Here is a 112,187-nt window from a genome sequence, read left to right as displayed (position 1 = left end):
AAATCGGCTTTATCCATGCCTGGATTATCCAGCTCAATTAATTCGGTGTTAAAGGCAACACTGGCGTAGAGCGAGGTTGAGGATCCGCCAAACGCTAAGGCGATAAACATCGCCAGGCGTGCGGGTTTCATCGTGTTATTTACCGTCATTGCGAATTACCGGGTTAATGCAGGCGTTGCCGTTTGCCAAAGGATCACAAACTGGCTTGATGTAATACGCCGGGACTGCCATAGTCGTTAATAATTTTAAACGTGAGTGAATTTCCCCTTGCCTCGTTGGGTAATACAAACCGGGCTGAGGCGCCGGGTAACACGTAGGTCACATCGTCCAGCTTTTTCCCCCCCAGCGTAATTTCATTAAAATTGACGACATATTGCGTGGGGTTGTTGACCTGAATTTCATTCCCGGCTCGTTGCCAGGTTAATTTATTAGCCTGTTCTTCTGGCGTAGACGCCCGCAAACCTTCTGGCCGGTAGATCAGTTTGATGCGCGTTTTCACTGCTATTTGCAGGGCGTTCGTCTGCTTTGATGCCGAAGGGATCGCTTTGATATTCAGCCAAAATAAACTTTCCTGCTCCTGAGGCAGTGCACCAGTCATCACGATCCGCTCAATATTTTTTTGTCCTCCATCCAGCCGATATAATGGCGGTGTAATAATAAAAGGCGCTTTACCTGAGTTCCCTTCCTGCATATCTATCCATGACTGAATTAAATAAGGCGCACTGTCCGGATTAGTTATGCTGATTGACGCTTCTTTTTTAGCCCCATCGAAAATGATTCGGGTGCCGCCAATAATGACCCCGGCGTGAGCTGTGGTCAGCGTCAGTGCTGACAGCGCCAGGGCCAGTCCTTTTGTTTTGATAAAACGCATGAATACCTCATACCACAACGGGGCCGGGTTGGCCCCTTACTGATTGCTGCCAAAAATATTAGTTGTAGACCACGGAGAAATTCGCGACAGAATTCGCCGGACCAGCGGTGACCGCCGCTGCGGTGGAAATATACTGCGCATAGAAACTCAGCGTATTATCCATGGTGCTGCTCAGCGCATAGCTATAGCTGTTGCTGCCATGGAGCGGCAGATCGGCCTTATCCGCACTCATCAGGTTAATCGCCACACCGGTCGCCGCGCCCGCCGCAGACGAATCAATCGCCAGCAGGCTGGAATTCGTGGCATCCGGCGTACCATCAAAGCGAACCTTCGCGTTGGTGACCGTCACCGGGCAATTTTTCAACACGATATTAAATTGCGTGGCTGCGGTTCTGGCCCCGGTGGTCGGGAATTCGGTCTTATAATAATCGCCCAACACCACCACCTGATTCTGTGAAGCCACATCAACGTCACAGGCGGAATCCAGAATATTACCGTTAAAATTAACGGTACCCGCAGCGGCGAAGGCGTGTGTTGCTGTCAGGGCAGAACCGACTGCCAGCAGTGTTATCATCATTTTATTGTTCATCATTAAATCCTGTATCACTTTATTTATTACTGAAATCCAGATTACATAATTCGGGCCTCATCAGCCGATGAACGAAATTTATACAACTCTTTTCCGACACACAATCTATTTTGAGGTCTAGCTGTAGACTTCTCTTTAACAAAATAAATACATTTCAGTTTTGAAATTTCTTAAGCGATTATGTTTCCGGTCTACTTTTAGACCCCTAATTTACGCCCTTACAATTCATATAATTAGGCTCGTCATTTACTGCGGTCTATTTTTAGACCCGTGTTAAATATTCCACGACCCGCTGTTTTTTAAGATAATTCTTTATATCGATCAAATAATGATCGCGTCCGTGAGTGAGGTATCTAATGAACACCCGAATGGCTCCCAGTCTCGATAATGAAAAAGCCACCGTGCTTACGGCTAAACCCTATAAGCACATCGAGAAATTAATCGATAACCTTCTTCCCTCTGCACAAAGACGCATACTGTCGCGAGGGGAAATGATCCATTATTACAATAACGATATTCGTCAGTGTTTTTTGTTGCTGCAGGGCAGCGTGGCGTTGCACCGTCGGGGAGATGGCATTGTATTAAATTCAGAATCCTCGCCGTTTGTTCTTGGCGTGAGCAGCCAGTTCTCCTCAGAGCACCTGTACGTCAGAGCGCTGGAAACCTCCGAGATCGCGGGTATTTCGCTGGAACGGTTTAATCGCCTGGTTGCGCAACACAATTTATGGGAGCCCTTTGCGCACCTGCTGATCTATACCGCCTCCCGGGTCTACGAGCATTGCTCGCGGATCTCACAGATGTCAGCCTATGACATTATTCGCTTTCAGCTGGTTGAGCTGATGCAGGAGCCTGAAGCTATACGGCTGAACATGACGGCGGCAGGGTATATACAAAGCCGCACCTGGCTGTCGCGCAGCGGAATTATGCGAATACTGGCGGAACTGCGCACCGGAAAGTACATTACGATGGAGCGCGGCGTGCTGCTTGATGTCCATCATTTGCCGCGGAAATACTGACCCTGGTGCTGTCGGTGGTGCCGAGTAAGGCTATAATCAGAAAGACGATTCTTTCAGGTTCAGGTTATGTCCACCACAGAAAAACCCCATCGTGGTTCTCCTTATGCGCAAGCGCTGATTACGCACTTACAGCCCTACTCTACGCTTCGCAACACGGGTCGCGGGGAGCAGCTGGATCTGGTGGTTAATGGCCGGGGGATGAGTTATTTGATTCTGGAAGGGACCGTTGCCATTTACCGACGCAGCGACAATCTGATGCTGTCGACGGCGAAAAGCCCGGCGTTATTTGGCGTGGCCAATATCAGTGACATCTTTTTTGACGACTACCTGAAAACGGTGACGCCCTGCAGGATCGGTACGCTGCCCACAGAGCAGCTCAACGTCATTATCCAGGAGAAGGCGTTGTGGGGGCTGCTATCAAACCATCTGATGTTCATGTACAACCGGCTCTATAACACCGTCATGCCGAAGGGGGCGCCGACGGCTTATGAGATGATCCGCCAGCAGCTGATGCTGTTAATGAATGAAGATGAATCCTATCGCCGGGGGATCACCGCTGAACGCTACATTCGCGACAAAACCCAGCTTTCCCGTAGCGGCGTGATGCGTATCCTGGCGGATTTAAAAACCGGCGGGTTTATCGAAATGGATGACGGCAGGCTGATTAAAATCAACAAACTTCCCGCCCGATACTGAATTGCAGACACAAAAAAGGCCGCACTCGCGGCCTTTTTATTCTCTCAATGGACGTGAACGCCCAAGCGCCAGGCAAAATAGATCTCTTCTTTCAGTTCATTCGAAGAGAGCGCCAGCAAATCTGTGAACTCCAGTTCAAGCTGTTTCAGCTTTTTCAGGTACTGCGCCGGAGACAGGTTGCTCTTATCGCGACGTAAGTATTCAATTGCCAGTTGCGTTGGGGTTATTTCAGTATCCATGATGTCCTCGCTTATGTACAAATCCTGACCAGTATATCACAACGCCCTGGCTAGTTTTTGACCAAATGCAAAAACAACGACAAAATTTACACCACCGCTGTCGTCAGCCGCGACGAGCAGCACAGCCGATCCTGCTCATCGAGAATATCAATCTGCCACACCTGATGACGGCTACCGGCGTGCAGCGCGCGGCAAATACCGCGCACGCGTCCGCTACGCACCGAGCGAATATGGTTGGCGTTCACCTCCAGACCGACCACCTTTTGCTCCCCTTCGGTACACAGATAGCCCGCCACCGAGCCCAGCGTTTCGGCCAGCACCACGGACGCACCGCCATGCAGCAGGCCAAACGGCTGATGCGTGCGATGATCGACAGGCATGGTGGCCTCCAGGTCGTCCTCGCCGATACGGATGAACCGGATATCCAGCAACCCGACCATATTCCCCTCGCCCATGGCGTTTAACGCCTGTAGCGTGACGGCACGTTTCCAGATCATCCGATAATCTCCAGTAAAGCCTGTAATGGGTGGCGTACGCCGTTACCCTCTACCCGTTTCACCTGGCTTCGACAGGAGTAGCCCGTTGCCAGGCAGCGGTTTCTTGGCAAACGCTGCATCGCCTGATGCCACGACAGCTCGTAGATACCGAGCGAGTTGGCGTGATTCTTGACTTCATGCCCGTAGGTGCCCGCCATGCCGCAGCAGCCAACGCTGACGCTCTCAAGCTTCGCGCCGAAACGGGCAAAGATAGAGGCCCATTGCGCAGGTGCCCCTGGCAGCGCGGTGACCTCGGTACAGTGGCCAAACAGGTACCACGACTCACCGCTGACCTCCATGGCGGAGGTCTGCTCCAGGGCGGCCGGCAGCCACTCATGTACCAGCATAACGTGGAAATCACCGCGTTTATCGCCCAGCGTCTGCGTGTATTCATCGCGATAGCAGAGCACCAGTGCCGGATCGACACCCACCATCGGCATCCCCAGACCGGCGACCCGGTTGAGGAAATCAGACGTTTTTTGCGCCGTTTTCGCGAAGCGGTTGAGGAAGCCTTTAATGTGTTGCGCCTTACCGTTGGGTGAGAACGGCAGGACTACCGGCTGGTATCCCAGCTTTTCCGCCAGGCGGACGAAATCGGCCACCACCTGCGCGTCGTAGTAGCTGGTAAAGGGATCCTGCACCACCAGCACCACCTTCGCTTTTTGCTCAGGGCTTAGCGCCTCAAGCTGCTCCAGGGTCATGTTTGCCGAGCGGTGCCCCACCAGCTGGCGCTGCAGCGACGGTACCGAAAGCAGCGGCAGATCCACCATCCCGATATGTTTTTCGGAAAGCTTGCGTACCAGCGGCTGATTAATAAAGAAGTTGAAGGTCTTCGGCGCCCGCGCCATCAGCGGCGCATAGCTCTCCACCGTTGCCACCAGATGGTCGCGCATCGGGCGCAGATAGCGCGTGTGGTAGAGCTGCAGGAAGCGTGAACGGAACTCCGGCACGTCGATCTTAATCGGGCACTGGGTCGAACAAGCTTTACAGGCCAGGCAGCCGGACATCGCCTCTTTCACCTCATGGGAGAAATCATACTCGCCCTTATTCGCATGCCAGCTGTTGCGGGTGCGCTCAATCAGGGAGCGCAGGCTGGCCCGTTTTTCCGGCAACTCCTGCTCCAGCTTGAGGGGATCCACCCCGCGGTCGGCCAGCAGACGCAGCCATTCGCGTACCAGCGTCGCCCGCCCATTTGGCGAATGGATGCGGTTGCTGGTAATTTTCATCGACGGGCACATCGGGCTTTTCACGTCGAAGTTAAAGCACAGGCCGTTGCCGTTACACTCCAGCGCCCCGCGCCAGGACGCGCGCACGGCAATCGGGATTTGTCTGTCGTAGGTGCCGCGCTTGACGGCATCCACCTGCAGCATCGGCGCCTCAATCCCTTCGGGGGGGCAAATTTTCCCCGGATTGAGACGGTTATTGGGGTCAAACGCCGCTTTGACCTTGCGCAGCTCGCCGAAGAGCTGTTCACCGAAGAACGCCGGACTGTACTCGGCGCGGAACCCTTTTCCGTGTTCACCCCACAGCAGGCCGCCATATTTCGCGGTTAACGCCACCACCTCATCGGAGATCTGTTTCATCAGGATCTCCTGCTGCGGGTCGCACATGTCCAGCGCCGGACGCACGTGCAGCACCCCGGCATCAACATGGCCGAACATGCCATAGCTCAAGCCGTGGCTGTCCAGCAGGGCACGGAATTCAACAATATAATCCGCCAGATGCTCAGGGGGGACACAGGTATCTTCGGCAAACGGAATCGGCTTAGCGGCACCTTTGGCATTGCCGAGCAGCCCCACCGCTTTTTTACGCATCGCGTAGATACGCTCAATGCCGGCCAGATCGTTACAGAGCTGCCAGCCAATGACGCCACCTTCGCCCTGAGCAATCAGTTCGTCCAGCCGCTGACAGAGCGTGGTCACCTGGCTGTCGATAAGCTCTGCATCGTCTCCGGCAAATTCAACGATGTTAAGCCCGAGCATCTCTTTATCTGGCACATCGGTAATCAGCTCCCGTACGGAGTGCCAGACGATATCTTCCCGCGCCAGATTAAGCACCTTCGAGTCGACGGTCTCCACCGACAGCGCCTGCGCCTCAACCATAAACGGGGCATTACGCAGCGCGGAATCAAAGGAGTCATATTTGACGTTCACCAGGCGGCGAACCTTCGGCAACCGGGTGATATCCAGCCGCGCCTCGGTAATAAACGCCAGCGTCCCTTCGGAGCCGGTCAGCACGCGGGTCAAATCAAACTGGGTCAGTTCGTCGTTAAAGACATGCCGCAGGTCGTAACCGGTCAGGAAACGGTTCAGTTTGGGGAATTTGTCGAGGATCAGCTGGCGGTTATCGCGACAGCGTTCCAGCACGGTGCGATAGATGCGCCCGCTTGCGGTATTCTCTTTACCCAGCGTTTCCGCCAGCTCGACCGGCATGGGCTGGGTATCCAGGATATCGCCGCCCAGCAGCACCGCGCGTACGCCCAGAACGTGATCGGAGGTTTTTCCGTAGACCAGCGAGCCCTGCCCGGAGGCATCGGTGTTGATCATCCCGCCGATGGTCGCCCGGTTGCTGGTGGAAAGCTCCGGCGCGAAGAAGTAGCCGTAAGGTTTGAGATACTGGTTGAGCTGATCTTTGATGACGCCCGCTTCGACACGCACCCATCCCTCTTCAGGATTGATCTCGATGATGCGGTTCATATAGCGCGACATATCTATGATGATGCCCTGGTTCAGCGCCTGGCCATTTGTCCCGGTGCCACCGCCACGCGGGGTGAACACCAGAGCGCTAAAACGTTCCTGGGTGGCCAGCCGGGCGATAAGCGCCACATCGGCCGTTGAGCGCGGAAAGACGACTGCATCGGGAAGAAGCTGGTAAATACTGTTATCGGTCGCCATCGTCAGCCTGTCGGCATAGTTCGTGGCGGTATCACCTGTAAAACCCTGTTGCTCCAGTGCCTGCAAAAAATTAAGCACCAGCTGAACGACGCCAGGTGCTTGAGAAATCTGTGGGATCATGACTGTCGACCCTAATTAGAGTGGGATGAAACCGTTTGCGTTGTGTCTGGAAAGTTTTATCACATTTTTTTCTTATGTGCTTCGCTGAATTACGGGCAAAATCCGCCTGTCAAAAATCGCTGATATCATTAATGATTAGAGAGACGCGGTTATCCGTTCCCGCCAGCCTCGCTGGTGTTTATTAAGGAAAGTTTCATTTATGGTCAATCTTCGCCAGCCCAGGGATGTTGCGCAAATTATGCTGTCGGTGCTGTTTCTGGCCCTCATGATTATTGCGTGTCTGTGGATTGTTCAACCTTTCATACTTGGCTTCGCCTGGGCCGCGACGGTGGTCGTGGCGACCTGGCCGGTGCTGTTACGTCTGCAAAAACTGCTGTTTGGCCGCCGCGGTCTGGCGGTACTGGTCATGACGCTGCTGCTGTTCCTGCTGTTTATTATTCCAATTGCGCTGCTGGTGAACAGTCTTGTCGATTCCAGTGGCCCGGTGATTCGCGCCATCACCAGCGGTGATTTAACGCTGCCGGATCTCGCCTGGCTGAACAGCATTCCGATGGTGGGCGCCAAACTTTACAGCGGCTGGCACAGCCTGCTGGAGATGGGCGGCAGCGCGTTGATGGCGAAAGTACGTCCGTATATTGGCACCACCACCACGTGGTTTGTGGGTCAGGCGGCCCATATTGGTCGCTTTATGATGCACTGTGCGCTGATGCTGGTCTTCAGCGCCCTGCTCTACTGGCGCGGTGAGCAGGTAGCGTTGGGCGTTCGCCATTTCGCCACCCGACTGGCCGGAAAACGCGGTGACGCCGCGGTTCTGCTGGCGGCGCAGGCCGTGCGGGCGGTTGCGCTTGGCGTGGTCGTCACGGCGCTGGTGCAGGCGGTGCTGGGCGGTATCGGCCTGGCCATTTCTGGCGTGCCGTACGCCACCGTGTTTACGGTGGTGATGCTGATGACCTGTCTTGCGCAACTGGGGCCGTTGCTGGTGCTGGTCCCCAGCATCATCTGGCTTTACTGGACGGGGGATACCACGTGGGGAACCGTTCTGCTGGTCTGGAGCTGTGTGGTCGGCACCATGGATAACGTGATTCGTCCCATCCTCATCCGCATGGGCGCGGACCTGCCGCTGATCCTGATCCTCTCCGGCGTCATTGGCGGGTTAATCGCCTTTGGGATGATCGGTCTGTTTATTGGACCGGTGCTGCTTGCCGTCACCTGGCGTCTCTTCTCCGCCTGGGTACACGAAGTACCGCCGCCGGGAACTGACCCGGATGTGATTTTGAGCGAACTGGAAGAGCTGGAAGAAAAGAATACGCAGTAAGGTATGTTGCCGGGTGGCGCTGACGCTTACCCGGTCTACATTCTCCCCTGCAATACTTAAACGTTGCTAAACTATTTATTCGCTGCGCACTGGTCCGACCCGCCTTTTTTGCTCTAAGTCCGCTATTCACCTCAAGAAATCTTTACTTCTCTTTAACTATTGAGACGAATCTGATCGACGCTCAGGGCTGGCATGCCTACTATTAGCTCACGGTTATAAATCAACACCTTGATTTATAAGCATGGAAATCCCCTGAGTGAAACAACGAATTGCTGTGTGTAGTCTTTGCCCATCTCCCACGATGGGCTTTTTTTTATCCTGACTACGCGTGCTGAACCTGACAGGTGCTTAGCATGCGCCATTCAGCAGGCAGCACCCGCGTCTCTCCCGTCACATTGACCGTCACCACGTCGCGAATATCCGCCGACGATGCCCCCAGCTGCAGCTCAAACTCGCCCGGCTCAACAATGCGTTTGCCGTCCCGACGGGTAAAGTTGAACATCTCCACGGGCAGCGTAAAAGTGAGCGTGGCCGTTTCGCCCGGCGCGAGCGCCACGCGCTGGAACGCTTTCAGCTCCTGAAGCGGCCGCACCTGCGTGGCAACCTTATCCCGGACGTACACCTGCACCACCTCGCTGCCGCTGCGTTCACCGCGGTTGGTGACGTCAATACTCAGCACCACCTCGCCGTCAACCGGTACGCTGTTTTGCGCGAGGCGTGCTGCGCCCCAGTTAAATTGCGTCCAGCCAAGGCCGAAACCAAAGGGATAGCGGGAGCCAAAGTGGAACGCGAATGGCGTGCCGCCGCTTTTCAGCTTGTGGTTGTAGTAGTACGGCATGGCGCCCGCACTTTTCGGCACGCTCACCACCAGACGTCCCTGCGGCTCCGCGCGGCCGGTTAACACATCGGCAATCGCCCAGCCCCCTTCCTGCCCAGGCGCCCAGGCCATCATCAGCGCCGCGACCTTATCTTCCAGCCCCTGAAGGTTGTACGGCCGCCCGCCGGTCATCACCACAATCACCGGTTTGCCCGTGGCGACCAGGGCGTCCAGCAGCTGTTGCTGAACGCCAGGCAGGTTCAGGGAATCGGTATCGGATCCTTCCCCTACTGTGCCGCTCTGGAACAAACCGGCGAGGTCGCCGACGCAGGCCACCACCACGTCGCTCTCCTGCGCGGCGTTCACGGCTTCGGGGATCAGCGCGGTACTTTGCGACACCGGCGACTGCTGCATCGGTTTGCCCCCGCTGTCACCCGGGAAGACCGGCGCACCCGCCATCCGTTTTTCAATGATGTGACACCCTTTGGCGTAACGCACGTTCGACGCGCCCAGATAGTGCTCCAGCGCCGCGCGCGGGGTCGTCACCTGCGAGGTTTCGTCAACCATATCGCTGATAATTAAATGCACCGGGAAGCTGTAGCCGCTGAGCAACGCCAGCGGATCGTCCGCCGTGGGTCCCACCACCGCCACGCGGGGTTTGCCGCCGAGAGGCAAAATGCCGTTATTCTCCAGCAACGTCAGCGAGCGGGTCGCCACCTCACGTGCAACCTGCCGGGTGGTCTCATTTTGCAAATCAATGCCGCGTTCATCGGCATACGGGTTTTCAAACAGGCCGAGACGGAATTTTTCGGTCAGCACGCGTCCTACAATTTCGTCCACTTTTGCCATGGAGATCAGACCACGCCCGACGGCCTCGGCCAGATGGCGGGCGCAGTCATCTTTCGGCAGCTCGACATCGAGCCCGGCGTTAAAGGCCAGTGCGGCGGATTCGGTCGCATCATGCGAGACCCCGTGATGCTGATGCAGCAGGCTGACGCCGCCATAGTCCGCCACAACGATCCCGTCAAAGCCCCACTGTTCGCGCAGGACGGTGGTCAGCAGGAAGTGGTCGCTGTGCCCGGGCTGATTGTCGATATCGTGGTAGGCTGGCATCACCGACCCGGCATTGGCCAGCTTCACCGCCATTTCAAACGGCAGCAGGAAGGTATCATTCAGTTCGCTAAAGCCCAGATGAACCGGGGCATGATTGCGCGCCCCTTCGCTGAACGAGTGGCCCACATAGTGCTTAAGCGTGGCCAGCAGATCGCGTTTATCGCCCTGCAGCCCTTTAACATAGGCCGTGGCCATCACGCCCACCAGCCAGGGATCTTCGCCAAAGGTCTCTTCCGTGCGCCCCCAGCGCACATCGCGGGAGACATCCAGTACCGGGGCCAGCCCCTGCTGGCACCCCACAGACCGTGCCTCTTTACCTATCTGCTCTGCTGCCTGCTGCACCAGGGCCGGATCCCAGGTTGAACCGTAGTTCAGCGAGGACGGGAACAGCGTCGCATCTTTGCACAACAACCCCACCAGACACTCCTCATGGAACAGCGCCGGAATGCCAAGCCGCGTCTCTTCCATCATCATGCGCTGCAGACGGTTGGCGGCGCGCACGCCGGTTTGCGCATCAACGATATGGGTGCCCAGCGGACGGGTGATCTGCCCGACGCCCAGCTTCAGTCGTTCGCTGAGCGAGGCCTGTTCACTCACCCCCGCGAATTCATCACTCAAGTCGCTGCGCTCACGGTGGTTGCCGTTTTCATCGAGGATCAGCCAGTAAGCATGCATCTGGGCAAATTTCTCTTCCGGGGTCATGCGTGCCAGTAAGTCGGCGACGCGCTCGTGCACGGGACGTCCCGCGTCCTTATAGATTGCAGTCATGTTTTACTCCTGTAGGGCGGAAGGGGCAGCCGGGCTGAGTTGCCCTGCTTCTGGCCGCACGTCGCGCTTGCTGGCCAGTTCGCGGGCGATGGTATCCACCAGCCGGCTGTTGAGTTTGTAGATGGCAAGCAGTGCGACCATGCAGAGGAACAGCACGCACGGAATAAGGGTAAACAGTGCGTTAATGGTCGTGAGTACGTGCGGCGCCTGGGTTGCCTGGCCTGGCGCGTAATCCACCATCCCGAGCACCCAACCCACCACCGCTCCGCCCAGCGCCAGACCAAACTTGATGGCAAACAGCGCGGTGGAGAAGACCAGACCATCAAGCCGACGGCCGCTGCGGTGCTCTTCGTAGTCGACCACATCGGAGAACATGGTCCACTGCAGCGGCGTGGTCAGGTTCTGGATGAAGCTAAAGACAATATTGAGGCCGAAAATCAGCCAGACCTGTGAAGGCGGCAGGAAGAAGATCAGCGCCCCGAAGATCACGAAAGAAATAATGGTCCACTGATAGGCGCGTACGCGGTCAAATTTCCCCAGCAGCCGTTCGGATAATAATGCGCCACTTAAGGAGGCCACCATCCCGGAGACGATAAAGGCAAAGACCAGTTCCGGGCGCAACAGCACATAATTCACGTAATACATCGTGGCAGAGCCGCGCGTCACGACCGCCGTTAACAGCAAAATATTAAACAGGAACACAATTCGCCACTGGCTATTGCCGGCCAGCAGTTTTAAATCGGTGAGCATGGAGCCAGAGGTGTCATTACGCGGAGAATAGCGCTCGCGGGTCATCAGGAAACAGCAGAAGAATAAAATAATCCCCAGCAATCCCATCAGACTCATGGCATAGAAATAGCCTTTCTGTACGTTGCCCTGCCCTAGATGCGAGACCAGCGGCAACGCGATCACCGTCACAATCAACCCGCCGATAAACGACAGGCCAAAACGCCACGACTGCAGCGAATGACGCTCGCGCGGATCCAGCGTCAGCGCGCCCGGCATGGCGCAGTAAGGGACGTTAATGGCGGAATAGATGAGGCTTAAAATCCCGTAGGTCACGCAGGCATAGACGATTTTCGCCGTGGGCCCGACGTCGGGAACGTAGAACGTAATGAGGCAGCTTACGCCAAACGGAATGGCAAACCACAGCAGCCATGGACGGAAACGACCGTGACGCGTTTGGGTGCGATCCACCAGCGCGCCTATACAGGGATCAATAAAGGCGTCGACCACGCGCACCACTAAAAACATGGTGCCCATAATGGCCGCGGGTAAACCGAAAACGTCTGTATAGAAATAAGCAAGAAATAACGTCGCTGTTTGCCAGACCAGCGCACTGGCCATATCACCTAAGCCATAACCTATTTTATCTTTGGTACGCAGTACAGAGGAGATTGTCATTTGTTATTTGCCTTTTTATCAGGTTAAAACGTATTTCAACCAGTTGCGCAAAATCCTGTTGATTTGCGCGGTAAGGCTCAAGTATTAGCAACGCTTTGCGCGCTAACAATTGTCTAAACTAACAGACAAATTATGATATTTGGTTTTTTACTTTATTTGTGATGGGGAGCAAATATAAGCGGAAATAAAAAAGGCGAGGATTATTTCCCTCGCCTTTTCAGATACGGATGACGTTACTTATTCAGTTCAGCCAGGCTCAGCCAGGTTTGCACCACGGTATCCGGGTTGAGGGAAAGACTGTCGATCCCCTCTTCCATCAGCCAGGCCGCGAAGTCTTCATGGTCAGATGGGCCCTGACCACAAATACCGACGTATTTACCCTGTTTCTTCGCCGCACGGATGGACATCGACAGCAGGGCTTTCACCGCCTCGTTGCGCTCATCGAACAGCTCAGAGACCACGCCGGAGTCACGGTCCAGACCCAGCGTCAGCTGCGTCATGTCGTTAGAGCCGATAGAGAAGCCGTCGAAGTGCTCCAGGAACTGCTCTGCCAGCAGGGCGTTGGACGGGATCTCACACATCATGATGATCTTCAGCCCGTTCTCGCCGCGCTTCAGACCCTGGCGCGCCAGCTCATCCACCACCGCTTTCGCCTGATCCACGGTGCGTACAAACGGGATCATGATCTCAACGTTGGTCAGCCCCATGTCGTTGCGCACGCGTTTTACCGCTTCACACTCCAGCGCGAAGCAGTCGCGGAAGCTGTCGGAGACATAACGTCCGGCCCCACGGAAGCCCAGCATCGGGTTCTCTTCTTCCGGCTCGTAACGCTCGCCGCCCACCAGGTTGGCGTATTCGTTAGATTTAAAGTCCGACAGACGCACAATCACGCGCTTCGGATAAAACGCCGCGCCGAGCGTCGCGATCCCTTCGGTCAGACGGCCAACGTAGAACTCTTTCGGCGAGTCGTAACCTTTCATCATCTCGCGGATCTCGTTCTGCAGCTTTGCGTCCTGTTCGTCAAACTCCAGCAGCGCGCGCGGGTGAACGCCAATCATACGGTTGATGATAAATTCCAGACGCGCCAGGCCCACGCCTTCGTTCGGCAGGCAGGCGAAGTCAAACGCGCGGTCCGGGTTACCGACGTTCATCATGATCTTCAGCGGCAGGTCCGGCATGGTATCGACGCTGGAGCTTTTCACGCTGAAGTCGAGGATGTCGGCATACACGTAGCCGGTATCCCCTTCGGCACAGGAGACGGTCACGTTCTGCCCGTCCTTCATGCGTTCGGTTGCGTCACCGCAGCCGACAACCGCCGGGATCCCCAGCTCGCGGGCGATGATCGCCGCGTGACAGGTACGGCCGCCACGGTTGGTGACGATAGCCGCGGCTTTCTTCATGATCGGTTCCCAGTCCGGGTCGGTCATGTCGGTTACCAGCACGTCGCCCGGCTGAATGCGGTTCATCTCGCTGATATCGTGGATCACTTTCACCGGACCGGCACCAATGCGGTGACCAATCGCGCGGCCTTCCGCCACGACTTTGCCCTGTGCGTGAAGGGTATAACGCTCCATGACCTGACCACGGGAGCGAACGGTTTCCGGACGCGCCTGGACGATGAACAGCTTGCCGGTGTTCCCGTCTTTGGCCCACTCGATGTCCATTGGACGGCCGTAGTGTTTTTCAATCTGCACCGCCTGCTTCGCCAGCTCCTGCACTTCGGCGTCGGTCAGGGAGAAGCGGTCGCGCAGCTCCTGCGGTACATCTTCAATTTTCACCTGCTTACCATGCTCCTGGGTCGGGGCATAGATCATGCGGATTTTTTTCGAGCCCATGGTGCGGCGAACCACCGCCGGACGGTTAGCGGCAAGCGTCGGTTTGTGGACGTAGAATTCGTCAGGGTTCACGGCCCCCTGCACCACCATTTCACCCAGACCCCACGCGGAGGTGATGAACACCACCTGGTCGAAGCCGGATTCGGTATCGATGGAGAACATCACGCCGGAAGAGCCCACGTCGGAACGCACCATACGCTGTACGCCCGCGGAGAGCGCCACGCCGCGATGGTCATAGCCCTGGTGTACGCGATAGGAGATGGCGCGATCGTTAAACAGGGAGGCGAACACGTGTTTCACCGCCACCAGCACCGCATCGTACCCCTGGACGTTCAGGAAGGTCTCCTGCTGCCCGGCGAACGAAGCATCCGGCATGTCTTCTGCGGTTGCAGAGGAGCGCACGGCGAAAGAGGCCTGCGCATCATCAGCGGAGAGCTGGTTGTACGCGTCGTGAATGGCTTTTTCCAGTTCCGGCTGGAAAGGTGTGTCGATAATCCACTGGCGGATCTGCGCCCCGGCTTTGGCAAGCTCGGTAACGTCATCAATATCCGTTTTATCCAGCAGGTCGTAAATGCGCTGGTTTACACCGCTCTGGTCTAAAAACAGGTTAAACGCATCGGCGGTTGTGGCAAACCCGTTTGGTACGGAGACACCCATACCGGACAGATTTGTAATCATTTCACCCAGGGAGGCATTTTTGCCCCCAACTCTGTCTACATCATTCATGCCGAGTTGGTTATACCAAAGCACCAGCGGTGACGAGCCATTGTTGGACATCGAAACAATCCTTTTGTGATATTTGATCGGAGTAAGAAACACCTGACTACGTATTTATACTGGCATAATTATTAGCGCTAAAAAAACGGTGAATCGTGTAAGCAATTTAAATTTTCAACTTTTCGGATACTTTCCCACCATCCGATAACCCGATGATTCCTATATATTCAGCCAAAAACCACAAAAATGAAGTCGCTATTTGAAAAATGAAATCCACTTTTCAGGAAAATCAAAAACACCGTTCCATTTATAATTAGGACAAGTTCTTTGCTGTGCAATTAACTTTTTTAATTTATGCTTTCAGACAATTAGGTCCGATATTCAGGGTGGATAAAATGGATAATGCTGTCGATCGCCACGTTTTTTATATTTCTGATGGTACGGCGATTACCGCCGAGGTGCTGGGGCACGCGGTGATGTCGCAGTTCCCCGTTTCGATTAACAGCATCACGCTGCCGTTTGTGGAAAATGAGAGCCGCGCGCGGGCGGTCAAGGATCAGATTGACGCCATTTACCAGCAGACCGGCGTGCGCCCGCTGGTCTTCTACTCCATTGTGATCCCGGAAATTCGCAGCATCATTCTGCAGAGTGAAGGGTTTTGCCAGGATATCGTTCAGGCGCTGGTGGCCCCGCTGCAGAGCGAGCTGAAACTCGACCCGACCCCTATCGCGCACCGAACCCACGGGCTGAACCCCGGCAACCTGACCAAATACGATGCGCGTATCGCCGCCATTGACTACACCCTGGCGCACGACGACGGGATCTCGCTGCGTAACCTCGACCAGGCGCAGGTCATTTTGCTGGGCGTCTCGCGCTGCGGTAAAACCCCAACCAGCCTCTACCTGGCGATGCAGTTTGGTATTCGTGCCGCTAACTACCCGTTCATTGCCGATGATATGGATAATCTGGTGCTGCCTGCTGCCCTGAAGCCGCTGCAGCACAAGCTGTTCGGTCTGACCATCAATCCGGAACGGCTGGCGGCGATCCGCGAAGAGCGACGCGAGAACAGCCGCTACGCCTCCATGCGCCAGTGCCGAATGGAAGTCTCCGAAGTGGAAGCGTTGTACCGCAAAAACCAGATCCCATGGCTCAACAGCACCAACTATTCGGTCGAAGAGATCGCCACCAAAATTCTCGACATCATGGGTCTCAATCGCCGCATGTACTAATATGCTAGTACATTAGCTCAAATTCGGGTATCATCATCCACATCCTCGGGGCGGAGCCGCCCCGAACTTGAAATCAGCAGGGATTGGTTTAAGGTGATGCCCATCACTTCCCGGTAGTCTGCCGATGAAGCACAAAATTTCTGAGACATTCCATGAATAAAACCGACGAACTCCGCACAGCGCGCATTGACAGCCTGGTCACACCGGCTGAACTGGCACAGCGGCATCCTCTTTCCGCAGGCGTTGCGGAGCATGTTACGGCCTCGCGCCGACGTATAGAAAAAATCCTCAATGGTGAAGACAAACGTCTTCTGGTGGTGATTGGCCCGTGCTCGATCCATGATCTGGACGCGGCAATGGATTATGCAAAACGGCTACAGGGACTGCGGGAACAACACCAGCATCGCCTTGAGATCGTGATGCGGACCTACTTTGAAAAACCCCGTACCGTGGTGGGCTGGAAGGGATTAATTTCAGACCCCGATCTCAACGGCAGCTATCGCGTTAACCACGGGATTGAGCTGGCGCGTAAGCTGCTTCTGCAGGTGAACGAGCTGGGCGTTCCCACGGCAACCGAGTTCCTCGATATGGTGACCGGCCAGTTTATCGCCGATCTGATCAGCTGGGGCGCGATTGGCGCACGGACCACCGAAAGCCAGATCCACCGTGAAATGGCCTCTGCCCTCTCCTGCCCGGTCGGGTTTAAAAACGGAACCGACGGCAACACCCGGATTGCGGTCGATGCGATCCGCGCTGCGCGTGCCAGCCACATGTTCCTCTCGCCGGATAAGAGCGGCCAGATGACCATCTACCAGACCAGCGGTAACCCGTACGGGCATATCATTATGCGCGGCGGGAAGAAACCGAACTATCACGCCGGGGATATTGCCGCGGCCTGTGAAACGCTGGCCGAGTTCGATCTGCCGGAACATCTGGTGGTGGACTTCAGCCACGGTAACTGTCAGAAACAGCACCGTCGCCAGCTGGATGTCTGCGATGAGATCTGCCAGCAGATCCGCAGCGGTTCAAGCGCCATTGCGGGCATTATGGCCGAAAGCTTTATCCGCGAAGGCACGCAGAAAATCGTGTCGGGTCAGCCGCTGGTTTACGGCCAGTCGATCACCGACCCGTGCCTGAGCTGGGAAGACAGCGAACTGCTGCTGGAGAAGCTGGCGTCTGCGGTAGATTCGCGCTTCTGATGTTATTGTCGGGTGGCGCTGCGCTTACCCGACCTACGATACGTGCCGTTGTAGGCCTGGTAAGGCGTAGCCGCCACCGGGCGTTTCATTGCACAAATTTGATCCTCTCACCCTTTTTTCACAAAAACGCTTGCCGCGAATTTGTAGTTTATTGATAATGATTATCATTGTTACATTGATTGTTATTTATAAACATTATGTCACGTACGGATAACACTGCGGCAACGCCGCCAAAAACAGACACAGCACCCGCCCCCGCCGGGCGTCGCATTGACAGCAAAACCCTGCTGGGCGATGAGGGACGGGTCATTATCGAGCATGACGGTCAGTACTACCTGTTGCGTCAGACCCATGCCGGAAAATTGATCCTCACAAAATAAACAACACAAAAACTCCGCCAGCCACCCAGGTGACCCCCCAGGCAGCCAGCGCTTTCAATTCTTAATGGAGAGTTGCTATGCCACACCTGCCTTCCGCGCCTTTACGTCCGTCACTGCTGGCGCTGGCGATTGTCAGCACCCTGCCGGGCGTCGCGTTTGCTACCACAGATGAAATGACCGTGACCGCCACGGGTAACGCCCGTAGCGCCTTCGAAGCGCCCATGATGGTGAGCGTGATTGACGCCAGCACACCGGATAAACAGACCGCCAGCTCGGCGGCCGACCTGCTGCGTAACGTCCCCGGCCTGACGCTCGATGGCACCGGACGCACCAACGGCCAGGACGTTAACCTGCGCGGTTATGACCGTCGCGGCGTGCTGGTGCTGGTTGACGGCGTGCGCCAGGGCACCGACACCGGCCACCTGAACAGCACCTTCCTCGATCCAGCGCTGATTAAACGTATCGAAGTGGTGCGCGGTCCGTCGGCCCTGCTGTACGGCAGCGGTGCGCTGGGCGGTGTGATTGCCTATGACACCGTCGATGCCAAAGATCTGCTGGAGCCGGGTAAAAACAGCGGCTACCGGGTGTTCGCTACCGGTGCGACGGGCGATCACAGCATCGGCATGGGGGCCAGCGCCTATGGCCGCACCGATACCCTGGACGGGCTGGTCTCCTGGTCGAGCCGGGATCGCGGCGATCTGCGCCAGAGTGACGGCACAACCGCCCCGAACGACGAATCCATTCAGAACATGCTGGCGAAGGGCAGCTGGAAAATCGACGCGGCCCAGAGCCTGAGCGGCTCCCTGCGCTATTACAATAACGCCGCACAGGAGCCGAAAAACCCGCAAACCAGTGCAGCAGACAGCAGCAGTAACCCGCTGACCGACCGCTCCACCATCCAGCGTGACGCACAACTCGGCTATCACCTTGCTCCACAGGGTAACGACTGGCTGAACGCCGACGCGAAAATCTACTGGTCCGAAGCGCGCATCAACGCCCAGAATATCGACGGCAGCGGTGAGTTTCGTAAACAGACCACCAAAGGTGGCAAAGTGGAGAACCGCACCCGTCTGTTCAGCGATTCCTTTGCGTCACATCTGCTGACCTACGGCGGTGAGTATTATCGTCAGGAGCAACGCCCGGGCGGCGCAACGACGGGCTTCCCGCAGGCGCAAATCGATTTCAGCTCCGGCTGGCTGCAGGATGAAATCACCCTGCGTGACCTGCCCGTTACCCTTCTGGGCGGCACACGCTATGATAACTACCGCGGCAGCAGCGACGGCTACAAGGATGTGGATGCCGATAAGTGGTCCTCCCGCGCCGGGTTAACCGTCAGCCCGACCGACTGGCTGATGCTGTTCGGCTCTTACGCGCAGGCGTTTCGTGCACCGACCATGGGCGAAATGTACAACGACGCCAAACACTTCTCCATCGGCCGCTTCTATACCAACTACTGGGTGCCAAACCCGAATCTGCGCCCGGAAACCAACGAAACGCAGGAGTATGGTTTTGGTCTGCGCTTTGATGATCTGATGCTGGCCAACGATGCGCTGGAGTTTAAAGCCAGCTATTTCGATACCAACGCCAAAGACTACATCTCCACCACCGTCAATTTTGCGGCGGCGACCACCATGTCATATAACGTCCCGAACGCCAAAATCTGGGGCTGGGACGTGATGGCGAAATACTCCGCCGACCTGTTCAACCTCGACCTCGCCTATAACCGCACGCGCGGAAAAGATACCGACACGGGCGAGTACATCTCCAGCATCAACCCGGATACCGTCACCAGTAAGCTGGATGTTCCGCTGGCACAAAGCGGCTTCTCCGTCGGCTGGATCGGCACCTTTGTCGATCGCTCAACGCACATCAGCAGCAGCTACAGCGAGCAGCCCGGCTATGCGGTCAACGATTTCTACGTGAGCTACACCGGCCAAGCGCAGCTTAAAGGCGTCACCACGACGCTGGTGCTGGGCAACGCCTTCGACAAAGAATACTGGTCGCCACAGGGCATTCCGCAGGATGGCCGAAACGGGAAGATTTTCGTCAGTTATCAGTGGTAATCCCCGCCCCGGCTGGCCGGGGCAATGCTTTGAGAGGAAAAGACAATGAATCACTACACACGCTGGCTTGAGCTAAAAGAAGACAATCCGGGTAAGTACGCGCGCGACATCGCAGGTTTAATGAACATCAGCGAAGCCGAGCTGACCTTCGCCCGTGTGGGTCATGACGCCTGGCGCCTGCGCGGTGACGTCCGCGAGATCCTGGCCGCGCTGGAAGCGGTGGGCGAAACCAAATGCATCTGCCGCAACGACTACGCCGTTCACGAGCAGGTCGGCGCCTTTACCCATCAACACCTGAGCGGCCACGCCGGGCTGATCCTCAACCCGCGCGCGCTGGATCTGCGCCTGTTCCTTAACCAGTGGGCGAGCGTATTTCACATCAGCGAGGCCACCGCCCGTGGCGAGCGACAGAGCATTCAGTTCTTCGACCACCAGGGCGACGCCCTGCTGAAGGTTTACGCCACGGATAACACCGACCTCACCGCCTGGGGCGACCTGCTCACCCGCTTTATCTTTGCCGGGAATCCGCCACTGGCGTTGAAAACGGCCGATGTCCCGGCTCACGCTGAAAACCCGGACGCCTCGCTCGTGGACACTGAGTGGCGCGCCATGACCGACGTGCATCAGTTCTTCAGCCTGCTCAAGCGCCATAACCTCAGCCGGCAGCAGGCGTTTCGCCTGGTGGGTGACGATCTGGCCTGCAGGGTCGACAACACCGCGCTGACCCAGCTGCTGGAGACGGCGCGCCAGGACGGGAACGAAATCATGATTTTCGTCGGCAATCGCGGCTGCGTGCAGATCTTCACCGGCGTGGTGGAAAAGCTGATGCCCATGAAGGGCTGGCTGAACATCTTCAACCCGGCCTTCACCCTGCATCTGCTGGAAGGCGCCATCGCCGAATCCTGGGTCACGCGCAAACCGACGGCTGACGGACATGTCACCAGCCTGGAGCTGTTTGCCGCCGACGGCACGCAGATTGCCCAGCTGTACGGCCAGCGGAGCGAAGGCGAACCCGAGCAGAGCCAGTGGCGCAGCCAGATCGACGCCTTAACGGCAAAAGGGCTGGCCGCATGAAAAAATGGCTTGCCCTGATCAGCGCCCTGCCGCTGCTGGCATTTGCTGCGCCGCAGGCGAAAATCGTCGCGCTCGGCGGCGACGTTACCGAGATTGTCTATGCACTCGGCGCGGCGTCTTCGCTGGTGGCACGCGACAGCACCAGCCAGTGGCCACAGGCGGCGAACGCGCTGCCGGACGTGGGCTATTTGCGCCAGCTGAATGCCGAAGGCATTTTGTCCATGCGCCCCACGCTGGTGCTGGCCAGTGCGCAGGCACAGCCGTCTCTGGCGTTAAAACAGGTAGCGCAGAGCCACGTCAGGGTGATCACCGTTCCGGCAGGCAATGATCTGAGCGTTATCGATGAAAAGGTTCGGGTTATCGCTGAAGCGACACACCGCGAGGCCGAAGGGAAAACCCTGCGCAACACGCTGCGTCAGGCGCTGTCGGCGCTTCCTGCGTCACCGCTCAATAAACGGGTGCTGTTTATTCTCAACCACGGCGGGATGACCGCGATGGCCGCCGGGCAACAAACCGCGGCGGATGCTGCGATCCGTGCGGCGGGACTGCAGAATGCGATGCAGGGTTTCACCCGCTATCAGCCGCTGTCTCAGGAAGGGGTTATCGCCAGTCAGCCCGATCTGGTGGTGATTTCGCAGGATGGCGTTAACGCTCTGGGCGGGGCGGATGCGGTGTGGCAACTCCCCGGTCTGGCGCAAACCCCTGCGGGACGTCACCGGCAGATGCTAGCCATCGACGATATGGCGCTGCTGGGCTTTAGCGTGCGAACGCCACAGGCGCTCCAGCAGTTACGCCGTAAAGCGGAGCAACTGCCCTGATGTCCCGACGCGCCGTACTGGCATTGTGGTTGCTGGCCGCGCTGCTGGCCGTCATGACGCTGGCGGCCAGCGGTGTGGGCGCGTTGCGCCTGCCGGTCAGCCTGCTGTGGACCGGCAGCGACGACGCGCTGCGTCAGATCTGGCTGACAATCCGCCTGCCCCGCGTGCTGCTGGCGCTGGCAATCGGCGGTTCGCTGGCGCTGGCGGGCTGCGTGATGCAGGGACTGTTTCGTAACCCGCTGGCCGACCCGGGCCTGCTGGGGATCAGCAGCGGTGCAGCACTCGCCGTCGCGCTGTGGGTAGTTATTCCGCTCGCGCTACCCGCGCTGGTGATGCTGTACGCCCCGATGCTGGCGGCGTTTCTCGGCGCGCTGGCCGCGACTTTCGTCATTTTCCTGCTTAGCCGGCAACGTGACAGTTCCCTGTCGCGACTGCTGCTGGTGGGGATTGCCATCAATGCCCTGTGCGGGGCGGCCGTCGGCGTGCTGTCATGGCTCAGCAATGATGCCCAGCTTCGCCAGCTCTCACTCTGGGGCATGGGCAGCCTCGGCCAGGCCCAGTGGTCAACGCTGCTGGCCGTCTGCTCGCTGATGGTTCCCACCGTGCTGGTTATCTGGCGCCTGGCTGGCGCGCTTAATTTGCTGCAGCTTGGCGAAGAAGAGGCGCATTACCTCGGGGTGGAAGTGGCCGTTGTGCAGCGGCTCCTGCTGCTGTGCAGCGCCCTGCTGGTGGCCGCCGCGGTGGCCGTCAGCGGCGTTATCGGTTTTGTTGGCCTTGTGGTGCCACACCTGGTGCGCATGTGGCTGGGAGCCGACCACCGGGCAGTGATCCCCGGCTCGGTGCTGGCCGGTGCGTTACTGTTGCTGGCGGCCGATACGCTGGCGCGTACCCTGGTCGCCCCGGCGGAAATGCCGGTCGGTTTATTGACCAGTCTTCTCGGTGCGCCGTGGTTCCTGTGGCTTATCTTTCGTCGCGGAGGTGCGCATGGCTGAACGCTATTGTGCGGAAAATATTGTCTTTCACGCCGGGCAACGGACGCTGATCGACGACGTGTCGCTGACCCTCTCTCAGGGCGAACTGGTGGCGCTGATAGGCCCCAACGGTGCCGGGAAATCGACCTTGTTACGCCTGCTTACCGGCTATCTCAAACCCGCAAGTGGACAGTGCAGTCTGGCGGGAACGCCGCTTGCGGCCTGGCCGCCGGACAGACTCTCCCGCTACCGGGCAGTGATGCGCCAGAGTACGCAGCTCGGATTCGACTGGCCGGTGGAGGCGGTGATCGGGATGGGGCGTGCGCCGTGGACGCGTCGCCCTGAGGCGTCAGTAATTGAGGAAGTGATGGCCATCTCCGGCTGTTTACCGCTGGCGGGCAGGCAGTTTGCGGCGCTCTCCGGCGGGGAGCAGCAACGCGTTCAACTCGCCCGCGCGCTGGCACAGCTCTGGTGCGACGGTGCGCCGCGCGGCTGGCTGTTTCTGGATGAACCCACGTCCGCGCTGGATCTTTACCACCAGCAGCATCTGCTGCGTCTGCTCTCTTCCCTGGCCCGTCGGGGGCATTTGCATGTCTGTGTGGTGCTGCACGATCTCAATCTGGCGGCGCTGTGGGCAGATCGGATCCTGCTGTTACATAACGGCAAAATGGTCGCTCAGGGGGCCCCGGAGGCGGTTCTGCAGGCCGATACGCTGACGCGCTGGTACGGCGCGCAGGTGCACGTTGGCCGACACCCGGCTCATGCCGCGCCGCAGGTGTTTCTCGCCCCCTGACCGGGCTGATAAAAATCTTTCAGGGTTTCCAGCAGGGCATGCGCCGCTTTTGAGAGCTGCGTGTGCCCCGGATGGATCACCCCGATACACTTTTCTATCGGCGGGCTGTCCAGCGGAATACAGACCGCACCCAGCGATGTCATCTGCGCCTCGCACAGCGCCGGTACGGCACTGCCGCCCAGCCCGCTGGCGACCATCCTCCCTACCGTCACCAGCTGATGGCTCTCCAGCGCCACCTCCAGCTTGCGGCCGCTACGGGCCAGCTCCTCTTCCATCATCAGGCGCACCGCCGAGGGGCGCTGCAGGGTAATGAAATCCAGCGTCAGCAGTTCATTCCAGGAGAGGCGTTTTTTCATCGCAAGGGGGGATGCTTTCGGCACAATGGCGACAAACCGGTCGAGGCCCAGCGGCGTAAACAGCAGGTTATGCGTCGGCGCCGGTTCAAAGGCGATCCCCATCTCGACCCGCCCTTCCCGCACCATCTCAATCACCTGTTCGTTGATGACATCATGCACGGTGACGTTGATCCCGGCATGGCGATCGCGAAACGCTTTCAGCACCTCCGGCAGGACGTTAGCCGCAAACGACGGCATGGCCGCGACCGAGATTTTGCCGCGCTGCAGCGTAAAGCACTGGTGCATTGCCTCTTCCACGTTATCCCAGTCAGCCAGCAGCTGCCGCGCCATCGGTAAAAAGGTTTCGCCCTCCTGCGTCAGGGTGACCTTACGCGTGCTTCGCTGCAGCAGCGGGCCTCCCAGCGCATCCTCCAGCCCTTTAATCGTCAGGCTGAGGGCAGGCTGAGAAAGATTTAGCCGTTCGCTGGCGTGCGCAAAATTGAGAGTGTGAGCTACCGCTAAAAACGCGCGTAACTGTTTGACACTCATTCTCATTTTTCATCCTGTTAACTAATTGAAAAAATTTAGTTAACAGGAAATTAATAAAAAAACCAAATGAGTGGGTCACAAATTCAAAATTAACAAAAGAGTCGTCGCCCCCAATGATACCGCCACGGACAACAGGAGGGATGGTTATGGCAGGACTGGATAAGCGTGTCGGCAGCTATGCGCAGGCGCTGGAGGGGCTGACGGACGGGATGACATTGCTGGCGGGCGGCTTTGGCCTGTGCGGTATTCCTGAAAATCTGATTGCGGAAGTCAAACGCCGTCAGGTGCAGGGCCTGACGGTGGTCTCGAACAACTGCGGCGTGGATGGTTTCGGGCTCGGGCTGCTGCTGGAGACGCGCCAGGTGCGGAAGGTGGTGGCGTCTTACGTCGGCGAGAACGCGCTGTTCGAACAGCAGGTGCTGAGCGGAGAGCTGGAGATTGAGCTGACGCCCCAGGGCACGCTGGCCGAAAAGGTGCGCGCGGGCGGGGCCGGTATTCCGGCATTTTACACGGCCACCGGCTATGGCACGCCCGTGGCCGCAGGGAAAGAGGTGCGTCAGTTTGCCGGTAAGCACTACATCCTTGAAGAGGCCATCACCGGCGATTTTGCGCTTATCAAGGGCTGGAAAGCGGACTGGTACGGCAACGTCATCTACCGCCACACCGCGCAGAATTTCAACCCGCTGATGGCCACCGCAGGACGGATAACCGTGGTGGAGGTGGAAGAGATTGTCCCGCCGGGTGAGCTGCCGCCATCCGCGATCCACACTCCGGGAATTTACGTCGACAGGCTGATTGTCGGCCAGTTTGAGAAACGCATTGAACAGCGCACGCTGCGCGCAGAGGGAGTCTGACCATGTTAACCCGCGAACAGATGGCCATGCGCGTTGCCCGCGAGCTGCGCGACGGTTACTACGTCAACCTGGGGATCGGTATCCCGACGCTGGTGGCGAACTACATCCCGGCCGGCATGGACGTGATGCTCCAGTCAGAAAACGGACTGCTGGGGATGGGGGAATTTCCCGATGCGCAGAGTCTTGATGCCGACATGATCAACGCCGGTAAGCAGACCGTTACCGCGCGAACCGGTGCCGCCATTTTCGACTCGGCCCAGTCGTTCGCCATGATCCGGGGCGGTCACGTCGACCTCACGGTGCTGGGGGCGTTTGAGGTGGACGTCGAAGGCAACATCGCCTCGTGGATGATCCCCGGAAAGATGGTGAAAGGCATGGGCGGCGCCATGGATCTCGTCGCCGGGGCGCAGAACATCATCGTCGTGATGACTCATGCTTCGAAAAGCGGTGAGTCAAAACTGCTGTCGCGCTGCACGCTGCCGCTCACCGGGGTGGGCTGCATTCGCCGGGTGTTAACCGACCTGGCACTGCTGGAAATTAAAGACGGTGCGTTCATTCTGCGGGAATACGCCCCCGGCGTCAGCATTGACGACATCGTCAACAAAACCGCCGGGAAAATCATTGTGGCGGACGACGTTCGCGAAATGCGCTTTAGCTGAGGACTCAACATGAAAAACGTCATGATAGTCGGGGCAACGCGAACGCCGATTGGCAGTTTTCGCGGTTTGCTCTCTCCCCTTTCCGCCGTTGAACTTGGTGCTGTCGCGGTGCGCCGCCTGCTTGAGGAGAGCTCGCTTTCGGCAGGTGACACAGACGAACTGATTTTTGGGCAGGTGCTGACGGCAGGCTGCGGACAAAACCCGGCGCGTCAGACGGCTATCGCCGCCGGGCTGCCCGTCAGTACCCCCGCCACCACGGTCAATCTGGTCTGCGGCGCGGGGCTGAAGGCGGTACAGCTTGCGGCACAGGCTATCCGCTGTGGCGACGCAGAGGTGGTGATCGCGGGCGGTCAGGAGAGCATGAGCAATGCCCCTTACCTGCTGGACGGCGCCCGTTCCGGGCTGCGTTTTGGCCACACGGGCCTGCAGGACAGCATGATCGTCGACGGCCTGTGGGATGCGTTTAACGATTACCACATGGGGATCACCGCGGAAAACGTCGCCCGGCAGTACGGCATTTCACGCGAGCAGCAGGATGCCTTCGCCGCCGGGTCACAGCAAAAGGCGGCGTCTGCCATCGAATCTGCTCGCTTTGAGGCCGAGATTGCCCCGGTAACGGTAAAACAGGGCAAGAAGCCGCCATTGGTGATTCGTCATGACGAACAACCCCGGCCAGGAACCACCGCAGAGCAGCTTGCGCAACTGCGCCCCGCGTTTCGCCAGGAGGACGGCACGGTCACGGCGGGGAATGCCTCCACCCTGAACGATGGCGCCGCCGCGGTGTTGCTGATGAGCGAAGAAAAAGCGCGGGCGAGCGGACTACCGGTGCTGGGCCGGATCGTGAGCTACGCCGTTACCGGGGTCGACCCGTCCGTAATGGGCATCGGCCCCGTCAGCGCCTGCCAGACCGCGCTGGCGCGGGCAGGCTGGACGCTGGATGAGGTGGATCTCATCGAAGCCAACGAAGCTTTTGCCGCGCAGGCGCTGGCGGTTGGCAGCCTGCTTGGCTGGGATGCGCGCAAAGTCAACGTCAACGGTGGCGCTATCGCCCTGGGCCATCCGATTGGCGCGTCCGGCTGTCGGATCCTTGTGACGCTGCTGCATGAGATGCAGCGCCGTGACGCCAAAAAAGGGCTCGTCACCCTGTGCGTAGGCGGCGGGCAAGGCATTGCGCTGACCGTCGAGCGTTAAACCTCTCGTGAGTACCCGAATATAACAACAGTAAGGAGTCGCAATGAGTGTGTTAATTGCCCTGGCGGCGCTGGCGCTGCTGATGCTGGCGGCCTATCGCGGATATAGCGTTATTCTGTTTGCGCCCATTGCGGCGCTGGGTGCCGTGCTGTTGACCGACCCGGGCGCTGTCGGCCCGACGTTTACCGGCCTGTTCATGGAAAAGATGGTGGGCTTCGTCAAGCTCTACTTCCCGGTGTTCCTGCTGGGCGCCGTGTTTGGCAAGCTGATTGAACTCTCCGGCTTCTCACGCTCCATTGTCGCCGCAGCGATTCAGATCCTTGGCCGCCGCCACGCCATCCCGGTGATTGTGCTGGTCTGCGCGCTGTTAACCTACGGCGGCGTGTCGCTCTTCGTGGTGGCGTTTGCCGTTTATCCGTTCGCCGCCGAACTGTTTCGCCAGAGCGGGATCCCCAAACGGCTGATCCCGGCGACCGTGGCGCTGGGGGCGTTCTCGTTCACCATGGATGCCCTGCCCGGCACGCCGCAGATCCAGAATATTATCCCCACCAGCTTTTTCGGTACAAACGCCTGGGCTGCCCCCTGGCTGGGGCTGATTGGTTCGCTGTTTATTATCTGCTTTGGCCTGCTCTGGCTGGAGCGTCAGCGGCGGAAAGCGCTGAATAACAACGAAGGTTACGGCACGGATCTGAAAAACGAACCGGAAACACCGGACAACATTAACCTTCCCCATCCGCTGATTGCGATCTCCCCTCTGCTGGTGGTGGGGATCCTCAACCTGCTGTTTACCCGCTGGATCCCCGGCTGGTATGGCACCAGCCACGAGCTGACTCTGCCCGGGCTGGCAAAGCCGATTGTGACCGAGGTCAGCAAGATCACCGCCATCTGGGCCGTGGAAGCCGCGCTGATTTCCGGTATCGTGCTGGTGCTGATCTTTGGCTTTCGCAATATCCGTGGGCGTCTGGCGGAAGGTAGCCGGACGGCAGTGAGCGGCGCGATCCTGGCGGCGATGAATACCGCCTCGGAATATGGTTTTGGTGCCGTTATCGCCGCCCTGCCCGGCTTTCTGGTCTTATCCCACGCGCTGGCGGCCATTCCGAACCCGTTACTGAATGAAGCGATCAGCGTGACCGTTCTCGCCGGGATCACCGGTTCGGCTTCAGGTGGGATGAGCATTGCGCTGGCGGCCATGGCAGACAGCTTTGTCGCTGCCGCCCACGCCGCGAATATTCCGCTGGAGGTCCTGCACCGGGTGGCTTCTATGGCCAGCGGTGGTATGGATACGCTCCCCCATAACGGCGCGGTGATCACCCTGCTGGCCATCACCGGTCTTAGCCATCGTCAGGCCTACGGCGGTATTTTCGCCATCACGATCATTAAAAGTCTGGCGGTGCTTTTTGTCATTGCCGTGTTCTATCTCACCGGCATTGTGTAAGGAGAATCAAATGAATCTGAACGGTAAAACGGCGCTGGTCACTGGCTCGACCAGCGGCATTGGTCTGGGCATCGCCCGCGTACTGGCGAAGGCCGGGGCGCAGCTGATCCTCAACGGCTTTGGCGACAGTGACGCAGCAAGAGAAGAGATTACCCGGCTGGGGAAAACGCCGGGCTATCACGATGCGGATCTGCGTGACGTCCTGCAAATCGAAGCCATGATGCGCTACGCCGACACGCAATTCGGCGGGGTGGATATTCTTGTCAATAATGCCGGGATACAGCATGTCGCCCCGGTTGAGGCGTTCCCGGTGGAGAAATGGAACGACATTATTGCCATTAACCTGTCATCGGTGTTTCACACCAGCCGACTGGCGCTGCCTGCAATGCGGGAGAAAAACTGGGGACGCATCATTAATATCGCCTCCGTGCATGGGCTGGTGGCATCAAAAGAGAAGTCTGCCTATGTCGCCGCCAAGCACGGGGTGGTCGGTTTTACAAAATCCCTGGCGCTGGAGACTGCCCGCACCGGTATTACCGCTAACGCCATCTGCCCGGGATGGGTGCTTACGCCGCTGGTTCAGCAGCAGATCGACAAACGTATCGCGGAAGGTGTGCCTGCGGATCGGGCACGCGAGCAGTTGCTTGCGGAGAAACAGCCCTCAGGAGAATTTGTTACGCCGGAACAGCTGGGTGAACTGGCGCTGTTTTTGTGCAGCGACAGCGCCGTGCACGTGCAGGGCGCGACGTGGAATATGGACGGCGGGTGGGTCGCCCAGTGACGTATCGGCCGGGCAAGCCTGTGCTTCCCGGCCAAAACATTAGCTTGAGCAGCTGACTTCCAGCCGTTTGCCCCAGTCTGGCGGACGGCTGACATAGTCATCATCCCGGTCGGCAAACGGCGTGCGCAATGCCACGTGCAGACGGTGCAACTCGTCATACTCACCTCGTTCAGCCTGTTCAATCGCCCGCTGCGCCAGCCAGTTGCGCAAGACCATCGCCGGGTTCGCCGCGTTCATGTGCGTCTGCCGGGCCGCATCATCTACCTGCTCTTGCTGCAGGCGCGCCCGGTAGGTGGCAAACCAGTCGTCAAACCCCTGCCGGTCGATAAATTCGTCGCGCAACGGCGAGGCGGCGCTGTGCTGCTCCGTCTGACCGAGCATACGGAAGGTACGGGTATAATCGCTGCCCTCACGCGCCATAAGCGCAAACAAACCATTCAGAATAGCGTTATCGCCTTTCTCCTGCGTCATCAGCCCCAGCTTGTTGCGCATCAGCGCGCCGTATTCGCGCAGCAATGTCTCCTGATAGCCGTCGAGCGCATCATTCAGGGCATCAACGTCGATAAACGGCGACAGAGATTGCGCCAGACGCTGCAGATTCCACAGCCCCACAGCCGGCTGATTGTCAAAGCTGTAGCGTCCCTGATAGTCCGAGTGGTTGCAGATATACCCCGGCTGGTAGTCATCCAGAAAACCAAACGGACCGTAATCAAAGGTCAGCCCCAGAATCGACATGTTATCGGTGTTCATCACACCATGGGCAAACCCAACGGTTTGCCAGCGGGCAATCATTGTGGCCGTTCGGGCAACAATATCCCGGAACCAGAGGTGATATTTATCGGCCTCGTCCTGTAATTGTGGCCAGTGCCGTCGGATCGCGTAATCCGCCAGCTGGCGCACTTTCTCCGGCTCGCGACGATAATAAAAGTGTTCAAAATGGCCGAAACGCAGATGGCTTTGTGCAATGCGCATCAGCATTGCCCCTTTCTCTACGGTTTCGCGGACCACCGGGGTGTCACTGGTCACGATCGACAGCGCGCGCGTGGTGGGGATCCCCAGCGCATGCATTGCTTCCGACGCCAGACTTTCGCGGATGGTTGAACGCAGCACCGCACGCCCGTCACCCATGCGTGAATAGGGCGTGAGGCCCGCCCCTTTCAGGTGCCAGTCCATCGTCTCTCCGCCGGGGAGTTGTTGTTCCCCGAGCAGGATCCCGCGGCCGTCCCCCAGTTGTCCTGCCCAGACGCCAAACTGGTGTCCGCTATACACCTGAGCGAGAGGCTGCATGCCGGCCAGAAGCGTTTCCCCTCCCCAGACGCCCGCGCCGTCTGAGGGCTGGAACATCTCCGGCGGGATAGCCAGGTCTTCTGCCAGCGAATCGTTATGCCAGACAAGACGGGAATGTTGTAATGGTGTTGGTTTGAGTGCGGTATAAAAGCCCGGCAACTCATCATGCCAGTGCGCAGTAAAAGACAGGGTCATAAGTCCTCCTGCTTTTAGTGTAGAGGGTTTACCCGGACTTAAACACGGGCGAAAGAAAGGGTTATCACTGAACCAGCGTGGTGACGCGCCCGGCAGAGACGGCAGGCCACAGCGCCCCCTGCATGGCACCAAAGTTGAAGGATAAGACGCGTTGCAACAGGCTATGATCGTCGATACCGGCGACCAGCACTGACTGACAGTGAGGCGTTATTTGCCACAGGATTGCGCGCATAAATGGCTCAAAAGAAAGCGCAGAAGCGTGCTGCTGGATAAACCCTTTGTCCAGAATGACACGTTTAAACAAACCATCATAAACGGCTTTAAGCGATGCTTCACCGGCACCAAAGTTTGCCAGCACCAACGGAAAATGAATCGCCATTCTCGCCAGTTCCAGATCGTCTTTCCCGTTATTTAAACCTGGATAATTCTCATTAACAGTAAACTCAAGAAACGGATAACGCTCAAGTATTGAAACAGCGTTCCCTTTAGTTAATAAAAACTCAACTATTACAGGTGTAATATTGATCCATGCAATTAACTGATGCTGAATAAAAAACAGTTTGCAGGTATCAAGCAATTGCAGTTTTTCGTGAAACAGCGCTAACTCTTCTGCCGCTGTCAGACGCGGGATAACGAGTTCAGTGGGGATCCGTACATCGCTGCCGACGCCAGTAAAGTTAACCACTACCTCTAAACCTTTAAGCTCACCTGCGTTATTGCGGGCAGGCTGGAGCAACAGTTCAGACTGGTAAGCATTATCTAGCGTAATAATCATTGCACTCGCCCCGCATTAAAGATGAGAGAGGACATCCTGGAGCAATTGCTGACACAATTCCACTGTCTTGATTTTAATAAGTTTAATTTCATTAGATCCGTATTAATTTTCAGATTTATCCCTGAATCTAAAATAATCTTATCCTGGTTACTGAGTAATAGCCAGTTTTAGATAAAACAGACACATAAGGACATAAGTAATTTGTCGTAAATTTAACTTTAATCATCTTATTTGCAAAAAAACGGCATGGTGTAATAGTGCCATGCCGTCAGAAATGCGATGTCGGTGGCTGACTAAATACGTCGTGCCTGCCAGAAATTTTTACGCCAGTAAACATTATCGAGGGAAGAACGCATCACCCCGCGACTGGTCGACGCATGAATAAACTGGTTATCAGTATCATAAATGCCTACATGCAGACCACTTTCACCCGAACCGGTTTTGAAAAAAACCAGGTCGCCAGGTAACAACTCATCTTTATCAATTTCGGTACCGATTTCAGCCTGTTTGCGCGTTTCGCGCGGAAGCTGTAAATCGAACTTATCGCGAAACGTCATCAGCACGAAGCCGGAGCAATCCACCCCACCGCGACTCATGCCACCGTAGCGATAAGGTGTCCCGCGCCAGTTGCTCAGCTGATCGTTCAGGCTGGCAATCACGGTGATTGAATCTGAAAGTCGTGGGTTAGGCGGCGGTGCGCGATGGCTACTGCATCCCGCAAGAAATAACACTGCCACCAGGAGAAACCAGAATCGCATGTCCAGACGAATCCTCTGCTTTTTTTATTCTTTTCGTAATTTAGCGTGCAATGGCGCTAACAGGCAAGAAACGGTTACTCCTGCGCGGTAGAAATCAGCATCTTATGTCCTTCGATATCCAGCCTGCGGAACGGCATATTGTAGGCACGAGCAAGATTTGGCGGCGTAAGGACGCTATCGCGCGTGCCGCTGGCGATCAGCCTCCCGCGCGCCAGAAGCCATACGCTGTGCGCATGGCGCAGCGTATGGTTCAGGTCATGGCTGCTCATCACCACGGCAATGCCTTGTCGACACAGCGCGCTGAGCAGCGTGTCCAGCGCGGCCTGTTGCGCCACGTCCAGACCGCTCATCGGCTCATCCAGCAGCAACAGCCGCCCATGAGGATTGCCAGCCGGGTGGATCTGAAGAATCACCGCCGCCAGACGGACGCGCTGCCACTCGCCACCGGAAAGCTGGCTGGCATGTCGGGAAAGTTTGTCCTCTAACCCCAACGCTGCCGCCACCTCCCTGAGCAGCGTCGTCTGCTGTTTATCGTGCAGATGCAACATCAGGTAGTGCCAGACCGGCATCGCAAACGGCGGGAGCTGCTGCTGAACGAGGTAGCTTCGCCGATGCGCCAGCGAGACCGCCGACCAGTCGCTCAGAGGATTGTCGAGCAACGTAATCGAGCCTGGCCCGAAGGTCAGCCCCGCCATGCGTGCCAGCAACGTACTTTTCCCTGCCCCGTTCGGCCCCACCAGATGCAGGATTTCACCTGCACGGATGGCCGCCGTCACCGGCTCCAGACGCCCCGTCTCGGCAACGTCCGTGAGCTGCATCAGCAATGTCATTATTTCGCCAGCGCCAGCTTAATTGACTCCATCACGATAGGATCTTCAGGCGTCATATCCGGAGAAAAACGCTGAACAACCTGGCCGTCACGACCAATCAGGAATTTTTCGAAATTCCACAGAATGTCGTCCGGATAGAGCGGCGCGCGCCCTTTGCTGGCCATACGCTCGTAGAAGCCGCTGCCTTCCGGTGCCACGGCGGTCGGCGCGGCGGCCACCAGTTTGGCATACAGCGGATGACGATTTTCGCCATTCACATCAATTTTGCTGAACATCGGGAACGTCACACCATAGGTGGTGCTGCAAAACGTTTTGATCTCCTCTTCGCTGCCCGGCTCCTGACCCAGGAACTGATTGCACGGGAAGCCCAGCACGGTGAAGCCGTCTTTTTCCCAGGCTTTCTGAATGTTCTCCAGCTGCTCGTACTGCGGCGTCAGACCACATTTGGAGGCCACGTTCACGATGAGCAACACGTTGCCTTTGTAGTGCTCCAGGGTGGTTTTGTCCCCGTCAATGGTGGTCACTTCGGTATTCAGAATATCAGACTGCATAGCATTTCCTCAGGTTGTCGATTTAACGTCCAGCTTTTAATAGTAGCCAGATAAACACCGGCGCGCCCAGCGTGGCGGTCACCACGCCGATGGGCAACTCAGCGGCGGTCAGGGCAAGCCTGGCGATGATATCCGCCACCAGCAGCGTTGCCGCCCCGGCCACCGCCGAGGCGGGAAGTAAGGTCCGATGGTCGGTGATGCCACACAGACGCAGCATGTGCGGGATAATCAGCCCGATAAAGCCAATCGCCCCCGCCAGCGCCACGCTTACGCCGACCAGCCAGCCGATGGCCATCACCAGCGCATTACGCCAGACGCCAATTGGCATACCGAGCTGGCGGGCTGAAGTTTCACCGAGCGCAAGGATATTCAGCGGCTGCGACTGCACGCTGGCCCACAGAATGACCGGGATCAGCAGTACCATCAGCCATCCCTGTTGCCAGTCTACGCCACCAAATCCGCCCATCATCCAGTACATCAGCTGTCGCAGATCAAACGAGGTGGAGAAGTAGACCGCCCAGGTCATCAACGCACTGCAGATGATCCCCAGCGCAACACCGGCCAGCAGCAGCCGGCTGGTTGATAAATGGCGGCGCGCGAAGCGCAGGAGAATGAGGGTGATCAGCAATGCGCCAACGATGGCGCTAAGGCTGACTCCCCAGGCCGAAAGCGCCCCACCGCCGAGCATCACCGCGGCAATCAACCCCACGCCGGCACCATTTGACACGCCGAGCAGCCCAGGCTCCGCCAGGGGATTTTCAAATAACGCCTGCATAATGGTGCCCGAGAGCGCCAGTGCGGCGCCGACAAGGATCACCGCCAGCGTGCGCGGCAGACGAATTTGCCAGACGAAAAGCTGTCCGTCAGGACCCAACCAGCGTTCCGGGCCCAGCCACTGGTCACCGGCGCAGAGGCTGAAACCGGCGGCAACAAAAAGCAGCAGCACCAGCAAAAGCAGGCGGCGTCGATCGGAACGCTGTTGGCGATGGGCAAAATCAAGCATGAGTACGGTTTTATTAGCGTGAGATGTAATTGATTTTACGGCGGGTTTGCCAGCGAGAGCAAAGAAAAAAGGCCGCGAGAGCGGCCTTTTTAGTTAGTTCATATTACTCTGTTTTGGGCGTTGCGTTTTCGACACGGCTTTTTAACTTCTGTCCGGGTCTGAAGGTCACCACGCGGCGGGCTGTAATGGGAATATCTTCCCCCGTCTTCGGGTTACGGCCCGGACGTTGGTTTTTGTCTCGCAAATCAAAATTGCCAAAGCCGGAGAGTTTTACCTGCTCACCATTTTCCAGAGCACGACGGATCTCTTCGAAAAACAGCTCTACCAGCTCTTTGGCATCCCGTTTGCTAAGCCCAAGCTTATCAAACAGATATTCTGACATTTCAGCTTTTGTAAGCGCCATAGGTTCAATCCCTCAATGATGCCTGGAATCGCTCTTTTAATGCCTCTACACATTTGGCGACGGTAGCGGCAATCTCCTCTTCTTCGAGTGTACGGCTGGTATCCTGAAGGATAAGGCTGATAGCGAGGCTCTTGAAACCTTCTGCTACGCCCTTGCCGCGGTACACGTCAAATAAGTTTACGCCAACTACCTGATTTACGCCAACTTTCTTACACTCGGCCAAAATATCTGCTGCAGGCACGTTTTCAGCGACCACAACCGCGATATCACGGCGGTTTGCCGGGAAGCGAGAGACGTCCTGCGCCTGTGGAATCACGCGGTCTGCAACCGGGCTCCATTCCAGCTCGAACACGATGGTACGGCCGTTCAGGTCCAGTTTACGTTCCAGCTCAGGATGAACAACACCAATAAAACCAATGCGTTTGCCCGCTAAATAGATAGCCGCACTTTGGCCCGGATGGAGCGCTGGAATCGCTTCTGCACGGAATTCAATTTCAGATAATTTACCGGTCAGATCGAGAATCGCTTCCAGATCGCCCTTCATATCGTAGAAATCAACCGTGCCTTTTGCCAGGTCCCAGTGCTCTTCATAGCGATTACCGCTGATGGCACCAGCCAGCATGAGATCCTGACGGATGCCTAAATTTGCCTGATTATCCGGCACAAAGCGCAAACCGCTTTCGAAAATTCGCACACGGTTTTGCTGGCGATTCTGGTTATAAACGATGGTACCCAGCAGGCCCGTCCACAGTGACAGACGCATTGCCGACATTTCGCTGGAGATCGGGCTTGGCAGGATCAGCGCGTCCTGGCCTGGATGGATCAGCTGCTGCAGCTTAGGATCGACAAAGCTGTAGGTGATCACTTCCTGGTAGCCTTTATCGTTCAGCATGGTTTTCACACGCTTCAGGGAGAGATCGGCTTCACGGTGGGAGCCCATCACCAGACCTGCCTGTACCGGCTCGTCAGGGATATTGTTGTAGCCGTAAACGCGGGCCACTTCTTCCACCAGGTCTTCTTCAATCTCCATGTCAAAACGCCATGATGGCGCAACGGCTTTCCACTCATCCTGCCCTTCCGTCACGTCGCAACCCAGACGCTTCAGAATGTCGGTCACCTGTGCCTCGGCAACGTGGTGGCCAATCAGGCGATCCAGCTTGCTGCGACGCAGGGTAATGGTTGCACGCTTCGGCAGCGTGGCTTCGTTGGTCACATCAATAACCGGACCCACTTCGCCGCCGCAGATGTCGATCAGCAGACGGGTCGCACGTTCCATCGCTTTGTACTGCAGCGCCGGGTCAACGCCGCGCTCGTAGCGGTGAGAGGCATCGGTGTGCAGACCATGACGACGTGCGCGACCGGTAATAGAGAGCGGGCTGAAGAAGGCACATTCCAGCAGAACGTTTTGCGTTTCATCGTTCACGCCAGAGTGTTCGCCACCGAAGATCCCGCCCATCGCCAGCGCCTTACCGTGATCGGCAATCACCAGCGTGTCGGCATTCAGTTTTGCTTCGCTGCCGTCCAGCAGAACCAGGGTTTCACCCTCTTTTGCCATACGCACGACGATCCCGCCGTCGATACGATCTTTATCGAACGCGTGCATTGGCTGGCCCAGTTCCAGCAGAACATAGTTCGTCACGTCAACAACCGCATCGATAGAACGGATACCGCAGCGACGCAGTTTTTCTTTCATCCACAGCGGGGTTGGCGCTTTGACGTTGATACCTTTCACCACACGACCGAGGTAGCGTGGGCAGGCCTCAGGCGCATCTACCTGAATAGGCAGCACGTCGCTGATGGTGGCAGCAACCGGCGCAATCTCCGGCGCGTTCAGTTCGGTCTGGTTCAGCACCGCAACATCGCGGGCCACGCCGATAATGCCTAAGCAGTCCGCACGGTTTGGCGTCACGCTGATTTCGATGGTGTTGTCATCGAGTTTCAGGTATTCGCGAATATCAGTACCGATTGGCGCATCCAGCGGCAGTTCAATAATGCCGTTGTGATCGTCGGAAATACCCAGCTCGGAGAACGAGCACAGCATGCCTTCAGACGGTTCGCCGCGCAGTTTGGCCGCTTTAATTTTGAAATCGCCCGGCAGCACGGCGCCGACAGTCGCCACAGCCACTTTCAGGCCCTGACGGCAGTTTGGCGCGCCGCAGACGATATCCAGCAGACGATCGCCACCCACATTGACTTTGGTGACGCGCAGTTTGTCAGCGTTAGGGTGCTGACCGCATTCAACCACTTCGCCCACGACCACGCCGGTGAAGGCGCCAGAAACCGGCTCTACACCGTCAACTTCCAGACCCGCCATGGTGATCTGGTTGGAAAGCGCTTCGCTGTCCAGCGTGGTGTTCACCCATTCGCGTAACCACAGTTCACTGAATTTCATTGTTCTGTCCTGCCCTTATTTAAACTGTTTGAGGAAACGCAGATCGTTTTCGAAGAATGCACGCAAATCGGTCACGCCATAACGCAGCATGGTCAGACGCTCCATGCCCATACCGAACGCAAAGCCGGAGTAGACTTCCGGGTCGATACCCACGTTGCGCAGTACGTTAGGATGCACCATGCCACAGCCCAGCACTTCCAGCCATTTGCCGTTTTTGCCCATCACATCCACTTCTGCAGACGGTTCGGTGAACGGGAAATAGGACGGACGGAAACGCACCTGCAGATCTTCCTCAAAGAAGTTGTTCAGGAAGTCATGCAGCGTGCCCTTCAGGTTGGTGAAGCTGATGTTTTTATCCACGATCAGCCCTTCCATCTGGTGGAACATAGGGGTGTGGGTCTGATCGTAATCGTTACGGTACACGCGGCCCGGTGCGATGATACGGATCGGGGGTTCCTGTTCCTTCATAGTACGGATCTGAACGCCTGAGGTCTGAGTACGCAGCAGACGGGTGGCGTCGAACCAGAAAGTGTCGTGGTCAGCACGTGCCGGATGATGGCCTGGAATGTTCAGAGCGTCGAAGTTATGGTAATCATCTTCGATTTCCGGGCCAGTCGCCACGGTAAAGCCGAGCTCACCGAAGAAACTTTCAATGCGATCGATGGTGCGGGTCACCGGATGCAGACCACCGTTTTCGATACGGCGCCCCGGCAAAGACACGTCGATCGTCTCTGCCGCCAGACGCGCATTCAGCACGGCACTTTCCAGCGCCGCTTTACGCGCGTTCAGAGCCTGTTGCACCTGCTCTTTGGCTTCGTTTATCACCGCACCCGCTGCCGGACGCTCTTCCGGCGGCAACTCACGCAGGGTAGTCATTTGAAGGGTCAGGTGCCCTTTCTTACCCAGATATTCGACGCGGACATTGTCTAACGCGGCAACATCTGAGGCCTGATTAATGGCGGCTGTTGCACTGGCAACCAGCTCTGCGAGATGTGACATGATTTTCCTCATTATGTCGGTACAGACACCGATTTGGTGGACGTATTCTCTTAAATTCAGGCACAAAAAAAGCCTCCATCAGGAGGCTTATCTGGCGCTGTTTTTCGTTTCATCTTTCACGCGCTAGCCTCCTGAAATCAGGTGCTAAAGTAAAAGAAGAAGCGGAAAATAGCAGCATTCATGCTTGCGTTACCTTGTGTGGTAAAAACCGTTAAGACCTTATTGAAAAGCCTGCACGGATAAAAGTCAATCTTCTGATAAGGTTATACCCTAAATAATTCGAGTTGTAACAAGGCGGCAAGAGAGAGAATCCTCAGGCGCTTACATCAGTAAGTGACTGGGGTGAACGAACGCAGCCAACGCAGGTACAGCTTGAAGTATGACGGGTATATGAAAAGAGGGAGCTAAGCCCCCTCTCTCAACTGGCTTATGCCAGTGCTGCTTTCGCTTTTTCGACCAGCGCGGTGAACGCGACTTTGTCGAATACTGCGATGTCAGCCAGGATCTTACGGTCGATTTCAACAGAGGCTTTTTTCAGGCCGTTGATGAATTTGCTGTAAGAAATACCGTTCTGACGTGCTGCTGCGTTGATACGCGCAATCCACAGTTGACGGAACTGACGCTTACGCTGACGACGGTCACGGTAAGCGTACTGACCTGCTTTGATAACAGCCTGGAAGGCAACGCGGTATACGCGTGAACGCGCACCGTAGTAGCCTTTAGCTTGTTTCAAAATTTTCTTGTGACGTGCACGTGCAATTACACCACGTTTTACGCGAGCCATGTGTGCTCTCCTGTATCTATTCTAAGTTAAAAAAGTTAAACGTTAACGACTTATGCGTACGGCAGGCACGCGATGACCAGGCCCAGATCGCCTTTAGAAACCATGGCTTTTGGACGCAGGTGACGTTTACGCTTGGTAGCTTTCTTAGTCAGAATGTGACGCAGGTTAGCGTGCTTGTGCTTAAAACCACCTTTACCGGTTTTTTTGAAGCGCTTAGCAGCACCGCGTACGGTCTTAATTTTTGGCATTTTAATAACTTCCACTTCGCATTGTTAAATAAACGAAACATAGGCGAGCAAAACCTATGAGGCCCGAAGGCTCCACAGATTTTGCTGCTTGAAGGCCTTACTGTTTCTTCTTAGGAGCGAGCACCATGATCATCTGGCGGCCTTCGATCTTCGTAGGGAAGGATTCGACTACTGCCAGTTCACTCAGATCGTCACGGACGCGGTTAAGCACTTCCATACCAATCTGTTGGTGGGCCATTTCACGACCGCGGAAACGCAGTGTGATCTTGGCCTTATCGCCATCTTCCAGAAAGCGAATCAGGCTGCGGAGTTTTACCTGATAATCGCCATCGTCGGTACCAGGACGGAATTTAATTTCCTTAACCTGGATAACTTTTTGCTTCTTCTTCTGTTCCTTAGAAGACTTACTTTTTTCATAAAGGAACTTGCCGTAGTCCATGATACGACAAACTGGCGGTTCGGCGTTAGGGCTGATTTCAACTAAATCTACTCCAGCTTCTTCAGCTTTTTCGATTGCTTCTCTCAGACTCACAATCCCCAGCTGCTCGCCTTCCAGACCTGTTAAGCGAACTTCCTGGGCGCGAATCTCGCCATTGATACGATTCGGACGTGCCGTTTGAACTCGTTTTCCGCCTTTAATACCTTATTCCTCCAGTTGTTGAAGACTGCGGCTGCGAATCTCTTGTTGCAGCTTCTCAATCACTTCACTTACGTCCAGGCTGCCCAGGTCTTTACCACGGCGGGTGCGAACGGCAACTTTGCCTGCTTCCACCTCTTTATCACCACAGACCAACATATACGGGACACGACGTAAAGTGTGCTCGCGGATTTTAAAGCCAATCTTCTCATTTCTCAAGTCTGCTTTTACGCGAATGCCCGCATTTTGTAGTTTCTGCGTCAATTCTTTAACGTAATCCGCCTGAGAATCGGTAATGTTCATGACCACTACCTGCACCGGCGCAAGCCAGGTTGGGAAGAAGCCCGCGAACTCTTCGGTCAGGATGCCAATGAAGCGCTCCAGAGAACCGAGAATAGCACGGTGAATCATTACAGGGACCTGACGCTCGTTGTCTTCGCCAACATAAGAGGCGCTTAAACGCTGAGGCAGGGAGAAGTCCAGCTGTACTGTGCCGCACTGCCAAGCTCTGTCGAGGCAGTCATACAGGGTAAATTCAATTTTCGGACCGTAGAAGGCGCCCTCACCCAGCTGGTATTCAAACGGAATTCCGTTCTCTTCCAGCGCCACGGCGAGATCCGCTTCTGCGCGGTCCCAGGTCTCATCGCTACCGATACGTTTTTCCGGACGCGTTGAGAGTTTGACCACGATCTTCTCGAAGCCAAAAGTGCTGTACATATCGTAGACCATACGAATACAGGCGTTAACTTCATCACGTACCTGATCTTCAGTACAGAAGATATGCGCATCATCCTGCGTAAAGCCACGAACACGCATCAGACCGTGCAGTGCGCCTGATGGCTCGTTACGGTGGCAGCTACCGAACTCTGCCATACGCAGCGGCAGGTCACGGTAGGATTTCAGACCCTGGTTGAAGATCTGAACGTGGCCCGGGCAGTTCATTGGCTTGATGCAGTATTCACGGTTCTCAGACGAGGTGGTGAACATCGCATCTTTGTAGTTGTCCCAGTGGCCGGTTTTTTCCCACAGCACACGGTCCATCATGAACGGGCCTTTCACTTCCTGATACTGGTACTCTTTCAGCTTGGAACGCACGAACGTTTCCAGCTCACGGAAGATAGTCCAGCCGTCGTTATGCCAGAAGACCATACCCGGCGCTTCTTCCTGCATGTGGTACAGGTCAAGCTGTTTACCGATTTTACGGTGGTCACGCTTCGCCGCCTCTTCCAGGCGCTGCAGGTAGGCGTTCAGGGCTTTTTTATCTGCCCACGCGGTACCATAAATACGCTGCAACATCTTATTGTTGCTATCGCCACGCCAGTAGGCGCCAGCAATTTTCATCAGTTTGAAGTGATGACAGAAGCGCATGTTCGGCACGTGCGGTCCACGGCACATGTCGATGTATTCTTCGTGATGGTACAAGCCAGGCTTGTCATCATGAGAAATGTTCTCATCAAGAATAGAGACTTTATAGCTCTCGCCACGCTTCACGAAGGTTTCACGCGCTTCGTGCCAGCTGACTTTCTTCTTAATGACGTCATAGTTGGTTTCGGCGAGCTCGTGCATACGTTTCTCGAGCGCGTCGATATCTTCCTGGGTCAGGGTGTGGTCAAGGTCAACGTCGTAGTAGAAACCGTTGTCGATAACCGGGCCGATCGCCATTTTGGTGTTTGGCCACAGCTGTTTGATGGCATGACCTAACAGGTGCGCACAGGAGTGACGAATGATCTCCAGACCTTCTTCATCTTTCGCGGTGATGATAGAGAGTTGCGCATCGTTTTCGATCAGATCGGATGCATCAACCAGCTCACCATTCACACGGCCAGCGATGGTCGCTTTCGCGAGTCCAGGACCAATATCCAGGGCAACATCCATTGGGCTAACAGCGTGGTCGAAATGGCGTTGGCTGCCATCAGGAAGAGTAATTACAGGCATTTTATATCCTTATTTGCAGTGATGCCCCACACATAAGAGCATATACAAAGAAAATAATCATTGTTTAACAATAGATTACGAAACCATCTGACCAACAATCGTCAAATTGGCTCGTCATCCTGCACCTGCCAAAATCAGACTAATGCCGGTTTACGGCAGGCTTTCTAATGGTAACACTAATGACAGGGCATATGCACCCTCTGCGACCAGTTTGAACGTCTGATGTATCCGTTCACGCGTGTTCGCCAGCCAGAGCTCGCAATACCCGATTGTTGAGCTATTCTTGAACAGGTCCTGACACAGCCATGAGGCATCACATGAACGTATCCAGTAGAACCGTTGTGATATTGAATATACTTTCTGCTGCCGGTTTAGCGTTGATTCTTGCCGAGAGATTTCACTGGTTCTGACCCAACCGGTGATATGGCATAACCTTCTGTCCTGCGCAGCGCATATTTTGGTAGACTGAAGGAATCAACAGACAAGGATTAGGTTATGCCAACAAAACGATTTGCCGTAAAACACTGGAAAATGGTGCTGGTATTGATTGCCATCTGCGGTGCAATGCTGCTATTGCGTTGGGCGGCGATGATTTGGGGCTAAGCGGAAATCTCACGTTATACATAAATATATTCCACCTGTTTTTCGTCAATACGAAATACAGGTGGAATAGTGACATACACAATAACCTGTCAAGACCATTCACCTGCAACCAGTTTATGCACGTCAAACGCGTCATTCATCGATTGGCCGGTAGACTGTGCTCCTGGCGCGATGTTTGAACCGGCTTCGACGTCAGAGGCGCGAGTTATCCCGGCCTGGCTGACGTCATCCGCAGCAAACACACCAAAGGAGAGTGCGGAAAGCACCATTGCTGCAGCAGCATTTTGGATTTTTTTCATAACCATTATTCTCTTTCTGAAGTCATGCAATACTACTCAAGGCAAATGTCTGCCTGAGTGTTCAGTATAACTCTGGATCATACTTTTGCCTCGCCCGGTTATTGATCAATTTGTGTCAAATAAACGAATGAGGTGTAGCCGGGATGAATTATGAAGAAATTAAGAAGAATTCAGAGGACCAATTATTTTAAAACGGCGTTTAATATAAAACAGCACAGTTTCTGAAAATAAAAAACGGGCCGAAATAATCGGCCCGCCTGCATTACATTTTATAGCCCAGTGAAACCGTGGTTCTGCGGTCGGTATGATCCGGCGCAGTCTCTGGAGGTGATGAGTTCCAGGTCACGTTATAAGCCACTTTCAGGCCAAAGTGTTCGTTGATGTCCACGTTCAGCGCTGTCTCAGAGTTCAGCGTTGTGTCGTCGGCACCAAACACAGAAACACCCTGGGTGAATTTGGTGTTGTCGGTCATCTGCCAGGCATAGGTGCCAGACGCGTAGCCGAGCGGTTGCGTTTTGGTATCGCCGTCGGTGTACTCGTCATAACGGACACCCGGACCGAATTCGAAACGGAAGCTATGAACCGGACCGTTCAGGAACTGGCGACCATAACCGGCAGTGAAGACATCGCGTTGACGATAACCGTTGTAACGGTCAGTCAGCCAGCTTGCCTGGCCAAACAGGTAGTCATAGTCAGTCATGTTGTAACGGCTACGTCCACCTACCGCGTATTTCTCGGAGGAGCGTTCATCGTTAGCGGAGGTGTTGCTGGCGTTTCCCCACAGAGACCAGGCGGTGGTGTTACCGTACCAGGTCAACGTGCTATCCGCCGTCAGAGAGGAGCTTTTCGTGTTACCGGATTGCGCCAGGTAACCAGCATTCAGGTTACCTTCGAAAGGTTTTTTCGCCGCGGTGGGATCGTCCATGACAGTAAAAACGGAATCATCGGCGGTCGCGTTCATAGCCGCAAACACGCCACCCGCCAGCATCAGTGCAGCGGGCACTGTCTTCAAAAGCTTCATTTTATTAAGGAGTCCGTACAACAAAAAAAGAGACCACACGGTCCCGGAAACTTTCTTGAGGATCAATGACAAGGCGTCCAGAGAAAGGTAACAAATTATAAAAAGCCGCAAATAACATAGCAATGTTTTCTTATTTCATTTTTTGAATAAGAACGATCCCAAAATGCGTTTTATTTTATATATCGCCTAACCTTCGCTTTGTCATTATTCATATTGAAAATCATACTGTTATTTACATTGCCTTCCTGCTAAATGGTGCCAGACTAAAAGGAACCCACGCTAAAAGGAGGTAATGATGGTTTCTATCTACACCCTGACGCTCTCCCCTTCCCTCGATTCCGCCACCCTGACGCCGCAGATTTACCCGGAAGGTAAACTCCGCTGCAGTGCCCCGGTGTTTGAGCCGGGCGGCGGTGGGATCAACGTGGCACGCGCCATCACTCATCTTGGTGGAAAAGCCACGGCGATTTTCCCCGCCGGGGGTGCCACCGGCGAGCACCTGGTTTCCCTGCTGGCCGATGAACAGGTCGCCGTGGAGACGGTCGAGGCCAAAGACTGGACGCGACAAAACCTGCACGTGCACGTAGAGTCCAGCGGGGAGCAATATCGCTTTGTGATGCCAGGCGCCAGACTGAGCGACGATGAGTTTCGTCAGCTTGAAGAGAAAGTGCTGACCATTGAAAGCGGTTCACTGCTGGTGATCAGCGGCAGTCTGCCGCCCGGTGTCAGTACGGAGAAGCTGGCAGCACTCATTCGTGCCGCACAGCAGCGCGGCATCCGCTGTATCGTAGACAGCAGCGGCGAGGCGTTGCAGGCAGCGTTAGAGCCGGGCAATCTTGAGCTGGTCAAACCAAACCAGAAAGAGTTGAGCGCGCTGGTTAACCGCGAACTTACTCAGCCAGATGATGTGCGTAGCGCGGCCCAGGAGCTGGTGCGCTCGGGTAAAGCCCGACGCGTGGTGGTCTCTCTTGGCCCACAGGGGGCGCTGGCCGTGGATGAAACGGGGTCAGTGCAGGTTGTCCCACCGCCGATGAAAAGCCAGAGCACCGTAGGCGCAGGCGACAGCATGGTTGGGGCAATGACGCTGAAACTGGCGCAGGGCGCGTCGCTACTGGAGATGACGCGCTACGGCGTGGCGGCAGGCAGCGCGGCAACCATCAACCAGGGAACGCGGCTGTGTTCGCTGGCCGATACGCAAAAAATTGTCGATTACCTGTCCCGAAATTAACCCGGTTTCCCCTTCGCGCTGAAGGGGAAATGCAGTGCAAAGTCGCCAAACACACACTATCGACTATGCTAAGAAAACTTTCATGATAACAATGAGGTGAATTATGAGCAGTGGTGACATCACCCGCTACGTCGTTACCGTGAACCTTCATGAAGCGTCGCTGACCGAGCTGAACGAGCTTAACAACGCCTTTACCCGGGCCAATTTCCTGCTCACGCTGACGGATGAAGAAGGCAATATTCATGATTTAGGCACGCTGGCATTCGGCCTGATAAGCGCCCTCAGCGATGAGGAGGTTCGCGCGCTGGCGGAAAGCCTGGTTGAGAGTGTGACCGACAAGCCTGCCGAAATTGATGTGGATACCTGGGAAACCTGGCAGAAAAAAGAACAATAAGTGCCCTGCATGAAGGTAAACCGCTCAGGTGTGCGTTAGTTCGTATTTTTTTACCGTAGTTATGCGCTAACTTTATGATCTGGCAGACAACATGGGAGAGAGATCATGTGGCAGGCTATCAGTCATCTTTTACGTGAACAACTGGGCGAAGGTGAAATTGAACTGCGTAACGAACTGCCAGGCGGAGAGATCCACGCCGCATGGCATATTCGCTACTCAGGGCGCGATCTCTTCGTAAAATGCGATGAGCGAGAACTGCTCCCTATTTTTACCGCCGAAGCCGATCAGCTGGAACTGTTATCACGCAGCAAAACGGTCACCGTCCCTGAGGTGCTGGCCGTGGGCAGCGATCGTGACTACAGCTTTCTGGTCATGGAATATCTCCCTCCCCGTCCTCTGGACGCCCACAATGCTTTCATTCTGGGGCAGCAGATAGCGCGCCTGCATCAATGGAGCGACCAGCCGCAGTTTGGTCTCGACTTTGATAATGATCTCTCCACCACACCGCAGCCGAACGCCTGGCAACGCCGTTGGTCGACATTCTTTGCCGAGCAGCGTATCGGCTGGCAACTGGAACTGGCCGCCGAGAAAGGTCTCGAATTTGGCAATATCGATGCCATCGTCGAACATGTCCAGCAGCGCCTGGCCTCTCATCAGCCTCAGCCTTCCCTGCTGCACGGCGATTTGTGGTCCGATAACTGCGCGCTGGGCCCTCACGGTCCCTATATCTTTGATCCGGCCTGCTACTGGGGCGACAGAGAGTGCGATCTCGCCATGCTGCCCCTGCACCCCGAGCAGCCGCCACAAATTTATGATGGCTATCAGTCCATTTCCCCCTTACCGCAGGGTTTCCTCGACCGTCAGCCGGTGTATCAGCTGTATACCCTGATGAACCGCGCGATTCTGTTTGGGGGCGAGCATCTGGTGAACGCGCAGCGGGCGCTTGAGCGCATGCTGGCCGCGTGAAGGCAGGACGGGTGGCCGCAGGCCACCCTGTTCAGACTACAAAAAACCGAGCAGTGAGAAGAAGAAGTAGCCCGCCACAATAATGATCACAGGCAGGATATAGAGCGGGAAAATTTGCAGGAAAATGGAGTGACGCGGAACCACAATGCGGGACTCGATCTGTTCGCGGGTCATCCCTTCCGGGCCTTTGGCCTGTTCCAGAATCATCTGGTCTTCCACCCCTTCACGTAAAAAACGCGTCTGACGGCTCATGCGTGCCCCAGAGGCCTGTAACGCCATGGCGATAAAGATCAGCGCATAGATAATCCAGAAACCGATATTGAGCTGCTGGTGAAAGTCCGGCGTGGGCGAGTTGAACCAGAAGACATTCAAAAATGGCGTGTTAAAACGCATCATCTCAATCATGACATGCGCAAAATCAAGCATAACCGCATTAATACCCGGCTGTTTTTCGCTGTGATCGTACATAAATTTGAGCACAGAGATCAGCGTAGAAATGACGGCTGGAATAAAAATCACCCAGCCCGCAACCCGTTTTAAGACAGCAATGCGTCCAGCTTGTTGATACGTCATCAGTTCCCCTTCATAAAGACGCGTTATTTGTCGCTAAGTCTACCTGCTGACCATCATTTTCGCCCGATCTTTAAAGGCAATATGCTAAATTGCAGATTGTACTTAGCACGTATCGTCTGTCGTACACCCTTGATAAGGAGACGTTGTGATGTCGACACCGCGCCAAATTCTTGCCGCTATTTTTGACATGGATGGATTACTGATCGATTCCGAACCGCTCTGGGATCGCGCCGAGCTGGACGTCATGGCCAGCCTCGGCGTCGATATCAGCCGCCGCCATGAGCTCCCGGATACGCTGGGCTTGCGCATCGATATGGTGGTTGATCTGTGGTATGCCCACCAGCCATGGGTTGGCCCGGATCGCGATGAAGTCACCGCCCGCATAATCAGCCGCGCCATTGCGCTGGTGGAAGAGTCCAGGCCGCTGTTGCCGGGCGTCCGTGAAGCTGTCGCTCTGTGTAAAGCACAGGGGCTGAAAGTAGGCCTGGCCTCCGCCTCCCCGCTGCATATGCTGGAAAAAGTGCTGACCATGTTCGAACTGCGTGACAGTTTCGATGCGCTGGCCTCTGCGGAAAAGCTCCCTTACAGCAAGCCCCATCCCCAGGTGTATATGGACTGTGCCGCTAAGCTCGGCCTCGATCCGCTGACCTGCGTTGCGCTGGAGGATTCTGTCAACGGCATGGTGGCCTCGAAAGCTGCACGGATGCGTTCCATTGTCGTTCCTGCTGAAGAGGGCCGGCACGATCCGCGTTTTGCGCTTGCCGACGTCAAGCTGAACTCACTCGCTGAGCTGACAGTGGAGCACTTGCGAGGCGAATAAGCACTGCGTTTCAGGCAGCTCATGCTGCCTGAAAATAAAATAAAACATCGTTTCATTTCATTTGCATTTCTCACAGCCGCCTCCTATTCTTAGCGTCAGAACGACAATACTCTGCTTCTGAGGCGCGTATGATACTGGATACCTTTACTCTTTCTGGAAAAGTGGCCATCGTCACCGGGTGCGATACGGGGCTGGGGCAAGGCATGGCCATCGCGCTGGCACAGGCGGGATGCGATATCGTGGGTGTAAATCGTAAAGCGCCTGAGGAAACGGCGACCAGCGTGACGGCGCTCGGCAGACGGTTTACGGCCATTCGGGCCGACCTCGGCCAGCAGGCGAGCCTTCAGGGCGTCGTGGAGCGTGCCGTCGCTGAGATGGGGCGCGTTGATATTCTGGTGAATAACGCCGGGACGATTCGCCGGGAAGATGCGCTGGCGTTCACGGAAAAGGACTGGGACGAGGTTATCGACCTCAATCTGAAATCCGTCTTTTTCCTCTCACAGGCCGTGGCAAAGCAGTTCATCGCTCAGGGTCAGGGTGGAAAAATTATCAATATTGCCTCAATGCTCTCCTTCCAGGGCGGCATCCGCGTGCCCTCTTATACGGCCTCAAAAAGTGGCGTGCTGGGGATCACCCGTCTGCTGGCAAACGAGTGGGCGGCGCATGGTATTAACGTCAACGCTATCGCACCGGGTTACATGGCGACCAACAATACGCAGCAACTGCGTGATGACGAGCAGCGTAGCCAGGAAATCCTTGACCGCATTCCTGCCGGGCGCTGGGGCGAGCCGAAAGACCTGCAGGGCCCGGTGGTGTTTCTGGCCTCTGCCGCCTCAGATTACGTGAACGGCCACACTCTGGCCGTCGACGGAGGCTGGCTGGCGCGTTGACCCGCTTTGTGACAAAGAGTTACACCGTCACCTCTTCCGCCTACTGTATAAAAACCCTATACTGTATGAATTGACAGTTTCCTGGGTTTTATCATGACGGCGGAAGGCCACCTGCTTTTTTCCATTGCGTGCGCAGTATTTGCCAAAAACGCTGAGCTTACCCCCGTGCTTGCACAGGGGGACTGGTGGCATATTGTTCCTTCTGCCGTGCTAACCTGCCTGTTGCCCGACATCGACCATCCAAAATCTTTTCTTGGGCAACGCCTGAAGTGGATCTCAAAACCTATCGCCCGTGCCTTTGGCCATCGCGGGTTTACCCACAGTCTGCTGGCCGTGTTTGCCCTGCTGACGCTGTTCTATTTAAAAGTGCCAGAAAGCTGGATAGTGCCCGCCGATGCCATACAGGGCATGGTGCTGGGGTATCTGAGCCATATTCTTGCCGATATGCTGACGCCTGCTGGCGTACCGCTGTTGTGGCCCTGCCGCTGGCGTTTCCGCCTGCCTGTTCTCGTTCCCCAGAAAGGGAATCAGCTTGAGCGCGTGTTGTGCATGGCTCTGTTCGCCTATGCCGTCTGGATGCCGCAGACCTTGCCCGAAAACAGTGCAGTGCGCTGGTCATCTCAGATGATCAATTCGCTGCAATTTCAGTTCAATCGCTTTATTCATCACCAGATTGAACAGTAAACCAGCAAAATTATCGCATTTGTCATAACCCATTCCATTTGGATATAAGCGCGACATCACACTTCTGCTAACCTTGCGCCAACAGGACCGGTAAAAACCGGCCACATAATAAATCAGGAGAACGGGGATGAATTTTCCACTCATCGCGAACATTGTCGTGTTCGTTATATTGCTATTGCTTCTCGCCCAGGCGCGTCACAAACAGTGGAGCCTGGCGAAGAAAGTGCTGGTGGGTCTGGTCATGGGTGTCGTGTTTGGCCTGGCCTTACATGCCGTCTACGGCTCCGATAGCCCGATACTGAAAGACTCCATTCAGTGGTTCAATATTGTCGGTAACGGCTATGTCCAGTTGCTGCAGATGATCGTCATGCCGCTGGTATTTGCCTCTATTCTGAGCGCTGTTGCCCGTCTGCATAACGCTACGCAGTTGGGTAAAATCAGCTTCCTGACCATCGGTACGCTGCTGTTTACCACCCTGATTGCTGCGCTGGTGGGTGTGCTGGTGACCAACCTGTTCGGCCTGACCGCCGAAGGTCTGGTTCAGGGTACTGCTGAAACCGCGCGTCTGACCGCAATTCAGACCAACTACGTGGGTAAAGTCGCTGACCTGACGGTGCCGCAGATGGTGCTCTCCTTCATTCCGAAGAACCCGTTTGCTGACCTGACAGGCGCCAGCCCAACTTCCATCATCAGCGTGGTGATTTTCGCTGCCTTCCTGGGCGTGGCGGCACTGAAGCTGCTGAAAGACGATGCGCCAAAAGGCGAGCGCGTGCTGACCGCTATCGATACCCTGCAAAGCTGGGTGATGAAGCTGGTTCGTCTGGTGATGCAGCTGACCCCTTACGGTGTTCTGGCACTGATGACCAAAGTGGTCGCTGGCTCTAACCTGCAGGACATCATTAAGCTGGGCAGCTTCGTTGTCGCCTCTTATCTGGGTCTGGGCATTATGTTTGTCGTACACGGCATCCTGCTCGGTGTGAACGGCGTAAGCCCGCTGAAATACTTCCGTAAAGTCTGGCCGGTGCTGACCTTTGCCTTCACCAGCCGTTCCAGCGCCGCGTCTATTCCGCTGAACGTCGAAGCGCAGACCCGTCGACTGGGTGTACCAGAATCTATTGCCAGCTTCTCGGCCTCCTTTGGCGCCACGATTGGTCAGAACGGGTGTGCGGGTCTCTACCCGGCGATGCTGGCCGTGATGGTTGCGCCAACGGTTGGGATCAACCCGCTGGATCCGGTCTGGATTGCTACGCTGGTCGGTATTGTCACCATTAGCTCCGCAGGCGTTGCGGGCGTGGGCGGTGGTGCCACCTTCGCCGCGCTGATTGTTCTGCCTGCGCTGGGTCTGCCAGTGACGCTGGTTGCCCTGCTGATCTCCGTTGAACCGCTGATCGACATGGGGCGTACCGCGCTGAACGTCAGCGGCTCAATGACGGCCGGTACGCTGACCAGCCAGTGGCTGAAGCAGACCGACAAAGCCATTCTGGATAGTGAAGACGACGCCGAGCTGGCGCACCGTTAAGCAAATAAAAAAACCGCCATCAGGCGGTTTTTTTATACGTGTTATTCTTCAACTTCTTCATCCTGTCGAATTTGTACCGCCCACCGCTGAGCCGCTTCCGGCACATTAAATACCGGTGAACGCCGGAAGTGCTCGCCGATCAGCACAAAAGCCACGTATTTTCCACGTAACTGCCAGACATCGCGATACCCCTCCACCTTCAGCGCATGATCGGGGGGAGCGGGTTCGACACGGGGCACGTAGCTAATCACCTGGCGGTTTTGTTGACGAAGAGGTTTCATAAGCGACTGGTTCACTAAAGCAAATTCTTAAAGCAGGAAATTTCTATGATAGCCGATCCTGCCCCCATGCGTCGCGCCTTGCGTGTGGTTGACAGCGCCTTTTGCTAAGGCGGTGTCTGAAAAAGCTGAGTTCGCCTGCCCTTTCCTTACATTGTTCTATAGTTAACAGGGTTTTTTAGGAATGAATAAAGGAGAAGCGTGCAATGTCGAACAAAGATAAAACACATCAATCACCCATTCATGGCACTGAAGAATCACAGCCGGGTATGGACTCCCTTGCGCCTGAAGATGGCTCTCATCGCCCTTCACCGGGCCCCTCAGCCCCTGGCGAGCAGCCGACCGCGCCCGGTAGCATGAAATCGCCGGACACCGGCAATGAGAAGCTAAAATCACTGGAGCCACACCGCAAAGGCGGTGAAGGCTATGCGCTGACCACCAATCAGGGGGTGCGCATCGCTGACGATCAGAACTCCCTGCGCGCGGGTGCTCGCGGGCCGACTCTGCTGGAAGATTTCATCCTGCGGGAAAAAATCACCCACTTTGACCATGAGCGCATCCCGGAGCGTATCGTGCACGCGCGCGGTTCCGCCGCTCACGGCTATTTCCAGCCCTACAAGAGCCTGAAGGAAATCACCAAAGCTGACTTCCTTTCAGACCCGGACAAGATCACCCCCGTGTTTGTGCGTTTCTCCACCGTGCAGGGTGGCGCAGGCTCGGCAGATACCGTGCGAGATATCCGCGGCTTTGCCACCAAGTTTTATACCGAAGAGGGTATTTTCGACCTCGTGGGTAATAACACGCCGGTCTTTTTCATTCAGGATGCGCATAAATTTCCTGACTTTGTCCATGCGGTAAAACCGGAGCCCCACTGGGCGATACCGCAGGGACAAAGTGCGCATGACACCTTCTGGGACTATGTCTCCCTGCAACCCGAGACGTTACACAACGTGATGTGGGCGATGTCTGATCGCGGGATCCCACGCAGCTATCGCACCATGGAGGGGTTTGGCATTCATACCTTCCGGATGATCAACGCCGAGGGCAAAGCGACGTTTGTTCGTTTCCACTGGAAACCGGTCGCCGGGAAGGCCTCACTGGTGTGGGATGAAGCCCAGAAGCTGACCGGCCGCGATCCGGACTTCCATCGCCGCGAGCTGTGGGAATCCATTGAAGCGGGCGACTTCCCGGAATATGAGCTGGGGTTACAGCTGATCCCGGAAGAGGACGAATTTAAGTTCGATTTTGACCTGCTGGATCCGACCAAACTGATCCCTGAGGAGCTGGTGCCGGTTCAACTGGTGGGCAAAATGGTGCTGAACCGCAACCCGGACAACTTCTTTGCCGAGAACGAACAGGCGGCTTTCCATCCCGGTCATATCGTCCCCGGCCTGGATTTCACCAACGATCCGCTGCTGCAGGGGCGACTGTTCTCCTACACCGATACGCAGATTAGCCGACTTGGCGGGCCGAACTTCCACGAAATCCCGATTAACCGCCCTACCTGCCCGTACCATAATTTCCAGCGTGACGGAATGCATCGTCAGGATATCGATACCAACCCGGCCAACTATGAGCCGAACTCCATCAACGATAACTGGCCGCGTGAAACGCCTCCAGGCCCTAAACGGGGCGGATTTGAGTCGTATCAGGAACGTGTGGATGGCAATAAAATCCGCGAACGCAGCCCATCGTTTGGTGAATATTATGCCCACCCTCGCCTGTTCTGGAACAGCCAGACACCGATTGAGCAGCAGCATATTATCGGCGGCTTTAGCTTCGAACTGAGCAAGGTTGTCCGGACGTACATCCGCGAGCGCGTGGTCGATCAACTGGCGCATATCGATATTCAGCTCGCCCAGAGCGTGGCCGATAACCTCGGCATTACGCTGACGGATGAGCAACGCAACCTTGCGCCGCCGAAAGACGTTAACGGGGTGAAGAAGGATCCGTCGCTCAGCCTGTACGCGGTGCCGGGAGGCTCGATTAAAGGCCGGGTGGTGGCGATCCTGCTTAACGACAAAACCCGTGCCAGCGACGTACTGGGGATCATGCAGGCGCTGAAAACCAAAGGCGTACACGCCAAACTGCTCTACTCCCGGATGGGTGAAGTGACCGCCGATGACGGGTCGGTGCTGCCGGTTGCCGCCACCTTTGCGGGCGCGCCATCGCTGACCGTGGACGCGGTGATTGTGCCGTGCGGCGATATTGCCAGCCTGCTGACGAACGGTGACGCGGTCTATTATCTGCTTGAAGCCTATAAGCACCTGAAGCCGATCGCCCTTTCCGGTGATGCGCGCCAGTTTAAAGCACGCCTGAATGTGGCCGACCAGGGTGAAGACGGGATTGTGGAAGGCGATAACGTGGACGACGCGTTTATGACGAAGTTGTTTAATCTGCTTGCCGCGCACCGCGTCTGGTCGCGCAGCAGCAAGATTGACCAGATACCGGCGTAAAAAAAGGCCGGGTAAGGCAAAGCCGCACCCGGCACTTTTCACAGATCCCTGAATGTCCCCAACCGATACCCGCGCTCGGCAATCGCGTATTTCAGCGATGGCGACGTCAGCACCTCCAGCTCCGCCAGGCGCGGCCAGCAGTAGGCGCTCTTACGCACGATATTATCGACGAAAGCCGGGTGCGCCATCACCTCCAGTGACCGTTCTCCCCGGGCAGCGGAATCATCCAGCACCTTCAGGAACAGCGCTTCGTCGATTTCATCACCATAAAATGCACTGCTGAACCCCTCGGTTGTGGCCACTGCAACGTCCGGCAATCCGCGTACGTCGCGATCCACGCGCATCGCCACGCCTTTGCGCTGAGCAAATTCCGCGACGAGAGGGAAAATCGCCGGGATCATATGCACGTGGTGATGGCTGTCGATATGCGTAGGTTCGTGACCAAAGAGGTCAACAAAACGGTTGTACTGACAGTCCAGCTCGCGGGCAATCTCTTCGAGCGGCAGTGCGTCCTGTCCTGCCAGTTCCCAAATCCATTTCCCCAGCTGTCCGTCGCGCGTCAGGCCTGGCATCGCTGAAAGCGGCATCCCCAGCGTCAGCACAAAGTGCATGCCCACGCCCAGCTCAGGCGCTTCACGGCTCAACTGCGCCGCGTGCGCTATCGCTTCTCCATTCACCAGCGCAGTGGTCGACGTCACCACGCCCCGGCGACAGGCTTCAACAATGCCGTAGTTCTGCCCTTTTGACAGGCCAAAATCATCAGCATTGACGATCAGCAGGTTTTCCATCGCACATCCTCTTAACGGTGTTGGAATTTGAGCTTCTCAATCGTGGCAGCAAAGTTTGGCAGCCATTTTTCATGCGCCAGTATCATCTCACTGGCCAGCACTTCCGCATCGCGGTCGGAATGGACCAGCGGGCTGAGGTTCAACGCCAGCAGCACGTCATTCAACTCACCGCTCAGCGCGGCGTTGCTGGCCGCCACTTCAAACCCTTTGATGGTGTGAATAAGTCCCATCACGTTGTCATCAAAGTGGGTAATACGCGGATGCGGTTTTGCCCCCTCACGGCCCAGGATACAGGTCATCTCTACGGCCCAGTCGGCCGGGATATTGTCGATATGGCCGTGGTGCGGCACATTGACGTAGTGCTCAGCCTGCTTGTCATTGTAAATGGCGTTAATCACTTCGCACGCCGCGTCGGAATAGTACGCCCCACCGCGCTGTTCAAGCTCTTTCGGCTTCTCGTTCAGATTCGGATCTTTATACAAATCAAACAGCTGCTTCTCAACTTTCTGCACTATCTGTGCACGTGCGCCGCCTTTATAGTACTCACCCATTTCGATAGCCAGCATCTCTTTCTGCTTGAAGTAGTAGAGCAGATAGGAGCATGGCAGCAGGTTCAGGGAACGGATGAGCCCTTCGCTGAACGGCAGGTCGAAGATATTTTTCACCGATGCAGCGGTCAGGCGACCGGAGGCCACGCCGTCCAGTAGTTCAGCAAAGCGAGACTGGCCGTTGACTATCACATCTTTGATGAACACCATGTGGTTGAGACCGAACAGATCGATAGAGAGATCGTCGTTGTCGGTCAGCTCCAGCACGTCGCGGATGAACATCTTCATGCCAATCGGAATATTGCAGACGCCGATAAAACGCTTGAAGTTGGTATGGCGATAGACCGCCTCGGTGACCATCCCGGCCGGGTTGGTAAAGTTAATCACCCATGCGTTCGGGCAGATCTCCTGCACATCGTTGATGATGTCGAAAATGACCGGGATGGTGCGCAGACCTTTAAACAGGCCGCCCGCGCCGTTGGTTTCCTGTCCCAGATAGCCGTGGCTCAGCGGAATGCGTTCGTCCAGTTCACGCGCTTTGAGCTGGCCCACGCGCAGCTGAGTGGTAACGAAGTCAGCGTCTTTCAACGCCTGGCGACGATCGAGGGTTTTATGCACGGTTAAGGGCACACCGGCTTTTTCAACCATTCGTTTGCACAGGTCGAAAATAATATTCAGCTTTTCCTGACCCTCCTCAACATCCACCAGCCATAATTCGCTGACCGGTAATTCATGATAACGTTTCAGGAAACCTTCCAGTAATTCCGGGGTATAGCTGCTGCCGCCGCCAATGGTCACGACTTTTAATTTCTTTTGCATAACATCTCCCTTAGCGTATCAGGTTAATCGCCTGCAAGGTATAGCGGACTCTTCCCGCTATTTGGGCAAGCAATCAAGTCAATATTCGTGGCGAATACACTCGCCAGGCACTAATTAATTACCGTCAAATTCTTCCGGTAACTGTTTGGTGTGAATGAGGTAAATTTCTTAAAGGTTTTAATAAACAGGCTGGGGCTACTGTAACCGGACTCATAAGCAATATCGGTGACAGAGTAGTTGGTAATTTCCAGCTGTTTTTTGGCAAAATTAATGCGGATTTCATTAATAATTTGCACGGGCGTTTTACGATAATAACGCTGTGTCGCCCGGGTCAGGTATTCCTGGGATTTTCCGGACAGTGACACCATATTTTCCAGAGCATTCTCGCTGAACTGCCCTTTGTCGTGCATTAACTCGACGGTACTGCGAAGCCATTGCGGGACATCATCGGTCACCTGCTGCTCTTCACGGTGGTGGCGAAGGCGGTTCATCACATAGAACGTCACGGTTTCAATGAATTCATCGAACTCATTGTCGCGGAAGTTGAGCGAGGCAATCACCGTTTCTATCCAGGTCATGAATTCGTTTTTGACGCGATAGACCTGTGATGCCACAAAGCAGAACGGCACCAGCGGCAGATAGTGTTTCTCAAAGAAGCGTCTGCTGACGCCAACGTTAAGAATGCGGGTGGCACCAAATTCGTAAAAACTCTGGTGGTAAGACCCCATCGGCAGGAAGACAAAATCACCGCGCTCCAGCAGGACACGCTTGCCGTTAATCTCCTGATAGTAGCGGCCGGTCAGAACAATCGTGAACTCGTAGTAGTCATGCTGGTGCAGACCACTGGCGCTCTCCGTCTTGTTGTAAATAACCACGTGAAAATTCTTGCCATTAAACAGCTGCTGTTCAAGTGCGGTTTTAATTTCCATCGTGCTGACCTCCTGCTACTCAGTCTGACTTACTGCAGCTTCTCGTGAAGCTCAATTAACTCTGCCACCAGTTCGCGCGCCAGCATCGAGGTCATCAGGTGATCCTGCGCATGTACCAGCACCAGGCTGACTTTCATCTTCCCTTCGCCCTGGTCGCCTTCGATAAGCTTTGTCTGCACCAGGTGCGCTTCATTCAGCGCGATGCGGGATTGATCCATCATGGTCCTGGCGGCGGCGAAATCGCCCTGCTTGGCCTGTTTCAGGGCGGCATACGCCAGGCTACGTGCTTGCCCGGAGTTGATGATAAGGCCCATCACCACTTCTTCCAGATCGTTCTCTACGGCCTCTTCGGCTACGATACTATCCAAATCTAACATCTTTAAGCTCCTTTTCGCTGGCGCGGGCGACCCCGCGCCGGGCAATATTTAGAATTTCAGTGCGAGGGCGATATCCTCTTCGCTCTCTTCTTCATCAATTACGGTCGCGGCTTTGTTGGCTATCGCCACGAATGGCATATAGAGCAGTGTTGCAATCCCGAGGTTGAATATCGCCAGCAGGAAGGCGGCTACGCTACCGTTGGTATTGAAGAATGCTCCCAGACCCGCCGGCATGGTCCACGGCGCAATGTTGGTCACAGGCGGGATAATGCCCAGGTAATAGGCCGTCAGGGTGATCCCCGCCAGCAGCGGCTGAATCAGGACGAATGGAATGAACATCACCGGGTTCATGATGATAGGCAGACCAAACAGAATCGGCTCGTTAATCTGGAAGATGCCTGACGGCAGCGCCAGCTTCGCAACCTGACGATGGTCAGCGCGACGAGAGACAATAAAGACCGCGATGATCAGACCCAGCGTCGCCCCGGTACCCCCCAGGAAGATATAAGAGTCCAGCATCGGCTTCGCCCACACATGGAAGGTTTTACCTGCCGCCAGAGCCGCGTCAACGGAGCCGTACTGCTGATAAAGTGCAACGTTTTCCAGTGCCCATGGGGTCATGATACCGCTGTCCAGCGCCGCCAGTGCCAGTGAACCATGCACGCCGAAGAACCACAGCAGGGAGGTGAAAATCACGTACGCCCAACCGACCACGCCACCCATCGACGCCAGGGGCGTAGAGATAGAGTCCATGATGATCTGGTGGAAGTTTGTGCCCCAGTGAGAGAGCGCCCAGGCAATAATCCCCATGATGGAGAGAATAATGAAGCCTGGAATCAACGCGGAAAATGAACGGGAAACGGAGGCCGGTACGCTATCCGGCAGGCGAATTACCCAGTTGCGACGGATAATAAAGGTGAACATCTCGGCAACCACCAGACCGATAACAATACCGGAAATAATGTTTGCCCCACCCAGCCAGTTAGCGCCTACCGCATAAGCTTCACCCACGCTGTAAGGGGTGACGGTCATAAAGGCGGCAACGGACAATAACCCCGCGGCCAGCGGATCCACCTTGCGTTCTTCGGCTAATGCCATCCCAATAAAGAAAGGCGCCATCAGCGACATAATACCCAACGTACCGTTATATACGTTGCCGCCGATGGCTTTAAAACCGTTAAGGGTTTCAATGGTTGAAGCGTCTAACCGAATTCCTAATGAATAAAAAAAGGAACCTTCACCAAAGCTCAGAAAAACGTTGTTAATTAAAACGAACATTGCCCCGGCCAGCGTCAACGGCATTAATTTAATAAAGCCGTTTTTGATGGCATTAACGTGAGGCTGCTTTCCTATTTTAACAGCAAAAGGAAGGAGTACCTTTTCAAGTGAAGCGATGACTTTACTCATAGGAAAATACCCTTAAATGCCGCAACCCAGGTCACGGCGTATTGTGTGTGAAATAACTCTTTGACGGGAAAAATAAAAATTAATTAGCAGCTTTTTTAATGGCTGCCACAGCAGCTTTCAGTACACCTAAACCATCAATCTTGCCATACAGTCCCGAGTCGATAACCTCGACCGGTTTATTCGGTAACAAACGTTGAATCTCTGGCAGCATGTACGCGATCTGCGGTCCCAGTAAAACGACATCCGCGGTCTGTCCTTTTTCGCCCGCCAGCGTTTCCGGGAACGCTTCTATCACGACAGGCACTTCATACTTTTCAGCCTGCGCACGCATCTTTGACACCAGCAGTGACGTTGACATGCCCGCAGAGCAGAACAGATAGATATGTTTCTTTTCCATAATAATTTCCCTCTTGTATGACTACCTGCCGTCGCGCTATCACTCGACTCGCTCTCCTGGCTGACAGGTAATGTGCTGACTGTTGTTTATCGTTGGAGTGAGTATACGTAATGGTACAGAGGGGGGATAATTCTGCACAGGCCTAAATTGTCTCTCATTGACCTGGCTTGTTGACTACCTTCACATTTCAGGCAAATAATTCGCGCAAAGAAATAAGATTTACGTATGCATAAAAAAACCGGCCTAAAGGCCGGCTTGTTAACATCCTCAGGCAAGCAGGGTTACTGCGCCTTAGGTGCCTGCGGATCGGTATCGTATTCAGCACAGGTCTGGTAACCGGAATTGATCACGTGACCGGTGTCATCCAGAGCAACAAAGTAGGTTTCTGCCTTACCATCACGTTGACCCAGGATATAGGTCTGGCAGGTACCACGCGCGTGGATCATCGTCACTTCTGACGAAGGCTTACCGGCAATCGCCGCCACCTGCGAACGCGTCATCCCTTTTTTGACATCTTTCACTACCGGCTGTGTAAACTGATCTTTGGTGCGATCGTACGCCGTACACCCTGCCAGCATAGTCAGTACCGCCGCTGCGCTAAGAATTCCTGCTACGTTCTTGTTCATATTCCGTCCTCTTGTTTATCAGCGTGTTATCTAAGCATGGGATAAAAAGTACTATTGTTCAACTTTGCGAGTTACGCCAGACGAATTTCGGAAAATTCTAATAAAACAACGATAACCTGCTAAAACGCCGCAAAATAGCGCACTCGAAACTGTGATCCTTGTCGTTTTACGCCTGAAGGGGTAGTTTTAACAGTTAACACATTCTGTTTATGGTCTGCATATGGAGGGCGTGATGGCTCTGCAACACGAGATTATCCAGGCGCTGGGCGCGAAGCCTGCGGTAGATGCTAATGAAGAGATCCGCCGCAGCGTGGATTTTTTAAAATCGTACTTAAAAACGAACTCTTTCCTGAAATCTCTGGTGCTGGGCATCAGCGGGGGCCAGGATTCAACGCTGACCGGTAAACTCTGTCAGATGGCAATCTCAGAGTTGCGCGAAGAGACCGGGGATGAATCCCTGCAGTTTATCGCCGTACGTCTTCCGTATGGCGTGCAGGCGGACGAACAGGATTGTCAGGATGCTATCGCCTTTATCCAGCCTGACCGCGTGCTGACGGTCAATATCAAAGGATCGGTGCTGGCGAGCGAACAGGCGCTGCGCGAAGCGGGCATTGAGCTGAGCGATTTTGTGCGCGGCAATGAAAAAGCGCGCGAGCGCATGAAAGCACAGTACAGCATCGCCGGCATGACCAAAGGCGTGGTTGTCGGGACCGATCACGCGGCGGAAGCCATCACCGGCTTCTTCACCAAATACGGCGACGGTGGCACCGACATTAACCCTATCTTCCGTTTGAACAAGCGTCAGGGTAAACAACTGCTGGCTGCGCTGGGCTGTCCGGAGCATTTATACAAGAAAGCGCCAACGGCGGATCTGGAAGACGATCGCCCTTCCCTGCCGGATGAAGCGGCGCTCGGTGTGACCTATGACAACATCGATGATTATCTGGAAGGCAAGAAACTGGACGAGAGTATCGCGAAGATTATCGAAGGCTGGTATCTGAAAACCGAGCACAAACGCCGCCCACCCATTACCGTGTTTGACGATTTCTGGAAGAAATAGAAGCAAAACGGTAACCCAGGTTACCGTTTTTAATATTTGCGCCCTCTCCCGTGGGAGAGGGTTGGGGTGAGGGCATCAGGCCACCCGGCTCTTTTTTAACCACCCCACACCTGCTACACTGTATACCTGAACAGTATATGGAGTGGTATGTGAGCAGGCGTCAATCTGCCCCGCGTCTTGAGTTTGAAGCGGCGGCTATCTATGAATATCCCGAACATCTCCGCCCCTGGCTTGAGGAATTGCCTAAACAGCCAGGCGTGTACATCTTTCATGGCGAAAGCGACACCCTGCCGCTCTATATCGGCAAGAGCGTGAATATTCGCAGCCGGGTGCTGTCCCATCTGCGCACGCCGGACGAAGCCGCCATGCTCCGTCAGTCGCGACGCATCAGCTGGTATCCGACCGCGGGAGAGATGGGGGCGCTCTTACTGGAAGCCCGGTTAATTAAAGAGCAACAGCCGCTGTTTAATAAGCGTCTGCGCCGCAATCGTCAGCTCTGCTCGCTGCAGATAACCGCGGGCAAACCGCAGGTTGTCTATGCGCGCGACGTCGATTTTTCCCATGCACCGAATCTGTACGGCCTGTTCGCCAACAAACGTGCTGCGCTACAGGCGCTGCAAACGCTGGCGGACGAGCAGCAGCTTTGCTACAGCCTGCTGGGGCTGGAGGCCACCACCCGTGGACGCGCCTGTTTCCGCTCTGCGCTCAAGCGCTGTGCGGGTGCCTGCTGCGGCAAAGAGAGCCTGGAGGAACATCACGCCCGGCTTCTTGGCGGGCTGGCGGCCATCAGCGTGAACTGCTGGCCATGGGAAGGCGCTGTTGCGCTAAAAGAAGTGGGAGAGACGATGACGCAGTACCACATCGTCCATAACTGGTTCTGGCTGGGTGCGGTCGATAACCTGCAGGAGGCCGCCACCCTGTTACGCACACCCGCCGGCTTCGACCATGATGGCTACAAAATTCTCTGTAAGCCCGTGCTGACCGGCGAGTTTGACGTTATTGTGCTCAGTGACCAGGCAGCCAGTTGATTTCGCTGAATAATAACGTGCCCTGTGATTCCAGCAAACGGAGGGTATGGGTTCCCTCCTCCCAGCTCGCGCCCTGATCGGCCGTCAGCAATTTATCCCCCAACTGCCACGCACCGCTTAACACGAATACCACACCGCCACGTGAACCAAAGGTGGTAAAGGTACGGTCAGCCACCCGCACTTTCGCCTGGCAGCAATCCCGCCGGGTCATGATGTTGAAGTCCATCGACATCTGACCTTCGGTGAGCAGCGCTTTTACGGGCTGATCGCCGGAAAAACAAAAGGGCTGATGGTGCTTCAGGGTATGGCAAAACGCCTGACCGGCATCCAGCGTCACCTCTCCCCCTTCCAGCAAGGTAATCACCCGATCCACACCCGGAAAAGAGGAAAACTCGCCATTACTGGCGATGGTCGCAATGCTGGCACGCCAGAAAAAGTCGCGCGTCGCGGGAGGAAAACAACAAATTTCGCGCGTCTCACCAGCACCATTACGCCAGAGACTGACCGGCATCTTACGGATATCAAAGAACTCCATCACCACTCCTGAATGGCGCAACGAGCGCCAGGGCAAGGATATCGCTATCGTTGCTGTCTTGTTTGTTATGGTTGAATAGTCACAGACGTATTATCGGCAGCAGAGTGGGCAGGCCTTAGCGGGACGTGGATAAAAATCTAACGTCATGAGTTCTCTGAAGCGATGTGAGGAGAATACCGCGCCTGTTGCGGCAGACAAGAGGGTAAGAAAGAAAAAACCGCCGGTCCTGTCCACAGCGTTTGCGCTTTTGTAGACAGGATCCCGGCGGTCTTAAGAGGGTGAACCGATTATTCGGTTGGTGCTGGCATTTTACCTTCCATTGCCGGACGTTCTGTCAGACGCTTCTCAAAATTGGCATTAAATTGTTTTTTCTGTTCCGGCGTCAGAATGTTGTAGATCTTGTTCTGGGTTTCCATATGAGCCAGCATGCGTGCTTTATGCTGCTCAGCCATTTTGTCGATCTGCGCTTCGGCTTTGGCCTTATCGAAGCTGTCGCTGGCGATGATGTCATGCATCGCGCGGCGCTCTTCCAGCGGAGGACGTTTCATCTGGTCACGCTGGCTTTTCATGATGTCGCGGATCTGCTGTTTCTGTGCATCCGTGAGGTTCAGATCTTTGAACATCATCATCTCGTGCATACCCGGCTTGCCTTTGTGATGCATCATCATTTTGCCTTCAGCAGTCGTGGTTGCGGTATCTGCGGCGAACGCCATGCTGGTAGCGCCCAGAGCCAGGGTAGAAGCAACAAACAGTGCAGTAAACTTACGCATAATTTATTTCCTTACTTTCAGTTATTCTTCGGCGCTATGCCGTGTTGACGAGATTAACTTTACGGGGTTTATCGTCAATTAGTCAGAGCAACGGTAAAACAATGAAAGTGTAAAAAACAAATTTTCGCCAAATATGGAGGAAATAAGGATAAAGCATGGAGAGTTGCAACAAAAATATGCAACAGACTGATTATCAAGAGATTGTGCAGAAGTATAACCAACTGCCGATTAATAATAAAGCAATAATCCAGGAATATTCCGCAAAGAAAATGCGATCGCCTTAATCGCTAAGAAAATAGTTTTAAATTTCCCCTCCTGCAGACAGGAGGGGAAACGATCAGGACACTTTCTCCAGCATCAGCCCGGCACGCAGACCAAAGGCCACCGACGGGTTGGGGAACAGCACATACTCGGTTGTTTTCTGCACCTCATAGCGCTCGTCACCATCCTCCGCCAGTAATACCCCTTTGCGAAACGGCGTAAAATTGAGCGTGTGGGCCGCCATGTGAAGCTGGAAAGCTTCGCTGCGGCGGGTGATCTGCTGCACTACCCGATAACGCTCGACGGGCTGGCTGGTATGCTCCGGCACGGTACCGCCCAGCAGCGCCCGCAGCGCAAGATGCGTCGGGGCAAAGCGCGTGAGATCGTTTTGCCCAAATGGCAGCGCTTTTCCCAGCTCCAGCGTGCAGGCCAGCGCACCGAAGCGTTCACAGGTGAAGTGGGTAAAGGTGCCCCCCGGCGACTGATGAAAGACCAGCGCTTCCAGCCCCGCATCCCCCAGCCAGCGCAGAAAGTCTTCATCCCAGGGCTGATTCCGCTGCGGCAGCACGCCAAAGCGCACGTGATACGAGGCACGGATCGCCGTATGCAGATCGAGATGCCAACGCGATGGTCCCGCGTCGGTGAAAAAGTGAGTGACGATCTGCTCCAGCCACTGCGCCCGTGCCGTTTCATCACTCGGCGGGAATTGCGACCAGCGGCCACCGAACATGCGGTTAATATCGCTCACCAGATAGCGTTTGTTTTGCGCCAGCGCAGTCGGGTTCCCCAGAACCACCAGCAGGCGGCAGTGCAGCGCAATCTCCCCGCGATACAATGCGCGCAGCAGCAGGTCGACAATTTCCACGGGTGCCGTTTCATTGCCGTGAATGCCGGTTGAAAGCACAAGCGACTGTTCACTCTTCGCGGTCGGCGTCAGCTCAAGCACGCCGCGTCCCAGCCATTGCCAGTGAAATGAGGGGCCGTCCCCCTCACTCTGCTCAGGCGTTTCGTCTGCCAGCGTCAGCGCCAGTAAATTCTCCATAGCCTCTCCTTTAGCGCTGGAACGGGTAAACCGGGCCCAGCTGCAGGATTGAGGTTAACGCGTCCAGCGCCTCGCGGCCTTCGCGCAGCAGCTGCGGGTCAACCAGATCGGCCTGCGTTAACCGGTCGCGATAGTAGCGGTCCACCCAGTCGTTCAGGGTGTTAAATAGCGTCTCATTCATCATCACTGCCGGGTTAACGGCCTGCATTTCAGTGGGCGTAAGTACCACGCGCAGACGTAAACAGGCCGGACCGCCCCCGTTCGCCATGCTCTCGCGCAGATCAAAGACGCGCAGCTCCGCAATCGGGTTATCGGCTTTCACCAGTTCCGTCAGATAACGCCACACGCCCTGGTGATCCCTGGACTCTTGCGGCAACACCAGCATCATGCTGCCATCGTCCCGGCTCAACAGCTGGCTGTTGAAGAGATAGGTCTCAACCGCATCCTGCACGCTCACCGCCTGGGTCGGTACCTGAATCGGCATAAAGCCGGGCACGCGTTCATGCAGCGTGGCGAGGAGTTTCTCCTGATGGGCGAACGCCTGCTCGTGGCAGAACAGAACCTGCCGGTTAGAGACGGCAATCACGTCGTTATGGAACACGCCCTGGTCGATCACATGCGGGTTCTGCTGGGCAAAAATCACCTGTGACGGATTGACCTGATTCAGACGCGCCACGGCCTGGCTTGCCGCCAGCGTCTGTCGGGCCGGGTAGCGGGTGGGCGCAGAATGGCCGCCCTCTTCCCGTCCGTAAATAAACAGCTGTAACCCCGGTTCGCCGTAATCGCCGCCCAGGCGGTTATGGTTGGCAGCACCTTCATCACCAAACATCGCCACCTGCGGCAGAGCCGGATGGACAGCAAAATGGGCGTCATTATGGAATATGGCGCGCAGCACGCGCTCCGTGGTCTCCGCTTCGGTGGCGCGGTGGAATTTGTTATTCAGGTTCGCCACCGTCAAATGGACCTTGCCATCCAGCGTATCGGCAGAGGGTGCGACGGTCGCTGCGTTGGCCACCCACATTGAGGAGGCAGAACTCGCCGCCGAGAGCAGGTGTGGCGTCTGCGTTCCCGCTTTTTCGACCACCTGCTCATCCGTACCGCTAAAACCAAGCTGGCGTAACACCGCCACGTTTGGACGCTCCTGCGGCGGGATCACCGCCTGCGGAAAACCCGCGTCCGATAACGCCTTCATTTTCAGCAGCCCCTGCTTTGCCGCCAGTTTCGGGTTGGAAACCTGAAAACGATGCTTCGTCGAGGCTTCATTACCAAAGGAGAGCCCGGCATAGTGATGCGTCAGCCCCACCAGTCCGTCAAAATTCACTTCACGCGCTTTCATGGCGTTCTCCCTGACTAAAGTCCAGACCCGGACTCAGCGTGTCCGGCAACGTCAGCGCAGCTGTTTCCAGGCTCGCCATCGGCCACGCACAGTAATCCGCTGCATACCAGGCGCTGGCACGATGGTTGCCGGATGCGCCTACGCCGCCAAACGGTGCGGTACTCGCGGCTCCGGTCAACGGTTTGTTCCAGTTAACAATCCCGGCGCGCGCTTCGAGCAACAGCTGATCAAACTTCTCGCGCTGCGGCGAAATCAGACCGCTCGACAGGCCGTAGCGGGTGTTGTTGGCCATCGCAATGGCGCTGTCAAAATCGTCATAGCGCCAGACGCACAGCAGCGGCCCAAAGACCTCTTCATCCGGCACGTTGCTCGTCCCGCTCATCTCAACAATGCCCGGCGTCAGCAGCGACGTGCCCGGCTGAACCTGCTTCGGCTCCAGCAAGGTTTTCGCGCCGCGTGAGACATGGTCCTGCCAGGCTTTCAGAACGTTTAGCGCCGCCTGTTCGGAGATCAGCCCGCCGATAAACGGCTGCGGGTCGGCATCCCACGTCGCAGGCACCAGACGCGCGCTCACCTCAACCAGACGTCTGAGGAACGCATCGCCCTGCGCCCCGCGCTTCACCAGCAGACGACGCGCACAGGTGCAGCGCTGACCGGCGGTAATAAAAGCCGACTGGATGGTCAGGTGGACTGCCGCGTCAATATCATCAGGATCTTCAACAATAAGCGGGTTGTTTCCGCCCATCTCCAGCGCCAGAATTTTTTCCGGCTGTCCGGCCAGCTGGCGATGCAGCTGATAGCCCGTCCCGGCACTGCCGGTAAACAGCAGGCCATCAATATCACTCAGCGCGCTCAGCGCCTGGCCGGTTTCACGCCCGCCCTGCACCAGGTTCAGCACGCCAGGCGGCAAACCCGCCTGCTCCCAGAGCTTCACCACCACCTCACCGGTCAGCGGCGTTAATTCACTCGGTTTGAAAATGATGGTATTTCCCGCCAGCAGCGCCGGCACAATATGCCCGTTCGGCAGATGCCCCGGGAAGTTGTAGGGGCCAAACACCGCCAGCACGCCGTGGGGGCGATGGCGCAGCGTGGCCGCGCCGTCAGCCATTTCGGTATGCTGCTCGCCGGTGCGGGTATGGTACGCCTTTACCGAGATGGCGATTTTGTTGATCATCGCCGTCACTTCGGTCGCCGCTTCCCAGCGTGGCTTGCTGGTTTCCAGGGCGATCGTGCGGGTCAACTCGGTTTTGTTCGCTTCCAGCAGAGACGCAAACTTTTCGACAATTCCCTGGCGCACGGTGAACGGCTGTTTCGCCCACGCCGGAAACGCGCGGCGCGCCGCGTGGCAGGCCTGTTCAACCTGCCCGGCGCTGGCATCATTACCCTTCCAGAGCACCTCGTTGCCGACCGGATTGGTCTTCACGCGCTGTTCGCCTTCGCCCGTTACCCAGTCACCGTTGATCCATAAAGTCATGCTGTTTTCTCCTCAGGGCAGAGTCGTACCAGGCGAACCGTATCGCCGGCATTACATTTCAGGGCATCCAGTTCTGCCGCCGTCAGCACCAGACGTTCACATTTCGGGTTGGTACGCACCAGCATGGCGCGGAAGTTGGTGTAATTTTCGTTCGCCACCAGGCACGCTGGCCAGTCACCCGGCGCGGGCTGACCTTCAGAGACGTCAACCAGTCGGCTTTTACGGATCGCGCGCACGCGGTCGATATCGCACTCCAGCGTCGGCCCGCCGTCAAAGATGTCGACATAGTTACGGTAGCGGAAGCCTTCTTTCTCCAGCACCGCGCGGGCAGGCGCAGTTTGCGGATGGACTTCGCCAATCACCGCCTGTGCTTCCGGGGTTAAGAAATGGGTATAGATAGGGTGTTTCGGCATCAGCTCAGCGATAAACGCTTTCTGCCCGGTGCCGCACAGATAGTCTGCCCGGCTGAACTCCATTGAGAAAAAGCGTTCGCCCAGGCTCTCCCAGAACGGTGAGTAACCTTTGTCGTCGATCACGCCGCGCATCTCGGCCACCACCTTTTCGTTAAAACGATCGCGGAAAGCGGCCATAAACATAAAGCGCGATTTGGAGAGCAGATACCCGTTGCCCTCTTTACGCCACGCCGGGTCAAGAAACAGCGTGCAAAGCTCGCTGGCACCGGTGTGGTCATTACAGAGAAACAGCGTCGGCAGCGCGTTGTAGACGTTCAGCTCTTTCGAGGCATGAACCATAGTGCCCACGCGGTAGTTGTACCACGGGTCATTAAGGCCAACGGCCACTTCGATGGCGCAGATCCCGGCTACGGTCCCCGTGTCGGTATCTTCCAGCACGAACACATAGCCCTGTTCGCTTTTTGGCAACGTCCCCTGCCAGGTTTGCAGGGCGCGCTCAATGCGCGCCGACAGCGTTTTTTCATCGGCAGGAAGCGAGGTCAGCCCGCCCCCCGTCTTACCGGCAAGCTGCATGAGCCCGGCGAGATCGCCGCGCTCAACGGGACGGATGACCATCATGATGACACCCCGGATTTCACACGTTCACAGGCCAGCGCAAAACGGTCTAAACCGGTGCTCACCTCTTCCTCGCTGACAATCAGCGCAGGGGCAAAACGCACCACGTTGGCACCGGCAATCAGCACCATCACGCCCTGTTTCGCCGCTTCCTGTGAAATAAGTTTAGCTTTTCCGGCAAACTCCGGCGTCAGTTCGCAGCCAATTAACAGCCCCAGGCCGCGAATCTCTTTAAACAGACCGGTCTTGCTGTTAATGGCGTTCAGACGCTCCACAAACCAGTCGTGACGCTGTTTAACCCCCTTCAGCACTTTCGGGGTATTGATGATATCCAGAACCTGTCCGGCCACGGCCGTTGCCAGCGGGTTACCGCCATAGGTGGTGCCATGCGTGCCCACGACCATTACGCTGGCGAATTTATCGGTGGTCAGCATCGCGCCAATCGGGAAGCCGCCGCCCAGCGCTTTCGCCGTTGAGAGAACGTCCGGCGTCACACCGTAGTGCATATACGCATACAGCTCACCGGTACGGCCTACGCCGGTCTGTACTTCGTCGAAAATCAGTACCGCGTTATGACGATCACACAGTTCGCGCAGCCCCTGCAGGAATGCTTTCTGGGCGGGCAGCACACCGCCTTCCCCCTGCATTGGCTCGACGATCACCGCGCAGGTGGTGTCGTTAATCAACTCGCTGGCAGACTGCAGATCGTTATACATCCCGTGGCGGATATCCGGCGGCAGCGGCGCAAAGTCCTGCGAGTAGGACGGCTGGCCTCCTGCGCTGACGGTAAAGAGCGTACGGCCATGGAACGCGTTCTTAAAGGCCACAATCCCGCTTTTATGCACCCCGAATTTGTCGTGCGCATATTTGCGTGCCAGCTTCAGCGCCGCTTCGTTCGCCTCCGCGCCCGAGTTACAGAAAAAGACTTTCTCCGCAAAGGTCGCGTCGATCAGTTTTTTCGCCAGACGCAGCGCCGGTTCGTTGGTATAGCCATTACCGGTATGCCAGAACTTCGCCGCCTGGTCGTTTAACGCCTGGCGCAGCGCAGGGTGTGCATGGCCCAGCGCATTCACCGCGATCCCCCCTGCAAAGTCGATATACTCTTTGCCCTGCTGATCCCACAGGCGCGAGCCTTCCCCACGTACCGGAATAAAAGCCGCCGGAGCGTAAACCGGCATCATCCATTCATCGAAATTTTCACGCGTAATTGACAGAGACATAGCGACCTCATCCGGTAAATAAAAAGTTATTTAGATGTTAAATAATTGGGTGTTTGCACTGTGAATGTAGATTGCACGCTTCGTGCCAGCCAGCGATAAAAATGCATAAACGGGAGTGAGCAACAGAATATCAATAGGTTACGACATGGAGTTATTCACCATTACTGCATAAAAAGTGAATATTTTTACGATAAGCGGCGCTTTGCCGCATGAAAATAAGAAAGAGTATGCAGAGGCCAAATATAATTCTGGAATTGTGATCCCTCGCGAAATTTATCGGCCATTTACGCCCTCTTAAGGGGCGAAGCGCGTCAGAATGGTGCAAATATTGCACCGTTGGCATTATCTGTCGCAGTTATTGGTCAATCCCCATAACAGGCGACGCAAATTCTGCTACCATCCATGCACTATTCACCTTGCACTGGCAGCGACTATGAAATTTGTCTCTTTTAATATCAACGGCCTGCGTGCCCGCCCTCACCAGCTTGAAGCGATTGTTGAGCAACATCAGCCTGATGTGATCGGCCTGCAGGAGACAAAAGTTCACGACGATATGTTCCCCCTCGAAGAGGTGGTGAAACTCGGTTACAACGTTTTTTATCATGGGCAGAAAGGCCATTACGGCGTAGCCCTACTGACCAAAGAGACGCCGGTTTCCGTCCGCCGCGGCTTCCCGGGTGATGGCGAAGAAGCGCAGCGCCGGATCATCATGGCGGAAATTCCTTCAGCGCTCGGCAACATTACCGTGATCAACGGCTATTTTCCGCAGGGAGAGAGCCGTGACCATGAGACCAAATTCCCGGCAAAAGCGAAGTTTTATCAGGATCTGCAGGATTACCTGACCACTGAACTGAAAAAAGAGAATCCGGTGCTGATCATGGGCGACATGAATATTAGCCCGACCGATCTGGATATCGGCATTGGTGAAGAGAACCGCAAACGCTGGTTGCGCACCGGTAAATGTTCGTTCCTACCGGAAGAGCGTGAGTGGATGGATCGCCTGCTGAGCTGGGGTCTGGTGGATACCTTCCGCACGGCCAACCCGGATACCCAGGATCGCTTCTCGTGGTTTGATTACCGCTCAAAAGGCTTTGACGACAACCGCGGGCTGCGCATAGACCTGCTGCTGGCCAGCTCCCCGCTGGCAGAACGCTGCATTGAAACCGGGATCGACTACGATATCCGCAGCATGGAAAAACCGTCGGACCACGCGCCGGTGTGGGCGAAATTCAAGCTTTAACCCCGTGTGAACATTCGAAAAATTGTCTTACTGTGCGCCCTGCTGGGCGCCTTTATGCTGACGTGGCTCACTCTTCCTCCGGGCACGCTCTCTCTTGAAACCGTCAAAACGCATCAACAGACGTTGCTCGCCTTTGTCGACGACTCCCCCCTGCAAAGTGCGCTGTTCTTTTTTGCGCTCTATGTGGTGGTTTCCGCCCTGTCTATCCCCGGTGCCGCGATACTGACCCTGCTGGGCGGCGCGCTGTTTACGCTGTGGGAAGGGACGCTGCTGGTGTCGTTTGCCTCCACGCTCGGCGCCACGCTCGCTATGCTCGCCAGCCGTTATCTGCTGCGCGACTGGGTTCAGCGACGGTTTGCCCAACAGATGAAAACGGTGAACGCCGGGATGAAGCGTGACGGCGCAGGGTATCTTTTCGCCCTGCGCATGATGCCGTTGTTCCCGTTTTTTCTGGTCAATCTGCTGATGGGGCTGACCCGCATTGGGGTGCGCCGGTACTGGTGGGTCAGCCAGCTCGCCATGTTGCCCGCGACGGTTATCTTCCTCAACGCCGGCCGCGAGCTGGGAAAAATCACCTCGCTGCGCGATATTCTGTCGCCGGGCATGCTGTTAGCCTTTACACTACTGGGGTTATTACCGCTGGTGAGCCGATGGCTGTTTTCCCGACTCCCCTCTTAGTTTAAAAAGTGAGGCATTATGCGCCGTGTGCGTTTTTGCGCGTTTCTGACCGGTCTGCTGCTGACCGCCCCTCTGTGTGCCGCCGACAACTGGCACGTTATCCAACAACAGGCCAAAGGCCAGACCGTCTGGTTTAACGCCTGGGGAGGCGATCAGGCGGTGAACCGCTACCTCGACTGGGTCAGCGGTGAGATGAAAACGCACTACGCCATCAACCTCAACATTGTCCATCTGGCCGATGCGGCGGACGCGGTAAAACGGATCCAGACAGAAGCCGCCGCAGGGCGTAAGACCCACGGTTCAGTCGATCTATTGTGGGTTAACGGTGAAAATTTCCGCACGCTGAAAGAGGCTAACCTGCTGCAAACCGGGTGGGCGCAGACACTGCCTAACTGGCGCTATGTCGATACAAACAAACCGGTCACGGAAGATTTCGCCCTGCCAACCGAGGGCGCAGAATCTCCGTGGGGTGGCGCGCAGCTCACCTTTATCGCCCGCAAAGCGAGCATGCCGACTCCGCCGTCAGACCCGCAGGCATTACTGGCCTGGGCGCAGCAGCATCCGGGTAAAATCAGCTATCCCCGTCCGCCAGATTTCACCGGCACCGCGTTTCTTGAGCAGTTGCTTTTAACGCTCACTTCCCGGCCTGATGCGCTGAAACGCGCGCCCGATGACACCTTTGCGCAGGTTACCGCGCCGCTCTGGGACTACCTCGACAGACTCCACCCGCTGCTGTGGCGAGAAGGAAAAGATTTTCCGCCTTCTCCTGCGCGGATGGATACCCTGCTTGCCCGCGGCAGCCTGGACCTGTCGCTGACCTTTAACCCGGCACATGCACTGCAAAAAGTGGCCAGCGGTGAACTGCCTGCCGACAGCTACAGCTTTGGTTTTCGCAACGGGATGATCGGTAACGTTCATTTTGTTGCCATCCCGGCGAACGCCAGCGCCAGTGCGGGGGCGAAGGTGGTTGCCAATTTCCTGCTCTCACCTCAGGCGCAGATCCGCAAAGCCGACCCGACTATCTGGGGCGATCCGAGCGTACTGCAGGCGAACACGCTGCCCGCAGATGAAGCAAAACAGCTTCAGGCCCGCACGCCGCAAGGGCTTCCGCAGATGCTTGCGGAGCCACATGCGGCCTGGGTTAACGCGCTGGAGCAGGAATGGCTGCGTCGTTACGGCACCCGCTGAGCGCACTCATCTGGCTGGCGATGGTGGCAGTGTATCTGCCGCTTGTTCCCGCCAGCGCCATGCTGCTGATCCCGGCCATGTCGGCGGAAAACTGGCAACGTCTGTTTGATGATCCGCAGATCCCGCAGGCGCTTGCCGCCACCCTGGTATCCACGTTGATTGCCACTCTCGGCGCCCTGTTTATCGCCCTGATTTTCGTCACCACGCTGTGGCCCGGCGAGCACTGGCGTCGTCTGTGTACCCGTTTGCCGTGGCTGCTGGCCGTTCCCCACGTTGCCTTCGCCACCAGCGTGTTGCTGACCTTTGCCGAAGGCGGTCTGTTTTATCAGCTCTGTACGCGCTGCTCCCCGATATTGGATCGCTACGGGATTGGGTTAGGGCTGACCCTCGCCGTCAAGGAGAGCGCCTTCGTGCTGTGGGCGATATACGCGGTGTTACCTGAAACCCGACTGGCCCGCCAGAATGTCGTGTTGCAGACCCTGGGATACGGGCGGCTCCAGCGGCTGTGCTGGCTGGTGATCCCGGAGATCGCCCCGGCGCTGGGTGCCACAATGCTGGCGGTGCTCGCCTGGTCCCTCTCTGTTGTGGATGTCGCCATCATCCTGGGGCCGGGGAATCCTCCTACCCTGGCGGTACTGGCCTGGCAGTGGCTGACCCAGGGCGACGTGCAGCAGCAAACGAAGGGAACCCTGCTCTGCCTGCTGATGCTCGCGCTGCTGGCCGTGCTTTCGGCGCTGGGGTTCGGTATCTGGAAAGCGTGGCGTCGCACGTTGCCTGCGCTGACAGGGGTGCGACGCACGTTACCCCTCGCGCCGCCCGCCCGTATGCTCAGCGGAATCCTCCCCGCATGCGGCATGCTTTGCGCCGGAGTGCTGCTGATGCTGGCCCAGTGGGATGATGTTAGCGCCGTGCGTGCCAGTTTATCGTTCGGCCTGCTCGCCAGCCTGATCGCCCTGATCATGATACTGCTCTGGCTGGAATGGGGGCCGCGGCGTGGTGTGCTGTGGGTCTGGCTCCCGCTCGCCCTTCCTGCGCTGCCGCTGGTTTCCGGGCAATACAGGGTGGCGTTATGGCTGGGTATCGACGGGCAGTACGCCGCCGTGCTCTGGAGCCATCTGCTGTGGGTACTGCCGTGGATGCTGCTGATACTGCAACCCGCCTGGCGGCGCATCGATCCGCGGCTTCTCCTCACGGCCAGAACGCTTGGCTGGCGGCGGACAAAAGTCTTCTGCCTGATCAAATGTCCCCTGCTGTTTCGCCCCGCGCTGCTGGCGTTTGCAACCGGCTTTTCGGTCAGCATGGCGCAATACATGCCAACACTCTGGCTCGGCGCGGGGCGTTTCAGCACCCTTACCACCGAAACCGTGGCGCTCAGCAGCGGCGGCAGCATCCCGATTCTGGCTAACCGGGCGCTGTGGCTGCTGTTGGTGACAGGGGCCGTCTTCGGCGTTGCCGCACTGTTATCCCGGCTCGCGGGCCATTACCGACGAGGATTACGTTAATGCTGAAGGTCAACAATCTCACCATTGCGCCGCTGTTCCGTGAAGTTAACTTTTATGTTCCTCGCGGTGAAATTGTCACCCTGATGGGGCCGTCCGGCAGCGGGAAATCGACCCTGTTTTCATGGATGGTTGGGGCACTGTCTGACGACTTTCAGGCGCAGGGTGAGCTGTGGCTTGACGATCGCCGCTGTGACGGGCTGCCTGTCGAGCAACGTGGGATCGGTATTCTCTTTCAGGACGCCCTGCTGTTTGACCAGTACAGCGTCGGGCAAAATTTGCTGCTGGCGTTACCGGCGCGGATCACCGGGCGCGTACGCCAGGAAGGGGTGCAACGGGCGCTGGACTCAGCCGGGCTAAATCACCACTATGCCAGCGATCCGGCCACGCTGTCCGGCGGGGAGCGTGCCAGGGTGAGCCTGCTGCGGGCTCTGCTTGCCGAACCACAGGCGTTGTTGCTGGACGAACCGTTTAGCCGCCTGGATAAATCACTGCGGTCGTCCTTTCGGACATGGGTGTTTGATGCCCTGCGCGCACGTGATATCCCGGTGGTGCTGGTCACGCATGACGAGGAAGATATTCCGCCGGGTAGTGAGGTGATTGAGATTTCTCGCTGGCAATAATGTGCTAACGCAATGTTTTACCTTTCAGGAGAGACGACAATGCCCCCCTCTTTTACTGACGTCAGGTTATTCGATGAAACGTGTTTCTCAACTGACCGCGCTGGCCCTGCTTTGCGGCCTCGCCTCACTCTCTTGCATGGCCGCTGATATGCCACACTCGCTCACACTGGCTCAGCTCCAGGAACAGCACGGCGCGGCGATCGATACCCGTGCCAGTGCGTTTTATAACGGCTGGCCGCAAACGCTGAACGGCCCCTCCGGGCACGAGCCCGCCGCGCTTAATCTCTCCGCTACCTGGCTGAGCGCGATGAGCGACGACCAGATTGGCCGCTGGGCAAAACAGCATCAACTTACCCCCACAACACCCCTCGCACTCTACGGCAGTGACGCGGATAACCAGGCGGTGAGCGCCCGGCTCAGAAAAGCCGGCTATACCCGGATTTCACTCCTCAGCGATGCCCTACAGGCCCCCGATCGTCTGCAGCGCCTGCCACACTTTGAACAGCTCGTTTATCCGCAGTGGATCCACCAGCTTTCGCAGGGTAAACCAGTGGCAGCCGCCCCGGCCGGTCACTGGAAAGTGATTGAAGCCGCCTGGGGAGCGCCGAAGTTCTATCTGCTGAACCACATTCCCGGCGTGGGTTATATTGATACCAATGAAGTGGAAAGCGAGCCGCTGTGGAATAAGGTTTCTGACGACAAACTGAAAGCGATGCTGGCAAAACACGGGATCCGTCACGATACCACCGTCATTCTGTATGGTCGCGATGTCTATGCCGCCGCCCGCGTGGCACAAATTATGCTCTACGCGGGCGTGAAGGACGTGCGTATTCTTGATGGTGGCTGGAAAGCGTGGTCAGAAGCCAACCTGCCGGTGGAAAGAGGGATGCCTGCTGATGTCAAACCCGCCCCCGATTTCGGCGCGCCGATCCCCGGTCAGCCACAGCTGATGGTCGATATGGCGCAGGCGCGCGGGATGCTGCATCGCCAGGATGCCTCGCTGGTCAGCATTCGCTCGTGGCCGGAGTTTACTGGCGAAACCAGCGGCTACAGCTACATCAAACCCAAAGGTGAAATCGCCGGGGCCCGCTGGGGTCATGCCGGAAGCGATGCCACCCACATGGAAGATTTCCATAACCCGGACGGCACTATGCGCAGCGCCGATGACATCGCCGCCATGTGGAAAAGCTGGAACATCCTGCCGGAACAGCACGTGGCCTTTTATTGCGGTACCGGCTGGCGAGCTTCTGAGGGCTTTATGTATGCCCGGGTGATGGGCTGGAAAAACGTCGCCGTCTATGACGGTGGCTGGTACGAATGGAGCAGCCACTCGCAAAACCCGGTGTCGTCTGGCGAACGCGGACCCGACAGTTCGCGCTAGGGCGTGAGTGATCGCAGCGTCAGATACCCGCTCCAGATGCGCGTTGTGGTGGTCAGCCAGCACAACGCGCCAAATACCCACGCGAGAAGCGTGAAGTGCGCCGGAAACAGGCAGCACAACACAAACAGCACGATGGTCTCCGTCCCTTCCGTTAATCCGCCGATATAGTAAAACGACTTGTGCGCATAGCCGGGGTTATCGATATTGTGTTTCGCCGCCAGTGCAGCAAAGGCCAGAAAGCTGCTGCCGGTTCCGATAAAGGCGAACAGTAGCCAGGCCGCGGCCAGCGCATTCTCAGCGGGAGCCGCGAGGGCAAAACCAAACGGCACCAGCGCGTAGAACAAAAAATCGAGCGCGATATCCAGAAACCCGCCCGCATCCGTCAGCCCTCTTCGGCGTGCCAGTGCGCCGTCCAGGCCATCCAGCAGGCGATTAACCACAATGGCGACCAGGGCCGCCGGATACCAGCCAAGTGCCAGAAACGGTAGCGTCAGCACGCCTGCGGCAAATCCGGTCAACGTTAAGCCATCGGGCGTGATGCCGGGTTTATCCAGCCAGGAGGCCAACCGGTTAAGGGCGGGCTTTACCCGGGGATGAATATGTCGATCAAGCATGCGGCTTTCCTTTAAACGTGTCGCACAGTCCCTGCGCCGGGATATCAAGGGCGGCATTAAAGCGGGCCGAAAGGTTTTGAAACGCAATCAGCGCCGTCATTTCACTAATCGTCTCATCGGTAAAAAGGCGTTTGAGCTCGCTTTTGAGCGCCTCATCCACCTGCGGCGGCGTGGCGGTCACGGCCTCCGCATAGGCCAGCGCCGCGCGCTCCTGTTCATTAAAAAGCGCAGCGTCACGCCACTGGCTCACGGCCTGCACTTTATCCAGCGCGCCCGCGCGTTCGGCCAGACGCAGACTGTTGGCATCAATACAAAACGCACAGTGACAGAGTTGCGATACCCGCGTCATCAGCAGCGAGCGCAGCACCGGCGTCAGGCGGGCGTTGCGTCGCTCCAGAAACCCGATAAACAGCGCCACCAGCCAGAACAGGCGCGGCATGCGTCCCCACCAGCGCGTGGGGTTAAGCACTGCGCCAAAATGTTTTTTCTGCATGGCGGCAATCGGTTTGAGGCTGGCGGGAAGGGATTCAACCGGGGCAACCCAGGTGGATGTCGCTTTCACGTGATTCTCCTGATGACTGGACTCCTGGAAAGGGCACGATAATATGGTGTTTTTCGCTAACAAGTATTGACGACCATGCTGAAAACACTCGATGTCGTTGCGGCAATCATTGAAAAAGACAATAAAATTTTACTGGCGCAGCGCCCCATGCATGCCGATCAGCCGGGCCTGTGGGAGTTTGCCGGTGGAAAGGTGGAAGCCGGAGAAACGCAGCCCGAGGCGCTGATCCGCGAGTTGCAGGAGGAGTTGGGGATCCACGCGCAACCGTCGCACTACGTCGCAAGCCACCAGCGGGAAGTGTCGCAGCGGCTTATCAATTTGCACGCCTGGCACGTTCCCCACTTCAGCGGTGAGCTAACGGCGCACTACCACAGCGCCCTGGTGTGGTGTACGCCTGAAGAGGCGTTTGACTACCCCTTAGCCCCGGCGGATATTCCGCTGCTGGAAGCCTTTATTCTTTTACGCGACGCCAGACCAGCGGGTTCGTGCTGATGGTGCGTTCATCGCGCTGGCACTGCAGCAGGATGCCGTCCGCTTTCACTACCGCCCCTTCTGAGTAGTTCTGATCCTGATAGATGCAGCACTGGTTACAGGGCTGCGCTCTCTGGCCGCTGGAGCTAAAGACCTCCGGCGGGACGTTCACTTCCACATCCGGACGCATGCGGTCAGCCTGCGCGCCTGCGCTCAGCATCAAACATAACGCGGTCATCACGTAACGGTTCATAGACTTCTCTTCCTGTTGTGTCCTGATAATGACTATAACGGTTAATCATCGCGGAACCTTTAATTTATCTCGTCATCGCTTTTGGTTATGACGCCGCACAGGTCATTAATTTCCCTTTCGACATGAATTTCTGCTTGCTTCGCAAAGCGGTACGGGTGGTATAGTCAAAAAAACAACACAAATCGTATAAGACACATACGGAAATTATCATAAGAGGTTCTTATATCTATGGATCAGACACGCACTCTGGAAAGTTTTCTCACCCATGTTCAGCAGCGCGACCCGCATCAGAGCGAGTTTGCGCAGGCCGTACGTGAAGTAATGACCACCCTGTGGCCCTTCCTGGAACAAAACCCGCGTTATCGTCAGATGTCTTTGCTTGAGCGCCTCGTCGAGCCTGAGCGCGTGATCCAGTTCCGCGTGGCGTGGGTGGACGACCGCAATCAGGTGCAGGTCAACCGCGCATGGCGCGTGCAGTTTAACTCGGCCATCGGGCCGTTTAAGGGCGGGATGCGCTTCCACCCTTCAGTGAACCTGTCGATTTTGAAATTCCTTGGCTTTGAGCAGACCTTTAAAAACGCGCTCACTACCCTGCCGATGGGCGGCGGTAAAGGCGGCAGCGATTTTGATCCGAAAGGCAAAAGCGAAGGCGAAGTGATGCGTTTCTGCCAGGCGCTGATCACCGAGCTTTATCGCCACCTTGGCCCGGATACCGACGTCCCTGCCGGTGATATCGGCGTAGGCGGGCGTGAAGTGGGCTTTATGGCCGGAATGATGAAAAAGCTCTCAAACAACAGCGCCTGCGTCTTTACCGGCAAAGGACTCTCCTTCGGCGGCAGCCTGATCCGCCCGGAAGCGACCGGCTACGGTCTGGTCTATTTCACCGAAGCGATGCTGAAACGCCACGGCTTAGGCTTCGAAGGCATGCGCGTGGCAGTCTCCGGCTCCGGTAACGTGGCGCAATATGCCATCGAAAAAGCAATGCAGTTTGGTGCCCGCGTGGTCACCGCGTCTGATTCCAGCGGTACCGTCGTGGATGAAGCCGGCTTCACGGCTGAGAAACTGGCGCGTCTGTGTGAAATCAAAGCCAGCCGCGATGGCCGCGTGGCCGATTATGCCCGCGAGTTTGGTCTGACCTATCTTGAGGGTAAACAGCCGTGGGGCGTGCCGGTGGATATCGCCCTGCCGTGTGCAACCCAGAACGAACTGGACGTTGAAGCCGCCCGTACTTTAATCAGCAATGGCGTAAAAGCGGTAGCCGAAGGGGCGAATATGCCAACTACCATCGAGGCGACCGATCTGTTCCTGGAAGCGGGCGTACTGTTTGCACCGGGAAAAGCCGCCAACGCCGGCGGCGTGGCAACGTCCGGTCTGGAGATGGCGCAAAACGCCGCGCGTCTGGGCTGGAAAGCAGAGAAAGTGGATGCCCGTCTGCACCACATCATGCTGGATATTCACCACGCCTGTGTAGAGTACGGCGGCGAGGCCTCGCAAACCAACTACGTGCGTGGTGCGAATATCGCCGGGTTCGTGAAGGTGGCGGACGCGATGATTGGGCAGGGTGTGATTTAAGGTTTATCGTGCGGCCGGGTGCCCTCACCCCGGCCCTCTCCCACAGGGAGAGGGAAAAAAAAGGGGGTGTCAGGCCGCGCTCTTTTTCTTTTTAAACGGTTTCTTCGCACCACCACCCGGTGCCACCATTCCTCTGAACCGCTTCACCGGCGTGCTGCGCGCCTGATCGATCAGCTGATACAGCGTCCCCACCAGCGGCTGCATAAAGTCCTGATAGCGGCACTGTTTCTCGCTGATCTGCGTCAGCACCGATTCCCAGTGCGCCGTCATATCCGGCCTGGCAGCCAGCTCCGGCAGGGAGTGGATTAATGCCCTGCCCGGCTCGGTGGAGTGAATATAGCGCCCTTTCTTCTCCAGGAAACCGCGTTTGAACAGCAGCTCGATGATCCCCGCGCGGGTTGCTTCGGTTCCCAGTCCGTCAGTGGCGCGCAGGATCTTTTTCAGCTCTTTGTCCTGCACAAAACGAGCAATTCCGGTCATGGCGGAGAGCAGCGTCGCATCGGTGAAATGGCGTGGTGGCTGCGTCTGGCGCTCTACCACTTCCCCTTTCTCACACAGCAACTCGTCGTCTTTAGCCACCACCGGCAGCGGAGTACCGTCGTTCTCTTCGTCACGCTCTTTGTTGCCAAGCAGCGTGCGCCAGCCCGCTTCCGCCAGAAAACGTGCTTTGGCAATAAATTTGCCTTTGGCGATCTCCAGCTCAATGACGCACTTGCGGAACACCGCGTCCGGGCAGAACTGCATCAGATACTGACGCGCGATCAGGTTATAAACCTTCGCTTCGTTCTCCGTCAGGTTGACGTTGCTGGCCCGCGCCGTCGGGATGATCGCATGGTGGGCATCGACTTTTTTATCGTCCCAGCAGCGGTTATGGGTATCCGGGTTGACGACCGGCTGCGGCAGCAGATCCGGCGCATGCACGCCGATGGCGTTCATCACCGCGTGGCGTCCGGCAAAGTGCTCTTCAGGCAGGTAGCGGCTGTCTGAACGCGGATAGGTGATGAGCTTGTGGGTTTCGTAGAGCTTCTGGCAGATATCCAGCACGTTCTGCGCGCTCAGGCCAAAGCGCTTCGCGGCCTCAATCTGCAGGGCAGAAAGTGAAAACGGCAGCGGTGCGGGTTCGGATTCCCGTTTATCGTTATAGCTGGTGACGATGGCGGGTTGACCGGTGATCCGGTTGACCACGTGCTCCGCCAGCGGACGGTGCAGCAGACGCCCTTCTTCATCCTGATACGATTCGCAGGCATCGCTCGGCTGCCAGACGGCGGTAAAACGCTCCTCTTTCGGGGTGACGATGTGCGCTTTCACTTCGAAGAAATCTTTGGCAACGAAGTTTTCAATTTCCTCATCGCGGCGCACCACCAGACCCAGCACTGGCGTTTGCACGCGGCCAACGGAGAGTACCCCCTGATAACCGGCATTCCGCCCAAGGATCGTGTAGGCGCGGGTCATGTTGATCCCGTACAGCCAGTCTGCGCGCGCGCGCGCCAGCGCGGACACGCACAGCGGGATAAACTCGCTGTTGGCGCGCAGGCGCGAAATCGCCCGCTCCACCGCCTGCGGGTTGAGGTCGTTAATCAGGCAGCGCTGCACCTGCTGGCGTTTTTCCGGCGCCAGTTCCAGATAGTCCAGCACTTCATCCACCAGCAGTTGTCCTTCCCTGTCCGGGTCACCAGCGTGGACAACTTCAGACGCTTCATGCAAAAAGCGCTTAATGACGTTGAGCTGTTTGGTGACGGAGGGGCGCGGTTGCAGGCGCCATTTTTCCGGCACAATCGGCAGATCGTTGAGGTTCCAGCGGGCATAGCGGCTGTCGTAGACGTCCGGCTGTGCCTGCTCAAGCAGGTGACCAATGCACCAGGTGACCACCTGCCCGTTACCGCATTCAATAAAGCCGTCGCCTTTGCGATGCGGCTTCGGCAGCACATCGGCGATGGCACGGGCCAGACTCGGCTTTTCGGCAATAAACAACCGCATCGAATTAACGGATCTCAATCATCGGTCGGCCACCGCGCGCGGTCACCAGCTCGCCGATCGCCGTCAGGGTAATACCAAACTCGGCGGCCGTAGCCTGCACCTCAGCTTCTGACTCCGGCGTGACCGCCAGCAGCAGGCCACCCGAGGTTTGCGGATCGCACAGCAGGTTACGCCACTCTTCAGGCATTTCGCCCATCAGATGACCATAGCTGGCAAAGTTACGCTGAGTACCGCCCGGCACAGCGCCCTGGGCAATGTACGCTTCCACGCCTGGCAGCTTCGGCACGTCCTGATACCAGACCTGCGCCTGCACGCCCGCGCCCTGACACACTTCAGAGAGATGCCCCAACAGGCCAAAACCGGTGACGTCGGTCATCGCCTTCACGCCGTCGATATTGGCGAAAGCGGCACCGGCCAGGTTCATCTGGCACATCACTTCCGTTGCCAGACCTTTGTGTTCCGGTTTCAGCAGGGATTTTTTCTCGGCGGTGGTCAGCACGCCAATGCCCAGCGGCTTGGTGAGGAACAGCTTGCAACCCGCCTGCGCGGTGCTGTTGCGTTTGACGCGCTCGGTTGGCACCACGCCCGTGACCGCCAGACCGAAGATCGGCTCCGGCGCATCAATAGAGTGACCACCGGCCAGGGCGATCCCCGCCTGCTGGCAGGCAAAGCGTCCGCCCTCAATCACCTGGCGGGCTATTTCTGGCGCAAGGGTGTTGATCGGCCAGCCCAGAATCGCAATCGCCATAATCGGTTTACCGCCCATCGCGAAGATATCGCTGATGGCGTTGGTCGCCGCGATGCGCCCGAAATCGAACGGGTTATCGACAATCGGCATAAAGAAGTCAGTGGTACTGATAATGCTGGTGCCGTTACCCAAGTCATAAACCGCTGCATCGTCACGCGTTTCGTTGCCGACAAGCAGGTTCGGGTCGACAAACTTCGCCTGCTCGCTGTGCAGGATGGTTTCCAGCACTTTGGGGGAAATTTTACAACCGCAACCGGCTCCGTGGCTGTATTGCGTTAAACGAATGGTTTGCTCGCTCATGGACATCTCCTGTCAATGCAATCGCGCTATGGTAGCGCTCATTCCTTAAAGAGGTAAGTATGACTGTCTGAATTCTGCGGCAGATGCTCAGAATCCAGACAGTTTAGCGCGCGTTATCAGAAACGGCTGACGAAAGGCGTAGTGTCCGGCACGCTAATGGTGCTGGAGGCTTTAAGCTGAGGGGTGCCGAGATAGAGGAAACCGACGATTTTATCATGCTCGCCGCAGTTGAGTCCGTAGCGCACCGCCGGGCTTTCAGTCAGTGGCCCGGTACGCCAGATACCGTTGAAACCTTGTGCAACAGCGGCCATCTGCATCGCCATCACCGCGCATCCCGCCGACATCTCCTGCTCCCATACCGGCACTTTATGCTCCGCCTGACACTTCGCCACGACGGCGATGATCATCGGTGCACGGAACGGCGCGTTACGGGCTTTATCGATCCCTTTCTCATCCTGACCGGCGGCAACCGCCCCCTGCTCCAGCAGTTGGCTGAAGCGCTCGCGGCCTTCACCCTCAATAATAAAGAAGTGCCACGGCTGAAGTGTGCCATGATCCGGCGCACGCATACCGGCACGCAGAATGTTCTCCAGCTGCTCACCCGCTGGCGCAGGATCCGCCAGACGTGACGCGCTACGGCGGTTAACAAGCAGTTCAAGTGCGTCCATTGGTTAACTCCTTTCTTGAAATTTACTCACAAAATTAACACGACGGCAGATTTTGTTACAGCCTGGCAGGCGATTCCTGCTGACAAGTGGCGGTTGGGTCATTACGATAACCCAACATTACCGTCCAGTGGCGACGGAAACAGTCATTTTCTGGTTAGGGAGAATACATGCGAACCCTTTGGCGAATCTTTGCCGGTTTCTTTAAATGGACGTGGCGACTGCTCAATTTCGTCCGCAACCTGGTGATGAACCTCTTTTTCATCCTCCTGGTGCTGGTTTGCGCGGGCATCTGGATGCACATCAGTAACGCAAACCAGTCGCAACATTCGACGCGCGGGGCGCTGCTTCTCGATATCACAGGCGTGATTGTCGATAAGCCCTCCACCAGCAATCGTCTGGGGGTGATTGGTCGTCAGCTGTTCGGCGCCACCTCAGACCGTCTGCAGGAAAACTCCCTGTTCGATATCGTCGATACCATTCGTCAGGCGAAAGATGACCGTAACATTACGGGTATCGTACTGGATCTGAAAGATTTTGCCGGGGCCGACCAGCCTTCCATGCAGTACATTGGCAAAGCGCTGCGCGAATTCCGTGACAGCGGTAAACCGGTGATCGCGGTAGGCGACAGCTACAGCCAGGGGCAATATTATCTGGCGAGCTTTGCCAATAAAATCTGGCTTTCACCTCAGGGTACGGTCGACCTGCACGGCTTTGCCACGAACGGGCTTTACTACAAATCGCTGCTCGACAAGCTGAAGGTCACCACCCACGTGTTCCGCGTCGGTACGTATAAATCTGCCGTTGAGCCATTTATCCGTGATGACATGTCCCCGGCCGCCCGTGAAGCGGACAGCCGCTGGATTGGTGAACTGTGGCAGAACTACCTGACCACGGTTGCCAGTAACCGTCAGATTACCCCTGCACAGGTCTTCCCTGGTGCTCAGGGCGTGCTGGACGGCTTGCGCAAGGTTGACGGCGATACCGCGAAATATGCGCTTGATAACAAGCTGGTCGATGCCCTGGGAACCAGCGCGGAGATCGAAAAGTCCCTGAGCAAACAGTTCGGCTGGAGCAAAGAGGATAAAAATTACAGCGCGATCAGCATGTACGATTACGCGGCGAAAAAACCGGATGAGAGCGGTGACAGCGTTGCCGTCGTCTTCGCCAATGGCGCAATCATGGACGGTCAGGAGACGCCGGGGAACGTTGGCGGTGATACCACCGCGTCGCAGATCCGCGATGCGCGTCTTGACCCGAAAGTGAAAGCGATTGTGCTGCGCGTGAACAGCCCGGGGGGCAGCGTCAGCGCCTCTGAAGTGATCCGCGCCGAGCTGGCTGCAGCGCGTGCAGCAGGTAAACCGGTGGTGGTTTCCATGGGCGGCATGGCGGCTTCCGGCGGTTACTGGATCTCAACCCCGGCTAACTACATCGTCGCTAACCCAAGCACCCTGACCGGGTCAATTGGCATCTTCGGGGTGATCAACACGGTAGAGAACAGCCTGGACTATCTGGGGGTGCATACGGATGGCGTTGCCACTTCGCCGCTGGCGGATGTGTCGGTAACCAAATCCCTGCCACCTGAAGTGTCCGAGATGATGCAGCTCAGCATTGAGAATGGCTACAAGCGCTTTATCACGCTGGTCGCTGACTCGCGTAAGAAGACGCCGCAGCAGATCGACGAAATCGCTCAGGGCCACGTCTGGACGGGGCAGGATGCGAAGAGCAACGGCCTGGTCGACAGCCTGGGTGACTTTGATGACGCGGTGAAGAAAGCCGCCGAACTGGCGAAGCTCAAACAGTGGCATGTTGAATACTATCAGGATGAGCCATCGTTCTTCGATATGGTCATGGACAGCATGTCCGTCTCCGTGCGCGCCATGCTGCCGGACGCGCTGCAGGCTTATCTGCCAGCGCCTGTCGCCACGGCCGCGAAAGCGATGAAAGCGGAAGGCGACAAGCTCGCGGCGTTTAATGATCCACAAAGTCGTTATGCGTTTTGCCTGACCTGCGCAAACGTACGTTAAAACCCGTCCCCTCTTCCGTTGAAGAGGGGATTTTTTTCTTTTGAAGAACAAGAAATCTCACTACCATGCAGAAGAAATCGATTTATGTAGCCTACACTGGCGGTACCATCGGGATGCAGCGCTCTGAAAACGGCTATATTCCTGTGTCCGGCCACCTTCAACGTCAGCTTGCCCTGATGCCGGAATTCCACCGCCCGGAAATGCCTGACTTTACCATCCACGAGTACGAGCCGCTGATGGACTCCTCCGACATGACGCCGGAAGACTGGCAGCATATCGCGGATGACATTAAAGCCCATTACGACCAGTACGACGGCTTTGTGATCCTGCATGGTACCGACACCATGGCCTTTACCGCCTCGGCGCTCTCCTTCATGCTGGAAAACCTGAGCAAACCGGTGATTGTCACCGGCTCGCAAATTCCGCTGGCGGAACTGCGCTCTGATGGACAGATTAACCTGCTTAACTCCCTCTACGTGGCGGCGAACTACCCGATTAACGAGGTCTCGCTGTTCTTCAACAACCGTCTGTATCGTGGCAACCGTACCACCAAAGCGCACGCCGATGGGTTTGATGCCTTCGCCTCACCAAACCTACAACCGCTGCTGGAAGCGGGTATTCATATTCGTCGTCTGGGCACGCCGCCTGCGCCGAATACCTCAGGCGAGCTGATCGTTCACCCGATCACCCCGCAGCCGATCGGTGTGGTAACCATTTATCCGGGCATCTCTGCTGATGTGGTACGTAACTTCCTGCGCCAGCCGGTAAAAGCGCTGATTTTGCGCTCCTACGGCGTGGGTAACGCGCCGCAGAACGGCGAATTCCTGAAAGAGCTGCAGGAAGCGAGCGAGCGCGGAATTGTGGTGGTTAACCTGACGCAATGTATGTCCGGCAAGGTCAACATGGGTGGCTATGCCACCGGTAATGCCCTGGCGCATGCGGGGGTGATCAGCGGATTCGATATGACCGTCGAGGCCACACTGACTAAACTTCATTATTTACTGAGTCAGGATCTGGACATCCAGTCCATTCGCCGCGCCATGATGCAAAACCTGCGCGGCGAACTGACCCCGGACGAATAAGGAGGCCTCATGAAGCAACGCGCCCTGTTACTGGTCGATTTGCAAAATGATTTCTGCGCGGGCGGCGCACTGGCCGTCGCAGAAGGTGACAGCACGGTCGACGTGGCCAATATCCTGATTGACTGGTGTCAATCGCGCGGTGAAGCGGTTGTCGCAAGCCAGGACTGGCACCCGGCGAATCACGGCAGTTTTGCCAGCCAGCACGGCGTTGAACCCTTTAGTCAGGGTGAGCTCGACGGTCTGGCGCAAACCTTCTGGCCCGATCACTGCGTGCAGCAAACGGAAGGCGCCGCGCTGCATCCGCTGCTGAATCAGAAAGCCATCGACGCGGTGTTTCATAAAGGCGAAAACCCGGCTATTGACAGCTACAGCGCCTTTTTCGATAACGGACATCGCCAGAAAACGGCGCTGGACGCGTGGTTACGTCACCACGAAATCACCGAGCTGATTGTGCTGGGGCTGGCAACCGACTACTGCGTGAAGTTTACCGTGCTGGACGCGCTCCAGTTGGGTTATACGGTCAGCGTCATCACCGACGGCTGTCGCGGGGTGAACATTCAACCGCAGGACAGCGCGCAGGCGTTTATGGATATGGCCGCTGAAGGCGCAACGCTCTATACGCTGGCAGACTGGCTGGAGACGCAAGCATAGTCTTTTATGCCGGGTAAGGCGAAGCCGCCACCCGGCATTTCCACTCCGATCCCCATAAAGTGAACTCCCTCGCATCACCAGCGAAGCGGCAATGCTATGCTTTTCAGGCTGTTTTTTTCGCCACGCTTTTTCTGTGGCGTGGTTATTTTTATTCTGTCAAAGAGGAACTTGTATGAAACGTTTGCCATTGCTGGCAGCATTACCCCTGCTTTGCGCGTCAGTTGCTTATGCCGCCCCCCTGATGTCCGTGGGCTACTTTAACGGCGGTGGAGATGTGACCGCCGGCCCCGGCGGCGATATCAATACGCTTGATGTCCGCCAGATCACCCACCTGAACTATTCGTTTGGTCTTATCTACAATGATGAAAAAGACGAAACCAACGCCGCCCTGAAAGTTCCGGCGAAGCGGCATCAGATCTGGTTATCGCCGAAAGTGGCGTCCGACCTGGCGCTTATCCCTCAGCTTCGTAAACAAAACCCGAATTTAAACGTTCTGCTTTCCGTCGGCGGCTGGGGTGCCCGCGGCTTCTCAGGCGCAGCCGCCACCAGAGAGAGCCGCGCGGTGTTTATCCGCTCGGCGCAGGAGATTGTTGAGAAATACGGTCTGGACGGGATCGACCTTGACTGGGAATACCCGGTAAACGGCGCATGGGGACTGGTTGCAAGCACGCCTGCTGACCGGGATAATTTTACTGCCCTGTTGAAAGAGCTGCGCACCGCCTTCGGGCAGAAAAAACTGGTCACGATTGCGGTTGGAGCCAATGCGGAAAGTCCGAAAAGCTGGGTCGATGTGAAAGCCATCGCCCCCCTGCTCGACTATATCAACCTGATGACCTACGACATGGCGTACGGTACTCAGTATTTTAACGCAAACCTGTATGACTCCAGCGCCTGGCCGACCGTGGCGGCCGCAGATAAATACAGCGTCGATTTTGTGGTGAACAATTATCTGGCCGCTGGCCTGAAGCCACAGCAGATGAACCTCGGGATTGGTTTCTATGGCCGCGTGCCAAAACGAGCTGTGGAACCGGGCATTGACTGGAGCAAGCCCGATGCGCAAAACAATCCGGTTACGCTGCCTTACTTCGGCCCTCAGGAGATCGGGTTGTTCAAATCACTCGGTTATGACCTGACCAAAGATACCTACGTGAAGTACAACGATATTGTGAAGAAGCTGCTTAACGACCCGCAAAAGCGCTTTACCGAACACTGGGACGACCAGGCGAAAGTGCCGTGGCTTTCCGTGAAGGGCGCCGACGGGAAGGATCTGTTTGCCCTCTCGTATGAGAATCCGCGTTCCGTTGCCATCAAAGCGGACTATATCAAAGAGAAAGGTCTGGCAGGCGCAATGTTCTGGGAGTATGGGGCGGATGATAACAACCAGTTAGCGAAGCAGCTGGCGGAGTCGCTCGGGATCCCGCACAAGTAGTGAGGCAATCAACCCTCTCCCACCGGGCTGAGGGTTCCCCACAAAATAATGCCTGCACGGAGGACGCCCTCTCCCTTGAGGGAGAGGGCTGGGGTGAGGGGGAACATATGGCTGTAGAGGTCATTCCGTTCACATTACGTTCCTTGCTGCTCTGTAACAACATGACCCGTGAACGTGCCAGGGCGGCTCAGTCGCCACCCCCCTGGCAACCCGGGCTCCCGGCGGTAAATCGCCGCTTCGCGGTGCCTTCGGCTTATTCCTTCCGGCTTATCGGGGACGGGCGGAGGTAACGTCCCTGTAAAGCCGCCCTCTCGGCGCATCCATGCGCCTCGCCCCGGCCTGCAGGAAACGCCTCAGCGATTTACAGCCGGACCAGGGCGTCGCTGTAAATCATTCATTTTCCTGAAACAACTTTCGTCGCTTTCGGTAAAAAAATTACTGGGGATCCCTCAACCCACCGGGAGAGGGTTGAGTAAGGGCATCAACCCGCACCGTTATTGCATTTTCATTGTCGCAATCGGCTTGGGCGTGATACCAAACTCTTCTTTCAGCTCACGCTTGCTCTTCATCACCATCTGGCCGTTGGTATCGATTGTCATGTGCTGCGCATCGGTGTTATTGCGCGCCTGCCACAGCATCACCAGCTGCAGGCTGTTCTCTTTTTGCTCCGGGGTTAAGGCAACGCCATCAGGCCATTTCCCCAGCTCAACGGCAGTGACCAGACGCTGATAAACCTCGGGCGTCATACCGTTAATCATGTCATCAATATTCACGATCTCTCCCTTTCAAAGGAATAATTTGCTGAATCGTTTTTTCAACCTTTGATCTGGTCGCCGTTTTCATCGTCGCTGAAGCTCAGAGAGGCTGAGTTTACGCAGAAACGCTCGCCCGTTGGCTGAGGGCCGTCCGGGAAGACATGCCCCAGGTGCGCATCGCAGTTGCCGCAGCGAATTTCGGTACGGACCATCCCGTGCGAGGAGTCAGTCAGGTAGCGGATCGCGTCATCGCTCACCGGCTCGTAAAAGCTCGGCCAGCCGCAGCCAGAATCGTATTTCGTTTGTGAGTTGAACAGGGGGGCATCACAGACCAGGCAATGGTACACGCCATCGCGTTTGTTATGCAGCAAACGCCCGGTGAATGGCGGCTCCGTGCCGTGATTCTGCGTCACGTAAAATTGCATTTCTGTGAGGTTTTTTTTCAAATCGTCAGGGTTACGTTGGTTCGACATACGCTTACATCTCGCTGTAGAAACAGACATCTTTTAACCCGGATTCTAACAAAACATTAACACCCTTGCGTGCACTTTTGTTCTAAACTTATGTGTCGCGAAAAGGCGGTCAGGCAATTGTGATCATGTTCACATATTTATCCTGCGAGGCCTTTAAAATTCCGGGCGCAGCCCCCATGTGGTTGCTAGCTCAAAGGGAAAGTGAGGCGAGTCAGTCGCACAAACGTTAGTCACAGGATTGATTTGTCGCAATGATTGACACGATTCCGCTTGACGCTGCGTAAGGTTTTTGTAATTTTACAGGCAACCTTTTATTCACTAACAAATAGCTGGTGGAATATATGACTATCAAAGTAGGTATCAACGGTTTTGGCCGTATCGGCCGTATTGTTTTCCGTGCTGCTCAGAAACGTTCTGACATCGAAATCGTTGGTATCAACGATCTCCTGGACGCTGAATACATGGCGTACATGCTGAAGTACGACTCAACTCACGGTCGTTTCGACGGCACCGTTGAAGTGAAAGACGGCCACCTGGTTGTTAATGGCAAAACCATCCGCGTTACTGCTGAGAAAGACCCAGCTAACCTGAAATGGAACGAAATCGGTGTTGACGTTGTTGCTGAAGCAACCGGTATCTTCCTGACCGACGAAACTGCGCGTAAACACATCACCGCGGGTGCGAAAAAAGTTGTTCTGACTGGTCCTTCTAAAGACAACACCCCAATGTTCGTTCGTGGTGCTAACTTCGAAACTTACGCTGGCCAGGATATCGTTTCTAACGCATCCTGCACCACCAACTGCCTGGCACCGCTGGCTAAAGTTATCAACGACAACTTCGGCATCATCGAAGGTCTGATGACTACCGTTCACGCGACCACCGCTACTCAGAAAACCGTTGACGGCCCGTCTCACAAAGACTGGCGTGGCGGCCGTGGCGCGGCTCAGAACATCATCCCATCCTCTACCGGTGCTGCTAAAGCTGTAGGTAAAGTACTGCCAGAACTGAATGGCAAACTGACTGGTATGGCGTTCCGCGTTCCAACTCCTAACGTATCCGTAGTTGACCTGACCGTTCGTCTGGAAAAAGCTGCTTCTTACGAAGAAATTAAGAAAGCAATCAAAGCTGCTTCCGAAGGCGCAATGAAAGGCGTTCTGGGTTACACCGAAGATGACGTTGTATCTACCGATTTCAACGGCGAAGTATGCACTTCCGTGTTCGATGCTAAAGCGGGTATCGCACTGAACGACAACTTCGTTAAACTGGTATCCTGGTACGACAACGAAACCGGCTACTCTAACAAAGTACTGGACCTGATCGCTCACATCTCCAAATAAACTGGAATGAGTGCTTGATCCAAAAAGGCGACTTCGGTCGCCTTTTTTATTGTTTTAAGACAGAGGATTGCTTAATGACTCATAAAATTTTTGCACTTCCGGTAGTCGAACAACTTACCCCTGTGCTCTCCCGTCGCCAGATTGATGGTGCTGATGTTATTGTCGTTGACCACCCGCGTGTTAAGGCCTCCGTTGCGCTGAACGGCGCTCACCTGCTCTCCTGGAAACCGGAAGGTGAAACGGAAGTGCTGTGGCTGAGCGATGCGACCTCTTTCAAAAAAGGGGCGGCGATCCGCGGCGGCGTGCCGATCTGCTGGCCGTGGTTTGGCCCGTCAGCGCAGCCGGGTCTGCCTTCTCATGGTTTTGCCCGCAACCAGCAGTGGACCCTGAAAGCGCATAACGAAGATGATAACGGTGCCGTGCTGACCTTTGAGCTGCAAGCCAATGACGAGACCCGAGCGCTGTGGCCACACGAATTCACTCTGTACGCCCGCTTTAAGCTGGGGAAAACCTGCGAAATTGAGCTGGAAGCGCACGGCGAGTTTGAAACCACGTCCGCCCTGCACTCCTATTTCAACGTGGGTGACATCAGCGCCGTTAACGTCAGCGGCCTTGGCGATACCTATATCGACAAAGTGGACAACGCCAAAGAAGGGAAACTCAGCGACGGCGTACAGACCTTCCCTGACCGCACCGACCGCGTATACCTGCATCCGGAAGCGTGCAACGTGATCCACGACAGTGCCCTCAACCGTGGCATCGAAGTGGTTCACCATCATCACAGCAACGTGGTGGGCTGGAACCCTGGCCCGGCGCTCTCTGTAAGCATGGCGGACGTGCCTGACGACGGTTACAAAACGTTTGTCTGCGTCGAGACCGCCTGTGTAACAACACCGCAAAAAGCCAGCGAAGAAAAACCGTCTCGCTTAGGGCAGACTATTCGCATTGTGAAGCGCTAAAGGCTTCGACACGGTGTTGTGTTTTACTGCACCAAAGCAATGCAAACGGGGCGCAAGCGCCCCGTTATAATGCAAAGAATGCACTGATTTAATGCACAATCAGAACTTGTAGGTCACACCGACAGAGAAAATGCCCGCCCAGGACTTGTCGACCATCGGGCTGTCTTTCACTTCGTCGCTCAGACGCTCGTAACGGCCAGTACCGTATACGTTCCAGTCCCCGAGGAAGTTGTAGCTCGCGGTTAGCTCCAGGTACGGATCCCAGCCATCATCGGCGCTGTAGCTCTTCAGACCGCTACGACGGGACTCATTCTTAGAGACGCCATAGTAGTAGTCGTTGTAGTTCTCACTGTTGTACTGCACACCGATACCTGGCGTCAGCGTTAACGCACCGTTGGTGTAGCGATAGAGCCAGGCCAGATCCCAGATAAAGCCGTTGCTGTTATCCAGCGTGTCTCCCGCCAGCGCGGTACGCAGGAAACCATACTCGGTGTTATGCACATAAGAGAGACCCGCCATCATGGTGCTCTTACGCTTGTCGAGCTGACGCAGGGCGTGGCTGTCGCTATCACCGGGTTTGAAGTGCGTCGGATCGTAGTAAGCCATAATAGAGAGCTTATCTGCCGTATCGTTCCACAGATAGTAGCCGCCGCCCAGGCCGCGGAACCAGAAGTTATCGCCTTCATAGGTGACAACCGGAACGGGATAAACATCACGATCATACTGTTTGTACGGGCTGTTAATGACACCCACGCCCGCACCAACCGTCCACTGGCTTTCCGCCTGTGCGGTGCTAACTGCGGTCGCGGCGAGTACGCCCAATGCCAGAAGTTTGAGTTTGGTCACAATCCATTCTTTCCTGTAGTCAAATAATCAGCGGGTGAAGTGTAACCGCCAGACCCGTACTTCCTCAAATTTTTTGCCTGCTAATCAGTTTGATTAACCCGTTATTTTTCATTTTTCAGATGACAGGTCGTTTTCATTTATGTGACCACAGGGTGAAAAATGCCCTTATGACTTATAACGACAATGGAAATTTTTGGATGAGTTATTGATATGTCATTGAAATTAGATTTTATCAGCATGCAAGTTTTGCAAATGCCATCTACGCTTTAATTTAAGAAGAGTTTTCCTGAACGCCCCGCGGTACTTAGCGTCTGACCTGGCACACAGGTTGCTGCTCTGGCAGTGAGGTGCGAGAGATTCTCTTCCGGGAGCCTCCACTACTCATACGAACGGCTCTTATCCTGTGCTAAAAAACGAAAGGACGGCATGCCATGAATATATTCGATCACTATCGCCAGCGCTATGAAGCTGCCAAGGACGAAGAGTTCACACTGCAGGAGTTTCTTACCATCTGTCGGCAAGATCGCAGTGCCTATGCCAACGCGGCAGAACGGCTATTGATGGCTATTGGTGAGCCAAACATGGTTGATACTGCCCAGGAACCACGGCTTTCCCGTCTCTTTTCGAATCGGGTGGTCGCCCGATACCCGGCGTTTGAAGAGTTCTATGGCATGGAAGATGCCATCGAGCAAATCGTCTCCTACCTGAAACATGCTGCTCAGGGTCTGGAAGAGAAGAAACAGATCCTCTATTTACTCGGCCCGGTGGGTGGCGGTAAATCGTCACTGGCTGAACGGCTGAAATCGCTGATGCAGCGCGTGCCTATCTATGTACTGAGTGCCAACGGTGAACGCAGCCCGGTGAACGACCATCCGCTGTGCCTGTTTAACCCGCAGGAAGATGCACAAATTCTGGATAAAGAGTATGGCATTCCGCGTCGTTATCTCGGCACCATCATGTCGCCATGGGCGGCGAAACGCCTGCATGAGTTTGGCGGTGACATCACCAAATTCCGTGTTGTGAAAGTGTGGCCATCCATACTGGAACAGATCGCTATTGCCAAAACGGAACCGGGTGATGAGAACAACCAGGACATCTCGGCACTGGTCGGTAAAGTCGATATCCGTAAGCTGGAAAACTACGCCCAGAATGACCCGGATGCCTACGGCTACTCCGGTGCACTGTGCCGGGCAAACCAGGGGATTATGGAGTTCGTCGAGATGTTTAAAGCACCTATTAAAGTGCTGCATCCGCTGCTGACGGCCACCCAGGAAGGGAACTACAACGGGACGGAAGGTATCTCTGCCCTGCCTTTCAACGGCATCATCCTGGCGCACTCAAACGAATCCGAGTGGGTCTCCTTCCGTAATAATAAAAACAATGAGGCGTTCCTTGACCGTGTGTACATCGTCAAAGTGCCTTATTGCCTGCGGATCTCCGAAGAGATCAAAATTTACGAAAAACTGCTTAACCACAGTGAGCTGGTGCATGCGCCATGCGCGCCGGGCACTCTGGAAACGCTGTCGCGCTTCTCCATCCTGTCACGTCTGAAAGAGCCGGAAAACTCCAGCATCTACTCGAAAATGCGAGTGTATGACGGTGAGAGCCTCAAAGATACCGACCCGAAAGCGAAGTCGTATCAGGAGTACCGTGACTACGCGGGTGTCGACGAGGGCATGAACGGTCTGTCCACGCGTTTCGCATTTAAGATCCTCTCCCGCGTGTTTAACTTCGACCATGCGGAAGTGGCAGCCAACCCGGTTCATCTGTTCTACGTGCTGGAGCAGCAGATCGAACGCGAGCAGTTCCCGCAGGAGCAGGCTGAACGTTATCTTGAGTTCCTGAAAGGTTATCTGATCCCGAAATATGCCGAGTTCATTGGCAAAGAGATCCAGACGGCCTACCTGGAATCCTATTCAGAATACGGCCAGAACATCTTTGACCGTTACGTCACCTACGCTGACTTCTGGATCCAGGATCAGGAGTACCGCGACCCGGATACCGGGCAGCTGTTTGACCGTGAATCCCTGAATGCGGAGCTGGAAAAAATTGAGAAGCCTGCCGGGATCAGCAACCCGAAAGACTTCCGTAATGAGATTGTGAACTTTGTACTGCGTGCGAGAGCGCATAACAACGGTCGTAATCCGAACTGGACCAGCTACGAGAAACTGCGCACGGTCATCGAGAAGAAAATGTTCTCCAATACCGAAGAGCTGTTACCGGTGATTTCGTTTAACACCAAAACCTCAACTGACGAGCAGAAGAAACACGACGATTTTGTCGACCGTATGATGGAAAAAGGCTATACCCGCAAACAGGTTCGTTTGCTGTGCGAATGGTATCTGCGCGTACGGAAATCGTCTTAAAACAAGTGCCCGGTGTCGCTTAACGTTCACCGGGCCAACAAAATGCAAGTTGGCAAATGCAGTACGGGGGGCATATGACCTGGTTTATTGACCGGCGTCTGAACGGCAAAAACAAGAGCACGGTGAACCGCCAGCGCTTCTTGCGCCGTTATAAAGCGCAAATTAAACAGTCGATCTCCGAGGCCATCAACAAACGCTCGGTGACCGACGTCGACAGCGGCGAGTCTGTCTCCATCCCCACCGATGACATCAGCGAACCGATGTTTCATCAGGGGCGTGGCGGGCTGCGCCATCGCGTCCACCCAGGTAATGACCACTTCGTTCAGAACGACAGAATCGAGCGTCCACAAGGGGGTGGCGGCGGTTCAGGAAGCGGTCAGGGACAGGCCAGTCAGGACGGTGAAGGTCAGGATGAGTTCGTCTTCCAGATCTCGAAAGATGAGTATCTCGACCTGCTCTTTGAAGATTTGGCGCTGCCTAATCTGAAAAAGAATCAGCACCGTCAGCTTAACGAATACAAAACCCATCGCGCCGGCTATACCGCGAACGGCGTACCGGCCAATATCAGCGTCGTACGTTCGCTGCAAAACTCGCTGGCGCGGCGCACGGCCATGACGGCAGGTAAACGGCGTGAACTGCGCGAGCTGGAGAGCAGCCTGAAGGTCGTGGAAAATACCGAACCGGCGCAACTGCTGGAAGAGGAGCGCCTGCGTAAAGAGATTGCTGAGCTGAGGGCGAAGATCGAGCGGGTACCGTTTATCGATACCTTCGACCTGCGCTATAAAAACTACGAAAAACGGCCGGAGCCTTCGAGCCAGGCTGTCATGTTCTGTCTGATGGACGTCTCCGGTTCAATGGACCAGGCCACTAAGGATATGGCGAAGCGTTTTTACATTCTGCTCTATCTGTTCCTGAGCAGAACATACAAAAACGTAGAAGTGGTCTACATTCGCCACCACACCCAGGCTAAAGAGGTGGATGAACATGAGTTCTTCTACTCGCAGGAGACCGGTGGCACCATCGTGTCTAGCGCCCTGAAGCTCATGGATGAGGTAGTGAAAGAGCGTTACGATCCGGCGCAGTGGAACATCTATGCTGCGCAGGCGTCCGATGGTGATAACTGGGCGGATGACTCGCCGTTGTGTCACGACATTCTGGCGAAAAAAATTCTGCCGGTGGTGCGTTACTACAGCTATATCGAAATCACGCGTCGTGCCCACCAGACGCTGTGGCGTGAATATGAACATCTGCAATCGATGTTCGATAACTTCGCCATGCAGCACATCCGTGACCAGGATGATATCTATCCGGTGTTCCGGGAACTGTTCCACAAGCAATCGGCCACCAGCAACGCCTGACCCCACAGCCAGCGACACGCTGGCTGTTTTCTTCCCCCTTCGTTCATCCCCTTCGCGAAAGGATCTGTGCTACTGTTGGACACTGCGTATTGGCAGATAACAGGTACACTCACTATGTCTGATGATGTTAAGGGTACGGCTACCCACCAGCAACTCATTACGCTGTTAACCCAGCAAGGTGCGCGGTTTCGTGTGATGGAGCACGAGGCCGTGGGGAAATGTGAAGCGGTGAGCGAAATCCGTGGAACCGATCTCGGGCAAGGCGCAAAAGCGCTGGTCTGCAAAGTGAAGGGAAACGGTGTAAAAAAACACGTTCTGGCGATCCTGGCCGCTGACCAGCAGGCCGACCTGAGCCAGCTTGCCAGCCATTTCGGCGGGTTAAAAGCCTCTCTCGCCAGCCCGGCCGAAGTCGATAACCTGACGGCCTGCGTGTTTGGCGCTATCCCGCCGTTCAGCTTCCATCCCGATCTGACCCTGGTCGCCGACCCGCTCCTCTTCGAGCGTTTTGACGAAATCGCCTTCAACGCCGGTCTGCTGGAAAAATCCGTGATTATGGATACCCAGGATTACCTTCGCATTGCCCGTCCCGAACTGGTGGCGTTCCGTAAGGCATGAGCGTGATGGCTGACGCCTCTGTCAGCCTCTCTTTTCCAGAAACAGAATCGACGCGATCAGAATAACGGCAATAGCGAAAAACGATGAGGAGATAATCAGCGTTTCAACAAACATGTGATCGTTCATCTTAGCAACCCTTTGCGATGCCTGATGCCGTTTTATCCCCTGCAAATGACACGGATATGACAGTGACACGTATTTTTTTTAAAACACTGTCGTCAGCCGTTTTTCCGCGTAAAGTAAGCAGGCTTACTATTCTGGCAAGGACTCCTCATGTTTGATCCTACTCTGCTCATTCTTCTGGCACTCGCTGCACTCGGCTTTATCAGCCACAACACCACCGTCGCCATCTCGATTCTGGTGTTAATCATTGTGCGCGTAACGCCGTTAAACACTTTTTTCCCGTGGATAGAAAAACAAGGCCTCACGATCGGGATAATCATTCTGACCATTGGGGTAATGGCCCCTATTGCCAGCGGCACGCTTCCGGCTTCAACGCTGCTGCACTCGTTTGTGAACTGGAAATCGCTGGTGGCTATCGCGGTGGGGATTTTCGTGTCATGGCTGGGTGGTCGTGGCGTCACGTTGATGAGCAGCCAGCCCTCCCTGGTGGCTGGTCTGCTGGTGGGAACGGTGCTTGGCGTGGCGCTCTTTCGCGGCGTTCCGGTGGGCCCGTTGATTGCCGCCGGGCTGGTTTCGCTGTTTATTGGGAAGTCGTAGTCAGGCTGGCAATATAGCGTGCGGGCGTTTGCCCCAGCCCCTTTTTAAACATCGTAATAAAGGCAGTGGTGGAGTCATAACCGAGTGACTGTGCCACCTGCTGAACTGACTTCCCGCCAATCAGCAGCTGCAACGCCACAATCAACTGCAGCTGATGACGCCAGCGGCGAAAGCTTAAGCCCGTCTCTTTGACCACCAGCCGTGCCAGGTTGCGCTCGCTCATGGCAAAGTGGCGCGCCCATTGCGCCAGCGTCTGCCACGCGGCGGGCTCTTCCGCCATCTTTTCGCTCATCAACCGAATTTTTGGATGAGGGGAAACGGGCAGCTGTAAATGCTCCTGACGCTGGAGCGGCAGTTCATCAAACAGCACATCCACCAGACGCAAGGTGGTGGCAAGCGGCAGTTGCTCACGTGTTTTCCCCGCCAGCGACAGAATCAGCTCCCGCACCAGCGGCGATATTTTCAGGGTACAGCACCGGTCTGGCAGACTGACGGCGCCAGGTTCAATAAACAAAAAACAGAGCTGGGCACCTGGCGTCGCTTTGTTGCTGTGGGGCATCTGCCCAGGGATCCACACGGCATACTGGGGCGGTACCATCAGCATGGCATTTTCTACCTCACAGGTGATTGCGCCACCCAGCGCCAGAATCAGCTGCCCTTTGCGGTGCTGGTGCCGCGGAATATGTTGTTCCTGCGCCACCACGCGGATGCGAAAGGCGACCGCCGCATCGAATTGGCTATCGGGATCGTAGCCGTCCAGTCCCAGACCGATCATCAGGTTGTCCGATATTAGCGATAAACTGTCATTTTAGCCTGATTTCAACCGCGACGAAAATCGGTATTGTGTGCGCTCGCCTGAACGTATGAGAACACAATGACTACTGCTACTCGCAACGGCGCGCTGCTGATCGCAGGCATCCTGATGATTGCCACGACGCTTCGCGTCACCTTTACCGGAGCAGCGCCGCTGCTCGACACTATTCGCCTTGAATATGGATTAACCACCGCGCAGACCGGTCTATTAACCACCCTGCCGCTGTTAGCGTTTGCCCTTATCTCGCCGCTCGCCGCGGGCGTAGCGCGGCGTATCGGCATGGAGCGCAGCCTGTTTATTGCCCTGCTGCTGATATGCGCCGGCATTGTCGTGCGCTCCCTGCCCTCCGCAGCCCTGCTGTTTACCGGCACGGCGGTGATCGGCTGTGGTATCGCGCTCGGGAATGTGCTGTTACCTGGATTAATCAAACGTGATTTCCCCGGCCAGGTTGCCCGACTTACCGGAGCCTATTCCCTGACGATGGGGGTTTCGGCGGCGTGCGGTTCGGCGCTGATTGTACCGCTTGCCCAGGGCGCGGCAGGCTGGCAGGGCGCACTGCTGATGCTGATGATCTTTCCCCTGCTGGCGCTGCTGCTCTGGCTACCGCAGTGGCGGCAGAAACAGGTCGCCACGGTGACCGGCGCCGGGGCGCTACACAACCGCGCCATCTGGCGCTCTGCCCTCGCCTGGCAGGTAACGCTCTTTCTCGGCATCAACTCGCTGATTTACTACGTCATCATCGGCTGGTTGCCCGCGATATTACTCAGCCACGGCTACAGCGAAGCGCAGGCAGGCTCCGTGCACGGGCTGTTACAGCTGGCGACTGCCATTCCGGGCCTTGCCGTGCCGCTGATCCTGCATCGTCTGAACGATCAGCGCGGGATTGCCGGCGCAGTAGCGCTGATGTGTGCAGTCAGTGCGGCAGGTTTCTGGTTTGCGCCGGATTGGGCGGTCGTGTGGACGCTGGTGTTTGGCTTTGGCACCGGAGCAACGATGATCCTCGGTCTGACGTTCATCGGCCTGCGCGCCAGCTCTGCCCATCAGGCGGCGGCGCTGTCCGGTATGGCGCAGTCAATTGGTTATCTGCTGGCAGCCTGCGGGCCCCCGCTGATGGGGAAAGTTCACGATACCGCCGGTGACTGGCAGATCCCGCTTCTGGCCTGCGCGCTGGCCTCGGTGGTAATGGCCATCTGCGGCATGCTTGCCGGGCGTGACCGGGAGATCACGCCCCGTTAAAAAAAGAGGCAGACCTGATGGTCTGCCGTTTTCTTACCCACGCGCCGCACGCAGCATCGCCTGTACCAGCACTACCGGACGCCCCGCCAGCGCAGCACGCTCGTGCTGGAATAACGTAATCACGAAGAACGGATGGGTGACCAGCTCTGCGGCACGGATTTCCCCCTGCTCGTCCCAGCCCGTCACGCGCATATCACCGCTCTCCAGCTCCTGCGCAAATTCCGGCGATACGCCGTAGTTGCAGTGATATCCCTCTTCAATTTCCGGCTTGCCGTAGGCTTTCGCAATCAGCGTGTTGTTACGCAGCTCAATCGCATCGGTTTTTTCCACCAGCGAGCAGGTCAGCGGCGCAATCACCATCGAGCCTTCGGTGTCCGTTTCGGCGTGCGCTGCATCGCTCCAGCCGAGCACGTTACGTGCGTACTCAATTAGCGCATGCTGGAAACCACCGCAGGTGCCGAGGAACGGAATGCTGTTTTCACGCGCATAGCGTGCGGCGATAAAAGCGGCTTCGGTATTTTTGTAGGGGCTTGCAGGAACCAGCCAGATGGCATCGTAACCCACCAGATCTTCAGGACTGGTCAGCTCCGTCGTCGCAAGCCAGTCATAATCAGCGGTGAGATCCAGCACTGCAGCAGCATCATCAATGGCCAGCGGGATCGCCTGGTGCGCAATCACATCGGGATTGTAATCGCCAACCAGCGCAATGCGCAGCGTCGTTTTAACGGGGAGGTGTTCCATGAAAGGTTCCTTATGCCAGAGTATTATCAGATAACATAAGGAACCTCAGACTACCGATCTTCTGCAATAATCACAATACCTTAAATTGGGAGGGTGAAATGATGATTCAATGCAAGCGCGTCTATGAACAGGCTGCCCCCGAGGATGGTTATCGGGTGCTGGTGGACAGGCTGTGGCCGCGGGGGGTGAAAAAAGCAGACCTCGTGCACGATGAATGGTGCAAAGCGCTTACGCCTTCAGACGGATTGCGCAAGGCTTTCCATAGCGAAACCATTGATTTCACCACCTTCAGCCAGGCGTATCGGGAAGAGCTGGCACAACATAAAGACGAGGGATTGCGTCTGGCGACGCTGGCAAAACAGCAGACCTTAACCCTTCTCTACGGCGCAAAAAATACCGAACAGAATCACGCTAAGGTCCTGGCAGACTGGCTGCGCCATCTGTAATTAGTCGATCGTTAACTCATCCACAATGTGAGGCGCCTCATCCGGAGTGAGCGGCAGTAAATGTTCAGCGCGCACAAATGCAAAACCGTGCTGATTATCGAAGGCGTAGACATCGCCCGTCACCAGCCAGAGCGCGCGATCCGCTGTAGCAGGTAGCTGCGTCATTACGCCATTGACCGGGTTAACAAAACGCTGGCCGGGCTGGCAAAGGCCAAACAACTCGACTGATTTACCCACATTGCGACGGCCAGAGGCCGTGCGGGCACCAATGATCAACGCCATGCTGCCCGGTTTAAGCTGAAACATACTTCTCTCACGATAAAGATGGCCAGAAACTGGCTAAGAATAATCCTAAAGAGAAGTGTATCGCAATAACTGCGCCGCTGTCACCTGGCGGGTTGCGGGTGATCGCGACGATAGAGCTCCCATTCGTCAATCACTTCGCCACCGGGTAATTTGCACTCGGTGCGCACGCCCTGCGGGCTCTGGATTGGGATCTGCTCTCCGCCTTTTTCCAGACAATAGACCGAGGCAGGGTTAGCCATTCCAGCAATGTGCGGCGGTTGCGGGGCATCCGGTGGAGGCGTTTGTGTGGTGCAGGCGGCCAGTGGTAACGCCAGGGCCAAAAGCAGAAATCTCATCGTGTTGATCCTTTTCACATCATCAGATCTTAAGGGTAACGGGTCGCCGCCGCTTTCTCCATGATTTCTCCATTTTAACTGCACTTTTCAACACTATAGTGAGGCGTGTTCTCGATATGACCAGAGAACATCATTCCGTAATCAAGATGTCTTTGCCCCGTTCTCAACAACGGGGCTTTTTTTTCCCCGCTGCCTGTCCCCGCTGAATATGTAAAATTTTTACCATTCATGTTTTACTATGGCTGAAGCCGAAATTTTCAGCATAACATGCAGATGCAGACGTCTTCTGTATGGGAGTCTAACTACGTCATGTCGGATATTATCCTTGCCCGAGTTTCAGAAACTCTCTCCACTGAGCAAACCCTTGAAAGTCTCGTTCGACGGCTGCTGGAGATGCTGGAACTGGTGACCGAAATGGAGTCGACCTACCTGACGAAGGTCGATCTCAATGCGCGCCTGCAGCATATTTTATATGCCCGGAACAGTAAGCAGATGCAGATCCCGGAGGGACTGAGCGTTCCCTGGGGCGACACGCTGTGCAAACGTGCGCTGGACAGTGACACGCTTTTCAGTAACGCGGTGCCCGAGCGCTGGGCAGATTGCGACGCCGCGAAAGCACTCGGCATTACCACTTACGTGAGCGTACCAGTGCAGCTTGCTGATGGTTCCCTTTACGGTACGCTCTGCGCAACCAGCACGCAAAAGAAGCAGCTTAGCGAACGCGGTGAACAGGTTCTGAAACTGTTTGCCGGATTGATTGCCCAGTCCATTCAGAAAGAGTCGCTGGTTTCCCAGCTTCGTGAAGCGAATGCGGCACTCATCGCCTATTCCTACACCGATGCCCTCACCGGTTTACCCAACCGCCGCGCCATCTTTAAAGATCTCAACACCCTGTTCTCCCTGGGCCGCCACCTTAAGCGCAACGTGATTATCGCCTTTATCGATCTGGATGATTTTAAACTGATTAACGACCGGTACGGGCATGAAACAGGCGATCAATTCCTGATTGAAGTGGGCAAGCGCCTGTCAGAAGAAAAAACCGATGACGAAATTATCGGCCGGCTGGGCGGCGATGAGTTTTTGGTAGCCTGCCTGAGTCAGACAGAAAATCAGGCTGATCACACCCAGATTAACCAGCTTAAAACGCGCCTTCGGGCCCGCATCGCCGGCTACTACGGGCTGGACAGTGTGAACATTGTTTACCCCGGTGCAAGTCTGGGAATTATCGACGTCGATCCTGCCGGGACGGATGAGGACAGCGCGTTACGCGCCGCGGATGTCGCGATGTATCAGGATAAAAAGGGAAAAAGCAAAACCCGCTTTCTCGATCTGGATTAACCCCGTACACTCTACGGCATTCTGAAAACCAAAACAGGTGATGGCATGAGAATAGGGATCCTCTTCCCGGTCGTTATTTTTATAACGGCGGTGGTTTTTTTAGCATGGTTTTTTGTCGGTGGTTACGCGGCGCCAGGGGCATAAATGAGAAAAACAACACTCATTATGCTGATTGTCGCCATCGTTGCTGTCGCTGGAACGCAATTTGGCTGGTGGTAACACCGCAACGTAAAAAGGCCGCCATCTGGCAGCCTTTTTTAACGCTTATCAGATTTAGCTTTTGATTTTTCTGTAGATAAACAGAACAACCAGCGCACCGATCACCGCGACAGCAAAACTGCCGAAGTTGAAGCCATCGACCTTGCCGAACCCGAACAACGTACTGATCCAGCCGCCGACTACCGCGCCGACAATACCCAGTATCACGGTGACGATAAAACCACCGCCATCTTTGCCCGGCATGATCCACTTCGCCAGAATACCCGCAATAAGCCCAAAGATAATCCAGGATAAAATTCCCATAACTTTCCTCTCTGTATGGTTTTTGTCATTAAATCAACGACACAAAAAGGATAGCACAGGATCCGGGAAAGGAAATTTGTGATTAGTATCACAGCGAGAGAGTGCGCATTTATTCTCCAGAAGCGCGCCACATGAAATGTGGGGTTGCATCTTAAGTTGAGAAAGATTATCTTTCTCAACACTGAATAGTTGAGTTAAACACTCAGGTATTCAATACGACATTGCTCACATTGCTTCCAGTATTTTTTGCCCACTTTTGAGTGGGCTTTTTTTTTGCCCGCTTAGACGGCAACAAAAGCGTGCCGGTTTCGCCCTGCACGTTTTGCCTGATAGAGCGCCTGGTCCGCTGCAATAATGATGTTTTGCTGGCTGCCAGCAATGTCCACGGCACGTGCGGTTGACACCCCAACACTGACGGTCACCCGTCCAAAGGGACTAAAAGCATGCTCAATGTCCAGTGAGAAAACGTTGCCGATCATCGTCTGAGCCAGGCGGATCGCTTCCTGAATATCGGTGTCAGGCAATATCAGCGCAAACTCTTCTCCGCCATAGCGCGCCACCAGCTGGTTGTCCCGGGTGAGGCTCTCACGCAGACTATTCCCCAGCAGGGTCAGACAGCGGTCCCCTTCCGGATGGCCGTAGTTATCATTGTATTTTTTGAAATAATCGACATCCACAATGAGGACGGAAATCGGCGTGTCGTTAGCCGCACACGCGGCGATTTCTGAGAGAATTTTTTCATCAAACGTGCGGCGGTTGTAAAGCCCGGTCAGCGCATCTTCTGACGCAATGATCTTAAGCTCTTTGTTATCCCGGGTTTTTCTGGACAGATCCGAATAGAGGAAATAAGAGGCCACGATAAGCGCCACGGTAAAAATAAGAATGAGGACGGCCAACTGCACGGCCTGTTTACGCCAGGGGGAAAGAGCCTCTTCTTTACTGACTGCCACCGTGGTGACCAGCCCGTATCGTTTGTTTTTTTCAAAAGCAAAAATACGTTCGACTTTGTCAAACCGCGAAACGGAACTGGCGATCCCTGAATTTTGTACCTTGAGGTACTTTCTGAAAAGTGGCGAATCAGAAACGATCGCACCAATGTAGTTATTTTTAAAAGGATAGCGAACCAGCAATACGCCAGATTGTGTTGTCAGGCCAATCACACCGGAATGGCCAATATCAATCTGCCCGTAGAGGGCCAGAAAATTTTCGATTCCCAGCGTCACGACGACAACGCCGTTAAAGTCTCCGGTATGCGTTTCTAACCGTCGACTGATCGTAATCACCCATTTACCATTCGTCCTGCTCACCACTGGCTGGCCGATAAAGATCTGCTGATTTTTATTTTCCTTGTGATAGATAAAAAACGATCTGTCAGCCCCTTTTCGTGGCCCGGAAAAATTTCCATACAATGCCGTAAAGATATCTCCATGGACATTGTAGATAACCACATTATTAATCTGGGTAAGCAGATTATCCTGGTTTTCTATTATCCGCTGAATATGGGTCGCCTGCTGCGGGGTCATACCATATATGTCGATCACGTCTGAAATGGTGGTGATAAGCATTTCGCTTTGACGCATGATCCCCTCAGTGTAGACATCTAAGGTATGACTCAGGTTAGCAACGCCGGTATTAATTTGCTGAATTGACTGCTGTCTGGACGTGGTAATTTGGACGGCAAGCGACAGCGAGATGATCAATGAGACAATGATGACGGTAATGGTTGTTGTGTAAAAAGTATTTTTCACATGCACGAGCTTTTCCACCTTATCACGCCTGACGTCCCTGGCTGACAACTCTTGCCACTCTAACAAAGGTCAGGTTAAGAGGAAAATAAATTGCACTTAAGCGTGCGACAGGGAACGGTTATTATTTTATTTATCTAAAATTTGCGTCAGGTACTATTACAGCGATCTACTGAAGGCTGCCATCACACGCGGGCTTGTACGCTGCCCTGCCTGTGTTAAGATTCACCCCATCAGGGAGCTGACAGGATAACCGGAAAATGAAAAAGATCATTGCCGTTGCTATCATATCAACGATTCTGGTCATTCTGTCTCTTTATGCAGTGAATGCGGTTATCGTCAGCCAGCAGCGGGATAAACAGCGTGAAGTCGCCCATACGCTTTTGCACTATTCCGAAGGATTGTCCGAAAGCGTCGCCCTTGCGCTTAAAAATGTTACGGCGCAAGGCTGTGATGAAACCAGCCTTGATGGCTATCGAAAGATTAAACTCGATAGCCCCTATTTTGCCGATATCGGTTTTGTTGAAAACGGCAAAGTTGCCTGTACTGCCTTTTGGGGAAAACTTGCCACTCCCGTCCCCGTTCCGGCAGAACTTCATAAAACGCCACGAGGGTTCCTGCTGGCGCAGTTTTCGAAAAAAGATTTTTTCACCGGCAACGCAGCCATTTATAATAATGTTATTATTTTCACCTCCCGTTATGCCTACGACAAATTTACACCGGTTACGGCAAACTACTCCCTGAGTGCGACGACCAAAGATTTCGGGCGAACATTTTTCCTGGTCACACCTGAATCCGTAAAACAGAACTGGTTGCATTCAACACTCTTTACCTTAACCCTCACACAGTGCAGTGCCCGTTGGGATTTATGTGTCATTGTGAAGCATCACGATGCGGGCCTGGCCTCGTTACCCATCGTGGTGTTTATTCTTCTGACGGCCATTTTGTCGTTTATCTGGACGGCGATAACGCTGTTTTTCATGCGTATTTACGAAGATCGCTTTTCTCTGGAGCGAACGCTGGTTAAAGCGGTAAAAACCAATACCATCAGCGTCAATTACCAGCCGATTATACGTATTGAGGATCACAAAATTGTTGGTGTTGAAGTGCTGTCGAGATGGCGTGATTACAATCAGGCAGATGTCTCCCCGGAATTGTTTATCCCTTTAATTAAGAAAATAGGTCTGTACCGGCAGTATTATATTAATATCATTGCAAAATCACTGTCTGAAATCGCGCCGCTTGCCATTAAACATCAGCTAATGATCTCCCTTAACGTGGGGCGAACAGAGATTGAAGATGGCCTGTTTATTCAGGTATTGCGTCGTGAATGCTCACGGAATAATATCCCGCTGTCTTTAATAAAAGTTGAGCTTTCAGAAAAAGCAGTGTCCAGTGCGGATATTCTGGAAGGATTTTGCCTTGAGCTTAAGTCCCTGGGCGTGAGGATCTCGATAGACGATTTTGGGGTACAAAACTCAAATCTGGACAGGCTCTCCCTGCTGGAATATGACGAGATTAAAATCGACAAGTCACTGGTTGACGGTATCACTGAACATTATAAGCAGAATATTTTTGCGATTTTTTGCGATGCCCTCGCCCGACTGAATAAAACGCTTGTTTTTGAAGGGGTGGAGAGCGAAACACAATATCGCTTTATTGCGGACAGGTATCCGGACGCCCTGATTCAGGGGTGGTATTTCTCAAAATCACTCGCCCGGAGTGAGCTGGCCAAAAAACTGACATGTACCGTACGGCAACCTGAGCCTTAGGATGCAATCATACCCGGCGTGACCGGTGTGGAGTACGTCCAGTTATAATTGACCAGCCGGAGATCAAGAGAGCCGCAGACGTCGCCAAAGCGCAGCGATTGCCGTGCCCGGAAAAATGCCCTCAGGGGCTCTGGCATATAATCAGCCTGATAGCGTAGCAGTGTGGTATGCCAGAAAGGCGCGGGTAGCGGTGTCTTATCATGACGTAACCGCAGTTCATCTTGCCAGTGCGTTGTTAACAGCGTTTCGCAAAATGCCTTTCGTTGTGCCGGGGCGGGAGAATCGGGTAGTCCGGCAAGAAGAAGCTGGCCCGGCAACGCCACCAGCCGGAGCGCTCTGATGGTGATGACCTGCCCCGCAAACGGTGACCACGCGTCGAGGAGCTGATGCGTTTTCACCGGCAAACGTGCGTTCTTCTCATAAAGAGGCAACGTCAACGGAACAAAGGTAAAATGGAAACCCGGGCGCGGCTGGAGATCGGCCAGCGGATCCTGACAGGTAAGCGACTCCAGTTCCCGGAATAAAACATCAACAGACTCTGCGATTTCCGGCTGGAACCCCGTCGCCAGTGCGAAACTGCCCGACGCGTAACAGGGAGCTCTTCGCGAACCGATACCGTCCTGCGTTTCCCACATCGCCAGCGTTTTGGCGTTGGTTTCAAGGTAAAGTCTTTCCAGATCGGGGTTTTCCATTTATCACCCAAAACATATTCGTCACAATCAGACGGTAGATTACCGTGAAATACACTTTTATTGGGTCAACACTGTGAAAATGCCCTTTTTGTTTCCCCTGGTACTCTTTTGCCTGGTGTTTATTTTTGCCCTGTTTATCGGTAAACCCTCTTCACCTGGGTTGCGAAAAAAATGCATGTGGTCCGATAGCGTAATGCTGAGCTGTCTGGCAAAGCATCAGCATATCGGAGTCTGAAGCGGGCTACTCGTTGCCCCATTGATTGAGAAAGTTCGCAATATCATCGATGCGTGCCGCGCGGATCCCGGCTTCACTGGCCATCTCCTGCTGGGCTTCCTCGCTGATCTCCTCGTTGTTGCTTAAACGAGTGAGGAGCAGCTGGAAATAGTGCGCCAGCGCGTCATGCTCTGACTCACTGACTGGCTCCGCGGTTTCCGTCGAATACTCATCGACGATGTCATAATATTTAAGCGGGATATCGTTGTTCATAAACAGTCTCTTGTCTGCCATTTAGCGGGTGATGCACCGAGTATATCGGACGCGTCACGTTGACCATAGTGTTGGCTCAGACAAGCATCGCAAGTAAGGCAGCGAGCGCCGGTATAGCCTGAACATACAGGATTTTTCGACTGGCAGTCGCTGCCCCAAACATTCCGGCAATGAACACGCAGCTCAGGAAAAAGACGGTCACATGGACGCCGCGTTCACCGAGCCAGAGTCCCCAGAGCAGCCCCGCCGCCAGAAAACCGTTATACAGCCCCTGATTCGCGGCCAGTACGCGGGTTTCACGCGCAAAGTCGGGGGTTAGATTAAAGGCCTTTTGACCTGTTTTTGTGTTCCACAGGAACATCTCCAGCACCAGAATATAGAGATGGATTAACGCAACAATAACGATCAGTGTAGTTGCTAACATTGGGCAGTCTCTTACAGTCAGTGGCAAAATAAATGCCGTCCCGGCAGACGGCATTTTGTATTAACGAACCAGGTGCAGGAAGTGGAGATGTTTTTCGTACTGGTCAAGTATGTCATTGATAAGCTGTTCCTGATTCCAGCCCATCACATCATAATTCTGACCGCCCTCTTTCAGATACACTTCTGCACGATAATAGCGGTGTTGCTCTGCCTGTTGCTCATCATTATCCATTGCGGCAAGAGCAAAAGTTGGCGAATTATAGCCGCGAAGCCTTACTTCATAAATAAAGTTCAGCTCATTGCCCAAATCAACCTCAAGCCGAAGACGATCGTCAGTCGCATCATTGATGTGACTCAGCGTCCCCTGCTTGTTCAGCTCTTCCTGAACCAACGTCATGGCAGGCTGGATAACGTCGTCCATAAAGCGTTTCACCAGAGAACGTTTCGGCAGATAGGCGATATTGCGCAACCTTCTCTGCCACGGAATAGGGTTACGTGCGGCGGTCGGCGCAATCGTCGCCATGCTCAGACTTTCACGTTTGGTCAAATCCCGACGCAGGGCTTTTAACAGTCCGTATATTGAGATCAATAAGATCACTGAGAAGGGTAATGCACTCGCAATTGTCACGGTTTGCAGCGCACTCAGTCCACCCGCAATCAGCAGTGCGATAGCCACAATCCCCATGAGCGAGGCCCAGAAAATTCGCTGCCAGACAGGCGTGTGAGCGACGCCACCCGATGCCAGCGTATCAACAACCATCGCCCCGGAGTCAGCCGAGGTGACAAAGAAGACAATGACCATCGCCATTGCAATAAATGACAACACTGAGGAAAACGGGAAATGTTCAAGGAAATTAAACAGGGCCAGCGCGACATCCTGCTGGACGGTATTTGCCAGGTCAGTTGCTCCCTGATTCATGATGAGATAAATGGCGCTGTTACCAAACACCGTCATCCACATGAGGGTAAAACCTGCGGGAACAAACAGCACGCCCGTAACAAACTCACGAATTGTCCTGCCACGGGATACGCGCGCGATGAACATACCGACAAATGGCGACCAGGAAAGCCACCATCCCCAATACAATAACGTCCAGCCACCAAGCCAGTTGCTTGATTTCGGTTCATAGGCGTAAAGGTTAAACGTTTTACTCACTAATTCCGAAAGATAACCGCCAGTATTTTCCACGAATGATTTCAGTAAAAGCACTGTTGGTCCAAGACATAACACGAGCGCCAGGAGCAAAACCGCCAGGCCCAGGTTGAGCTCAGACAGGATACGTATTCCTTTGTCCAGACCGGATACCACTGAAATCGTCGCTAACCCGGTGATCACTACAATCAGAATGACCTGCACCGTTTCATTAATGGGCACCCCGAAAAGATGGTTCAAACCAGCATTAACCTGCAAAACACCGTAACCGAGCGATGTCGCAACACCAAAGACAGTCCCTATCACGGCAAAAATATCGACTGCATGGCCGACAGGACCGTAGATGCGATCGCCAATGATGGGATAGAGTGCGGAACGAAGCGTTAAAGGCAGACCGTGACGGTAGCTGAAGAATGCCAGAATCAGCGCCACAATGGCATAGATGGCCCATGCATGCAGTCCCCAGTGAAAGAACGTCAGGCGCATGGCTTCTTTCGCTGCAGCAACGGTTTCAGGGGTGCCGACGGGTGGCGACAGGTAATGCATCACTGGTTCGGCAACGCCAAAGAACATCAGGCCGATGCCCATCCCTGCTGAAAAAAGCATCGCAAACCAGGAATGGTAGCTGAAGTCAGGCTGGGCATGGTCCGGCCCCAGCTTGATATCACCGTAACGAGAAAGACCGAGGAAAGTGACACTCAGTAAAATCAGGGCGACAGCAAGAATGTAGAACCAACTGGCATTCGTGAAGATCTGTTGCTGCAGGAGTTTGAATTTTTTGTCGGCCATCTCCGGAAATACTGCGGCAAAGGCGACAAGAAGGAAAATTAACAAAGCAGATGTAAAGAATACCGCTTTGTTAATCTGGCTTGTAGACTTCTTTGGGATAAGATCATTTCCACTCATAATTAATTTATTCCATTATCGTAGACCGCTTCAGATGAGAGGCGTTACCTCTCGTAGGGTAGCAAAAATCAACAGAACCTGGGGATAATAATCTGAATGAGTGTCGTTTAGACTTATGATGTTCTCCGCTTAATCAATAAAGCTTGCGGGGTGGGCAGCGGGATTTACCGATTTGCAAAGTTCCGGCAGCATGTACCAGATCCGCTAACGTACGTACCTGCATTTTATCCATCACCCTGCGTCGATGGACCTTCACCGTAATTTCTGTTATCCCCAGCTCTGAGGCGATTTGTTTATTTTGCAAGCCATTAATTGCCATCTCAAAAATCTGTTTCTCACGTCGTGTCAACGCCTGGTAATTTTTGCACAGTTCAAATAACCGTTGCTGTTCCAGAAAATGGTTTGTCGCGTCGATCAGTACCTCATTCACCACGCGCAAAAGTTGTTCAGGTTCGACCGGTTTGGTCAAAAAATCCCGGGCGCCTGCTTTCATTGCCCGAACGCAGGAAGGGATTGCGCTGCTCTTCGTCAGAATGAGTACCGGTATAGCGCATCCACGGGCTTTCAGTGCATCCATCACGCCAAAGCCATTCATACGAGAAAGGTTTAATTCAAGGATTAAGCATGAAGGGTGATCAACGATGGGAAAGGATAAAAATTCTTCGGCATTACTGAAGTCAAACGTCTGATAGCTCGCGGCGGTTAAGAACTGAACAACAAACGACCGGTATGCATCATCATCATCGATAACATAAATAACCTCTTCCATATCATTTTCTCCTGATTAAATCTTTCAGGGACATAATACGAACAGTTGCGTCCATTCCCAAAGTATTTATGACTGCTAACGTCATGCCGGATATCTTTTCCACATCGACAGCAGGTAAAACCAAACACGCCAACCATTCGTCAACCGTCAGGCTTATTGACCGCGAGTAGTATTAGGACAATCCGAAAAAACTGAACTTTCACAGCGTTCGCTTTCGAGTGGGAATCTGTCAGCGCCACACTTTTATATTCAGAGGACAACATGATATTGACGGATGGCCAGCCCATTCATCAGATCAATCACGCCGTTGATAAGCCAACAATAGCCGCTCATTCGCAGCCAGAATTTGAAGGGGTCGTTGTCAAAAGCCGCTTTCTGAAACTTCCGGGGGACATCCCCATCATGGTGCTAAAAGCGCGCCGGAAAGCAGTTTCATCGCTATATCCGCAAATATTTGCAATCTGTGAAATAGTTTTTCCCGGGCTTTCAAGAAGCACAGATGCAGTTTCAATACGAACCCGCGTAATGAAGTCTTTCGGACTTTCCTGGATGAGCGTTTTCATTTTACGGTTCAGCGTGCGGGTCGTCATATTCAGAGCTGCAGCAAGTTGCTTTACCGTCATTGCAGGGTTCTGATAACGAAGCAGACTCTCTGCTTTAGTCAGTAGAGGATGTCTTG

At 55.5% G+C, this 112,187-nt stretch carries 116 protein-coding genes, 1 other RNA gene and 1 other annotated feature (2 of these 118 cut by a window edge); of the genes, 53 read left to right on the top strand and 64 right to left on the bottom strand.

What is annotated here, in order from left to right:
• The 3 genes in view from ACTJJI_RS05555 to ACTJJI_RS05545 are tightly spaced (at most 58 nt apart) and all read right to left on the bottom strand, a layout consistent with a single transcriptional unit that may run on beyond the window.
• On the bottom strand, window positions 1-149 hold the start of the coding sequence (locus tag ACTJJI_RS05555) for a fimbria/pilus outer membrane usher protein (RefSeq protein ID WP_440653359.1). It extends 2,392 nt beyond the left edge of the window; 149 of the gene's 2,541 nt are visible here — the first part of the coding sequence; its start codon is at window positions 147-149; the stop codon falls past the left edge of the window.
• Between the two features lie 44 nt (window positions 150-193).
• Window positions 194-871 (bottom strand): fimbrial biogenesis chaperone, encoded by a 678-nt coding sequence (locus ACTJJI_RS05550; protein WP_014831579.1) that lies wholly within the window; start codon window positions 869-871, stop codon window positions 194-196.
• 58 nt (window positions 872-929) lie between these two features.
• The gene (locus ACTJJI_RS05545) at window positions 930-1,460 is read right to left on the bottom strand and encodes a fimbrial protein (RefSeq protein ID WP_050859578.1); all 531 of its coding nucleotides are present in this window, start codon (window positions 1,458-1,460) and stop codon (window positions 930-932) included.
• A 356-nt stretch (window positions 1,461-1,816) separates the two neighbouring features.
• Here ACTJJI_RS05545 and ACTJJI_RS05540 point away from each other — a divergent pair, with 356 nt between their 5' ends.
• Complete coding sequence (locus ACTJJI_RS05540; protein WP_440653357.1) at window positions 1,817-2,476, top strand: helix-turn-helix domain-containing protein; 660 nt, start codon at window positions 1,817-1,819, stop codon at window positions 2,474-2,476.
• Between the two features lie 66 nt (window positions 2,477-2,542).
• Window positions 2,543-3,172 (top strand): helix-turn-helix domain-containing protein, encoded by a 630-nt coding sequence (locus tag ACTJJI_RS05535; protein ID WP_014831576.1) that lies wholly within the window; start codon window positions 2,543-2,545, stop codon window positions 3,170-3,172.
• 44 nt (window positions 3,173-3,216) lie between these two features.
• Here the strand turns inward: ACTJJI_RS05535 and ACTJJI_RS05530 are convergent, their stop codons facing one another.
• The 3 genes from ACTJJI_RS05530 to ydiJ all read right to left on the bottom strand — a co-directional run bounded on the left by ACTJJI_RS05530 (window position 3,217) and on the right by ydiJ (window position 6,961).
• Complete coding sequence (locus tag ACTJJI_RS05530; protein ID WP_003857766.1) at window positions 3,217-3,411, bottom strand: YdiH family protein; 195 nt, start codon at window positions 3,409-3,411, stop codon at window positions 3,217-3,219.
• An 86-nt stretch (window positions 3,412-3,497) separates the two neighbouring features.
• Window positions 3,498-3,908: a 1,4-dihydroxy-2-naphthoyl-CoA hydrolase gene (menI, locus tag ACTJJI_RS05525; protein ID WP_046887873.1), complete on the bottom strand. Its 411-nt coding sequence runs from the start codon at window positions 3,906-3,908 to the stop codon at window positions 3,498-3,500.
• Window positions 3,905-6,961, bottom strand: a complete 3,057-nt coding sequence (gene ydiJ, locus ACTJJI_RS05520; protein ID WP_440653354.1) for a D-2-hydroxyglutarate dehydrogenase YdiJ — start codon at window positions 6,959-6,961, stop codon at window positions 3,905-3,907. The genes menI and ydiJ overlap by 4 nt, the downstream gene beginning before the upstream one ends.
• A 199-nt stretch (window positions 6,962-7,160) precedes the next feature.
• Here ydiJ and ydiK point away from each other — a divergent pair, with 199 nt between their 5' ends.
• Window positions 7,161-8,276 (top strand): AI-2E family transporter YdiK, encoded by a 1,116-nt coding sequence (gene ydiK, locus ACTJJI_RS05515; protein ID WP_440653352.1) that lies wholly within the window; start codon window positions 7,161-7,163, stop codon window positions 8,274-8,276.
• A gap of 209 nt (window positions 8,277-8,485) precedes the next feature.
• Window positions 8,486-8,593, top strand: an RNA gene (gene rprA / locus ACTJJI_RS05510) — antisense sRNA RprA.
• 5 nt (window positions 8,594-8,598) lie between these two features.
• Here rprA and ACTJJI_RS05505 read toward each other — a convergent pair.
• From ACTJJI_RS05505 to ppsA, 3 genes are all read right to left on the bottom strand, one after another.
• Complete coding sequence (locus ACTJJI_RS05505) at window positions 8,599-10,974, bottom strand: glycoside hydrolase family 3 N-terminal domain-containing protein (protein WP_440653350.1); 2,376 nt, start codon at window positions 10,972-10,974, stop codon at window positions 8,599-8,601.
• Window positions 10,975-10,977: 3 nt separating this feature from the next.
• On the bottom strand, window positions 10,978-12,378 hold the full coding sequence (locus ACTJJI_RS05500) for an MFS transporter (RefSeq protein ID WP_046887870.1): 1,401 nt from the start codon (window positions 12,376-12,378) through the stop codon (window positions 10,978-10,980).
• 233 nt (window positions 12,379-12,611) lie between these two features.
• Window positions 12,612-14,990 carry a phosphoenolpyruvate synthase gene (gene ppsA, locus ACTJJI_RS05495; RefSeq protein WP_440653348.1) on the bottom strand — a complete coding sequence of 793 codons (2,379 nt, stop codon included), beginning with the start codon at window positions 14,988-14,990 and terminating at the stop codon, window positions 12,612-12,614.
• Between the two features lie 335 nt (window positions 14,991-15,325).
• Here ppsA and ppsR point away from each other — a divergent pair, with 335 nt between their 5' ends.
• The 8 genes from ppsR (at window position 15,326) to ACTJJI_RS05455 (ending at window position 23,457) form a co-directional block, all read left to right on the top strand.
• Window positions 15,326-16,159: a posphoenolpyruvate synthetase regulatory kinase/phosphorylase PpsR gene (ppsR, locus tag ACTJJI_RS05490; protein ID WP_014831569.1), complete on the top strand. Its 834-nt coding sequence runs from the start codon at window positions 15,326-15,328 to the stop codon at window positions 16,157-16,159.
• Window positions 16,160-16,311: 152 nt separating this feature from the next.
• A complete protein-coding gene (gene aroH / locus ACTJJI_RS05485) occupies window positions 16,312-17,358 on the top strand; it encodes a 3-deoxy-7-phosphoheptulonate synthase AroH (protein ID WP_038980294.1) in 1,047 nt (348 codons plus the stop codon).
• A 197-nt stretch (window positions 17,359-17,555) separates the two neighbouring features.
• Window positions 17,556-17,738, top strand: coding sequence for a hemin uptake protein HemP (gene hemP / locus ACTJJI_RS05480; protein ID WP_014831567.1), 183 nt, complete (start codon window positions 17,556-17,558; stop codon window positions 17,736-17,738).
• A gap of 77 nt (window positions 17,739-17,815) precedes the next feature.
• Window positions 17,816-19,801, top strand: coding sequence for a TonB-dependent hemoglobin/transferrin/lactoferrin family receptor (locus ACTJJI_RS05475; RefSeq protein ID WP_063412810.1), 1,986 nt, complete (start codon window positions 17,816-17,818; stop codon window positions 19,799-19,801).
• Window positions 19,802-19,846: 45 nt separating this feature from the next.
• Window positions 19,847-20,875 carry a hematinate-forming heme oxygenase ChuS gene (chuS, locus tag ACTJJI_RS05470; RefSeq protein WP_118283678.1) on the top strand — a complete coding sequence of 343 codons (1,029 nt, stop codon included), beginning with the start codon at window positions 19,847-19,849 and terminating at the stop codon, window positions 20,873-20,875.
• Entirely contained in the window at window positions 20,872-21,693 is an 822-nt protein-coding gene (locus tag ACTJJI_RS05465) for a heme/hemin ABC transporter substrate-binding protein (protein ID WP_221346156.1), read from the top strand. Before chuS ends, ACTJJI_RS05465 begins: the two co-directional genes overlap by 4 nt.
• Window positions 21,693-22,685: a FecCD family ABC transporter permease gene (locus ACTJJI_RS05460; protein ID WP_047362152.1), complete on the top strand. Its 993-nt coding sequence runs from the start codon at window positions 21,693-21,695 to the stop codon at window positions 22,683-22,685. Before ACTJJI_RS05465 ends, ACTJJI_RS05460 begins: the two co-directional genes overlap by 1 nt.
• The gene (locus ACTJJI_RS05455) at window positions 22,678-23,457 is read left to right on the top strand and encodes a heme ABC transporter ATP-binding protein (RefSeq protein ID WP_440653344.1); all 780 of its coding nucleotides are present in this window, start codon (window positions 22,678-22,680) and stop codon (window positions 23,455-23,457) included. Before ACTJJI_RS05460 ends, ACTJJI_RS05455 begins: the two co-directional genes overlap by 8 nt.
• Here ACTJJI_RS05455 and ACTJJI_RS05450 read toward each other — a convergent pair.
• Window positions 23,424-24,347, bottom strand: a complete 924-nt coding sequence (locus ACTJJI_RS05450; RefSeq protein ID WP_058679433.1) for a LysR family transcriptional regulator — start codon at window positions 24,345-24,347, stop codon at window positions 23,424-23,426. The genes ACTJJI_RS05455 and ACTJJI_RS05450 overlap by 34 nt on opposite strands.
• Window positions 24,348-24,487: 140 nt before the next feature.
• Here ACTJJI_RS05450 and ACTJJI_RS05445 point away from each other — a divergent pair, with 140 nt between their 5' ends.
• Genes ACTJJI_RS05445 through ACTJJI_RS05425 form a run of 5 tightly spaced genes read left to right on the top strand, consistent with a single transcriptional unit; the run spans window position 24,488 to window position 29,261 of the window.
• A complete protein-coding gene (locus tag ACTJJI_RS05445) occupies window positions 24,488-25,195 on the top strand; it encodes a CoA transferase subunit A (RefSeq protein ID WP_047023716.1) in 708 nt (235 codons plus the stop codon).
• Between the two features lie 2 nt (window positions 25,196-25,197).
• Entirely contained in the window at window positions 25,198-25,854 is a 657-nt protein-coding gene (locus ACTJJI_RS05440) for a CoA transferase subunit B (RefSeq protein ID WP_046887861.1), read from the top strand.
• 9 nt (window positions 25,855-25,863) lie between these two features.
• The gene (locus tag ACTJJI_RS05435) at window positions 25,864-27,045 is read left to right on the top strand and encodes an acetyl-CoA C-acetyltransferase (protein WP_431629512.1); all 1,182 of its coding nucleotides are present in this window, start codon (window positions 25,864-25,866) and stop codon (window positions 27,043-27,045) included.
• A 43-nt stretch (window positions 27,046-27,088) separates the two neighbouring features.
• Entirely contained in the window at window positions 27,089-28,480 is a 1,392-nt protein-coding gene (locus ACTJJI_RS05430; RefSeq protein ID WP_013096992.1) for a GntP family permease, read from the top strand.
• A 10-nt stretch (window positions 28,481-28,490) separates the two neighbouring features.
• Window positions 28,491-29,261 carry a 3-hydroxybutyrate dehydrogenase gene (locus tag ACTJJI_RS05425; RefSeq protein ID WP_440653340.1) on the top strand — a complete coding sequence of 257 codons (771 nt, stop codon included), beginning with the start codon at window positions 28,491-28,493 and terminating at the stop codon, window positions 29,259-29,261.
• Window positions 29,262-29,300: 39 nt separating this feature from the next.
• Here the strand turns inward: ACTJJI_RS05425 and selO are convergent, their stop codons facing one another.
• The 14 genes from selO to thrS all read right to left on the bottom strand — a co-directional run bounded on the left by selO (window position 29,301) and on the right by thrS (window position 42,058).
• The gene (gene selO / locus ACTJJI_RS05420; RefSeq protein WP_440653338.1) at window positions 29,301-30,743 is read right to left on the bottom strand and encodes a protein adenylyltransferase SelO; all 1,443 of its coding nucleotides are present in this window, start codon (window positions 30,741-30,743) and stop codon (window positions 29,301-29,303) included.
• 64 nt (window positions 30,744-30,807) lie between these two features.
• Window positions 30,808-31,518, bottom strand: a complete 711-nt coding sequence (locus ACTJJI_RS05415; RefSeq protein WP_014831555.1) for an EAL domain-containing protein — start codon at window positions 31,516-31,518, stop codon at window positions 30,808-30,810.
• Between the two features lie 293 nt (window positions 31,519-31,811).
• On the bottom strand, window positions 31,812-32,276 hold the full coding sequence (locus ACTJJI_RS05410) for a C40 family peptidase (protein ID WP_014831554.1): 465 nt from the start codon (window positions 32,274-32,276) through the stop codon (window positions 31,812-31,814).
• A 74-nt stretch (window positions 32,277-32,350) separates the two neighbouring features.
• The gene (gene btuD, locus ACTJJI_RS05405; RefSeq protein ID WP_063412802.1) at window positions 32,351-33,106 is read right to left on the bottom strand and encodes a vitamin B12 ABC transporter ATP-binding protein BtuD; all 756 of its coding nucleotides are present in this window, start codon (window positions 33,104-33,106) and stop codon (window positions 32,351-32,353) included.
• Window positions 33,106-33,657: a glutathione peroxidase gene (locus ACTJJI_RS05400; RefSeq protein ID WP_050859562.1), complete on the bottom strand. Its 552-nt coding sequence runs from the start codon at window positions 33,655-33,657 to the stop codon at window positions 33,106-33,108. The genes btuD and ACTJJI_RS05400 overlap by 1 nt, the downstream gene beginning before the upstream one ends.
• A 22-nt stretch (window positions 33,658-33,679) precedes the next feature.
• Window positions 33,680-34,660, bottom strand: coding sequence for a vitamin B12 ABC transporter permease BtuC (gene btuC, locus ACTJJI_RS05395; protein ID WP_046887856.1), 981 nt, complete (start codon window positions 34,658-34,660; stop codon window positions 33,680-33,682).
• A gap of 103 nt (window positions 34,661-34,763) precedes the next feature.
• Window positions 34,764-35,063: an integration host factor subunit alpha gene (ihfA, locus tag ACTJJI_RS05390; protein WP_013097001.1), complete on the bottom strand. Its 300-nt coding sequence runs from the start codon at window positions 35,061-35,063 to the stop codon at window positions 34,764-34,766.
• A gap of 4 nt (window positions 35,064-35,067) precedes the next feature.
• On the bottom strand, window positions 35,068-37,455 hold the full coding sequence (pheT, locus tag ACTJJI_RS05385) for a phenylalanine--tRNA ligase subunit beta (protein ID WP_440653334.1): 2,388 nt from the start codon (window positions 37,453-37,455) through the stop codon (window positions 35,068-35,070).
• A gap of 15 nt (window positions 37,456-37,470) precedes the next feature.
• Entirely contained in the window at window positions 37,471-38,454 is a 984-nt protein-coding gene (pheS, locus tag ACTJJI_RS05380) for a phenylalanine--tRNA ligase subunit alpha (RefSeq protein ID WP_013097003.1), read from the bottom strand.
• A gap of 62 nt (window positions 38,455-38,516) precedes the next feature.
• Window positions 38,517-38,641 (bottom strand) — a sequence feature (Phe leader region).
• Window positions 38,592-38,636: a pheST operon leader peptide PheM gene (gene pheM, locus ACTJJI_RS05375; protein WP_001386830.1), complete on the bottom strand. Its 45-nt coding sequence runs from the start codon at window positions 38,634-38,636 to the stop codon at window positions 38,592-38,594. Its footprint overlaps the feature before it by 45 nt.
• A gap of 240 nt (window positions 38,642-38,881) precedes the next feature.
• Window positions 38,882-39,238, bottom strand: a complete 357-nt coding sequence (gene rplT, locus ACTJJI_RS05370) for a 50S ribosomal protein L20 (protein ID WP_000124850.1) — start codon at window positions 39,236-39,238, stop codon at window positions 38,882-38,884.
• A 50-nt stretch (window positions 39,239-39,288) separates the two neighbouring features.
• On the bottom strand, window positions 39,289-39,486 hold the full coding sequence (gene rpmI, locus ACTJJI_RS05365) for a 50S ribosomal protein L35 (protein ID WP_001124225.1): 198 nt from the start codon (window positions 39,484-39,486) through the stop codon (window positions 39,289-39,291).
• Between the two features lie 97 nt (window positions 39,487-39,583).
• Entirely contained in the window at window positions 39,584-40,126 is a 543-nt protein-coding gene (gene infC / locus ACTJJI_RS05360; RefSeq protein WP_023616141.1) for a translation initiation factor IF-3, read from the bottom strand.
• Between the two features lie 3 nt (window positions 40,127-40,129).
• The gene (thrS, locus tag ACTJJI_RS05355; RefSeq protein WP_014831549.1) at window positions 40,130-42,058 is read right to left on the bottom strand and encodes a threonine--tRNA ligase; all 1,929 of its coding nucleotides are present in this window, start codon (window positions 42,056-42,058) and stop codon (window positions 40,130-40,132) included.
• 305 nt (window positions 42,059-42,363) lie between these two features.
• Between thrS and yncL the strand changes: the two genes are divergently transcribed.
• Together yncL and yniD are read left to right on the top strand one after the other, a co-directional pair.
• The gene (yncL, locus tag ACTJJI_RS05350; RefSeq protein WP_071829997.1) at window positions 42,364-42,468 is read left to right on the top strand and encodes a stress response membrane protein YncL; all 105 of its coding nucleotides are present in this window, start codon (window positions 42,364-42,366) and stop codon (window positions 42,466-42,468) included.
• Between the two features lie 85 nt (window positions 42,469-42,553).
• Window positions 42,554-42,661, top strand: coding sequence for a small membrane protein YniD (yniD, locus tag ACTJJI_RS05345; protein WP_008500658.1), 108 nt, complete (start codon window positions 42,554-42,556; stop codon window positions 42,659-42,661).
• Between the two features lie 89 nt (window positions 42,662-42,750).
• Here the strand turns inward: yniD and ACTJJI_RS05340 are convergent, their stop codons facing one another.
• On the bottom strand, window positions 42,751-42,960 hold the full coding sequence (locus ACTJJI_RS05340; RefSeq protein WP_014831548.1) for a hypothetical protein: 210 nt from the start codon (window positions 42,958-42,960) through the stop codon (window positions 42,751-42,753).
• Window positions 42,961-43,222: 262 nt separating this feature from the next.
• Complete coding sequence (locus ACTJJI_RS05335) at window positions 43,223-43,981, bottom strand: DUF481 domain-containing protein (RefSeq protein ID WP_014831547.1); 759 nt, start codon at window positions 43,979-43,981, stop codon at window positions 43,223-43,225.
• Window positions 43,982-44,276: 295 nt separating this feature from the next.
• Between ACTJJI_RS05335 and pfkB the strand changes: the two genes are divergently transcribed.
• From pfkB to ACTJJI_RS05320, 3 genes are all read left to right on the top strand, one after another.
• Complete coding sequence (pfkB, locus tag ACTJJI_RS05330) at window positions 44,277-45,209, top strand: 6-phosphofructokinase II (protein WP_440653545.1); 933 nt, start codon at window positions 44,277-44,279, stop codon at window positions 45,207-45,209.
• A 103-nt stretch (window positions 45,210-45,312) separates the two neighbouring features.
• Entirely contained in the window at window positions 45,313-45,603 is a 291-nt protein-coding gene (gene ghoS / locus ACTJJI_RS05325) for a type V toxin-antitoxin system endoribonuclease antitoxin GhoS (protein ID WP_014831545.1), read from the top strand.
• 105 nt (window positions 45,604-45,708) lie between these two features.
• A complete protein-coding gene (locus ACTJJI_RS05320; protein WP_014831544.1) occupies window positions 45,709-46,569 on the top strand; it encodes a fructosamine kinase family protein in 861 nt (286 codons plus the stop codon).
• Window positions 46,570-46,605: 36 nt separating this feature from the next.
• Here the strand turns inward: ACTJJI_RS05320 and ACTJJI_RS05315 are convergent, their stop codons facing one another.
• Window positions 46,606-47,142: a YniB family protein gene (locus ACTJJI_RS05315; RefSeq protein ID WP_014831543.1), complete on the bottom strand. Its 537-nt coding sequence runs from the start codon at window positions 47,140-47,142 to the stop codon at window positions 46,606-46,608.
• Window positions 47,143-47,290: 148 nt separating this feature from the next.
• Here ACTJJI_RS05315 and hxpB point away from each other — a divergent pair, with 148 nt between their 5' ends.
• From hxpB to tcyP, 4 genes are all read left to right on the top strand, one after another.
• A complete protein-coding gene (hxpB, locus tag ACTJJI_RS05310; RefSeq protein ID WP_014831542.1) occupies window positions 47,291-47,962 on the top strand; it encodes a hexitol phosphatase HxpB in 672 nt (223 codons plus the stop codon).
• Window positions 47,963-48,090: 128 nt separating this feature from the next.
• Window positions 48,091-48,852, top strand: a complete 762-nt coding sequence (gene kduD, locus ACTJJI_RS05305) for a 2-dehydro-3-deoxy-D-gluconate 5-dehydrogenase KduD (RefSeq protein ID WP_047362167.1) — start codon at window positions 48,091-48,093, stop codon at window positions 48,850-48,852.
• 93 nt (window positions 48,853-48,945) lie between these two features.
• Complete coding sequence (locus ACTJJI_RS05300; RefSeq protein ID WP_013097014.1) at window positions 48,946-49,536, top strand: metal-dependent hydrolase; 591 nt, start codon at window positions 48,946-48,948, stop codon at window positions 49,534-49,536.
• Window positions 49,537-49,663: 127 nt separating this feature from the next.
• Complete coding sequence (gene tcyP, locus ACTJJI_RS05295; RefSeq protein WP_038419159.1) at window positions 49,664-51,055, top strand: cystine/sulfocysteine:cation symporter; 1,392 nt, start codon at window positions 49,664-49,666, stop codon at window positions 51,053-51,055.
• A 41-nt stretch (window positions 51,056-51,096) separates the two neighbouring features.
• Here tcyP and cedA read toward each other — a convergent pair whose 3' ends face one another.
• Window positions 51,097-51,351, bottom strand: a complete 255-nt coding sequence (gene cedA, locus ACTJJI_RS05290; RefSeq protein ID WP_071841842.1) for a cell division activator CedA — start codon at window positions 51,349-51,351, stop codon at window positions 51,097-51,099.
• Window positions 51,352-51,539: 188 nt separating this feature from the next.
• Here cedA and katE point away from each other — a divergent pair, with 188 nt between their 5' ends.
• Complete coding sequence (gene katE, locus ACTJJI_RS05285; RefSeq protein WP_440653328.1) at window positions 51,540-53,789, top strand: catalase HPII; 2,250 nt, start codon at window positions 51,540-51,542, stop codon at window positions 53,787-53,789.
• A 38-nt stretch (window positions 53,790-53,827) separates the two neighbouring features.
• On the opposite strand, the gene chbG is transcribed toward katE, so the two are convergent.
• The 7 genes from chbG to osmE all read right to left on the bottom strand — a co-directional run bounded on the left by chbG (window position 53,828) and on the right by osmE (window position 59,680).
• Window positions 53,828-54,577: a chitin disaccharide deacetylase gene (gene chbG / locus ACTJJI_RS05280; RefSeq protein ID WP_063412797.1), complete on the bottom strand. Its 750-nt coding sequence runs from the start codon at window positions 54,575-54,577 to the stop codon at window positions 53,828-53,830.
• An 11-nt stretch (window positions 54,578-54,588) separates the two neighbouring features.
• Window positions 54,589-55,944, bottom strand: a complete 1,356-nt coding sequence (locus ACTJJI_RS05275; protein ID WP_440653326.1) for a 6-phospho-beta-glucosidase — start codon at window positions 55,942-55,944, stop codon at window positions 54,589-54,591.
• Window positions 55,945-56,054: 110 nt separating this feature from the next.
• The gene (chbR, locus tag ACTJJI_RS05270; protein ID WP_014831535.1) at window positions 56,055-56,873 is read right to left on the bottom strand and encodes a transcriptional regulator ChbR; all 819 of its coding nucleotides are present in this window, start codon (window positions 56,871-56,873) and stop codon (window positions 56,055-56,057) included.
• Between the two features lie 29 nt (window positions 56,874-56,902).
• Complete coding sequence (chbA, locus tag ACTJJI_RS05265) at window positions 56,903-57,250, bottom strand: PTS N,N'-diacetylchitobiose transporter subunit IIA (RefSeq protein ID WP_063412795.1); 348 nt, start codon at window positions 57,248-57,250, stop codon at window positions 56,903-56,905.
• Between the two features lie 48 nt (window positions 57,251-57,298).
• The gene (gene chbC / locus ACTJJI_RS05260) at window positions 57,299-58,657 is read right to left on the bottom strand and encodes a PTS N,N'-diacetylchitobiose transporter subunit IIC (protein WP_014831533.1); all 1,359 of its coding nucleotides are present in this window, start codon (window positions 58,655-58,657) and stop codon (window positions 57,299-57,301) included.
• Window positions 58,658-58,736: 79 nt separating this feature from the next.
• Entirely contained in the window at window positions 58,737-59,054 is a 318-nt protein-coding gene (gene chbB, locus ACTJJI_RS05255; RefSeq protein WP_008500676.1) for a PTS N,N'-diacetylchitobiose transporter subunit IIB, read from the bottom strand.
• Between the two features lie 281 nt (window positions 59,055-59,335).
• A complete protein-coding gene (gene osmE, locus ACTJJI_RS05250) occupies window positions 59,336-59,680 on the bottom strand; it encodes an osmotically-inducible lipoprotein OsmE (RefSeq protein WP_003857836.1) in 345 nt (114 codons plus the stop codon).
• Window positions 59,681-59,912: 232 nt separating this feature from the next.
• Between osmE and nadE the strand changes: the two genes are divergently transcribed.
• Together nadE and cho are read left to right on the top strand one after the other, a co-directional pair.
• A complete protein-coding gene (nadE, locus tag ACTJJI_RS05245) occupies window positions 59,913-60,740 on the top strand; it encodes an ammonia-dependent NAD(+) synthetase (protein WP_014831532.1) in 828 nt (275 codons plus the stop codon).
• Between the two features lie 149 nt (window positions 60,741-60,889).
• The gene (gene cho, locus ACTJJI_RS05240; RefSeq protein ID WP_014831531.1) at window positions 60,890-61,768 is read left to right on the top strand and encodes an excinuclease Cho; all 879 of its coding nucleotides are present in this window, start codon (window positions 60,890-60,892) and stop codon (window positions 61,766-61,768) included.
• On the opposite strand, the gene ves is transcribed toward cho, so the two are convergent.
• The 7 genes from ves to astC all read right to left on the bottom strand — a co-directional run bounded on the left by ves (window position 61,746) and on the right by astC (window position 69,434).
• Window positions 61,746-62,303 carry an environmental stress-induced protein Ves gene (ves, locus tag ACTJJI_RS05235; protein WP_046887849.1) on the bottom strand — a complete coding sequence of 186 codons (558 nt, stop codon included), beginning with the start codon at window positions 62,301-62,303 and terminating at the stop codon, window positions 61,746-61,748. The two genes, cho and ves, sit on opposite strands and share 23 nt — an antisense overlap.
• 287 nt (window positions 62,304-62,590) lie before the next feature.
• Window positions 62,591-63,073: an ATP-independent periplasmic protein-refolding chaperone Spy gene (gene spy, locus ACTJJI_RS05230; RefSeq protein ID WP_440653322.1), complete on the bottom strand. Its 483-nt coding sequence runs from the start codon at window positions 63,071-63,073 to the stop codon at window positions 62,591-62,593.
• A 337-nt stretch (window positions 63,074-63,410) separates the two neighbouring features.
• The gene (astE, locus tag ACTJJI_RS05225) at window positions 63,411-64,376 is read right to left on the bottom strand and encodes a succinylglutamate desuccinylase (RefSeq protein WP_050859557.1); all 966 of its coding nucleotides are present in this window, start codon (window positions 64,374-64,376) and stop codon (window positions 63,411-63,413) included.
• A gap of 10 nt (window positions 64,377-64,386) precedes the next feature.
• Window positions 64,387-65,712 carry an N-succinylarginine dihydrolase gene (astB, locus tag ACTJJI_RS05220; RefSeq protein WP_050859556.1) on the bottom strand — a complete coding sequence of 442 codons (1,326 nt, stop codon included), beginning with the start codon at window positions 65,710-65,712 and terminating at the stop codon, window positions 64,387-64,389.
• Window positions 65,699-67,186, bottom strand: coding sequence for a succinylglutamate-semialdehyde dehydrogenase (astD, locus tag ACTJJI_RS05215; RefSeq protein WP_395999340.1), 1,488 nt, complete (start codon window positions 67,184-67,186; stop codon window positions 65,699-65,701). Before astD ends, astB begins: the two co-directional genes overlap by 14 nt.
• Window positions 67,183-68,217 (bottom strand): arginine N-succinyltransferase, encoded by a 1,035-nt coding sequence (gene astA, locus ACTJJI_RS05210; RefSeq protein WP_014831525.1) that lies wholly within the window; start codon window positions 68,215-68,217, stop codon window positions 67,183-67,185. The genes astD and astA overlap by 4 nt, the downstream gene beginning before the upstream one ends.
• Entirely contained in the window at window positions 68,214-69,434 is a 1,221-nt protein-coding gene (gene astC / locus ACTJJI_RS05205; RefSeq protein ID WP_319851563.1) for a succinylornithine/acetylornithine transaminase, read from the bottom strand. Before astC ends, astA begins: the two co-directional genes overlap by 4 nt.
• 433 nt (window positions 69,435-69,867) lie before the next feature.
• Between astC and xthA the strand changes: the two genes are divergently transcribed.
• From xthA to ACTJJI_RS05175, 6 genes are all read left to right on the top strand, one after another.
• Entirely contained in the window at window positions 69,868-70,674 is an 807-nt protein-coding gene (gene xthA / locus ACTJJI_RS05200; RefSeq protein ID WP_013097033.1) for an exodeoxyribonuclease III, read from the top strand.
• Between the two features lie 6 nt (window positions 70,675-70,680).
• On the top strand, window positions 70,681-71,352 hold the full coding sequence (locus tag ACTJJI_RS05195; protein ID WP_083021728.1) for a TVP38/TMEM64 family protein: 672 nt from the start codon (window positions 70,681-70,683) through the stop codon (window positions 71,350-71,352).
• Between the two features lie 27 nt (window positions 71,353-71,379).
• Window positions 71,380-72,540 (top strand): ABC transporter substrate-binding protein, encoded by a 1,161-nt coding sequence (locus ACTJJI_RS05190; protein WP_438266223.1) that lies wholly within the window; start codon window positions 71,380-71,382, stop codon window positions 72,538-72,540.
• On the top strand, window positions 72,513-74,042 hold the full coding sequence (locus ACTJJI_RS05185; RefSeq protein ID WP_440653318.1) for a thiamine ABC transporter permease: 1,530 nt from the start codon (window positions 72,513-72,515) through the stop codon (window positions 74,040-74,042). The genes ACTJJI_RS05190 and ACTJJI_RS05185 overlap by 28 nt, the downstream gene beginning before the upstream one ends.
• On the top strand, window positions 74,042-74,662 hold the full coding sequence (locus ACTJJI_RS05180; RefSeq protein ID WP_440653316.1) for an ATP-binding cassette domain-containing protein: 621 nt from the start codon (window positions 74,042-74,044) through the stop codon (window positions 74,660-74,662). The genes ACTJJI_RS05185 and ACTJJI_RS05180 overlap by 1 nt, the downstream gene beginning before the upstream one ends.
• 73 nt (window positions 74,663-74,735) lie before the next feature.
• Window positions 74,736-76,043 (top strand): sulfurtransferase, encoded by a 1,308-nt coding sequence (locus ACTJJI_RS05175; RefSeq protein WP_440653314.1) that lies wholly within the window; start codon window positions 74,736-74,738, stop codon window positions 76,041-76,043.
• Here ACTJJI_RS05175 and ACTJJI_RS05170 read toward each other — a convergent pair.
• Together ACTJJI_RS05170 and ACTJJI_RS05165 are read right to left on the bottom strand one after the other, a co-directional pair.
• On the bottom strand, window positions 76,040-76,657 hold the full coding sequence (locus ACTJJI_RS05170) for a CDP-alcohol phosphatidyltransferase family protein (RefSeq protein WP_014831518.1): 618 nt from the start codon (window positions 76,655-76,657) through the stop codon (window positions 76,040-76,042). The genes ACTJJI_RS05175 and ACTJJI_RS05170 overlap by 4 nt on opposite strands.
• Entirely contained in the window at window positions 76,650-77,219 is a 570-nt protein-coding gene (locus tag ACTJJI_RS05165; protein WP_063412789.1) for a carboxymuconolactone decarboxylase family protein, read from the bottom strand. The genes ACTJJI_RS05170 and ACTJJI_RS05165 overlap by 8 nt, the downstream gene beginning before the upstream one ends.
• Window positions 77,220-77,294: 75 nt before the next feature.
• Here ACTJJI_RS05165 and ACTJJI_RS05160 point away from each other — a divergent pair, with 75 nt between their 5' ends.
• Window positions 77,295-77,711 (top strand): pyrimidine (deoxy)nucleoside triphosphate diphosphatase, encoded by a 417-nt coding sequence (locus ACTJJI_RS05160; protein ID WP_058681434.1) that lies wholly within the window; start codon window positions 77,295-77,297, stop codon window positions 77,709-77,711.
• Here ACTJJI_RS05160 and ACTJJI_RS05155 read toward each other — a convergent pair.
• Window positions 77,671-77,943 (bottom strand): YnjH family protein, encoded by a 273-nt coding sequence (locus ACTJJI_RS05155; protein ID WP_047362183.1) that lies wholly within the window; start codon window positions 77,941-77,943, stop codon window positions 77,671-77,673. The two genes, ACTJJI_RS05160 and ACTJJI_RS05155, sit on opposite strands and share 41 nt — an antisense overlap.
• A 228-nt stretch (window positions 77,944-78,171) precedes the next feature.
• Between ACTJJI_RS05155 and gdhA the strand changes: the two genes are divergently transcribed.
• Window positions 78,172-79,515: an NADP-specific glutamate dehydrogenase gene (gdhA, locus tag ACTJJI_RS05150; protein WP_020688396.1), complete on the top strand. Its 1,344-nt coding sequence runs from the start codon at window positions 78,172-78,174 to the stop codon at window positions 79,513-79,515.
• A 69-nt stretch (window positions 79,516-79,584) separates the two neighbouring features.
• Here the strand turns inward: gdhA and ACTJJI_RS05145 are convergent, their stop codons facing one another.
• From ACTJJI_RS05145 to ACTJJI_RS05135, 3 genes are all read right to left on the bottom strand, one after another.
• Window positions 79,585-81,492 (bottom strand): DNA topoisomerase III, encoded by a 1,908-nt coding sequence (locus ACTJJI_RS05145; protein ID WP_038979877.1) that lies wholly within the window; start codon window positions 81,490-81,492, stop codon window positions 79,585-79,587.
• A gap of 4 nt (window positions 81,493-81,496) precedes the next feature.
• A complete protein-coding gene (gene selD, locus ACTJJI_RS05140; RefSeq protein ID WP_014831513.1) occupies window positions 81,497-82,540 on the bottom strand; it encodes a selenide, water dikinase SelD in 1,044 nt (347 codons plus the stop codon).
• Window positions 82,541-82,656: 116 nt separating this feature from the next.
• The gene (locus ACTJJI_RS05135; protein WP_440653309.1) at window positions 82,657-83,208 is read right to left on the bottom strand and encodes an NAD(P)H nitroreductase; all 552 of its coding nucleotides are present in this window, start codon (window positions 83,206-83,208) and stop codon (window positions 82,657-82,659) included.
• A 167-nt stretch (window positions 83,209-83,375) separates the two neighbouring features.
• Here ACTJJI_RS05135 and sppA point away from each other — a divergent pair, with 167 nt between their 5' ends.
• The 4 genes from sppA to ACTJJI_RS05115 all read left to right on the top strand — a co-directional run bounded on the left by sppA (window position 83,376) and on the right by ACTJJI_RS05115 (window position 88,394).
• Window positions 83,376-85,232: a signal peptide peptidase SppA gene (sppA, locus tag ACTJJI_RS05130; protein ID WP_046887837.1), complete on the top strand. Its 1,857-nt coding sequence runs from the start codon at window positions 83,376-83,378 to the stop codon at window positions 85,230-85,232.
• Window positions 85,233-85,297: 65 nt separating this feature from the next.
• Window positions 85,298-86,314, top strand: a complete 1,017-nt coding sequence (gene ansA / locus ACTJJI_RS05125) for an asparaginase (RefSeq protein ID WP_014831510.1) — start codon at window positions 85,298-85,300, stop codon at window positions 86,312-86,314.
• A 9-nt stretch (window positions 86,315-86,323) separates the two neighbouring features.
• Window positions 86,324-86,965: a bifunctional nicotinamidase/pyrazinamidase gene (pncA, locus tag ACTJJI_RS05120; RefSeq protein WP_014831509.1), complete on the top strand. Its 642-nt coding sequence runs from the start codon at window positions 86,324-86,326 to the stop codon at window positions 86,963-86,965.
• Between the two features lie 172 nt (window positions 86,966-87,137).
• Window positions 87,138-88,394: a glycoside hydrolase family 18 protein gene (locus ACTJJI_RS05115; RefSeq protein ID WP_440653306.1), complete on the top strand. Its 1,257-nt coding sequence runs from the start codon at window positions 87,138-87,140 to the stop codon at window positions 88,392-88,394.
• A 494-nt stretch (window positions 88,395-88,888) separates the two neighbouring features.
• On the opposite strand, the gene ACTJJI_RS05110 is transcribed toward ACTJJI_RS05115, so the two are convergent.
• Both ACTJJI_RS05110 and msrB read right to left on the bottom strand, forming a co-directional pair.
• Window positions 88,889-89,167, bottom strand: a complete 279-nt coding sequence (locus ACTJJI_RS05110) for a YeaC family protein (protein ID WP_020690335.1) — start codon at window positions 89,165-89,167, stop codon at window positions 88,889-88,891.
• 41 nt (window positions 89,168-89,208) lie between these two features.
• Window positions 89,209-89,622: a peptide-methionine (R)-S-oxide reductase MsrB gene (gene msrB, locus ACTJJI_RS05105; RefSeq protein ID WP_013097052.1), complete on the bottom strand. Its 414-nt coding sequence runs from the start codon at window positions 89,620-89,622 to the stop codon at window positions 89,209-89,211.
• A 341-nt stretch (window positions 89,623-89,963) separates the two neighbouring features.
• On the opposite strand from msrB, the gene gapA reads away from it, so the two are divergent.
• Entirely contained in the window at window positions 89,964-90,959 is a 996-nt protein-coding gene (gene gapA, locus ACTJJI_RS05100) for a glyceraldehyde-3-phosphate dehydrogenase (protein ID WP_014831506.1), read from the top strand.
• 74 nt (window positions 90,960-91,033) lie between these two features.
• Window positions 91,034-91,918: a D-hexose-6-phosphate mutarotase gene (locus ACTJJI_RS05095; protein ID WP_014831505.1), complete on the top strand. Its 885-nt coding sequence runs from the start codon at window positions 91,034-91,036 to the stop codon at window positions 91,916-91,918.
• A gap of 99 nt (window positions 91,919-92,017) precedes the next feature.
• Here ACTJJI_RS05095 and ACTJJI_RS05090 read toward each other — a convergent pair whose 3' ends face one another.
• Window positions 92,018-92,764 carry a MipA/OmpV family protein gene (locus ACTJJI_RS05090; RefSeq protein WP_014831504.1) on the bottom strand — a complete coding sequence of 249 codons (747 nt, stop codon included), beginning with the start codon at window positions 92,762-92,764 and terminating at the stop codon, window positions 92,018-92,020.
• A gap of 431 nt (window positions 92,765-93,195) precedes the next feature.
• Here ACTJJI_RS05090 and yeaG point away from each other — a divergent pair, with 431 nt between their 5' ends.
• The 3 genes from yeaG (at window position 93,196) to ACTJJI_RS05075 (ending at window position 97,103) form a co-directional block, all read left to right on the top strand.
• Window positions 93,196-95,130, top strand: a complete 1,935-nt coding sequence (gene yeaG / locus ACTJJI_RS05085) for a protein kinase YeaG (RefSeq protein WP_014831503.1) — start codon at window positions 93,196-93,198, stop codon at window positions 95,128-95,130.
• 74 nt (window positions 95,131-95,204) lie between these two features.
• Complete coding sequence (locus ACTJJI_RS05080) at window positions 95,205-96,488, top strand: YeaH/YhbH family protein (protein WP_046888550.1); 1,284 nt, start codon at window positions 95,205-95,207, stop codon at window positions 96,486-96,488.
• A 114-nt stretch (window positions 96,489-96,602) separates the two neighbouring features.
• Complete coding sequence (locus ACTJJI_RS05075; protein ID WP_014831501.1) at window positions 96,603-97,103, top strand: YbaK/prolyl-tRNA synthetase associated domain-containing protein; 501 nt, start codon at window positions 96,603-96,605, stop codon at window positions 97,101-97,103.
• 21 nt (window positions 97,104-97,124) lie between these two features.
• Here ACTJJI_RS05075 and yoaI read toward each other — a convergent pair whose 3' ends face one another.
• Window positions 97,125-97,229, bottom strand: a complete 105-nt coding sequence (gene yoaI, locus ACTJJI_RS05070) for a small membrane protein YoaI (RefSeq protein ID WP_014831500.1) — start codon at window positions 97,227-97,229, stop codon at window positions 97,125-97,127.
• A gap of 147 nt (window positions 97,230-97,376) precedes the next feature.
• Between yoaI and ACTJJI_RS05065 the strand changes: the two genes are divergently transcribed.
• Window positions 97,377-97,823, top strand: coding sequence for a DUF441 domain-containing protein (locus tag ACTJJI_RS05065; protein ID WP_008500737.1), 447 nt, complete (start codon window positions 97,377-97,379; stop codon window positions 97,821-97,823).
• Here ACTJJI_RS05065 and ACTJJI_RS05060 read toward each other — a convergent pair.
• Window positions 97,807-98,598, bottom strand: a complete 792-nt coding sequence (locus ACTJJI_RS05060; protein ID WP_046888551.1) for an AraC family transcriptional regulator — start codon at window positions 98,596-98,598, stop codon at window positions 97,807-97,809. The genes ACTJJI_RS05065 and ACTJJI_RS05060 overlap by 17 nt on opposite strands.
• A 99-nt stretch (window positions 98,599-98,697) precedes the next feature.
• On the opposite strand from ACTJJI_RS05060, the gene ACTJJI_RS05055 reads away from it, so the two are divergent.
• Complete coding sequence (locus ACTJJI_RS05055; RefSeq protein ID WP_440653299.1) at window positions 98,698-99,873, top strand: CynX/NimT family MFS transporter; 1,176 nt, start codon at window positions 98,698-98,700, stop codon at window positions 99,871-99,873.
• Window positions 99,874-99,906: 33 nt separating this feature from the next.
• Here the strand turns inward: ACTJJI_RS05055 and ACTJJI_RS05050 are convergent, their stop codons facing one another.
• A complete protein-coding gene (locus ACTJJI_RS05050; RefSeq protein ID WP_014831497.1) occupies window positions 99,907-100,614 on the bottom strand; it encodes a CTP synthase C-terminal region-related (seleno)protein in 708 nt (235 codons plus the stop codon).
• Window positions 100,615-100,715: 101 nt separating this feature from the next.
• Between ACTJJI_RS05050 and ACTJJI_RS05045 the strand changes: the two genes are divergently transcribed.
• Entirely contained in the window at window positions 100,716-101,060 is a 345-nt protein-coding gene (locus tag ACTJJI_RS05045) for a DUF488 domain-containing protein (protein ID WP_014831496.1), read from the top strand.
• Here ACTJJI_RS05045 and ACTJJI_RS05040 read toward each other — a convergent pair whose 3' ends face one another.
• A complete protein-coding gene (locus ACTJJI_RS05040) occupies window positions 101,061-101,366 on the bottom strand; it encodes a hypothetical protein (RefSeq protein WP_014831495.1) in 306 nt (101 codons plus the stop codon).
• An 80-nt stretch (window positions 101,367-101,446) separates the two neighbouring features.
• Window positions 101,447-101,701 (bottom strand): putative hemolysin, encoded by a 255-nt coding sequence (locus ACTJJI_RS05035; protein WP_014831494.1) that lies wholly within the window; start codon window positions 101,699-101,701, stop codon window positions 101,447-101,449.
• A 309-nt stretch (window positions 101,702-102,010) separates the two neighbouring features.
• On the opposite strand from ACTJJI_RS05035, the gene ACTJJI_RS05030 reads away from it, so the two are divergent.
• From ACTJJI_RS05030 to yoaJ, 3 genes are read left to right on the top strand one after another with little or no spacing between them, the layout of a single operon-like run.
• A complete protein-coding gene (locus ACTJJI_RS05030) occupies window positions 102,011-103,039 on the top strand; it encodes a sensor domain-containing diguanylate cyclase (RefSeq protein WP_440653544.1) in 1,029 nt (342 codons plus the stop codon).
• Window positions 103,040-103,084: 45 nt separating this feature from the next.
• Entirely contained in the window at window positions 103,085-103,183 is a 99-nt protein-coding gene (locus ACTJJI_RS05025; protein ID WP_014883431.1) for a YoaK family small membrane protein, read from the top strand.
• Window positions 103,184-103,258 (top strand): protein YoaJ, encoded by a 75-nt coding sequence (yoaJ, locus tag ACTJJI_RS05020; RefSeq protein WP_071841870.1) that lies wholly within the window; start codon window positions 103,184-103,186, stop codon window positions 103,256-103,258. It abuts the gene before it with no gap.
• Between the two features lie 54 nt (window positions 103,259-103,312).
• Here the strand turns inward: yoaJ and ACTJJI_RS05015 are convergent, their stop codons facing one another.
• Entirely contained in the window at window positions 103,313-103,561 is a 249-nt protein-coding gene (locus ACTJJI_RS05015; protein WP_008500746.1) for a GlsB/YeaQ/YmgE family stress response membrane protein, read from the bottom strand.
• 281 nt (window positions 103,562-103,842) lie between these two features.
• A complete protein-coding gene (locus tag ACTJJI_RS05010; RefSeq protein WP_371335885.1) occupies window positions 103,843-105,327 on the bottom strand; it encodes a sensor domain-containing diguanylate cyclase in 1,485 nt (494 codons plus the stop codon).
• Between the two features lie 239 nt (window positions 105,328-105,566).
• Between ACTJJI_RS05010 and ACTJJI_RS05005 the strand changes: the two genes are divergently transcribed.
• Window positions 105,567-107,078, top strand: coding sequence for an EAL domain-containing protein (locus ACTJJI_RS05005; RefSeq protein ID WP_014831491.1), 1,512 nt, complete (start codon window positions 105,567-105,569; stop codon window positions 107,076-107,078).
• On the opposite strand, the gene ACTJJI_RS05000 is transcribed toward ACTJJI_RS05005, so the two are convergent.
• The 6 genes from ACTJJI_RS05000 to ACTJJI_RS04975 all read right to left on the bottom strand — a co-directional run.
• Entirely contained in the window at window positions 107,075-107,770 is a 696-nt protein-coding gene (locus ACTJJI_RS05000) for a hypothetical protein (RefSeq protein WP_440653294.1), read from the bottom strand. The genes ACTJJI_RS05005 and ACTJJI_RS05000 overlap by 4 nt on opposite strands.
• A gap of 241 nt (window positions 107,771-108,011) precedes the next feature.
• Entirely contained in the window at window positions 108,012-108,257 is a 246-nt protein-coding gene (locus tag ACTJJI_RS04995; RefSeq protein ID WP_046888554.1) for a YmjA family protein, read from the bottom strand.
• Window positions 108,258-108,333: 76 nt separating this feature from the next.
• Window positions 108,334-108,681 (bottom strand): DUF1304 domain-containing protein, encoded by a 348-nt coding sequence (locus ACTJJI_RS04990; RefSeq protein WP_014831489.1) that lies wholly within the window; start codon window positions 108,679-108,681, stop codon window positions 108,334-108,336.
• A 60-nt stretch (window positions 108,682-108,741) separates the two neighbouring features.
• Entirely contained in the window at window positions 108,742-110,739 is a 1,998-nt protein-coding gene (locus ACTJJI_RS04985) for a BCCT family transporter (RefSeq protein WP_440653292.1), read from the bottom strand.
• A 133-nt stretch (window positions 110,740-110,872) separates the two neighbouring features.
• Window positions 110,873-111,508: a response regulator transcription factor gene (locus ACTJJI_RS04980; RefSeq protein WP_440653290.1), complete on the bottom strand. Its 636-nt coding sequence runs from the start codon at window positions 111,506-111,508 to the stop codon at window positions 110,873-110,875.
• 329 nt (window positions 111,509-111,837) lie between these two features.
• Window positions 111,838-112,187, bottom strand: the 3' portion of a protein-coding gene (locus tag ACTJJI_RS04975; protein WP_440653543.1) for a GlxA family transcriptional regulator. It continues 715 nt past the right edge of the window; the window shows 350 of its 1,065 coding nt (coding positions 716-1,065); the start codon falls outside the window, past its right edge — the gene reads right to left on this strand; the stop codon is at window positions 111,838-111,840.

Source organism: Enterobacter sp. 22466, assembly GCF_052044775.1.
Lineage (GTDB): Bacteria > Pseudomonadota > Gammaproteobacteria > Enterobacterales > Enterobacteriaceae > Enterobacter > Enterobacter dissolvens.
The sequence above is the reverse complement of the archived record's forward strand: the minus strand, read 5'-3'. Positions and strand labels throughout refer to the sequence as shown.

Excerpts from the sequence above, each read along its gene's own strand:
- ACTJJI_RS05550 (WP_014831579.1), bottom strand. The coding sequence starts at position 871 with ATGCGTTTTATCAAAACAAAAGGACTGGCCCTGGCGCTGTCAGCACTG.
- ACTJJI_RS05545 (WP_050859578.1), bottom strand. The coding sequence starts at position 1,460 with ATGAACAATAAAATGATGATAACACTGCTGGCAGTCGGTTCTGCCCTG.
- ACTJJI_RS05540 (WP_440653357.1), top strand. The coding sequence starts at position 1,817 with ATGAACACCCGAATGGCTCCCAGTCTCGATAATGAAAAAGCCACCGTG.
- ACTJJI_RS05535 (WP_014831576.1), top strand. The coding sequence starts at position 2,543 with ATGTCCACCACAGAAAAACCCCATCGTGGTTCTCCTTATGCGCAAGCG.
- ACTJJI_RS05530 (WP_003857766.1), bottom strand. The coding sequence starts at position 3,411 with ATGGATACTGAAATAACCCCAACGCAACTGGCAATTGAATACTTACGT.
- menI (WP_046887873.1), bottom strand. The coding sequence starts at position 3,908 with ATGATCTGGAAACGTGCCGTCACGCTACAGGCGTTAAACGCCATGGGC.
- ydiJ (WP_440653354.1), bottom strand. The coding sequence starts at position 6,961 with ATGATCCCACAGATTTCTCAAGCACCTGGCGTCGTTCAGCTGGTGCTT.
- ydiK (WP_440653352.1), top strand. The coding sequence starts at position 7,161 with ATGGTCAATCTTCGCCAGCCCAGGGATGTTGCGCAAATTATGCTGTCG.
- ACTJJI_RS05505 (WP_440653350.1), bottom strand. The coding sequence starts at position 10,974 with ATGACTGCAATCTATAAGGACGCGGGACGTCCCGTGCACGAGCGCGTC.
- ACTJJI_RS05500 (WP_046887870.1), bottom strand. The coding sequence starts at position 12,378 with ATGACAATCTCCTCTGTACTGCGTACCAAAGATAAAATAGGTTATGGC.
- ppsA (WP_440653348.1), bottom strand. The coding sequence starts at position 14,990 with ATGTCCAACAATGGCTCGTCACCGCTGGTGCTTTGGTATAACCAACTC.
- ppsR (WP_014831569.1), top strand. The coding sequence starts at position 15,326 with ATGGATAATGCTGTCGATCGCCACGTTTTTTATATTTCTGATGGTACG.
- aroH (WP_038980294.1), top strand. The coding sequence starts at position 16,312 with ATGAATAAAACCGACGAACTCCGCACAGCGCGCATTGACAGCCTGGTC.
- hemP (WP_014831567.1), top strand. The coding sequence starts at position 17,556 with ATGTCACGTACGGATAACACTGCGGCAACGCCGCCAAAAACAGACACA.
- ACTJJI_RS05475 (WP_063412810.1), top strand. The coding sequence starts at position 17,816 with ATGCCACACCTGCCTTCCGCGCCTTTACGTCCGTCACTGCTGGCGCTG.
- chuS (WP_118283678.1), top strand. The coding sequence starts at position 19,847 with ATGAATCACTACACACGCTGGCTTGAGCTAAAAGAAGACAATCCGGGT.
- ACTJJI_RS05465 (WP_221346156.1), top strand. The coding sequence starts at position 20,872 with ATGAAAAAATGGCTTGCCCTGATCAGCGCCCTGCCGCTGCTGGCATTT.
- ACTJJI_RS05460 (WP_047362152.1), top strand. The coding sequence starts at position 21,693 with ATGTCCCGACGCGCCGTACTGGCATTGTGGTTGCTGGCCGCGCTGCTG.
- ACTJJI_RS05455 (WP_440653344.1), top strand. The coding sequence starts at position 22,678 with ATGGCTGAACGCTATTGTGCGGAAAATATTGTCTTTCACGCCGGGCAA.
- ACTJJI_RS05450 (WP_058679433.1), bottom strand. The coding sequence starts at position 24,347 with ATGAGAATGAGTGTCAAACAGTTACGCGCGTTTTTAGCGGTAGCTCAC.
- ACTJJI_RS05445 (WP_047023716.1), top strand. The coding sequence starts at position 24,488 with ATGGCAGGACTGGATAAGCGTGTCGGCAGCTATGCGCAGGCGCTGGAG.
- ACTJJI_RS05440 (WP_046887861.1), top strand. The coding sequence starts at position 25,198 with ATGTTAACCCGCGAACAGATGGCCATGCGCGTTGCCCGCGAGCTGCGC.
- ACTJJI_RS05435 (WP_431629512.1), top strand. The coding sequence starts at position 25,864 with ATGAAAAACGTCATGATAGTCGGGGCAACGCGAACGCCGATTGGCAGT.
- ACTJJI_RS05430 (WP_013096992.1), top strand. The coding sequence starts at position 27,089 with ATGAGTGTGTTAATTGCCCTGGCGGCGCTGGCGCTGCTGATGCTGGCG.
- ACTJJI_RS05425 (WP_440653340.1), top strand. The coding sequence starts at position 28,491 with ATGAATCTGAACGGTAAAACGGCGCTGGTCACTGGCTCGACCAGCGGC.
- selO (WP_440653338.1), bottom strand. The coding sequence starts at position 30,743 with ATGACCCTGTCTTTTACTGCGCACTGGCATGATGAGTTGCCGGGCTTT.
- ACTJJI_RS05415 (WP_014831555.1), bottom strand. The coding sequence starts at position 31,518 with ATGATTATTACGCTAGATAATGCTTACCAGTCTGAACTGTTGCTCCAG.
- ACTJJI_RS05410 (WP_014831554.1), bottom strand. The coding sequence starts at position 32,276 with ATGCGATTCTGGTTTCTCCTGGTGGCAGTGTTATTTCTTGCGGGATGC.
- btuD (WP_063412802.1), bottom strand. The coding sequence starts at position 33,106 with ATGACATTGCTGATGCAGCTCACGGACGTTGCCGAGACGGGGCGTCTG.
- ACTJJI_RS05400 (WP_050859562.1), bottom strand. The coding sequence starts at position 33,657 with ATGCAGTCTGATATTCTGAATACCGAAGTGACCACCATTGACGGGGAC.
- btuC (WP_046887856.1), bottom strand. The coding sequence starts at position 34,660 with ATGCTTGATTTTGCCCATCGCCAACAGCGTTCCGATCGACGCCGCCTG.
- ihfA (WP_013097001.1), bottom strand. The coding sequence starts at position 35,063 with ATGGCGCTTACAAAAGCTGAAATGTCAGAATATCTGTTTGATAAGCTT.
- pheT (WP_440653334.1), bottom strand. The coding sequence starts at position 37,455 with ATGAAATTCAGTGAACTGTGGTTACGCGAATGGGTGAACACCACGCTG.
- pheS (WP_013097003.1), bottom strand. The coding sequence starts at position 38,454 with ATGTCACATCTCGCAGAGCTGGTTGCCAGTGCAACAGCCGCCATTAAT.
- rplT (WP_000124850.1), bottom strand. The coding sequence starts at position 39,238 with ATGGCTCGCGTAAAACGTGGTGTAATTGCACGTGCACGTCACAAGAAA.
- rpmI (WP_001124225.1), bottom strand. The coding sequence starts at position 39,486 with ATGCCAAAAATTAAGACCGTACGCGGTGCTGCTAAGCGCTTCAAAAAA.
- thrS (WP_014831549.1), bottom strand. The coding sequence starts at position 42,058 with ATGCCTGTAATTACTCTTCCTGATGGCAGCCAACGCCATTTCGACCAC.
- yncL (WP_071829997.1), top strand. The coding sequence starts at position 42,364 with ATGAGGCATCACATGAACGTATCCAGTAGAACCGTTGTGATATTGAAT.
- yniD (WP_008500658.1), top strand. The coding sequence starts at position 42,554 with ATGCCAACAAAACGATTTGCCGTAAAACACTGGAAAATGGTGCTGGTA.
- ACTJJI_RS05340 (WP_014831548.1), bottom strand. The coding sequence starts at position 42,960 with ATGAAAAAAATCCAAAATGCTGCTGCAGCAATGGTGCTTTCCGCACTC.
- ACTJJI_RS05335 (WP_014831547.1), bottom strand. The coding sequence starts at position 43,981 with ATGAAGCTTTTGAAGACAGTGCCCGCTGCACTGATGCTGGCGGGTGGC.
- pfkB (WP_440653545.1), top strand. The coding sequence starts at position 44,277 with ATGGTTTCTATCTACACCCTGACGCTCTCCCCTTCCCTCGATTCCGCC.
- ghoS (WP_014831545.1), top strand. The coding sequence starts at position 45,313 with ATGAGCAGTGGTGACATCACCCGCTACGTCGTTACCGTGAACCTTCAT.
- ACTJJI_RS05320 (WP_014831544.1), top strand. The coding sequence starts at position 45,709 with ATGTGGCAGGCTATCAGTCATCTTTTACGTGAACAACTGGGCGAAGGT.
- ACTJJI_RS05315 (WP_014831543.1), bottom strand. The coding sequence starts at position 47,142 with ATGACGTATCAACAAGCTGGACGCATTGCTGTCTTAAAACGGGTTGCG.
- hxpB (WP_014831542.1), top strand. The coding sequence starts at position 47,291 with ATGTCGACACCGCGCCAAATTCTTGCCGCTATTTTTGACATGGATGGA.
- kduD (WP_047362167.1), top strand. The coding sequence starts at position 48,091 with ATGATACTGGATACCTTTACTCTTTCTGGAAAAGTGGCCATCGTCACC.
- ACTJJI_RS05300 (WP_013097014.1), top strand. The coding sequence starts at position 48,946 with ATGACGGCGGAAGGCCACCTGCTTTTTTCCATTGCGTGCGCAGTATTT.
- tcyP (WP_038419159.1), top strand. The coding sequence starts at position 49,664 with ATGAATTTTCCACTCATCGCGAACATTGTCGTGTTCGTTATATTGCTA.
- katE (WP_440653328.1), top strand. The coding sequence starts at position 51,540 with ATGTCGAACAAAGATAAAACACATCAATCACCCATTCATGGCACTGAA.
- chbG (WP_063412797.1), bottom strand. The coding sequence starts at position 54,577 with ATGGAAAACCTGCTGATCGTCAATGCTGATGATTTTGGCCTGTCAAAA.
- ACTJJI_RS05275 (WP_440653326.1), bottom strand. The coding sequence starts at position 55,944 with ATGCAAAAGAAATTAAAAGTCGTGACCATTGGCGGCGGCAGCAGCTAT.
- chbR (WP_014831535.1), bottom strand. The coding sequence starts at position 56,873 with ATGGAAATTAAAACCGCACTTGAACAGCAGCTGTTTAATGGCAAGAAT.
- chbA (WP_063412795.1), bottom strand. The coding sequence starts at position 57,250 with ATGTTAGATTTGGATAGTATCGTAGCCGAAGAGGCCGTAGAGAACGAT.
- chbC (WP_014831533.1), bottom strand. The coding sequence starts at position 58,657 with ATGAGTAAAGTCATCGCTTCACTTGAAAAGGTACTCCTTCCTTTTGCT.
- chbB (WP_008500676.1), bottom strand. The coding sequence starts at position 59,054 with ATGGAAAAGAAACATATCTATCTGTTCTGCTCTGCGGGCATGTCAACG.
- osmE (WP_003857836.1), bottom strand. The coding sequence starts at position 59,680 with ATGAACAAGAACGTAGCAGGAATTCTTAGCGCAGCGGCGGTACTGACT.
- nadE (WP_014831532.1), top strand. The coding sequence starts at position 59,913 with ATGGCTCTGCAACACGAGATTATCCAGGCGCTGGGCGCGAAGCCTGCG.
- ves (WP_046887849.1), bottom strand. The coding sequence starts at position 62,303 with ATGGAGTTCTTTGATATCCGTAAGATGCCGGTCAGTCTCTGGCGTAAT.
- spy (WP_440653322.1), bottom strand. The coding sequence starts at position 63,073 with ATGCGTAAGTTTACTGCACTGTTTGTTGCTTCTACCCTGGCTCTGGGC.
- astE (WP_050859557.1), bottom strand. The coding sequence starts at position 64,376 with ATGGAGAATTTACTGGCGCTGACGCTGGCAGACGAAACGCCTGAGCAG.
- astB (WP_050859556.1), bottom strand. The coding sequence starts at position 65,712 with ATGAAAGCGCGTGAAGTGAATTTTGACGGACTGGTGGGGCTGACGCAT.
- astD (WP_395999340.1), bottom strand. The coding sequence starts at position 67,186 with ATGACTTTATGGATCAACGGTGACTGGGTAACGGGCGAAGGCGAACAG.
- astA (WP_014831525.1), bottom strand. The coding sequence starts at position 68,217 with ATGATGGTCATCCGTCCCGTTGAGCGCGGCGATCTCGCCGGGCTCATG.
- astC (WP_319851563.1), bottom strand. The coding sequence starts at position 69,434 with ATGTCTCTGTCAATTACGCGTGAAAATTTCGATGAATGGATGATGCCG.
- xthA (WP_013097033.1), top strand. The coding sequence starts at position 69,868 with ATGAAATTTGTCTCTTTTAATATCAACGGCCTGCGTGCCCGCCCTCAC.
- ACTJJI_RS05185 (WP_440653318.1), top strand. The coding sequence starts at position 72,513 with ATGGCTGCGTCGTTACGGCACCCGCTGAGCGCACTCATCTGGCTGGCG.
- ACTJJI_RS05180 (WP_440653316.1), top strand. The coding sequence starts at position 74,042 with ATGCTGAAGGTCAACAATCTCACCATTGCGCCGCTGTTCCGTGAAGTT.
- ACTJJI_RS05175 (WP_440653314.1), top strand. The coding sequence starts at position 74,736 with ATGAAACGTGTTTCTCAACTGACCGCGCTGGCCCTGCTTTGCGGCCTC.
- ACTJJI_RS05170 (WP_014831518.1), bottom strand. The coding sequence starts at position 76,657 with ATGCTTGATCGACATATTCATCCCCGGGTAAAGCCCGCCCTTAACCGG.
- ACTJJI_RS05160 (WP_058681434.1), top strand. The coding sequence starts at position 77,295 with ATGCTGAAAACACTCGATGTCGTTGCGGCAATCATTGAAAAAGACAAT.
- ACTJJI_RS05155 (WP_047362183.1), bottom strand. The coding sequence starts at position 77,943 with ATGAACCGTTACGTGATGACCGCGTTATGTTTGATGCTGAGCGCAGGC.
- gdhA (WP_020688396.1), top strand. The coding sequence starts at position 78,172 with ATGGATCAGACACGCACTCTGGAAAGTTTTCTCACCCATGTTCAGCAG.
- ACTJJI_RS05145 (WP_038979877.1), bottom strand. The coding sequence starts at position 81,492 with ATGCGGTTGTTTATTGCCGAAAAGCCGAGTCTGGCCCGTGCCATCGCC.
- selD (WP_014831513.1), bottom strand. The coding sequence starts at position 82,540 with ATGAGCGAGCAAACCATTCGTTTAACGCAATACAGCCACGGAGCCGGT.
- ACTJJI_RS05135 (WP_440653309.1), bottom strand. The coding sequence starts at position 83,208 with ATGGACGCACTTGAACTGCTTGTTAACCGCCGTAGCGCGTCACGTCTG.
- sppA (WP_046887837.1), top strand. The coding sequence starts at position 83,376 with ATGCGAACCCTTTGGCGAATCTTTGCCGGTTTCTTTAAATGGACGTGG.
- ansA (WP_014831510.1), top strand. The coding sequence starts at position 85,298 with ATGCAGAAGAAATCGATTTATGTAGCCTACACTGGCGGTACCATCGGG.
- pncA (WP_014831509.1), top strand. The coding sequence starts at position 86,324 with ATGAAGCAACGCGCCCTGTTACTGGTCGATTTGCAAAATGATTTCTGC.
- ACTJJI_RS05115 (WP_440653306.1), top strand. The coding sequence starts at position 87,138 with ATGAAACGTTTGCCATTGCTGGCAGCATTACCCCTGCTTTGCGCGTCA.
- msrB (WP_013097052.1), bottom strand. The coding sequence starts at position 89,622 with ATGTCGAACCAACGTAACCCTGACGATTTGAAAAAAAACCTCACAGAA.
- gapA (WP_014831506.1), top strand. The coding sequence starts at position 89,964 with ATGACTATCAAAGTAGGTATCAACGGTTTTGGCCGTATCGGCCGTATT.
- ACTJJI_RS05095 (WP_014831505.1), top strand. The coding sequence starts at position 91,034 with ATGACTCATAAAATTTTTGCACTTCCGGTAGTCGAACAACTTACCCCT.
- yeaG (WP_014831503.1), top strand. The coding sequence starts at position 93,196 with ATGAATATATTCGATCACTATCGCCAGCGCTATGAAGCTGCCAAGGAC.
- ACTJJI_RS05080 (WP_046888550.1), top strand. The coding sequence starts at position 95,205 with ATGACCTGGTTTATTGACCGGCGTCTGAACGGCAAAAACAAGAGCACG.
- ACTJJI_RS05075 (WP_014831501.1), top strand. The coding sequence starts at position 96,603 with ATGTCTGATGATGTTAAGGGTACGGCTACCCACCAGCAACTCATTACG.
- yoaI (WP_014831500.1), bottom strand. The coding sequence starts at position 97,229 with ATGAACGATCACATGTTTGTTGAAACGCTGATTATCTCCTCATCGTTT.
- ACTJJI_RS05065 (WP_008500737.1), top strand. The coding sequence starts at position 97,377 with ATGTTTGATCCTACTCTGCTCATTCTTCTGGCACTCGCTGCACTCGGC.
- ACTJJI_RS05060 (WP_046888551.1), bottom strand. The coding sequence starts at position 98,598 with ATGATCGGTCTGGGACTGGACGGCTACGATCCCGATAGCCAATTCGAT.
- ACTJJI_RS05055 (WP_440653299.1), top strand. The coding sequence starts at position 98,698 with ATGACTACTGCTACTCGCAACGGCGCGCTGCTGATCGCAGGCATCCTG.
- ACTJJI_RS05050 (WP_014831497.1), bottom strand. The coding sequence starts at position 100,614 with ATGGAACACCTCCCCGTTAAAACGACGCTGCGCATTGCGCTGGTTGGC.
- ACTJJI_RS05045 (WP_014831496.1), top strand. The coding sequence starts at position 100,716 with ATGATTCAATGCAAGCGCGTCTATGAACAGGCTGCCCCCGAGGATGGT.
- ACTJJI_RS05040 (WP_014831495.1), bottom strand. The coding sequence starts at position 101,366 with ATGTTTCAGCTTAAACCGGGCAGCATGGCGTTGATCATTGGTGCCCGC.
- ACTJJI_RS05035 (WP_014831494.1), bottom strand. The coding sequence starts at position 101,701 with ATGAGATTTCTGCTTTTGGCCCTGGCGTTACCACTGGCCGCCTGCACC.
- ACTJJI_RS05030 (WP_440653544.1), top strand. The coding sequence starts at position 102,011 with ATGTCGGATATTATCCTTGCCCGAGTTTCAGAAACTCTCTCCACTGAG.
- ACTJJI_RS05025 (WP_014883431.1), top strand. The coding sequence starts at position 103,085 with ATGAGAATAGGGATCCTCTTCCCGGTCGTTATTTTTATAACGGCGGTG.
- ACTJJI_RS05015 (WP_008500746.1), bottom strand. The coding sequence starts at position 103,561 with ATGGGAATTTTATCCTGGATTATCTTTGGGCTTATTGCGGGTATTCTG.
- ACTJJI_RS05005 (WP_014831491.1), top strand. The coding sequence starts at position 105,567 with ATGAAAAAGATCATTGCCGTTGCTATCATATCAACGATTCTGGTCATT.
- ACTJJI_RS05000 (WP_440653294.1), bottom strand. The coding sequence starts at position 107,770 with ATGGAAAACCCCGATCTGGAAAGACTTTACCTTGAAACCAACGCCAAA.
- ACTJJI_RS04995 (WP_046888554.1), bottom strand. The coding sequence starts at position 108,257 with ATGAACAACGATATCCCGCTTAAATATTATGACATCGTCGATGAGTAT.
- ACTJJI_RS04990 (WP_014831489.1), bottom strand. The coding sequence starts at position 108,681 with ATGTTAGCAACTACACTGATCGTTATTGTTGCGTTAATCCATCTCTAT.
- ACTJJI_RS04985 (WP_440653292.1), bottom strand. The coding sequence starts at position 110,739 with ATGAGTGGAAATGATCTTATCCCAAAGAAGTCTACAAGCCAGATTAAC.
- ACTJJI_RS04980 (WP_440653290.1), bottom strand. The coding sequence starts at position 111,508 with ATGGAAGAGGTTATTTATGTTATCGATGATGATGATGCATACCGGTCG.